The following is a 115,343-nucleotide window of genomic DNA, read 5'->3' as shown; positions in this document are numbered from 1 at the left end:
CGTAGGAATACGAAGGGCACACGGGACAATACCAAAGTATCAAGCCTCCTGCAAATCTTCACCACGATACACAGAATCCGATGTGACACCTCGGTTCTCTTGATCGTGTGACACGCGTCGTTCGGATAGGGCATCTTCATGGCGACATTAGGCGATTTCTTCGATCAGCCGCGTGTCGCCGATGGTGCTTCGGATCTGTTTCGAGATGTATTCGGTACAGAAAACCTACCTGTCCGTCTCGTGATCGGTGTCGCCAGCCTTCCGCTTGGTCTGCCTGTGGAATTGGAGGTCATCTTCGAGGTCAAGGGCTAGCCCATGAGAAGCTGGTATGTCGTCGGTACGGAACGAAAGTGACCGACCACTTCGGCGAAGAGTTCAACGGGGAGCAGGTGTATGGGTAAAGCATGGAATCAGACGCGCGTTGCAGAGATTCTCGGCATTGAGTATCCGATCATCCAAGGTCCGCTTGGCGGCTTCTCTTCGCAGAGATTAGCTGCAGCCGTTTCAAACTTCGGCGGGCTTGGCTCATTTGGTGCTCATGGGCTCGAGCGCGGCGCAATCAGCGACATTATCGCAGAGATTCGCTCGCTCACGGTGAAGCCATTTGCGATGAATCTCTGGGTCTCGATGGAGGACGATGGAGCACGCACCTCGGATGCGGCCGCCTTTCAAAGGGCTGCGTCGCATCTGGCTCCGTATATCTCTGAAGTCGGAGGTTCACAACCTAGCCATAGTCCTTACAAGCCAATTCGCTTCGAGGCACAAGCTCGCATCCTTCTAGACGCAAAGGTGCCGGCGTTCTCTTTTATCTATGGCATTCCTCCGGCGGAGATCCTCGAAGAGGCCAAGAGACAGGGGATGGTGACCCTCGGCACGGCCACAACTGTGGACGAAGCGACAGCATTGGAGCAAGCTGGAGTCGATATCGTCGTCGCATCGGGCTTTGAGGCCGGAGGACATCGAGGCTCCTTCCAGCAAAGCTCAGAAGATTCGCTGACAGGCACCATATCTCTCGTGCCGCAGACTGTGGATGCGGTCTCTATTCCCGTAGTAGCAGCAGGTGGGATTGCAGACGCACGTGGAATCATTGCCGCTCTTGCGCTCGGCGCTGAGGGCGTTCAGATGGGAACCGTATTTCTGGCGACGGAAGACTCTGGCGCTCACCCGCTGCATCGCGAAGCGATTCTTACGGGTAAGGCTCGACCGACAGCACTCACGCGCGGGTTTACGGGAAGATTGGCTCGCGGGATCAAGAACAATTTACTTGATGTCATGAACCAGCCCGGCACAGAGATTCTGCCCTATCCGCTGCAGAGAGCCTTGATGCGTAATCTGGCGATCCCGGCACAAAAGGCCGGGCGGGCAGATTTGCTGGCCCTTTGGGCAGGACAGAGTGCATCCTTGGCCCATGAAATCGACGTTAATGAGTTATTGAAATCACTGGTGACTGGAGTCGCAGCTCGATATAAGAATTGCGCAGGCGAAGGGTTCAAATGACGTCATGGCTCTGCATTTTTTTGCAGCTGCCATTTCTGCGAGAGGCGATACTCTGCTATTGAAGAATGGTGACGATAGCCTCTACGAGAAAACCGGCCATGAACGCAGAATTCATTCATTAAGGCGTCGGCGGTGTCACGAATCATCGTTTCATGACACCATCCTCTTGTAAGCACTTTGACACCCCAAAGAATGGAGCGTTCGGTATGAGTGGAAAGGTTTTTCTTTTCAACGCGCATGGTTTCGCAATCGGTGGCAGGATCACGCAACCTTATCAGGCAGAATTAGGCAGCCATGCCGCGACCTCTCTCCCTGTTGTCGGAGGCGCAGCCTCTGCAGAAGCAGGTAGTTACAATCTTAACAATTTGATCTCTTATCGTTCAGCTCGCACCCACATCAGTGGTATCAAGGGCGAAGACGGGTCTCACAACACATCGGTAAGTTGTGTGGTGGAAGGCCTGAACATTCTTGACGTAGTTACCGCCGATGCTGTCATTGGGCGGTTATCTTCAAGTCATAATGGAGTCGATGAGCCGGAGATAATACCGCTCGGCAGCTCTTTTGTGAATCTGAAAATTGCAGGTCAACCTGTTGAAGTAGAGCTAGATAACGATCTGTTTGCACGTCAAAAAACCTACTCGACTCTGCTAGATCACTACCAGCACCAAAGTAGTAGCTCGAAGGCAAAAGCCACGAAAAATGCCCCTGCCAAAGTTCGATATATGTGGAATGGTGTTGACTCTGATATCCCCGCAAAGCTGGATAAGGGAATGTTGGCGCCAGCCGGGACGGGCTGGGAACATTCCCACGGCGTTTTACATAGCAGTTTGGTGAAGAGCGTCCGAACGGCGAAATCAACAGGTTCTCTACAGGAACTTCCCTACGGTTACGCAATCCACATACCACACTTTGGCAGTGTTTATCTCGCAGAGCTGTTTTGTTCGGGTGACACGAAGCGTCTCACTATGCTACGGGTAGAATTGGGAAGTCCCGTGGTTGGATCTTTGGCAGTCAGTGGGCCGGTCACAAATGGCAACTGGTATCCGTAAGCTGAAAACTTCGCTCGTACTGTCTTTACTGCTGGATACAGGGTGCAGCAGAGCACCAAGCCCCTTTGTCCTGAGCACTGCTTATCGAGCGGCGGAAGGTTCTCTGCAGCGCGGCGACCTAAGGGAGTCACTGAGTGAAACTAGTGATGCGCTTGCGAAGATAGACAAAAGAGATGCTAATTCGATCTGGCGCTTTCGCTTGCTTGAAGCCGAGATACTGATGTGGCAGGGCCGTTCCCAGGACTCTCTAACCGTGCTGAAGGCTGTGGACCCTGGCGAACCGAGTGATTCCGAACTTCAAGCCCGGAGAAGCACACTACAGGGTACCGCTGAAAGCAATTTACAGATGCTTCCTCAAGCCGCGGAGACGTTCGCGCGTACAGAGAGTATGCCCGGTGCGAGATTGCCTGGTGTCAGGGTCGACCTTGATCTGGGTGAAGGGAAGTTGGCAGTTTTCCGGCACGATCCGGTTGGATCAGAGCGGCTCTTTCATAACGCACTCAACCTTGCGCTGGATAGTGGCCTCACATTTGGGGCAAGCAAGGCACTGGGAAATCTCGGGATGCTTAAAATGTCCCAAAACCGCTACGTCGACGCGGCGGACTACTTTAGTGAATCGCTAGCGGCGGCTAAGAAATTGAATGCGCAATCCTTGATCGTCAGAACGACGGGCAACCTGGGCTGGGCTTACCTTCAGATGGGCGACCTTGAACGTGCTTCTGAACTTTTCGATGAATCAGCCAGCGAATCCCATCGGCTTGGATTACCAGCTGACGAAAAGACGGCGCTGATGAGCATTGCTGCGATCCACTTTATGCGACACGATTTCATAACCGCAGAGACCTCTTACCAGCGAGCGTTGGAACTGGCAGAACAATTGGGCAACCGCCAGGAAGAGGCGTTTGCCCTGATAGATCTTGCTCAAATTGAGATCGAACGGAAAAATTATGGGGCGGCGGAAGGCTACAACAAACGATCTCTAGAGATCGAGAGCGCGATGGGTGATCATGACACAGAGCTGTACTCGCTGGTCAATGAGGCGCAGATCGCCTCCCTGAGGCAGGATTATGAAACCGCTGAGCGATGTTTGATGAGGGTTGTCCATGATCGAAAAGCCAGTCCGATTCTGGAGGCCCAAGCGCTATCTACGTTTGCTACGCTGGACACTCAGCAGAATCATTTCCGAGCAGCAGAAATGCACTTCGAGGAAGCTATCGCATCGCTGGAAACTCAACGTGGTTTGCTGAGTCGCGAAGAGTTTAAACTCTCCTTTCCCACGAATGAAAAAGCTATCTATGACGATTACATCGATTTTCTTATCGAAAGGAAGCTGACCGATAAAGCGTTCAGAGTGACCGAGATGCATAAGGCCCGGACACTGACCGAAGAATTCTACTCGAGGAATCGGCCAGGTTCTCGAGGTATAAGTCTGGCTCAGGCAAGGAAAGTTGCAGGCCGATCGGGGCATACGATCCTCTCGTACTGGTTGGGGCCCGAGAGAAGCTACCTATGGATGTTTCAGGCAAAAGAATCACACTTATATATTCTTCCGGGCGAGGATAGGATTCGGCCGCTGGTTGATGCCTATCGGAATCATCTGACCGGCGCGCTCAGTTCGCTGGATAGAGGTGATGAAGAGGGCAAGGAGTTGTACCAGATCCTGATCGCTCCGGTTGAATCCCTGATCGCGCCGCAGTCAAGAGTCGTCATCGTTCCGGACGAGGAGCTATGTGGCGTGAACTTCGAGACTCTCATAACGACATCGAAGGTTCCGCACTACTGGATTGAAGACGTGTCCGTTACAACTGCAAGTTCTGCTGCATTACTGGCTTACGGAGGCCATCAGGAGAGAGAGGCATCAAGGCAGAAACAAAGGAAATTGCTTTTGATCGGGGACCCTTTGCCGCTTGCGTACTATCCGCCTCTTCCTCATGCAGAGGAAGAGATCATGCTGATCAAAAGTCACTTTGTACCTGAACAGGAGACCATTGTCTCGGGCGGAAAAGCCACTCCTGAGGCTTACTTTCGCGCAAAGCCAGAGCAATACGATCTCATACACTTTGTCGCTCATGGCAAAGCGGACCGGGTAACCCCTCTCAACTCAGCCATTCTACTTTCAGGGCAGGCCAGCTCTCCGAACCTGCTCGCTCGCGATATTGCCAGTACAAGGCTGTATGCCAAGCTGGTAACGATTTCAGCTTGTGATAGCGCCGGCAAAAGAATCTATTCCTCGGAAGGGTTGGTCGGACTCTCGTGGGCGTTCCTGCGCGCTGGCGCGCAGAATGTGGTCGCATCCTTATGGGAGGTAAACGACGCTTCAACTCCTAAGCTGATGGACGTTTTCTATGCCGCAATCGCCCGAGGGGAGGAGCCAGAACTGGCTCTTCGATCAGCAAAACTATCGCTATTGCACTCCCAAAGCGCTTACAGCCGGCCTTTCTTTTGGGCCCCCTTTGTCTTATACGAGGGCGCCGGATCATCCTATGAGTATCCTTCAACCCAAAAGATGACCCACAATCAATGAAACGTTTAGATTCTGCGTATCACCATCTAATATGAAGGCAGGAGTCAGAATGGACCACGAAGGCGCAGTCAAAAGCCAAGCGGTAGAAAGATATCTGCTGGGTGACATGCCTGCTGCGTCTCAGGAAGACTTTGCTGCACACTTTTTCTCCTGCTCAGAATGTGCCGAAGATCTGAAGATGACTTCATTGTTTCTTGATGTTACGAGAACGGTAATCAAGGAAGATAAGGGCGTCGGCCAAGCGTTCATCAAGAAATCCGCCCTCTCACGATGGCGCTCTGCAAGATATGCCATTGCGGCCTCCGTCGCGTGCCTCTCATTCATGCTCTATCAAAATCTGATCGTCATTCCACGACTCAAGACAGCCGCTGCTCCTCAGGCGGTCGAAGTCTTTCCGATGACAAATGCCGCATCCCGGGGTGGGGAGCAAACAGCCATCTCGCCTGTTCCGGGCAAGCCTTTTCTTCTTTTGGTTGATATTCCACCTCACGACGAGCGTTACCGCATCCGATTTGTAATTTCAAATGCAGCCGGGGTCGAAGTATTCGCAGATGAGGTGCCGGATAAAATCGCGCAGAACACTGTACCGTTCCTGATTTCTCCCTGGATCCTGGTCAGGGGGGAATACAGCCTCCAGATTCTGGGCAGGTCAGAAGAGAAAGATCCCTTCACGACAGTTGCACGATATTCCTTTCACGTCAATTAAGCTTGAGCGAGAGCACCGATTCAGAACCGAACTCGGCCTTCTGAATTGTTTGCCTAGACTGCTGCGCAGATAGATGCCAGGGTGGTTGCCACAGTGCGTAACGCGCTGTCTGGCGTGAGGTAGTCGGGTGAGAGCCTCAGCCGATTACTGCGTGCATCTGCCGTAATGCCGGTGCGTTCGAGGGTTTCTGCGAGCGACACCGCTGCTGGGTTTTCTATTGTAAGGAATCCACCGTGCAGGTCGTCTGCGCCCTCCGCTGTAATCCCAACGGCCGCGAGATATCGTTTGAGATTGCTGAGACGGTCGATGCAATATGCCCGGATTCGGGCTACTCCCATCTGAAGCGCGAACTGCTGACCAGCCCGGGCCTGATAGTAGGTTAGAATCGGTGGGGTTGATTCAAGGAACGCATCTCCACCGTATGCGAAGCGTGGTGGATCGGGCCGATCGTAGAGAAAAGGTTGGTCTTTGGCGAACCAGCCGATGTCAATCGGCCTTAGGCCACTGGAGAGAGCGTCCGGAGATAGATAGAGAAACGCCGCCCCAGGACCGCCGCGCAGATATTTGTAACTGCCTCCGATCATGAAGTCGGCCTTCATGTCGGTGACAGCAACTGGGAATACCCCGACAGCATGGTAAGCATCCACAAGGAGACGAGCTCCCGCCGTATGACATTGGTCGGCGAGAAGATCAAGATTCGGTACGACCCGCCCGGTCATAAACATTACCTGAGAGATGACGACGAGATCCGCACCGTCGTGGACTTTCTGGATCAGTTGCGAAAGATCCATGGCACCATCAGGCGCTTCACAAGAAACGAACTGAAGGTTGATTCTTCCTAAGGCTGCATACTGCTTGAGAATTACATCAATTGAATCGAACTCTCCTGTCGTAGAGACGACGCGGGGAATACCGGGAAGCGCGTTGAGAACTGTTCGCAGTCCTTGCCCTGCTGAAGTTTTTGGGACCACACAATCGGGCCTGGAAGCGCCAATGAGTTGAGCGAGTCTCGCGCGATGTGCGTGCTCTTCTTCGAGCCAAGGGTCCCACGCCTCTCCAAGCTTAGTTTGCCAGAGGTGAAAGCCTTCGCGAAGATCCTCCTCTGTTTGATTGAGTGGACGGCCCAACGAATGATTCGCCAGATAAATTCCGGTTGCTGCGAGCGTGTTGGAGAAGAGCGGAAAGACATGAAGGCGCAGAGCATCTTCTGTGAGCGCACCTGGGCCTATGGCTGCGAGAGCATCTGTAAGTCTCATTCCCGTGGTGCCTCGGTCCGCGAAGCCAGAAGTTCAGGAAAGAAAGTTAGCTCCAACGCCTGGCGTAGAAAGCCTACGCCCGAGGAGCCGCCGGTGCCGTGCCGAAAGCCGATGATGCGTTCGACGGTTTTGAGATGACGGAAGCGCCAGAGTTGAAAGTATTCTTCAACGTCTACCAGTTTCTCGCACATCTCATACGCCACCCAGTGTTGTTTTGGGTTGCGATATATTTCGCGGAAGACTTCTACGAGAGCCTCATTCCTGCTGTGGGGCTTAGACCAGTCGCGGTCGCGGCATTCGTCGGGAATGCTATAGCCATGACGAGCAAGATACCGTAAGAATTCGTCATACAAGCTAGGAGATTCAAGGGTGCGCTTGAGGTCGTCGTGGATCGTCTTGTCGTGCGCGAAGACTTTGATATTATCGACGTTCTTATTGCCCAGTAGAAATTCAAGTTTGCGATATTGAAATGATTGAAAGCCCGAAGCACTTCCAAGGACGGATCGAAACTCCATATACTCAGATGGCGTGAGAGTTTCGAGCACGGACCACTGCTCGAAGAGCTGCATCTGAATGAGCTTTACGCGCGACAGAATTTTGAGGGTGGGTGGAAGTCGGTCATGGCGTATGTGGTCGATCGCAGCAGTAAGCTCGTGGATCACCAGCTTAATCCATAACTCCGAAACCTGGTGCTGAACGATAAACAACATCTCATCATGATGCGGCGGTTGGGATAGCGGTCGCTGTTGCGCCAGCAGGCCGTCAAGGGACAGGTAGCCCGAGTAGCTTAGCCTGTCAGAGAAGTCGCTTACGATGTTTGGTTCGACAGGGCGTTGATTGGTATTTGTCATCTTCACCTACATTCGAATACTAACTTCCCCGTAAAAAATTTGCGCTTGAAGGTTTGGGAGACGATAGCAATGGGCCTGGAAAAAGTAAAGGCCGGAACCGGGAATCCAAAATACGTTTGGAAAGGCGTATCCGCTCGAGAGCGATGCGGGAAGTATCCGGTGCAAAAAAATCTCGGCAAACGGGCGGAATACCAGACAATTTGCGTTATTTGTGATCGTCGATGCTAAGGAATTACTCATCACCGGGCATGCATTGACGTACCAATGTTTAACATGACCTCGTTCGACTGCACCACCTGATTGGTGTCGACGTCTCTCCGATACACTCGCACCGTGTACCGACCTGGTTGGCTCAAGTTTACCAACCTCGACAAATGAGCGGTCTGTGTCAGCGTTCCGCCTGACGGTACCTGGTCCACTTGGAGAGGGTCTGAAGCACGTAGCCCACCAGCGATATTCTCTCCCATCAGGCGGCCCGTCGAATTCCGCACCAGGAAAATAAACGAGAACTCTGGATTCTCTGTTCCCACTCGATGAGAAAACAGGATTGGATGACCTGAGACATTCGTCAAAGTAATCAACACGCGTGCATCCTCTCCAACCCTTAGCTCGTCAGCAGGAGCATTGATCGCAATCACAAACGATCCCTGCGAGGTGTTGTGGATCGCAGACGCAACCGGAGCCGCCTCTGGCTTTGGGGGTTCTGTTGGCAACACGATCCTCGGAATGACCGGGTTTGTTGCCTGGAGATCAGGTTGCGGCTTTGGTATTACAAGCACGTCAGGTGTAACCACGGGAGCGATGGGGGTAGGCACCGCCTGCGGACGCGACTGCACCTCCGGAGGTGCGGTTGCCGCTCGCACGGGCGCAGATGGCACAGGCGTAGGCACCCGTTGAATCGTCGATTCCGCTGACTTGGTTGGTAAGGATAATTGTGGCTGGGGCTTCGCAGGTTCCGTCATAGTCGATGCTGCAGATTGAGATGGGACCGGGATAGACTGGGGTTTCAGGGGCAACTTCTTTGACTCGGAGACGGTTGCCGTCAACGCAGGCTGCGAAAAGCCCGCTGCATATCTATTTGTTCTCGTCCATCGATCACACCAGTCTGCCACTGACTCGTACCACAGCCTTGAGTCTTGAGGCCTATTTAGCCAATGCCCTGTCCCAGGTAGAGACAGTATGCTGCTCTGCACGTTCAGCTGCTGGAGCGCCTTAAACAACTGGGTCGACTCTGACACATCCAAGCGGTTGCCAGAATGAACTATCAGCGTTGGCGTCTTCGCGTTTCGGATCGACAACATCGGTGACCACTTTTGGGAAGGATCCTGCGCCGAAGATTCATTCCGTGCACTCTTCACGTCCTTTGCGTCCTTCGCAGGAGAATTCTCCCCGTTGAGCCGCGGCTCCGCCGACGTCCCGTATTCGGCGTCGGGATTGAAGATCCCATCCTGTGTCACGATGCACGCAAACCGGTTTGTGTGCGTTAGGATCCAATCCGCCATGAACCCGCCAAAGCCTGCGCCAAGTGCGCACTCCCGCGTCTTGTCAATGAAGCCATAGTGCTGCTCCGCGTAGTCCATCCCTTTCATCAGGTCCACGTACGCCTTCCCGCCCCAATCCCCGTTCATCCCGTCGATAAATGCGTGGCCGTATCCGATGGATCCGCGAGGATTCACCATCACAACAACGTAACCACTCGCCGCCATTAGTTCCGGGTTCCACCGGTAACTCCAGTTATCACCCCACGCCCGATACGGATTCTCATGAATCAAAAACTTTACCGGGTATCTCCGCGCGGAGTCGAACCCCGGGGGGCGAATCACAAATCCCTGCATTTTTGCGCCATCTGCTCCCGTAAACCAGAACGACTCCATCTTCTCGAGTGCAATTCTGTCCAGCATTTTATTGTTCAAATGAGTCAAAGCTTCGGGCACAACAGGGACAGCACTATCTATCGGCGGAGCCGTCTTGTCCGCCGCGATCGCTAACTTTAGACCTATTGTCTTCTTTTTTACCTCAGGGTCCTCGTCGGCGAGGATTCTGAGGCTGGTACGAAATATCTCAGACGGTCGCTCGACATTCGTTGCGCTCGAAACGAGCCACGTTCCGTCATTTGAGATCTGCAGTTCGCTGAAGTTGGACTTTGTCTCCGATACCAGCAGAGTCAGATGGCCGGTCGGTACGGCGATGTAGTGGATCGTGTTTTCGTCTGCCACCGCGACGGAATAAATTTGTCCCTCTCCGCGATCATGGATTGCAAAGAAGATCGAGGCCGAATCGGATGCCCAAGTAAATTCATTGATCGAGCGATCGAAGTGCGGCAGAACAACGGTAGTTGTCCCCATCTGGCGATCGAAGAGCACCAACCGAAACTGGGTGCTGCTGTATTCCGCACGCGCCTGCGAACGAAACGCCAGCCATTTTCCATCGGGTGAGTAGGCTGGCGCTTCATCACTTCCTGCCGGTCTCGAAACCTTTTCCGGCCGCGCGCCCGCGTTATTCAGTCTCAATATAAAGACCTCGTTGTTTGTGGTCGCTGCAGAGAATCTGTTCGAGCTGGTGACAAAAGCAACTTCCATCGAATCAGGAGCCCACGCATATCCGATTCGGCCATCCGATGAAAACGCAGCAATGTCCGCCTCTCCGATACTTCGGCGCGGCGTCAGGTCGCGTATCGCGTCGCCATTCGCGGCAAACACTACTAACATGTGGCTGCGTTTCGGTCCAACCTCTTGATCTGGGCGCAGGTACTGCAAATGGTCCAAAACCTGCGCCTTCATGGGGCTCACACCATTAGCTTCATCCCTGGTTTTATCGCATGCATTTTCCGTTGCCCACGCCGCTTCATCACTGCACTCCGGATATACCTGCGATGTAAACAGTATCCGTTGCGAGTCCGGTGACCATACGGCCCCATCCGCCCCTGTGATCACACTTGTCAGGCGCTTCGGCGTACCGGGCTTGCCTGCCCTATCGTCCCAGGGCGCGACAAAGATCTGCGAACGGCCAGCCTCCTCATCGTTCGCCACAAACAGCAGCATCTTGCCGTCCGGCGATAACCTGCCTCCGGATTCTCCATCCTTGGTAAACGTGATCTGCCGCTCATGCGATTCAGACGCTGTAGCTGCAGTCGCGCCTTCCAGCGGCACCACCCAGAGATGGTTGACGATCACATTCCTATCAAGATCTGTCTCTGCCACCGAGAACACCACCCACTTGCCCGATGGAGAAATCTGAGGATCGCTCACCTGCTTCATCCGCGCCAAGTCCTCGAATTTTATCGGCCGTTGGGCCGCCGTCGCCTCCGCCGCTACGCCAACCTGACTCCAACCCCAGGCCGAAGCAAAGGCCACCGTTGCGGTCAGCACCGCCAAACGAATTACTCGATCGCTCATCAGGCCAATCTACCCCTCGCGCTGTGTAGTTCGATCCTACAAACGGATTACGCCGCCTTGGAAAGGCCAGATGTACGCAACGCTGTGTTTAGTAGAAATTTCGCTGGACTCGCGCATTTGCCCACAGGATGGCGAGCTTTTACATAACCTCGTGCAGGACGATTGCTGTTCTCCGACTTGGATCACTGCGAAAGAGGGTCCGGCCCCGGCAACGGTAGATTGTCTGTAGACGGTGTCTGCTGAAGGAAGCGATAACCATCCCGAGTCCGGATGTGATACTTCTGCAGGTTTTTGCCAACGAGCTTTACCGTTATCGTGCGCCAGCCCCGATTTGGATTGGGTTGGGGATAGTAGCTGAGAGTGTAGAGATGAGCCAGGTCATCCCGGATGGAGGCAAACGCCTGTTTCTCGTCTCTCCAACTCTTCGAGAAATAGGCTTTACCACCTGTGACCTTGCTCATTCGCTCAAAGACAGCGGTAGAAACTGGTTCATCTTCGGCTTGCTGAGTGCTGATCATGTAAATAATTGTGCCGGTGGATTGAGCCAACTCCGCTACGTCCTCGGGCGGCACCAGGCTCGCATTGTCGGGACCATTAGAAAAGACAACGATAGCTTTTTTTCCGGTCAAACGAGCGGCATCCTTTACCGTCAACAAGAGGGAGTTATAGAGTGCAGCGTCATCACCAGCAACCGTGTTGCGAACGCCACGCAAGACTTGCGACCGATCGGACGTAAGTGTAGATACGCGGGAAAGATCTCGACTATAGGAATAAAGGGCCACCTTGCTAACGCCCTCGAGAGATCGAATGAAATCTGCGATGGAATCCTGAGCGAATACAAATCCCCGGTACATGTAGTTGCTGGTGTCAAAGAGAATAAAAACGTTAGCCCCCGCCGACCACAAGTCTGGAGTCTTCCCTTGATCCCCGGCAGTGGATTTCTGGACTATCGTTACCGCACCTTTGCCAGTGTCCTGAGAAGGGTGACCGCCAGACGGAGAAACGTCAATCAGTCTCCGAGGTGGTTCGTTTCCCTCCTCGAAGGTGGCAGTTTTTTCAGGAATTTTGTCTTCGGTTATAGAGAAGTCTTCTGGACTGAGACCGCTAACATAGTTCCCCTTTCCATCAGTCACGGCGACATTCAGTTGCACAAGGACGACGCTTACGCGGATGCGCGAGGTATCATTCTGGGCAGCGCCAGAACCGTCGCCGTAGAGAGGGAATAAAAGTAACCAGAGAAATAGAAGATGTCGTTTCACCATACTCTTCCTAATGTGTGTTGGCATCGGCTCCCGTCCGCTCCGACATAGTAGAAGTAATATTGACCCCTAGGACCCCGGCAGTTTTGCTCTGTCGAAACTCATCTCCTGTTTCTTGAATAGCACGAAGGATTGCAGGCCAATCGTCGGGCTCGGTCGCAAATATCTTACTGACCGCACGTCGGCTCAGCTCCGGGACAAGGCTGTTTAGCGCCACAGGGGAATAACCCATCTCATCTGCCAGGCGAGCCCAATATAAGTTGCTGGACTCCCAAGACTCTCCAAAGAGGCGGCTGGAATAGGAGCCAAAGAAGGGAAAGGGTTTTACATTCAGCAGCTGGCAAGCGTTCGTTCGGGCCATCGTCGGATGGGGCACGCCGAAGTCTCTTGAGAGATGCTCCCAGCTTACCTCGGCTGGGTATCGCCGTTGCAGCTCCTGAAGTTGTTGACCAGCCGCCCCCCAGGAGCTATTTTCTTCGGGAAACCTACTTTCATACTCGGCAGCAAGGTAGGCGGTTTCGGCTGGCGTCATTTGCGGAAGCATGGCAGCTACATCCTCCGAACGAAACAGTGACTGTTGAACTCGTTCTAGTCGTTGCGATGTCAAACGATCAGAGAGGATGGCGATTACTTTTTCTCTGATTTGGTCGTTTCCTGCTGATGCCGTCAACAACTCTTCGCCGGACTTCTGATAAAGTGTGGCGGCATGAAGTTCAATCGGGGTCACGCTCCACCAACGCGGAAGCGTGGCGCCGACCAGAAGTTCCGGCACTAAATCTTTCCAAATTAGAGCTTGTATATTTTCCGGAGAGATAAAATCCTGCTCCGTCGTTGCCAAGGCATAAGACAGATCGACTAGAGATCCGACGAGATACGCTCCGCCGCCGGCAGGCGATCCCGCACCCAAGAGTATGGGTGCACTCCAGAGTCGATCCGGGCTCTGTATCGAAACGCCAAGAAAGTCGTGTGAGCGGACGAAGAGCGGATTATGGTGAAGCATTTGAGCGCCGGGGGGTTCATAGTACGCGTAGTTCAAACCAACCAGAGTATCCCTCAAAAAAGGCATGAGCTGGCCACGAGCTGTTTCGAGCTGGGCGTGCGAACCTTTCTCTTTAATGACCTTCGTCAAATCCGTGCGTACCTGCAGTTCCGCGTGATGGGCGGTGTAGTTCGGAGGTGCCCAACTGATCTTTTCGCTGTTGGTGAAGATCGGGCGAGGCAGGTCAAATTCTCGGAGCTCTGCTGCAAGTGGAATCAGAGCGTCGCTTTTGCCCTTCCCCTGGGCCATCTCTTCAAGGCCTTCACTAAGGGCGAATAACGTATCAAGAGAAACCAGCCGCTGGTCTTCTAAAACCGAATTGATTCTCGCGGTCAATGCGATGTGCTCGCGTAGTCCGTCCGGGGTCGCTTGACGTGGACCTGCAAGCAACTCAACGAGTTCGCCTTGAGAGGAGTCCGCCTTTGCGCCTACTGTAAGCAGAAGTTCCTGGAGGGATTTTTGAGTACTGTCGAAGAGTTGAGTAGAGGAAGAGATCGTGGTGAATGGCTCGACCACTTTCTGCCAGGACGTGTTCAATTCGCTCTCTGGAATTTGTCCTTGCCGGGCAAGGATCTGCCAGAGCCCGACGGTCGCTTGAAATGCTCCCAGGGCATTCCCACGCAGTGTCTGATTTGAAATTTTTTCGATCACGTCCGTCGATTTCATGAAGCTGGCGATGCCAGCGTCGTTCAGAGCCGGAAACTCAGCGAACACCAGGTACCAGTTGTTCAGTTTTGAAAATCGATCGGCCAATTGACGCACTGTCTCGGCGGATAAGCGATTCGCTGGCTGTCGTCCGCGATCTAATTCACTTAACGTGAGATAAATCTGGAGCGGTCCGTTATCACTGTCTATTGAGGAAAGTGCGGTCATCGTCTCGAGCAGCTGTTCCGGGCGATCCCAGCTCCGAGCTCGCTTGACCCAGCTGCGAACGGTTTTAGAGTCGGACTTTTGGAGAAGAATCTCTTTCCAAACCTCGAGATTTCCCGGTACGTGTGGGTCGCCGTTAGGCTCCCATTGAATACGCGTAAACAGCACTAACAGATCGGGCGCTTTTGGAAATACTCCGCTAACCGCATTGGTGCCATTAGCTGCTTTGCGAAAGACGTCGTAAAGTTGCTTCAGGCGTGGAGCTTCTGTAAGGTGTATCTGCTGCGTCCGACTGACACGGGACAAGGTATCGAAGTAGGCAGCAAGCCAGCCGTTATCCTTTGCAAGCAAGTTGGTAACGAACTCCCCCGACTTCTCTGGACTCGCACCGACCAGTTCCTTCCAATCCGCGCCTACACTCTCCCCTCCGGGGACAACTACGCGCCCAGAGCGGATACATATCTGGCTTCCATAAAAATCCAGGATGCTTCCAAACGGAAGCAGTTTCCTGAGGCCTGGCGAATCCCGCAATGCGAGGCTGGTTTCGTCGTCTGTTTTGGCTAGGGCCCAATACAGACGGGCCACGGAAGGATCGCTGAGTAGCACGTCTAACAGGTTCCCCGAGCTTGCCCTCGCATTTTGGCTTAACCCAATCCAATCGCCTTCGTGGAACAGCGCTGGAACTCGAGAAGCTCGATACTGATACGTGAATGGAGTGCCTTTCTGGAGAGCTTCTTCCAGTTCGACCAGAGGAAAGCCCGAATCGATCGTAAGAAAAGCTCTCTCCGGATTTGCCGTCTCTAATGTGAAGTTTTTCTGACCGCACCCTTCCCGAAGACGATACCCGAGGATATGAACGAGGGTACCAGCGTCGTCACAGCCGGCGACCCGGATCGTGCTACTCGCCCCTGCCAGAACTTGAAGCTCTCTCGCCTGATTCACATAACGATCAATCAAGATAAGGAATTCGGTCGGGCTGCTCTGCTGATAACCACGAAGATAGACGTTTCGGGCTAGGAGAGCCAGCACATCGTCCTTGGAGACCTTCTGACTAATACCAGCCATGCGGAGAAAAGATCGAAGAGGGCCGGGGATGGTGACATTATCTCTTTTAGAAGCTGGCGTCTTTGTAGCCAGCGACTGGGTGTTTTCCGAAGCCGCTGGGGACACCGCCTGGATCGTGCTGCAGGGGTGAATCAGGCAATAGATACATAGACATAGCCATCCTGCTAGGGAAATGGGCGACAGACGGAGCGGAGATTTCATCGCTGGACACCTTCTAAGAAGCTGGAAGACTAATGGTGCCGATGACAACGGGCGTAAACCCAATCAAAGAGCGAAATTGACTTGGATGTAAAACTAAGAAACGGGACTGTACACTAAATCGCGTTGATTCGCAAATCTACGGGTAGGCAGATACCCTATCCGGCTATGCCTCAACACTTTGATCAAAAAGATATATGGTCGTACAGTGTTTGGAGGGTACTGTACTACCTCCGTACCGCAATTTGCCAGAGTGAAGACATAAATTTTACAATTAACCCCTTTGGAAGAGATTCAGCTAGGCGGCATCTCTCACACGTCACCCACATTGTGATCTTTTTTCAGCTTTATTGGCGCATCATTGGTCGATTCGTTCTCTCTAACCGATCCAAGTCGGCTTTCAGCCGCGTATTCAGAATGTCTTGTTTGAGCTACTGCAGAACAGTGGAGAGGTTTCATCTGCGGCCAAAAGTGATCAGGGAACTTATGGTGCGACTTCAACTACAACTAAGTCGCCTGCAACCGTTCCCCATCACGACAAACGATTGCAGGCAGCTTTTCTTCTCAGTAAATTTTGATGCGACCTTGATCAGTCGACTACTCGCTGATGGATGATGTCAAAGGCTTTTCAAGTCTGACAGTAATTTTCTGCTGGGTGTCTTGGGAGGAATCGCCCAACGTCAGATCGTAGGCTCCAGCATCTGCCCGCCAGCTTGAAGATTTGACGTCAAAGTAGCTGAAGCTGCGAGGGTCGAGGCTAAAGGAGACGTGCTCTGTCTCGCCGGGTTGCAAAACAATTCGTTCAAACCCTTTTAGTTCTTTTGACGGGCGATCAACCGTGGCTGACTCCTGACCAACGTAAAGCTGGGCCACAGTTGCGCCTAAGCGATTTCCCGTATTTGTGACATCGCACGTTATAGTCATGTGGCCATCGACCGACGCAGTGCTCTTTAGCTTACTGAAAGAAAAGGTCGTGTAGGAGAGGCCGAATCCAAACGGGTACTGGGGCTCTACGTGATTGTGCTCATAACCTCGATAGCCTACGAAGATACCCTCTCGATAGACGATTTTGTTGGTGCCGGCGTCCGGATAATAGTTGCGATAGCTGGGATTATCCGTGATCTTCTTTTCCCAGCTGATGGGCAAATGACCGGAAGGATTATCTTCGCCAAAGAGGAGGCGAGCCGCTGCGGTGCCACCCTCCTCCCCTGCATACCAGGTCTCGAAGATTCCCTGAACCTTATCTTTCCAGTTTGAAATATCGACACTGCCGCCAGAGGTGATGAAGACGATTGTCTTTTTGCCGAGGGCGGTGATTTGCTGGATAAGCTGCTCCTGGCCGACGGGAAGCTCGAAGGTACGGTCTCCACCTTCCGACTCGGAGGATGCATTGAACCCCACTGCGAGGACGACCGTGTCAGCGTGCGAAGCCATCTCAAGAGCGTCTTTCTCTACGATCGTACTGAGAGGAGCAATGCCGACTCGCATGCCGGAGACGGAACCGATCTGCTGGGAGAGTTGCTCTAGAACCACCTTGTGCGGAGCCTGGGTGAGGGCCAAAGTTGTTTGGTTGAGGATGTATTTGGGGACCACGGAGCTGTCGAAGACAATCGCGTCGTCCACTAGAAGCCGATATTTCCCATCGGTCTGGACGAAGATCGCGAACTTGCCTGCCTCGGCGGGGGTGTAATAACCGGTCCAGCGGCTGCTGGTGGTGGTGCGCACGTAGGGAGATGCGCTCTTATGGGAGGTAAGCGCATTGAGCTCTTGTTCTTCAGGTTCGCGGCGAGTGGAGCCAGCGGTCAGCATGGCCGTCTCTGTGACTGTGCCTGTGACATCTCCTTCAAGGTTCGCTTTTGCGAAGGTAGTGTGGCTAACTCCCGGTGTTGTGCCCTGCGCATCGGTTGTGAAGCGTGTCAAACGTGACATCTGGTTGACGCTGTGAAGACCGCGAGCGTAGAGAACTTTTGTCTGCGGGCCAACGAAGTTGCTGATGCCTACCAGAAGATTGGCGTTGGCAAAGCTGACTACTTCGCCGCTACCGCCGCCGGTAGTGACGGTCTGGGTTGCCGTCGGTCCGATGACTGCGATCGTCTTAAGTGCAGTTTTGTTAAGAGGAAGTGCGTTGTTGTCATTCTTGAGCAGGACTGCCCCTTCAAGCGCGGCCTGCAAAGACGCCGTGCGGCCGTCGAGGTTATAGCGCGGGATACTGGTGTCCATCTGTGGTCGGTCGAGCCAACCGAAGTCGACTGCTACGCGGAGGATTCGGCGCACCTTCTCATCGATCTCGGCCTGAGTAATGGTGCCATCTTTCAGTAGGGGGAGTATTTTTTCTTTGGAGAAGTAGACGCCAAAGGGCATCTCGAGATCAAGGCCGCCTTTGGCGGTTGCTGCGGTGTCGTAGGTTGAGACCCAATCCGACATAATGATCCCTGGAAAATGCCACTGATCCTTTGCGACGGTGATGTTAAGACGCCCGTTCTGCGTCATGTGCTCTCCATTGGTAATGTTGTAGGAGTCCATGATCGCGCCTACCTTGGCAGTCTTCACGGCAGCCTCAAAGACGGGCATGTAGATCTCACGAAGTGTTCGTTCATCGATGATCGAGTCTGAATCGTGGCGAAGATACTCGGAGTTGTTACCCAGGTAGTGCTTGACGGTCGCCGAAACTCCTTCCTGCTGGACGCCTCGTATGTAGCCGACGGCGATCGCACTTGCCAGAAAAGGATCCTCTCCGAAGTATTCGAAGTTGCGACCATTCATGGGCGCGCGATAGATGTTTACTCCTGGGCCGAGGAGAAAAGCTGCGCCACGAGAGCGTGAATCGCGGCCCAGTTGCTGGCCGACGCTGAGAGCGAGCGCCCTGTCCCACGAAGCCGCGAGACCAATGCCAGCGGCATACGCAATAGTAGGTGCAGGGATGTGTGCGCCCACAGGACCGTCCGCCATTTGGAAGTAGGGGATATCCAGCCGCGGAATAGAATGGGTCCGAAAAGGAGTGTCACCACCGATGAGATCAATTTTTTCATCGAGCGTCATCTTGGCGAGGAGATCATCGACGCGCTTGTCGACAGCCTGGGGGTTGTTGCCGACGAACTGTGCAGAACTGGAAAGACTCGTCAGAAAGAGAGCGCCAACTACGATGGCGCTGCATGTGAAGAAGGGACGGTTGCGCATAAACATTTCGAGGAGCTCCGGCCTGAGTGAATTGGGTTCCTGTAAAAGCTTTCTATTTCACAGGAAGGAAATGACTGATTTTATTTCCCCGGAGAAGTATATCTATAGATCGTGCGGTAAGAGTTCCGCTACCACGTACCACGCACCTACGGTTCAGCATCGCCGTCTTGAGCTTCGATGCATCCGCGGAATATCCGAGAAGTTAATGTTTTTCCTTAAAATATGAGCTTGAGCGCGAGTTGGATCTGACGACTGGTAGAGGCTGCGGTAACGACACCGGCAGTGGGGCTTTGAACAGCGGCTGCAGTCTGGTTAGCGATTGTGCCCTGAGTAGGACCGCTTGTGTAAACGACTTCGTTGGGTGTCTGCAGGTTGGTGTGGTTGAGAACGTTGAAGAACTCGGCGCGAAACTGGAGCCTGGTCCCCTCAGTCAGCGCGGTAGATTTTAGGAGAGAGAGATCCCAGTCTGCATAACCTGGGCCAGTAAGAGTGTCGCGGCCGAGGTTCCCGATGGTGCCATAGGCGGGTGCAGAGAAGGCGGCAGGCGAGAAGAATTGCGCAACGCGAGTTGAGGTGGTGCCGCTAGCGTAAAGCCTCCCATGGAAGTCGGGATTGAGGTTGGGGCGGACGGGGTTTCGGGTGTCACCTGATCCGGTAGGGTTATAGCCGAGTTGAGGGCTGAAGGGAAATCCGGTTTGGAGTGTTGCGATGGTGCTGAGACTCCATCCCGATACCGCGTGGTTGATCAACGGCGACACGGTGGACAGAAGAAAGTGGCCACGGCCGACGGGTAGTTCGTATGTGGCGTTGAAGGCGGCGAGGTGGCGAATATCAGTCGCCGCGGGGCCGTAGTCCAACGAAGGATTTGCCGGATAGGAAACAAACGCGGGAGTGTTGGCCGAGACGCTTGTATTCCAGGCAGAGCCAGTGTCGAGATTCTTGGCGAAGGTGTAGTTGGCTCGAAGCTGTAACCCGTGTGTCAGGTTGCGGCGAAGATCAACCTCGACGGCGTTGTAGCTGCTCGAGCCGCCGGAGACCCATGACGTGGTGTTCGCTACCAGAGGGTTCGCTTTGACCGTCGTAGGGTAGTAAATCGTTCCGGCCGATGTGCCTACAGGGCAGATTGAGTTCGGAGAGCAGATGGTGGAACCCGGTTCGTTTTGATCTTCCGAAAGGATCTGGTGATAGCCGTGAGAGCCTACATAGCCAACCGTGATTGAGGTCGTTTGATCGAGCTGCTGTTCGATGCTGAGTGCGTAAGAGACAACGCTCGGAGTCGAGATATCGGGTTGAACGTTAGACGGAGAGATGAGCCCTGGTGCGCCGCTGATCGGACTTGCAATAGGCACGTTGGAGTAGGAGAGAGTTGTGTTGTAGGGCGCCGCCTGGTCGAGGCGATAGTCGAGATTGTCGAGAAGAGAGTGATGAAGGCCAATACTTGAGCGAAGCGAGGTTTTGCCATTGCCGAAGACGTTCCATGCAATGCCGACTCGCGGTTCGGGGAGAATCTTCGCGTGATTGTCCGACAGGGCGGAGGTTCCTGTCGTTGGACTGGAATTGATGATGCCGTTTGTAAAGCCATATTGCGAGGCGCGACCGTGGGATTCGTTCCAGCCATTGGTGGATTCGAAGCGAATCCCGCCGCGAATCTCGAACACTGGCGTAAGTTGCCAGGTATCTTCGAGGTAAGCAGCGCTCATGAAGCTCCGCCAATTAAGCGGCGTGGGATTGGGCACGACGGTGAAGGTTTTGACAGTTCCTTGCAGGAAGGTAGTGAGTGAAGCGAAGGAGGCTTGGCCGTACTGGTTCTGGGCGAGATTATCGTTCGACTGAAGCGACTGAAGCCACACTCCGGCCTCAATCTGGTGACGCGAGCGGGAATAGAAGACGTGGTCGTCGAAGGTGTAGAGATTGCGCGCCGTGGCATTGTTCGATCCAACGTTCGCACCGGCGCCGGTGATCTGCGACGAGCCGTTGGAGGCGGTAGAACCCGCGATCACGATAGCTCCAGTCGGCTTGCCCGCGAGGAAGCCGGGAGTGTCGGTCTGGATTGAAGAGGGAATATTGCCGAGGAAGAAGAAGCTAGCGCGAGAGTAGCCAACGCGGGCCGTGTTTAGCAGGTGAGCGGAGAAGACGTGTTGCTCCTGGACGCTGACGACTTGTTCACGAAGCGATTCGTTGATGAGCGAGAAGGGGTTTTGCGTCGGCGTGTTGGCGGTAGAATCATCTGCGGTGTAGACAGCAAATAGGAGGTCGCGCGAGGTGAGGTTAGCGTCAAAACGTGCGGTGCCGAAGTCCTCGCGGATGTGCTGGGTGGGATTGGAGAAGGCTTCACCTATTCCGGTCGGGTTGCCCTTGGCATCGAGCAGCTCTGGGCCGTTTTGTGCGGGCCAGAGATTAAGCAAAGCTCTAACTCCGTTCGCGACGCCATAGTTTTTCCGCGGTCCGCTCGGATTAGCCGGGTCGGGAAGCAGACCTTGTCGAGCTTGAGCGTCAGGAACGAGCGTGACGTCGGTGATCCCGAGGTTCTGCCGATAGCCTTCGTAGTTGCCAAAGAGAAAGAGCCGGTTGGTGCGAATGGGGCCGCCGAGAGAGGCACCATAGTTATTGCGCTGAAAGTTCGGGATGTGGGCCTGGTCGAAATAATTGCGTGCATCGAAGAAAGAGTTACGAAGAAACTCGTACGCCGAACCGTGGACGTTATTGGTGCCCGAGGCCGTTACGATGGAGATCTGGGCTCCCTGACGCTTCCCATAACTTGCCGCGTACGTGTCACTGACGACGTTGAACTCACGCACCGCATCGACGCCGAGCAGCTGACCGCTGGTACCGCCCGGGGTGACGTTGATCAGCGATGCGCCAGTGTATTCTATGCCATTGAGCAAATAGAGATTGTCCTGCGGGCGTCGACCAGAGATCGCAAACATACTACCCACGGAGGAGTTGGAGGTCCCAACCGATCCGCTGCGTTGCGCTGTGTAGTTCACCGCCGCAGGATTCAGCGTGATGAGTTGATCGTAAGAGCGGCCATTGAGCGGGAGGTCCTTGACTTGACGCTCGTTGACGAGGCCAGAGATCTGCTGGGTGGAAAGATTGACAGACGAGGGCACATCCGTAACGGTGATCTGTTCTGTGATATTACCCGGATGCAGCGTGAGATCGATGCGCGTGGCTTGACCTACAGTGAGAGAAATCCCGGCGCGTGTCTGCGGAGCGAAGCCCTCGCGCACCACGTTGATCGCATAAACACCAATGGGAATCGAAGGTGCAGCATATGCTCCGTCTGCATCGGAGATGAGGTGGCGCTCCCCGCCTGTCTCTTGATTTCGGATCGTGATCTGGGCACCGGGAACGACTGCACCCGCGGGATCCGTGATAATACCGCTAATGGTCCCACCTACGATCTGGGCGCTCGAAACCGTTGCAAGTAGAAATGGGGCTATGAGAAAAATTGATCGACGGAACATTGAAGATATCTCCAAGCGCCTTGAGCAGGACACGCATGTAGGTGGGGAATGGCTTTATAAAGTTTCGAGAAATGGAAAGGCTAGCGTCGACAACAGGTTGGCATCGTTTCCAGAGAGGAAACTATGATGCTGGTCTGCCGGAACTGCCTTGAAATTCTTGAATACATTGAATTCTCGAAAGAACGATAACCCGCTCTAGCAACTGGTCGATGTGAGTTTGCTTTGGAGGAGACTAGCTTCTCGACGGCGAGAGGCGCAGACCTGCTTCACAACAACAACAGCCAGTAACGGCATAGTGGAAGGTCAGAGCCATAAACCAAATAGTAGCACAGAGACTTTTTTATTCAACCGGATCTCAGTCTCGCTTTTTGAGTGAGCAGACTCTCGAACCGACTGACCAAGATTTGCCTCTGCTTCTGGGCTTTGCTATTCTGGGGGTAGAAAATGCGCATCTCATGCCAGCTCCGTTGTTGTTGCCCTTTCAACGTCGAGCAGGCGTGTCGACTCACGCGCTAGTCTTCCACTCTAAAAAACTGTTTTTCAGACACTTCTCCTGAGCTTTGTGCTTTGGGTAAGTTGCATCCGAAACTCCCTCTGGAGTCTGTCATGGCATTGGCCGCACCGGCACTTACGCATCTACAGCTTCTCGAAGCCGAGAGCATTCATATCCTTCGCGAGGTTGCGTCCGAGTTTGAACGTCCCGTCATGCTCTACTCCATCGGGAAAGACTCCTCTGTGATGCTGCGGCTTGCGCAAAAAGCCTTTTATCCCGCTCCGATCCCGTTTCCTCTTCTCCATATCGATACGGGTTTCAAATTCCGCGAGATGATCGAGTTTCGCGATCGCATGGCAGCTGAAGTTGGAGCTGAACTTCTTGTCTGGCGTAACGAGCCTGCCATTGCTTCAGGAACGAATCCGATCGCGCTCGACACCAAACGGTGCTGTGGCCTGCTCAAAACACAGGCGCTGCTCGATGGCCTTAGTCATTACGGCTTTGATGCTGCGTTTGGTGGCGCTCGTCGCGACGAAGAGAAGTCTCGCGCCAAGGAACGCATCTACTCTTTTCGCGATAAAGCTGGCCAATGGGACCCGAAGGCCCAACGTCCTGAGCTCTGGAACCTCTACAACTCGCGGATTCACCCCGGTGAGTCGATCCGTGTCTTTCCTCTCTCGAACTGGACTGAGATGGACGTCTGGCAGTACATCCTGCAAGAAAACATTCCCATCGTCGACCTTTACTTCGCCAGAGAACGGCCGATGTATGTACGCGAAGGCGCGCTTCTTCCGGTTGAACAGAGCTTTGTTGCATGGCCTGGGGAGCAACCACAGATGGTGCTCTCGAGGCTTCGATCGCTTGGCTGCAGTCCGTGCACCGGAGCGATTCGCTCGGACGCCGACACGCTGCCCAAGATTATCGAAGAGTTGCTTTCCTTCCGTTCGTCGGAGCGGGCGAATCGTGTGATCGACCACGATCAAGAAGGATCGATGGAACTCAAAAAACGTGAGGGCTACTTCTAAATGCCTATCAGCGAATCCATTCTGAAGCTGGACGTGGAGACACAGTTTGAAGAAGACTCAACGTTTTCTCTTTCCAGTTTTCTTGCGAACGAGCATGCCCGCGATCTGCTTCGCTTCGCCACCGCCGGTTCGGTCGACGATGGGAAGTCGACCCTCATCGGCCGATTACTCTACGACACGCAGAGTGTCTACGAAGATCAGGTCCGTTCGATCACGGGCAAGGGCACCACGGGCGCAGACAGCGTCGATCTTGCACTCCTGACAGACGGGCTCCGTGCCGAGCGCGAGCAGGGTATAACCATCGATGTCGCCTATCGCTATTTTTCCAACGCCAACCGCAAATTCATCATCGCCGACACACCGGGCCACGAGCAGTACACCCGCAATATGGCTACTGGCGCCTCAACGGCTTCGCTTGCCATCGTTCTTGTCGATGCGCGAAAGGGTGTGCTCACTCAGTCTCGCCGCCACGCCTGCATAACCGCGCTCCTTGGCGTTCGCCACATCGTCGTCGCAGTCAATAAGATGGATCTCGTCAACTACGACGAAGAGATTTTTAATGCGATTCGTGCTGACTTCACCGCATTTTTTGATGAACTTGGCGATATGCGTCCGCCGCACCTTTACTTCGTTCCAGTCAGCGCGCTGACCGGTGACAATGTCGTTCGCCCAACCGCTGCCATGCCCTGGTACGAAGGGCCTTCGCTGCTCGAACTGCTTGAATCGGTCCCTGCGGCGGAGGTCGGAGTCGCTGACCCTTTTCGTTTCGCGGTCCAGCGAGTCCTTCGTCCCAACCAGGACTTTCGTGGATTTTCCGGACAGATCGCAGCGGGAACAATCCACCCCGGGGATACCGTCATGGTGCTCCCGTCACGCCGAATGAGCCGCGTGCGCAGCATCGTTACCTTCGATGGCGATCTTGCGCAGGCACAGACTCCCCAATCTATAACTCTTACCCTTACAGATGAGCTGGACATTAGTAGAGGCGACTTGATCGTCGCTCCTGAATCGCCGGCGATCACGACAAGGAACTTCACTGCTTCCCTTGTTTGGATGGACGAAAAGCCTCTCAACCTTGCTTGCCGCTACTTACTGAAGCACACCAGCAGGACCGTTCAGGTTCTGATCACTGATATTCGATACCGCCTTGACGTAGAAACCCTGGAGCAAGGCGCCGCCGAAACACTGAAGTTTAACGATATCGGCCTAGTGGAGATTGAATCCGTTCTGCCGCTCTTTGTTGATAGCTACTCCACAAACCGCATCACCGGAAGCTTCGTTCTGATCGATCCGGTAACTAATTTGACTGTCGCCGCAGGAATGATCCGGTCTATCGGCGCTGAAACGATTGCCAAAACGACAAACGTAGTGACAGAGGCTGACCGACGCGAGCGTTGGGGCCACTCTGGAGCGCACATCCATCTCTTCAGTCCAATTGATTTCGCCGACGTGGTGGAACGAACTCTCTTTCTTCGGGGTGCTTTCATCGTTCGCCCAGAGTTACCCTCTGAGGAATCCATTGCCGCGCTTACCGCTGGTGGAGCCCTGGTCTTGACTCACGATACGTCTGAGGGGAAGGCAGTTCGTTTTGGTGAAAGGGAGATCGCTCTCTCCGACGTTGATGATCTCCTTCGCTTCCTCGAAGCCCAAGCAATCATTACGGGAGGAAACAGATAATGACCATTCTCCAATCCCACGTTCCTGATGCCAAACTTGCACACGTCCGCGAACTTCTCATCCGAGAGTTGCCAGAAACACCTGTCGAGAATGATGCCTGCCTCACCTGCAGCTTTCAGGCCGAGGATGTTCTCCTCCTCCATCTGGCTCGCGAACTGTGGCCCGATATCCCGGTCCTCTTTCTGGACACGGGCTACCATTTCCCGGAAACATATGCCTACCGCGACCGGATTGCAGTCGACTGGAAGCTGAACCTTACTAATCTTCTTCCAACCCGTACAGTTACGGAACAGGAACTTGAGCATGGACTGCTCTACCAGACCGCACCCGATCGCTGTTGTGCCTTACGCAAAGTCGAGCCGCTTTTCTCTGCGGTCGGCAACTACAGGATCTGGCTTACCGGTCTGCGCCGCGAACAGGCGCGTAGCCGCGCTGCGCTTGAAGAGATTGCAGACTTCACGCTGCCCAGCGGCATCACCGTACGCAAGCTCAGCCCCTTCGCCGACTGGACTACGCGGGACATCTGGCAGGCATGCGTTTTCTACGATATTCCGCTCCTGCCGCTCTACGACGTCGGCTACACCAGCATCGGCTGCAAACCCTGCACCTCGATCCCTACAGATCCCAACGACCCACGCTCTGGTCGGTGGGCTGGCCGCAAGGTCGAGTGCGGCATTCACATTCAGGCCGCTCCAAACCGGTGATCCGCGTCGATACGGTCGCCGAAAGGAAGACTCATGGAATACGCCATCGGATTTATTATCGCCGTCTTCATTGCCTTGACCGGCGTTGGCGCTGGCACGATCACAACGCCGCTGCTCATCTTGTTTCTTGGAGTTCCTGCGCCGATGGCTGTGGCCACGGGGCTCATGTTCTCTGCCGCGGTCAAACTTGTTCTGGTGCCATCGCAGATCGCTCGCAAGCAGGTTTCATGGCGTGTCCTTAGCCTTATGCTGGTCGGCGGGTTGCCGGGGGTTCTTATTGGCTCGCTCGTGCTCCGCCACCTTGACGTCCACGGCCCGCAACTTCTGCTGAACGGTCTTCTGGGCGGCGTATTGGTTCTAACAGCACTCTGGCAGATTTTTTTCTCCTTTCGACCAGAACGAACCGAAGCGCCACCAAAGGATCGCAGCCGCCTACTCCCTTTTCTGATGCTGCCCCTTGGAGTTGAGGTGGGATTTTCTTCTGCAGGAGCTGGAGCATTGGGCACTGCGGCGCTGCTCAGCCTGACTTCTCTCTCACCGGCGCAAGTAGTTGGAACGGATATTGTCTTTGGTTTTCTCCTCTCGCTCATCGGTAGTGGTGCCCATGGCTTCTTTCATGGAACTAACTCGAGTCTTCTTCGGCACTTGATTCTCGGAGGACTCGCGGGAGTTGCTCTTGGAACAGTTACTGTGCGCTGGATACCCAAAAGGCCCCTGCGATTCGCTCTTTGGGTCTGGCTTCTGGTCGTCGGATCGCAGTTCATCTATACGAACGCTTTCGCCGCATCGCACCATTAGAGCTCGCGCTGACCGCACTTTGTCCACTTGTTCGTGGGGTTCTTTTGTGTCAACCGGTCCGCACAGTATGGTTTTGCACCTATCAGCGCATGGCATTGCGGAGCGCACCGACGTCGGATGCTACCATCCGGCTATGCAAATCGATGAGACGGCACTGGTGCAGGCTCGAAGCCTGACGAAAGAGTTCGTAAGGGGACGCCGCGTGGTGGACGACGTTTCGTTCGTGATTCGGCCGGGAGAGACATTAGGATTGGTCGGCGAATCCGGGTCTGGAAAAAGCACTGTTGCTCGCCTTTTGCTGCAATTGGAAGAACCTTCTGTAGGGGAAGTGCGATACAGGGGGCGGGACCTACTGTCCATGACTTCACACGAGATGCGAGACATGCGACGACGTATGCAGATCGTATTTCAAGATCCCTACGCGGCGTTGAATCCCAGGATGCGAGTGAAGCAGATTCTGACCGAGCCATTTGAAATCCACGGGGAGAGACCACCCGCAGGTCTAGCCTCGCGGCTGAAAGGGATGTTGCTGACGGTTGGTTTGGATGAGTCGGCGTTGGAGCGGTTTCCTCATGAATTCAGCGGTGGGCAACGACAGAGAATTAACATTGCGCGCGCGTTGGCGCTCAGACCCGAGTTCGTGGTGTTGGATGAACCGGTGAGTGCACTGGATGTAAGCGTGGGCGCGCAGGTTGTGAATTTGCTAAGAGAGTTACAGAGAGAATATGGGCTGACGTATCTGTTTATCTCGCATTCTATGCCGCTGGTGCGGTACTTGTGCGACAGGGTGGCAGTGATGCAACGCGGACGGTTGGTGGAGTTGGGGGAGTGCGAACAGGTTTGCGAGGCGCCACGAGAAGAATATACGCGCCGCTTGATTGCGGCGACTCCGGAGATGCCAGCAGCAATGTGAACCCTAAGAGGGTTAAGGCTCAGGATCAAACGGCCAACCGCGACTGGATACAATGGAAGATGGATGATCTCGAATCTTAGTTCGCATTGGCACTACGTTTGGCTGGTCACAGCATCTCTTGTCGCTGGTGTGATGAATGCGATGGCTGGTGGAGGATCGTTCGTATCCTTTCCGGCTATGCTCTCCATTGGGGTGGCCCCCATTCAGGCAAATGCGACGAATACGGTCGCGCTATGGCCGGGACAGCTGACCTCGGTTGCTGCGTTACGCGGAGACCTAATCCGGGAACTCTTGCCGGTTGTCTGTGCGGCTTCAGTTCTAGGAGGAGTCAGCGGAGCTGTCGTACTGCTGAATACCCGGCAAATCACGTTTCTGCATATGGTTCCCTGGCTGCTGCTGGTCGCTTCCCTGCTGTTTGGAATCAGTGGTCCGGTATCTCAGTGGCTGAGGAAGCGGTCGTCCGAGCCTCATATCAAGAGATCCCCTGCAGTGAAGTCCCTGTTTTTTGTGCTGCTGCCGGTATGCTTTTACATTGGCTACTTTGGCGCAGGTGCTGGCTTTTTGATCATGAGCGCGCTGGCGTTATTTGGAGTAGAGGAGATGAACGCGTTGAACTCACTGAAGGTGCTTGCGGCGTGTTTGTCCAACTTCTGCGCCGTGGTTACGTTTGTAGTGAGTGGCGCAGTCATCTGGCGTTACTGCCTGATCTCAATGATATTTGCCGGCGTTGGCGGATATGTTGGAGCGCAGTATGCTCGGCGAATGAGTGCGAATGTGCTGCGAACGATCGTTGTGATTACTGGATGCATGATGGCTGCTTATTTCTTCTGGAGAAATGGCTAACCAGCGGTATCAGAGTGGAGAGATTTGAAGATGTCGTTCGGAACAACGGCATGAGGAGAGCGCGCAATGAGTCATGAAGGAATTCGTATTGTCAGCGCAGAGCAGGCGCGCCGGGAAGACGCGGAGCACGAGCAGATGCCCACGGGCTCGGTGACTCCGAGAAAAGTGCGAGTGAAGAAGACCGAGGGAACTGGGGTCGAAATCGAGTGGCAGGACGGGCACCGAAGTGCGTGGAGCTTCGCGTGGTTGCGGAATGCTTGTCCGTGCGCCACATGCCACGAAGATCGGGAGAAGACAGGCAGGTTACCAGGGGAGGCGAAAGCCAAAGACCAGACTCTGCTGAAGATGTATGAGGCTCCGGTGAAACCGCTGGAGGTGACACCGGTTGGCAAATATGCGCTGAGGTTCAAGTGGAATGATGGACACGAAAGCGGAATCTACTCCTGGGCATATCTGCGGCGAGTGTGCCATTGTGAAAGCTGTATGGCAAAGCAAGGGCTATAGCGAGGGCCGATGGCACTGCGAATGATTGCCGAGCTCTGTTAGCCTGTCGAGATTCAGTCGAGTTTGTCTGCAGACGCTCCCTGCTCGTCTAACTTCAACATGGTAAATGCCTCTTCAACAGTATCTGCGACGAGAAGGAGTTGGCGGTTCTTCGGCTTGAGCATCCCCTCGGTTACGCAGTGATCAAGAAAGGTAAGGAGTTTGTCGTAGAAGCCGTGCGTATTGAGCAAGAGGATAGGTTTCGCGTGGAGCCTAAGGGTGTGCCAGGCGAGGACTTCGAAGAGTTCCTCGAAGGTACCGAAACCGCCCGGTAGCGCGATGAACGCGTCGGCCTTTTCTCCAATCAGCGCCTTACGGGTGTGCATGGTGCTGGTGATGTGAAGCTCGGTGATACCGCGATGGGCCACTTCGAGATCGACGAGCACTTCAGGAATAACACCGATGACTTTGCCGTCAGCGGATAGGGCAGCCTCGGCAACGGCCTCCATCAGGCCGACGTTTGCGCCTCCATAAATTACGCCAATATTGCGGGCAGCAAGGGCACGCCCGAGGTCCTCGGCAGCGGCTCGGTAGGCAGAATGAAAACCATTGGCGGAAGCACAAAAGACGGCGACATTGCGAATCATACTGCTGAGGATATCAAGCGCGTCACATGGATAGTCGGAGTTGATCCATCAAAGAGGAAAGAACCCTGCAGGCCGACCGGACTTGATAGAAGCGATCGGCCTTTGGAGTCATTCAGCGATATCGTCTCGGTCCTAACGAATTGCGATCGTGGCACCGTTATGATCTTTAATGACCTCTTCGATGAGAGATCCTACCGCGTGGTTTGGTGTGGCACTATTGGCAACGATGCGTGTTCCCACTGGAACATCCAGGTTAACTAATTTGCCGGGCTCAAGCGTCATAGGTTTATCCCCGACCAGGACCTGCAGAGAAGCGCCGGTGTCATTGCGAAGATTCAGTTTGACCGTATTGGTCTTTGTTTTGCCGAACATTGCATGAACAGGAGATGAGATGCTTGTGGGAGCCGCGTATATGGCCGGAACTGCAACAAGAGAGGTAGCGACAACTGCGACGGTCAAGAGATTGTGACGTTTCATACTACGCTCCATTACTTCAAGATTTCGACTGAAGTTCTCTGCCATGGATCAGGGAGCCCGTCGTGAATTGAGTTACGCAAGTTAGACGATGCTAGTTCCCCGAAAAATCAATTTTGGTTTTCGAATTAACCAGCCAGTCTTAATTTGATTTCCCAATGTCCAAGAGTGGACAAGCTGTTCGCAAATGAACAACGGACTGGACATTCGATAGCTTTCTGGCGGTTGCAAAAGGAGCCAGCCCTGAGAGCTTAAAATAGGGTATTGGAGTGTGTGCAGTTGAGTCGACTTTTAGAGAATATGAATCCGCAACAGCAGGAAGGCATCCGATCGGTGGATGGGCCGGTGTTGCTGCTGGCAGGAGCGGGATCTGGCAAGACGCGCGTCATTACGCATCGCATTGCCTATCTGATTCAGGAGCGGGGTGTACCGGCCGACGCGATTCTCGCTGTGACCTTTACGAACAAGGCTGCCAAAGAAATGGCCGAGCGGGTGGATAAGATTTTAGGGCACACCAGTCTGGCTAAACCAATGCTGGCCACATTTCATAGCTTTTGTGTCCGCGTGCTCCGGCGAGATATTGAGGCGCTCCGCGTAGGAGGCGTTGGGTTGACAAAGACCTTCGCAATCTACGATGAGACCGATCAACAAGCGGTAGTGAAGCAGGCACTGAAGCGGCTTGCCATTGACGACAAGTCTCTGAAACCGCGTGTTGCGCTTGGGCGAATCTCATGGGCGAAGAACCACATGATTGACCCGCAGGAATATTTTCTTGCGAGCACTAACCCGATGGAGGAGAAGATTGCTCACATCTTTGAGATTTATAAGAAGGAGCTATTTAAAGCGAATGCGCTGGACTTCGACGATCTACTCCTTGAGACTGTCCGTCTGCTGAAGTCGTCTGAGGAAACTAGAGAAAGATACAACCGACGCTACAAATATCTTCTAATCGACGAGTATCAGGACACGAACCGGCCTCAATATGAGTTGATGAAGCTGCTGGCCGGACCTGACGCCAACGTCTGCGTGGTAGGCGATGAAGATCAGTCGATCTATAGCTGGCGCGGCGCAGACATTAAAAACATATTGGAGTTTGAGAAGGACTTTCCCGAGACAAAGACGATCCGGCTCGAGCAGAACTACCGTTCCACGCAGGTAATCCTGGAAGGTGCGGGAGCGGTTGTTGCACAGAATACGCAGCGGAAGGGCAAGAATCTGTTCACCACGCGAGAGGGTGGAAGTCTTATCGGCTACTACGAAGCCCCCGATGGCGAGAACGAAGCGCTGTTTATTTCCGATCGAATTCAACGGTATCTGCGCGAGGCTGGGGGACAGGTAGATATGCCGAGATGCGCCGTACTATACCGAACCAACTCACAGTCGCGGCTCTTTGAAGAGGCTCTGCGCCGGTACCAGATTCAGTACCACATGGTGGGTGGATTCAGCTTTTATGACCGCGCCGAGGTGAAAGACATTCTGAGCTACCTGAAGCTGGTGCAGAATGTGCATGACTCGGTCGCGCTGGGACGGGTGGTGAACTCGCCGCCTCGCGGAATTGGCAAAACAACGATGGAGACGCTGGAGCGAATGGCTCTGTCAAGCGGTATGAGCACTTGGGACGCTATAAGACGCGCCATTGAAGATAAGCTGCTACCTGCGCGAGCCTTGCAGGCTCTGAGTAGCTTCAGACGGCTGATTGAAGACGCGCGGGCAATGCTGGGTCCCGGTTTTGCAGAAAAACTAGCTGAGGACGTCGCACAGGACGATGACACTTCCCTGCTCCCCGAGGATGTTGAAGACGCTGAAGCGGATGTTTCGTTCGGGTTTGGTGATCCGGAATCTGAGGACACGGGCGCGAATACTTCGTTCGACACGAGTTTTAACTTCGGCTTCGACTTTGGTCCGAGCGAAGAGTTCTCCACGATCGCTGCTGAAAACTCTTTAGACTCTGATGCTGCGCACGGGATCGATTCAGCGAGTTTCAATCCGTTTGCACCGGTGGTACTCAAGAAGTCCGCAGGGACGACAACGGAAAGAGCCGCTGAAGTCAAGATGGCTGACGAGAAGCCGGCGTTTCGCAAACCGGGCGATGTCGCCACACTGCCTGAGCTGATCAAGTTTTTGAACGATCGGAGTGGATATATTCGAGCGCTGGAGGAAGAGGCGACCCCGGAGTCTTTCTCGCGGATCGAAAACCTGAAGGAACTTGCCAACGCCGCGCAGGACGCACAAGAACGTGGCGAAACATTGCATGAGTTTCTGGATCACGCCGCGCTGGTCAGCGATGCAGATAGTTACAGCGAAGAGGCCAGGGTAACGCTTATGACGTTGCATGCTGCCAAAGGTTTGGAATTTCCGCTGGTCTTTTTGAGTGGGATGGAAGAGGGCCTGTTCCCTCACTCTCGAACGCTGACCGATCCAACTGGGCTAGAGGAAGAACGTCGCCTTTGCTACGTCGGAATGACAAGGGCGATGGATACGCTGATAATGACTCGCGCCAGATATCGACGGCGATACGGAAGCGATATGCCGGAGTCGAGCATCGCTTCGCGATTTCTGGAAGAGGTTCCAAGCCGACTGGTGGAGGACTTGGGAAGTCCGCCTGCGCGACCGCAGTTTTCCGGATCGGATTATGGTTCGGGTTACGGTGGAGCGTACGCGACGCCCTATCCCAAGGCAAACAGGTTCGACCGTCCGAGTACCGAGCAGGGCGATCAGCACTATAGCTATGAAGACGAAGATCAAAGCGGTGAGCGAACTCCGGCCCGGCCTTCTGGGCTTCCCGGCGTGAACCGTCGCGCCGGATACACCGCTAAAACCGCGCCGCCGGGGCAATCAATGGATAACATTGCCAGCTTCTTCGCCGCACGGGGACAGAAGATTTCGCGCCCGAAGCCGGAAGTTCAGGAGCAGACTGGAAAGACTGGGTTGAAGCAGGGTTCGCGGGTCAGGCATCCTAAATATGGGGAAGGCACGGTGTTTCGTCGCGAAGGCGATGGGGATGACGCGAAGATTACAGTACAATTCCAACAGCACGGCGTAAAGAAGCTGGTGGAGAAGTTTGCCCAGCTGGAACGCCTCTAAAGTTTCGAAAATCGCGTCTATAAGAAAGATTGGCAAAGATACATGGCAAACACCAAGAGCATCACCGACACACAAGAGCGCAAGAAGGTAAAGCGCGCAGCACGCAAAGCCGCGCCAGCGAAGGGTCCACGCACCGGTGCTCGTGGCGAGAACAAGCAAAAGGTTAAGAAGGCAGCTCGCGGTCAAAGCAAGCGGTAGCCCCTGCCGGGGTCGCTCGAATGGTATTGCGCCGTGACCCCCGGCCTAGATTGAAGTCTTCTAAATCGCATTGTGCAGTCGGAAACGCCCCGCACCAATTCATCTGCAAGCAGGAGCGAGCGCGCTGGCCAGGCAAATCTTTGCAACCAAGTCGATCGACAAGCTGATCTCAGAATCGGAGAGGCCGGAGCACGCGCTGAAGAAGACGCTGGGCCCTGTCTCGCTGACTGCGCTAGGTATTGGCGCGGTAATTGGTTCGGGTATCTTTACGGTCGTAGGAACCGCGATTGCGGGCGAGAAGTTCGACACTACTTCGATCCTGCGTGCCCCTGTGCTGGACTATCTGATTCACCACTCGGCACTGGCGGGACGACCGGGAGCGGGGCCGGCACTGGCAATCTCGCTCGTGCTGGTTGCGATCGTCTGCGGTCTGACAGGACTGTGCTATGCAGAGCTGGCTTCGATGATTCCTATTGCGGGGTCAGCGTACACCTATACCTATGCGACGCTGGGGGAGCTCGTTGCCTGGATCATCGGGTGGGACTTGATCCTGGAGTATGCCGGCAGCAATATGGCTGTTTCGGTGGGCTTCGCAGCCCATATGGTGGATCTGCTCGACTGGTTCGGATTCCATCCTGCACTCCGCTGGATCTCACCTGCCTTTTTGCCGGGTGGATTACAGGACCTCCAGGGACACGATCTCTATCTCCCAGGATGGCACTTCGGCTTCGATTGGCCAGCGTTTCTGGTCGTTATGCTGCTCACCGTGGTGTTGGTACGCGGGATTCGAGAGTCGGCGCGAACCAACAACATCATGGTGCTGCTGAAGCTCGCCGCGATTCTGCTGTTCATCTTCGCTGGCGCGCACTTCATCAAACCTGCGCTCTATCATCCTTACTCGCCGAACGGCTGGTCGGGTGTGCTGACGGGCGGCTCGATCATCTTCTTCACCTATATCGGGTTTGATTCGGTATCGACCGCGGCGGAGGAGTGCAGGAACCCCCAGAAGGACGTTCCGATCGGGATCATCGCGACGCTGGTTGTGTGCACGATCCTGTACATCGGTGTGGCGACGATTCTGACTGGGCTGGTGCCATGGCAGAGCATGGTCGACGATGCTGCTCCGGTGGTGAATGCGCTCAAGAAGCTATCGTTGCAGCCGGGCGGACACAGTTTGCACTGGGTGAGGCTTGCGGTTCTGCTGGGTGCGATGATGGGCATGATCTCCTCGATCCTGGTGTTCCAGCTCGGGCAGTCGCGGGTTTGGTTCGCCATGTCGCGGGATCGGCTGCTGCCTGCGTTCTTCGGGAAGGTACATCCCAAGTTCCGGACGCCTGCGGTTGCGACCTGGGTGGCTGGAATCGTGGTCGGCGTTCCTGCTGGGTTGTTTGATATCGGTACCTTGACGGATCTGTCGAACATCGGGACGCTCTTCGCGTTCGCTCTGGTCTCGATTGGCGTAATCATTCTGCGATATCGCGAGCCGGAGCGGCGGCGCAGGTTTCGGGTTCCGTTTGGGCCTGTGATTCCGATGCTTTCGGTTGTCTTCTGTGTGCTGCTGATGATGGGATTGCCGATTATCACCTGGATGCGCTTCTTCGTGTGGCTTGGAATTGGGTTGTTGATCTACTTCTTCTACAGCCGAAAGCGGAGTGAGTTCTACGGGCCGAAGGTTTAGGCATGTCTGGGCAACGAGCCGGAGCTAACGAGTCGGTCAAAGAAGTAGGTCCAAGAAGTCTAAGATAGATAGATGGCGCGAAAACAGACGAGACAAGACGCTGAGATCGATGTGGTTGATTGGCTGCGAAAGCTGCCGAAGGTTGAGCTCCATCTGCATCTCGAAGGAACAATTCAACTCGATACGCTGCTGGAGTTGAGCAAGCGGCATGATGCAGAGCCGCTGACGAGCGAGGCGGCGAAGAAGCTCTATGTCTATGAGAATTTTCTTGGATTCATGGACTCGTTCAAGGCGGTTTCGGCTCGTCTGGTGGGGCCGGACGACTATGAGTTGATTACTTACAACATGGTTCGGGACCTGGCGGCACAGGGGGTGGTTCATGCCGAGGTGTATATCTCGTTCGGGATTATCTATTACTGGAAGAACGCGGAGGTGGAGCCTTACGTCGAGGCGATCGAGCGGGGGCGGATTCGGGGCGAGAAGGACTTTGGCACTACCGTCTACTGGCTGATCGATGCGGTGCGGCACTTCGGGGCGGAGGAGGCGGTGAAGGTGTTTCGGAAGGCGGCCGAGTTGCGGAGGCTGTATCCGAACATCGTTGGGATCGGGATCGGCGGGGATGAGGCGCGGGGGAGTGCGGATCTCTTCAAGGAGTCGTACGCGGAGGCCAAGACGGCCGGGCTGCGGCTTACGGCTCATGCGGGTGAGACGATCGGGCCGGAGAGCATCTGGGCAGCAATCAACATCGGGGCGGAGCGGGTGGGTCATGCGCTCTCGGCGCAGCATGATGCGGAGTTGCTGGAGGTGCTGGCGGAGCGACAGATTCCGCTGGAGCTGAATGTGACCAGCAACATCCGGACGGGCTGTTGCGGGAGCTTCGACGAACATCCGGTGAAGCATTACTTCGAGTCGGGGCTGATGGTGACGATCAACTCGGATGATCCTCCGATGTTCGGGAGCAATCTGCTGGAGGAGTACGTGCTGGTCGAGAGCCGGTTCGGGTTTTCGCTGGAGCAGATGCGGGAGCTGGCGGCCAATGCGGTGGAGGCCAGCTTTCTGCCGCCGGAGCGGAAGCTCAATCTGCTGCGGCAGGTGGAGCAGTACGGGTACTGATTCCATGACGTCCCCACCCCCCCCTATTACCCGCGTGTAACCTATTTGTTTTTAATGGTTTACAGGATGCCACAGGCCGCAAAAATCAGATTCTAAAGGGTTTGCTTGCAGATTCGAGCAAACAAAGGGGTTACGGGTTAGTTCTCTCCTTTAAGCAATCAAGCCCCGGAGTTCGCCGGGGCTTTTTTGATCTGTATCCAGTATAGCGGTTTGACCATAACTGATACGCCACGCGAATGTGCTGGATTGGCGCGGGTTTTCGCGATTTCAGGGCTTGACAACGTTTGGCTCCGACGAGAGCTGGAAGTCTCTTCGGCGGCCAGTGTCATTCGACCATAGTCCGGCGCCTGATGGCATCAGCAACGCATTAGCCTTCCGGGGTTATTTGCGATTCTCGCTGAGTGAATCGGCGATTTGACGTCAATCGAGGAGCAAGCGAGTGATCTCCATTTCCTCCCTATCCAGGAAGTCGATTTACGGTTTGCCTAGTTTGTCGAATCTGACGAAAACCCTCGACTTCTTTTTGGGTTCTAAGAACCGAAGGTTCAATTTCCTCTTCGAGTCTGCCATAGGCTTGAACCATGTAACGTAAACAGTCCCGCTGCTTGTTATCGAAGGCACTGAGAGGTCTTGATGTCCAGGGCTACACGTGAGTTAAGGTTGTTTTGGCTGTTTGTGTGCCTTGCAATGGGAGGAATCGATTTTGCAGCCGGCTCTTCGGCAACGCAAGCACAGAACTCTCACACGGGATCGGTGACCGGCGTCATCGATGGCGTGGCCTTCGAGGGCGACCAGTACTACGTCCACGGGTGGGCCTGCCAGGAGGGCATTCGGGGCGCAATTAGCATCAATCTCTACGCAGACGGCGCGGCGGGTGGCAAGCCACCAGGTGTGTACGTCATCGCAGACACGGCCAATCTGGACAACGAACCGGCTGTTGACCGCGAGTGCCATGACGCCAATGGCGGCAAGCACAGATTCAGGACTGCACTGCCGAACCAACTGCTGAGAAGCTTCCAGAACAAGAAGCTCTTCATCCACGGAATCGCGCTTGCGGGCAACGTCGACAATTCCCTCCTGGCAGGGTCGGGAAATTTTAGCTTGCCCACACCTAAATGGCCGCCCGATCCGCCGACGCCCAACTTTCTCGATGGTCCCGCTGTGGCGGCGTTCGACACAAGGAAGGATTCGTGCGAGCAAATCGATATTCCAGACGCCGCGGCCCGCGCATTCCGCGACAACAAAGGAACGATCCACCTGATCGCTTCGCACTATGTCACGCGCGCGGGGCTCGGGCCAACACTCGAAACCGTGAAGCACAATTGTCAGGTTGTCTACCAGACTCCGCATGACGGGAACATTGCAGACTTCAACGACTACACCTGGCTCAATGCGTTCTACAACGTGGACGGCAAGCGTGTGGTAGCGCTTGGGCACATGGAATATCACGGCTGGGAGCATGGCCAGTGCGCGGGGAAGACGGACACCATTACCTGCTGGTACAACGTGCAGACATTCAACCTATCGGAAGATGGCGGCTATCATTTCGCTCGGCCGAAGCCACCTGCGAACTATTTTTTGAGCCTTCCATACAAGTATCAGGTAAATCAGGGTCCGGAAGGTGTCAGTGTCGACGCCAACATCGTGAAGGTAGGCGACTGGTATTACACCGCTATGAGCGGATGGCCGTGGCCGCCCAATTGCGGCGACGGCAAGGGGTTGCGGCCTTGTCTGAATCCCGGCGGCACCTGCCCGATTCGCACAGCGAATATCCTGGATGCATCGTCCTGGCGCGGTTGGGATGGAAAGGGATTCAATATGGTGTTCGCCGATCCCTATCGCGAACTGATAACGAATCCCGCGTCACATCTCTGTCCTCAGGTGCCGAATATCGAGTTCTTGACGGGGTTCAACTACTACGAGCCAGCGCATTTGTTCATTGGGACGCAATTTACTCCGGTGGAGACCGCGTATGGTCCGCCGGGCGTGTACTTCACGACTTCGCCGGACTTTGTGCATTGGAGCAAGCCTGCACTGGCGCTAACCATGAACCAGATGCTCCGGCGGGAGCCTGAAGGCAATTGGTCGTACGCGTACTTTTCTCTGATTGATCCGAGGTCGACGGATTCGAACTTCATGACGATTACGGACACTCCTTATCTCTATTACGTACGATCGGACGAAAACCATGGCCCTTACCAGCGCGTCTTGTTTCGGCAAAAGATCAAGTTGAACTGGTTAATAAAAGGGCAGAGTCGATGAACGAATTTCTCTGCGGTGATCCGATCGGATTTCAGTTGACGCTAACAGGGCAATGCGCTCAGCGAGACTCGTTCTATCTCGGCGATCTTTTTTGCCAACACGCTAACGACTTCTATCGACTGTGTTCTGGTCGATCGGTTATGGCTTGAACATGTAGTAGACGCCGTCGGTGCCGGTTGCGGATCGGAGAGCGAATCTCTTCGATGCGGGCTTGTCGTCGGACAGGAGCTCGTAGATGTCGGAGAGAAGCGGGTAGGTTCCGGCAAAGTAGGAGTGCGCCAGGAAGTCACTTGCGACGGCGGAGGCGTCGATGCTCTCGACGTCTGGGAGGACGAGTACCGGGACGCCTCCTGCTCTTGGGTATTTGTGCAGCTTGGCCGAGGCCGCGAGTGCTTTGTCTTTGGAAGAGGCGTAGAGGGTGATGTGATCGGAGACCTGGTGGAGGGCCGATGCCAGTTGGCGGAAGGTCTCCGCATCGATGTCGGGCGCGGCCAGCACGAGGTGGTGGAGCAGGGGATGGGGTTGCGCCGTGCGGTCGTAGCTTAGCGCCTTGAGGGCGTCGCATACTGCGCGATTGCCCATGCTGTGGGCGATGAGGTGAATCTTCTGTGCGCCGCTGCGAGCCTCAAGAAGGCGCAGGAAGCGTTCCAGATGACTGGCCGTCCAGCCAACGTTTGCGGCATCGCTGGCATAGTCCTCGAAGGTGCCGTTGGAGGGCCAGCTGTAGAGGACAGGAGCTCCGATGAAGCCGAGATCGAAGGCGAACTGACCGGCACGGCGAGCTGCGGTCTCGAAGTCGACGTTGTAACCATGAACGAAGACGAAGGCGTCCTTGGCCGGCGAACTGTCGACTCGTTGCTTGACCCTGTCGAAGAAGGCATCTTCCTCGAGGCTGGTGATCTCCTGCAACACGATGTGTTTTTCAGGATTGGGCCGGAACTCGAATCGGAAGAAGGAAGGAGATTCCAGTTCGCCAAGCTTGTGCTTAGCGGGAATGCTTACCGTGCATTGGCCGTAGCGCAGGTTCTCGTCAGACGACCTTTTCGCGGTGAAGTTGAATCCCAGAAGCTTATCGCGTGTGCGTTCGCGGTCGGTTGCATAGAAGATCCGAACGGCGGTGCAGTTGTCGGGGAGCTTGAATGGAACAGGCGCGGGTGGCGGTGCGACAGACCGTGACGGTGCAGGCGGGGGTGGCGGTGCGGCAGACGGTGGCGGTGCGGCGGCGGCTGGAGGGTGCAGATCCAGCCCCGCGCCGAAAGCGCCGACGGCGTCCAACTCGAACTGGTCCGTGGGGAGGAGGCCGGTGAAGCTGAAGTCCTGGTACTGCTGCTGTTGCTGTTGCTGTTGTTGCTGCTGTTGCTGCTGCTGCTGTTGCTGTTGCTGTTGTTGCTGTTGCTGCTGCTGTTGTTGCTGTTGCTGTTGTTGCTGGCGCGGGGAGTTGGAGAGGATGACGCCTGCAAGAGCTTCGGCCAACGAACGTGGCGTCTGGATCTCCCTTTTGCTGGTGAGGATTTCGGCCGCCTGCTGACGGGCTTTGTCGGCTCCCAACCGCCCGTGACTGTTGAGGCTGATGAGCCTGGAGAACAAGCGTTCCGTCATCTCATAGAACTGGGAGAGAATGTGGCCATTCAGGAGCGATTCAACGGACCTACTTTGCCAGCCAGGCTGGCTTCGAACGAACGGCTCGAGAGCTACAAAGAAGAGGTTGAGGACATATCGTTCGAAGGCTGTCTGATTCATTCGCAACTCCTGTGCCCGGTCCGACAATGCGCCAAGACATTATGCGACGATCTGCGCACTATGGGATAGTCACGACCTTCGACTGATCCTCTCTGACGGAGCGACAACCTTATAGTTGATTTTTTGCGAGGAGCGTTTCTACCTCGGCGTGGAGGCGGGCGGTGATAGCAGCTTCGGTGTCGCCTGGGGCGAAGCGGATGGGTTGACCTAAGCTGACCTGAAGGGTGCCGGAGCGGAACCAGCGGCGGCGGCGGGTCTTGAGTTCGCCTAAGCCCTGGAGGGCCATGGGCAGGACTGCCGCCTGAGATTGTTTTACGAGGAGGCCGATTCCGAGGCGGAAGGGAGCGAGGGTGCCGTCGGGGGAGCGGGTGCCTTCGGGGAAGACGACTACGTGGAGGCCGTGATCGAGCGCATTGCCGATGTGGGCGAAGCTGCGCTGGAAGTCGCGCAGACGCGGGAGGGGAAAGACGTTGAACAGTGCGGTGAGGAGAAGCCAGGTGGGCGGACCGAGGGGGTTGAGCCAGCGTGGATGCTGGTTGCGGGCGTGGCGGAAGTCTTCGAGCATCTCGCCCGACATGGCTACGGCAGTGCGGAGGCGGATGGGACGGGGGAGGGCGTAGAGGAGGAGGGGGAGATCGTAGGCGGTGACGTGGTTGGCGATGATGAGGAACGGGCCGGTTGGCTGCGTGTCTGATGGCTTTGTGTCTGTTGGGTGCGGCTGGATTGTTTGGTGTGTTCGGTCTGCTGGTGACACGCGGGGTGCGGCTAAAAACCAGACCAGGGGTTGGGCTACACACTCGATGAATGCGGCGCGAATCCAGCGGATGGGCAGTTGCCAGGGCCAGTGAGGGTAGAGGTAGTGCGTGGTTGGGGAGGTTCTGGGTTCGGGGGTGGCTTCGAAGCTGGCTTTGGGGGTGGGGGGCGGGGCGGTTGCGCTGGGGATCGTGGACGATGGAGTGTCGTGCGCGGGGGGTGGCTGGTTTGGCTCGAGTGCCTTGTTGCCGGAGGGCGTGAGGAGCTGGCGTAGCTCGTTTAGCGTCTCGGCTTTGTCGTATTGGTCCTGGGGGAGGGCGATGCCGAGGCGCTGCTCGAGGGCGTCCTGGAGCTCGATGCGGCCGAGGCTGTCGAGGCGGAGGTCTTCGGCGAGGCGGAGGTCCCGGGCTTGGGTTTGGGTTTGGGTTTTGTTGTTTGAGGCTGGCTGATCTTGGGATGGCTCGGAGGGTAGGCCTTCGCCGGTGATTTGAGTGATGAGGGTTAGGAGCCAGTCGGTGCATGCTGCGGCAGAGGCTCTTCCGTCGTTGGCTTCCCTGCTGGCCAGCCAACTGGCTACGGCGGCGCGTTTGACTTTGCCGGTGGAGGTGCGCGGGAGATCGGGTTCGGGCCAGAGGGCCAGGCGGCGGATGCGCTGGAACTCGGCGAGGTGGGTGTTGGCGCGTTGCAGGATGGCGGGGGCGCGGTCGGGTGTGGTGCGCAGGGCGAGGACGGCGCAGGGTTCGGGGCCGGCGGGGGTTTCGATGGGGACAACGGCGCAGGCGGTGACCTCGGGCTCCGGCTCGAAGGCGGCTTCGAGGTCTTCGGGATGAAGGTTGACGCCGGTGGCGGTGACGATGGTTTCGCTTTTGCGGCCGAGGAAGCGGAGCTCGCCGGTGGGCTGGACTTCGGCGAGGTCGCCGGTGGCGAGCCACTCGTCGGCGCGGGGTTGGAGGACGCCTGCGGACCAGGTGGCGGGGGAGATCATGGGGCCGCGGACGAGGACCTCGCCGTCGGGCTGGATCTTGACCTCGCGACCGGGGAGGGGCTTGCCCATGGTGCCGCGAGCTACTTTGAAGGGGTGGTTGAGTGTGATGAGGGCGGAGGTTTCGGTCATGCCGTAGCCCTGGACGAGGACGAAGCCGAGGGCGTTCCAGAACTGTTCGATGGGTGGCGGGAGTGCGCCTCCGCCGGTGACGAAGGCCCAGAACTTGAAGCCGAAGAGGGAGTGGATGTCGCGGAAGCGCCACCAGCGCTTTTGTGCGGAGATGCCTTGAGCTGCTGCGAGGCGTGCGGTGAGGTTTGGGTGTTCGGTCTCGAGGTGGGTTTTGAGGAGGGCGAGGACGCGGGGGACTCCGGCGAGGACGGAGATGCGTTCGCGGCGGATGACTTCGATGAGACGCGGGGCGGTGAGACGGGATTCGAAGTGGACCTCGGCGGCGAAGATGGAGGGGACCCAGAGGCCCATCATCTGGCCGAAGACGTGGCTGAGCGGGAGGGTGTGGAGGAAGCGCAGGGGGTGGACGATGCGCTCGTAGCGGAGGTAGGGCTGGGCGGCGTTGCGGATGGGCTCGAAGCTGGCGAGGATGTTGCCGTGGGTGTGGACGATGCCTTTGGGGTCGCCGGTGGTGCCGGAGGTGAAGAGGATCTGGAGGGGCGTGTCGTGGGAGAGGGTGGGGATGGGGCCGGCTTGATCTGCCGTTACTGTGGGGGGGAGGATGGTGGGCCAGTCTTCGAAGGAGAGACGTGGCCAGTCGTTGGGGAGGGTTTGGAGGAGGGTGGCGTCGCCGACGATGAGGGAGGGGCGGACGTCGGAGGCTACTCTGGCGGCGAAGTCGGGGGTGCCGTAGGCGTCGAGGGGGACGGCGATGACGCCGCGCAGGATGCAGCCGTAGAAGGCGGCTACCCATTCGGCGCTGTTCTGTGCCCAGAGGATGAGGCGGTCGCCTGATTGGAGGTTACGGGAGGCAAGGAGTGCGGCGAAGCGTCCGGCCAGGGTTGCGATCTCTGCGTAGGTGGTGGCTTTGCGGCGGTTGCCGGTGTACTGGACGATGGCTGTCTGGTGGCCGAAGCGACGGAAGTCGTCAACGAGTACGGCCAGGTGGGGGCGAGTGGGCATGGTTTCCGCTAAACCCAAGATAACCTATGCTGTCTGGGGACTGTCCGGCCGGACGGGCCCACTGCGCGTGGGGCGGTCACTTCGTGACTTGTATACCGGCTTCGCCCGGGTCTCCCGATGGTCGGCACAAGATCTTTCTTCGCGACCAACGGGAGCGCTAACCGAAGGGGTATACACGTCACGAAGTGACTTAGCGGCCTGGGGGCGCGGGGACCATGACGGCGTCGGGGTCAACCCTGGGGATACCGAAGTGTCCACTGAGATGGACGAGGTCCAGAGGGCGAAGCTCGCAGGCGATCTGGATGACGCTCATATCGCGGGCGGAGCGGTTGATGACGGTGACTCCGGTGATGTCGGCGCCGGCGAAATGGAGCCAGAGATCGGTGACGGTGTTGCGGGGCTGCGCAGTGTTGGCGGAGTTCTGGTTGGCGTTGACGAGATGCTTCCAGCCGGCCGCGTTGTAGGAGGCGATGATGGCGTCCATGGCCTCAGGGGTGTAGAAGGCCGGGCGCGGATAGCGATAGTTGTCGATCGAGATGCCGGTGAGCGCAGCGGGAGCGCGGTTGGCGTCGAGGCCGTTGGACTCAAGGAGATTCTGCGCGATCTGGATCATGCTGCGGTCGAAGCTGAAGGAGGTGTGGGTGGCGGGCTGGTCGGCGAGGTTCATGAGCGCGCCCTGGAGGTCGAGCGGCGGAGGCGGTGGGCCGGCGGGTGGTTGCGCGATAGCCACAGCGGTGAAGAGGGCGAGAGTGAAAAGGACGGGACGCATTTTCATGGCAGAGAACCCCTGGGTGATTAGACACCACTCTGAGGCGGGAGTTTCCCTGGTTTGTGAGTATTATTCAGCGATCTAGAGAGTACGAAGCGGAGTACGAGGGGGATGCGCGGGGGGATCTGGGCGGATCCTTACTCGTCTTGCAGGGTGTAGATCCAGAGCTCGGCCCCGTGGTCGGCGCGGGCGGGGACGGCTAAGTAGAGGCGGTCGAAGCCTTTCCTGCCTTTGCCGAAGTATCCGGCGGTGCGTGCGCCGAGGGCGGTGGGTAGCTTGACGAGGAGCTTGTAGTGGTCGGGATCGTCCTGCTGGAAGATGCTGATGGAGCCTTCACCGCCGGGGATGTAGATGCGCTTGCGGGCGGAGTCGAAGTAGAGATCGTCGGCGTCCTGGACGGCGGGGAGGGCGGCGACCATGTGGCTGGTGCTGGTGTCAAAGACGGCCAGGCGGGCTGGCCTGCGCGTGGCGACGAAGAGCCGGTGGCCTGCCTCGTCGAGCGCCATGGGGAAGTTGCTCTCAAACTGCAAGGGCCAACGTGCGATGGCCCGGGTGTGGCGATTGATGACGGCGATCTGCTTGAGGCCGGGGAGATTGACATAGATCTCGGGGCCGGAGGAGGCGAGCTGAAAGGACTCTGGGTGCGCACCGAGCTTGAACTCTTCGGGGAGGCGCTGGTTGGAGGCTGCATCGACCATGGCGATGGCGCCAGTCTTTTCGTCGCCGTAGCCGACGTAGACACGCTTGTCGGCGGGGTCGTAGCGGAGGTTGTCGACGTCCTCGCCGAAGTCGAGGGTGGCGAGGAGCGCGAAGGTTGAGCCGTCGTAGATGTAGAGCTTGCCCTGGTCGCTTCCGACGAAGAGCTTGTTGATCTCGGGCGAGTAGACGACGCCTTGTCGGGCGGGGATGCCGGGGATGGTGTGGGTGACGGTCTGGGCGCTCAGACTGACGATCTCTTCGGTGTTGTTGCCGAGGGCGGAGACGAAGAGGCGGTTGTGGGCGGGGTCGAACGCGAAGTGGTCGATGCGACCTTTGACGTTTGGAAGAGGGATGGCTCCGGTGAGGATCATCGGGGCGCCGGGGACAGCGGCGGAGTTCTGTTGAGCACGCGAACGTAGAGGGAAGACAGAAAGGAGCAGGAAAGCCACGGCGACGCGGTGCGTTTTTCTCATCTTCGTTCTCCGTCGTGTGGCTGGGGGTTTATTGGGGTGGGCGGGGGGAGAAGTAGCCCTTCTGGGCGCGGACTTTGAAGCGGGGGTCGTTGGCCTGGAGGTAGATGGTGCGGAAGGAGCCGTCCATGCGGAGACCGGCGGGGCGGTAGACGAGGTGGTACTGGCTGCGCAACTCCTCTTCGATGTTGCGGAAGCCGATGGCTACGTCTTCGAGCCTGGTGGGGTAGAAGGCCTGGCCGCCGGTGGCGTCGGAGATGGCTTTGAGAACGTCGTCGCCCTTGTCTTTGCTGGGGCTGATGTTGGTGCTGATGGTGTAGACGATGGTGTCGGCGCGCTGGCACATTTTGATGGCGTCGGACTCCTGGACGCGGGAGTAGTTGTCGTCGCCGTCGGAGACGAGGATGAGGGCGCGGCGGACGGCTCCGGTCTCTTGCAGAGGGAGCATCTGGTCTTTGCAGGTTTTGTAGAGGGCGTCGAAGAGTGCGGTACCGCCGCCGGGACGGAGCTTGCGGATGCCCTGGTTGAGGAGATCGACGTTGTTGGTGAAGTCCTGGGCGACGTCGGTTTCGATGTCGAAGCCCTCGACGAAGGCGCGGTCGTTGAGGTGGAGAATCTGGAGGAGGAACTCGATAGCGGAGTCCTGCTCGAACTGGAAGCGCTGGCGGATCGAGCTGGAGGTGTCGAGCATGATGCCGACGCGCAGGGGGAGGTTGGTCTGCTGGGTGAAGCGGAGAACGGCGGTGGGGGGACGGCCGTCGTCGAGGAGACCGAAGTTTTCGCGCTTGAGGCCGGTGATGAACTTTCCGTGCTTGTCGGTGACGGTGAAGATGAGATTGACTTCGTTGACCTGAACGCGGATGGTGTCGACGGGCTGGTCTTGCGGGGCCTGGGGGGCTCCGGTAGCGGGTGGGGTGGTTTGGCCTGGGGTCTGAGTGGGCGTTGTGGTTGCGGGGGTTTGGGTCGCGGGAGTCTGGGTTGCAGTCGCCGCGGGCTGGAGTGAGGAGGTGGGCTGCGGAGTCTGGGCTGCGGGGGTTGGTGTGGCTGAGGCCGGCGCAGGTGTGGACGCGGGCGCTGGTGTTGATACTGGCGCTGGTGTGGTCGCAGACTGGGCGACTTCAGCGGAGGATGGGGCGGCGGAGTCGCTGGACGAGACGAAGAGGCGGTGCAGCCAGCCGGGCCTTTGAGTCAGCGTAGTCTGCGCATGGAGTGTCTGCACATGGAGAGACGGGGCGGCGAGGAGGAGGGGGAGCAGGGCGGATCGTAAAAACACGGGGAGTTTTACCCTTGAGGCGTGGTTCATTCGGTTGGGGGCGGTCACTCGGATGATTCTACTCAATTGTGGACGAATTGGTGCGAATTGCTTGCAAAAACGACTCTAGTTCGACAGGGAGGGGTGCGGCGAGATCCATCGGTTTGCCGGTCTGCGGGTGGGTGAAGGAGAGATGCGCGGCGTGGAGGAAGTTTCGCTCGAGGTTGAGGGCGGGGGCGAGGCCGGGGATGAGGTGGGGGGCGCCGTAGAGGGTGTCGCCGACGACGGGATGGCCGAGGGATTGGGCGTGGACGCGGATCTGGTGGGTGCGGCCAGTCTCGATGCGGACTTCGACGAGGGTGAAGGGACCCTGGGGAGTCGTTAGACGTTCGAGGACGTGGAAGTGGGAGACGGCGGTGCGGCCATCGGCGCGGCGAGTGGTCATGCGGGTGCGGCGAATGAGGTCGCGGGCGATGGGGAGGCTGACGGTGGTGTCGTCTTTTTTGAGGTGGCCGTGGAGGAGGGCGAGGTAGGTTTTCGTGACCTGGCGGCGGGAGAACATGTCGCCGAGCTTGCGGTGGGTGCTGTCGTCTTTGGCGACGAGGATGAGGCCGCTGGTGAGCTTGTCGAGGCGATGGACGATACCGGGGCGGAGATCGCCGCCGACGTCGGAGAGCTTGGCGAAGTGGAAGAGGAGAGCGTTGACGAGGGTGCCGCGGTTGCGGACGTCGTCCGTTGTCCCGGCTCCGGCGTGGACCATCATGCCGGCGGGCTTGTTGATGACGGCGAGGTACTTGTCTTCGTGGAGGATGTGGAGGGGGATGTCCTCGGGGATGGCGTGGAGGGGCGCGGGCTGGGGGGAGCCTTCGATCTCGATGGACTCGCCGCCGCGGAGCTTTTGTTTGGGCTTGGCGGGGTTGCCATCGACACGAACCTGGCCGGCTTCGATGAGGAGCTGGACGCGGGCGCGGGAGATGTCTGGGAGGGCCTGGGCGAGGTAGAGATCGAGGCGGAGGTTGGCGGCGGCAGGGTCGGCGAGGAAGGTGCGGACTGCGTCGGCGTCTTCTTCGACTTCGTCGAACTCAAGGACGGGCACTGGGGGCGGGGCGGTCTCTTCTACGCCGCGGCTGGCGCGGTACTCGGGTTTTACGGTGCGGCGGCGCTGGCCCTTGGGGAGCATGTTCTTAGACGGCATGGGTGACCAGCTTTCTTGGCAGCAGCAGGATGATGGCCGCTACAACGATCATACCGAGGGCGATCCACTGGATGGGGTCGAGGAGGATGTAGGTCGCGCTGCTGGTGTACGGGTAGGGCTGGCGGACGAAGGTGAGGAGGAACTGGAGGGTGCCTGCGGAGGCCAGGGCCAGGGCGACTGTGTCTCCGGGTTGACGGCGGTGTTTGAGTTGGCGGAGGAGGAGCAGCGTGAGGATTGCAGCGGCGATGGCGGCGTAGAGTGCGACGGGGTGAAGGCGGGTGTGGTCGGGCGGGATGCGGATGGGCGGGATGTGAATGCCCCAGGGGAGGGTGGTGGGGAGGCCGGCGTCGCTTCCTTCGGCGAAGTGGCCGAGGGCGAGGAAGGCCCAGATGAGCGCGGCGGGGGGGCTCCAGGCGTCGAGGGTGTCGAGGAGCGGGAGGTTGCGGATGCGGAGATAGATCAGCGTGGCTAGAAGGGTGAGGAGGATTCCGGTGGAGGTGAGGGAGGGTACCGTGAGCAGAAGGATGGGATAGGCGAGGAAGTTGTGGAGATTGGTGGCGATGAGAAGGATGCGGGAGAGAGCGAAGGCGGAGAGGAGGGTGAAGAGGGCGGCGTTCCAGAGGCTGTCGGGGTTGAGGCCGACGAGGGCGGCGGTGCGGAGGCTGAGTGTGAGTGCGGCCATGAGGCCAAGTGCGGCGAGTACGCCGAAGGTGGGGAGGAGGAGATGGCCGGAGTGGAGGAGGTAGGGGTGCACGTCTGAATTTGCGAAGACGAAATACAGGGATCCTTCGACTGCGTGGCTCACAAAGTGCGTGAGCCACTTCGCTCTGGATGACGCATCTGGTTTGTTCCCTCAGATGGCAGGAAGGATTCGCGGGGTGTGAAGGAAGAAGACCGACCCACTGGGCCGTACGTCGAAGCGCTGGTGAACCCGTCCTAAGACGGCGGGACCCTGCCGTGGCTCTTTAGGCGTTCCTGACTGGAGGACTGCACACCGAACCATGTCTACGAGCCAGGCCCCTGTTCAATGAATGTTGGTTCAACCAGCGTTGTTCGCGTACCTGCTTTGCAGGCCGGCGTTCTTAGTTTGGATGCTAACGGGATGTGAGGAGATTCGCAACTCGACGGCGTCCTGCCGGGAGTATTGCGTTTTGTTTTCAATGAGACGAGGCGGTCTGGACGGCGGGTTTTGCGAGGAGAGAACGTACTTTGGCGCGGAGGTCGCCTTCGGCTCCGGTGGCGCGCATCTGCACCATGCCGTTGACATCGAGAACGACGTAGGTGGGGATGCCGGAGACGTGAAAGGTGTCGGAGACGGAGTGATTGCCGTCGCGAACCTGAAGGCCGAGCATGCGGTTGTCTGCGAGATAGCGCTTCCACTTGGCTTCATCGCCGTCGGAGCTGATGCCGAGCAGGACGAAGTGATCTTTGTCGAACTCTTCGGCGATGGACTGGATGTAGTCGAGATCTTTGACGCAGGCTGGGCACCAGGTAGCACAGAAGTCGATGAGTACGACTTTGCCGGCGAGGGAGTCGAGGGTGACGGCGGACCCGTCGGCTTTGGTGATGGAGAAGCCTGGAGCCAGTTCGCCTCGCGCGAGGCTCACATCGTTGGCAAAGTTTTTGGCTCGGAGGCAGTCGGCGGAGGTTGCCTGTGAGTTCGCGGCGCAGGCTGTGAATTCTTCCTTTGCTTCGGCATCCTTTTTGAGAGTGGCGAGGATGCGGCCGTCGAGCATGTGAATGTTGGGGTTGGCTGGGTTGTCGGCTGCGGCGCGCTTCAAGACCTCATCGGCCTGGAGGAGCAGCGGGTCATTCGGTTTGGGTTTTTGACGGCTTTGGAGGAGAAGCGCGTAGGCCTGGAGGTACTCGGCGTTGGCCTTGTCGGCTGGAGCTGCGGCTTGCACGGCCCATGCAGCGGCGGAGGAGGCGGCGTCTTTTGGCAGCTCCATCGCGAGCTGCAGGTTGGAGATGGCCTGGAGGCAGTCGGCGCACTTGCCTTTGGTTAGCTTGAGGGCCTTGCGGTAGCTGTCGAGCGCAGAGGTGAGCTGATGGCGCTGCTCAAACTTCTTGCCTTCGTCGAGGGCGGCGCTGACGGTTGGGTCGAGTGGTGTGCTTTGAGAGAAGAGAGGGTGGGCGGCGGTGGCGAGAAGGAGGACAGTTACGGCGGAGGTGATCTTGTTCCACTGACTCATGGTCTGGCCCGTTCTTTCTCTACAGGGAAGTCTGGATGCGGACCAAGTTTATCTGAGTTTTTCCTGGATGCTATGCAACCTTGATGCTATTCAAGATGCTATCCAACCTTATGGGTGGACGTGCTGGCATCAACTGGGCATCGCGGCTTATTCGCTTTAGCCGACTTTGCGGTCTTCGAGGAGTTCGTCGAGGAGGTGGGATAGGTTGCCGGCGCGGGAGCGGAGGGATTGCTGGGAGTTCTGAAGGCTGCCGGCGAGGTTGTCGCTGCGGTCGCGGGCGCAGCAGAGTTCGTCGGCGATGTTGAGGGCGGCGAGGACGGCTACGCGGAGCGAGTCGACGGTGTTGCCGTGGGCGGAGACGGCGCGCATCTTGGCGTCGACCATGGCGGCGATGCGCTCGATGTAGACGGGGTCGGTGCCGCGGAGGTGGTAGATCTGGTCGTAGATTTCGACGGCGATGGACTGGCTCTGCGTGGGCTCGGCGGCGGGCTGACTGGCCTGGGCGGTTTCGCGAGTCTGAGCTTCGAGAGTCTGTGCATCTACAGTCTGAGCCATCGGGTCTCCTTGGCGGTAGTGGGTTAGAGGAGTTCGTCCATCTGCTGGAGCATCTTTTCGACGCGCTGGCGGACGGCTTCACGCTCTTTGGTGAGGGTGGTGAGTTCGGATTCGACCATGGTGGAGAGGGTTTGCTGCTCGGCTAGCTGAGCGCGGAGGGTGGCTACTTCGGCTTCGGCGGTGGCGCGGGCTTCACGTTCGCGCTTGACGACTTCTACGGCGCGGAGGACTTTTTGTTCGAGGGCCTGGAATTCATCGATGCTGATTGAGGAGGTGCTCATATTGTCTTCAGTATAGACGGCGGAGACGAGGATATTTGCTGGGGAAAAACGGGGTGGAATCTATTTGGGTGCGGATTTTTGCGGATTTTTTTCTGGTCGTGGTGGAGTGGCTGTTTTTCAGGGGGTTTTTGCGATTCTGGGTGGTTTTGATGTGGCGAATGTGTGGTGTGAGTGTGGTGATTTGTGTGGCTGAGTGTGGTGTTTCGCCGCGTGTTTTTGAGTGGTGAAAAATGTGACAGGGTTTTGGGATTTATTTTTGGGTTCAGAGACTTGTCCTGCCGGACGAGCGCCCTGCGCGGGCGGCGACCACTTCGTGGTGGGTATACCGCTTCGCTTGGCGCTCCCGTTGGTCGCGAGGGATCATCATTCCGACCATCGGGAGGACCAACCGAAGGGGTATACATGTCACGAAGTGACCGCTGCCCGCGTAGGGCGCTCGTCCGGCGGACATTGGGTGAGTTGATCAGCTTGTTTTGGCGGTGGTTTCTGCGCCGTCGCGGATGGTGCCGCCGAGCGCGGTGAGGGCGGCTATGATGCGGGTCCACCAGTCGGTGAGCTCGTCTTCGCGGAGGGTGCGGTCGTTGGATTGGAAGACCGTGCGGAGGAGGAGCGAGTAGACGCCGGGGTGCTTCTTCTGGTCGCGCCAGACTTCTATTGGCTTGAGGCTTTGGAGTTCTGGAATGGCGAGGGCGTGTATGGCGTCGGAGACGGTTTGCCATTGAGTGGCGTCGGGGAAGACGAAGGAGAAGTCGCGCTCGACGGCCTGGTAGCGCGAGAGATCGTGGGCTGTAATTTTCTTGAGGGGGAGCACGTAGAGGGCGGCGAGGTCGAGCTGCGCGAGGTAGAGGGGCTGGCGGAGTTTGTGGGCTTCGCGCTGGGTGTGGGCGAGTTCGCCGAAGTGGGCGATGGGGTGGTTGTTCACGAGAGTGGTTGCGCGGCGGCCGGGCTGGAGCCAGTCGGGGGCGGTCGCCGAGAAGGTAAGCGGTTGTACGGACGAAATGCGGGGGTCTCTCCGCTCCGGCGGCAAAAGCGCCGCCTCCGTTCGAGATGACAATTCTTTCTCTGACATTTGACCTTGGGGTGCAAAGACGTTACTTGCTGCCTCCGGTTGAGATGACGACTCTTTCTCTGACGCTAGAACGCGGGGTGGAAAGGTGTCCCTTGCCGCGTTCAGGTCGAAGAGGGAGAGGAGGGATTCGATGGCGCCCTTGAGCTCGAAGAAGGGGGCATCGGCGGCGACTTGGAGCGGGGCTGTGGGTTGAGGCGTGGCGGTGGTGAGACCGAGGGAGAGCTGAGGGGACTCGTGGACGTTGGAGATGTAGCTGGCGTCGGCGGGGATGGTGGCGGTGAAGACCTGGCCCTGCTCGAAGAGGCGGACCTCGCGGACGTCGCGGTTGAGGTTGTGGGCGAGCATGGTGACCATGCCGGGGATGAGTGAGGGGCGGAGGAGGGAGGCCTCTTCGGAGAGGGGGTTCTCGAGGGGGACGATTGCGCGGGGAGTGGAAGGGAGCGGTCGTCCTTCTCCACCCCCACGAGCAAAGGCGCTCGTCGGGGACCCCGGTTCGGACGATGCCCACATCTCAGAGTCGAGATGTGGGGCACCCGGATTTTGTGCGCGCGCGGCTGCGTAGAAGAGGTCGGAGTCTTGTTGGCTGGCGAAGGTGCTGGAGATGGATTCGCTGAAACCCAGGGCGAGGAGGCGGGTGCGGACGGCGGCTTCTTTGGCTGCGGTGGGTTGGGTGAGGACTACGCCGGGTGCGGGGAGGGTGTTGGCGAAGCGGTTGTAGCCGTAGACGCGGGCTACCTCTTCGATGAGGTCGATCTCGCGCTCGAGGTCGAGACGCCAGCTTGGGAGTCTGGTGGAGTAGACGGCTTGATCGTCACGCAGGCCGTGGAGGAGGAGATTGCAGCCTAGCGAGGTGAGGTACTGGGCGACGATCTCGGAGGTGATGCCTTGCGGGTCGATGGTGGTGCCGAGGTGGCGCTGGACTTGTTTGACGGAGAGCTCGATGGGTGGACGCGATGCTGTACGGGCTTCGACTTCGGGGTCGATGAGGTCGATGAGTTCGCCTTCGGGTTTGCCGTTCTGCGGGGCTTCGGCTACTCCACTTTGCAGGATGAGCTGGGTGACGAGGGCGTTGGCGATGGGGGCAGCGTTGAAGTCTGCGCCGCGCTCGAAGCGGTGGGAGGCGTCGGTGTGGAGGCCGTGGCGACGCGAGCTGCGGCGGACGGTGGCGGGGTCGAACCAGGCGGATTCGACGAGGATGTTCTTTGTCTCGGGGGTGATCATGGAGTCCCAGCCACCCATGACTCCGGCCAGCGCGAGGGCCTTCTTTTCGTCGGCTACTACGAGGTCGTCGGCTTCTAGGGTGCGGTCGGTGCCGTCGAGGAGTTTTAACTTCTCTCCCTTGTGGGCGAGGCGGACGACGATGCCGCCTTCGATCTTGTCGAGGTCGAAGGCGTGGGTGGGATGGCCCATGCCGAGGAGGACGAAGTTGGAGGCGTCGACGGCGTTGGAGATTTGTTTCTGGCCGAGGAGGGTGAAGTAGTCGGCTACGCGGGCTGAGCTGGGGGCGATGGTGACGTTGCGGATGACCTGGGCGGTGAAGCGGCCGCAGAGGCCTGTGGCTTCGGAGGCGATGCGGACGGGGAATGGGGCGTCGACCAAGGTGCCGATAGGGAGTTTGGGGTTGAGGGGGGCCAGCGGCAGGTTGTAGATGGTGGCGGCCTCGCGGGCGATGCCGAAGTGGTTCATGGCGTCGACGCGGTTGGTGGTGATGTCCATCTCGAAGAGGTGGCCGTTGGACTTTCCATCAGCGGATTTGCCGAGATCGTGGATGCCCTCTACGGCGATGCCGCGGAGTGTGAGGTCTTCGGCGAGCTTGTGATCATCGACCGGAATGTTGGGGACGTAGGTGCGGAGCCATGGTGTGATGATGTTCATAAGTTAGCGAGTCAGCAAGTCAGCTAGTTAGCTAGTTAGCGGCGCGTCAGCTAGCTGGCGTGTTGTTTGATGTCCTTGGGCTTTAGGGTTTTGAGTAGGCCGTTGATCATTCTGGCTACTTCGTTGCAAAGTTCGAAGAGATCTTTTACCGCGTCCGGCGGAATGAAATCCAGATCGTGGCAAAGTTGAATTTGTGTTTCGAGTTCGTAGAGCGAGCCTCGGGCCTGTGCGAGAAAGACTCTGAGTAGATGGTCGCTGAGTCTGCCATGTCCTTCTGCAATGTTACTGGGAATCGAGACGGCGGCGCGCCTCATCTGGCTTTGCAGGCCGAAGATTTCACTTTTTGGCAGAGTTGCTGTGTACCGATAAACCTCTTTGGTCAAAAACATCGCCTTCTGCCATACCAGAAGATCTCGAAAATGCCTTGTTCTCATCGCTTGCCTCCTGCGGACTGGAGAGACATCCCGTGATAGGAGGAAGGAGCGCGTCTACGTTGTAACCGCGGGCCGTACCGCACATATTCGAGATTCGGGAGTTTCATGTTGGACGGTTTTAGTCTAAATGTTGCGGCTGTCGGGGATGGGTTCGGTAAGGCAGGTAAGACGCAAACCTGTGCAGACTGAGATTGTCCTGCGATGGAGAGGAACCAAAAAAACTTATTTTCTGGCGACAATTCGGAGCACAATAACGTGCATGAGGACGCTCACGCTGAGCACACTGCCGTGGAAGGGACTGCTGGTGTGGGGGATCTTTGGTTTTGCGTTTGCGATGATTCCGCTTGTCTTTGCCCTGACGGGGGATGATCTAAGCAAAACGGCCCGCGGGTTCAAAGAGGCGATCGAACGAGGAGATGTTTTCCTGATCTGTGTGGCACTGGTTGGAGACAGTCTGGGACGATACGTGATGATCCGCAAGAAGACGATCTGGGACATATTGTCGGTTGGGTTTGTGATCGCATACATCGTCATGGTTTCGTTCGAGTTTGGGGTGATCAGCACGATGCTCCATAGCGAGGCGACGAAGGCGGTGATTCCCGACGGCCTGGTTCAGAGGCACAGCTGGTACTACGGGATTGCGGTATGGATTCTTGGGAGCGCGGCGGTAATAAGGACGGCGGACTGAGATGGCGTGGATCGATTTCAAGTCGGGGTTCGCGCTGATGGGGTCGCTGGTTGTGCTGGCGGGAAGCCTGGATTCGCGGATGAGAGAGCGGAAGGAGAAGCCTCCGGAGCCGGGAGGGGCTGATGGTGGACCGGTGGTTCCGCAAGAGCCTGTAAGACCGGAGAAGATGAATCCCGATGAGTTTCGGTCGGGCGTGAAGCGCGCGTTCAAGGCGTTGAGGGCGTTTAGGTTTAAGAAGCGGACTCCGCCGACAACTTCTGCTTAAGGGAAAAACTGAGCCAAATCCTGGGTGCGCCCGACGGCTTGCTTATGGCAAAGCTGCCAGCGATGATGACTGGGTGACTTGGGAGGATTCTTCGGATGCGGCGAGTGCTGGCGGGATTTTTGTTGGTGGTGGGTTGTGAGGTGGGGTGGGCGCAGTCTACGAGTTGGCCTGCGGGGGCTGAGCATGCGGTGGTGACGCTTTGGCCGCAGGGGGCGCCTGGGCCGAATACGACGACGGGGCCGGAGGCGGAGACCTCGACGGCGGCTAGTCCGCAGATGGCGGGAAGATGGGTGGCGCGGGTGGGGAATGTGTCGGTACCTTCGCTGACGGTGTATGAGCCGAAGGGCGCGGGCAATGGGGCTGGGGTCGTGGTGTTTCCGGGGGGCGCGTACAAGATTCTGGCAATGGATCTGGAGGGGACCGAGGTGTGCGAGTGGCTGAACTCGCGGGGCGTGGCTTGCTTTCTGCTGAAGTATCGGGTGCCGGAGACGGGGCCTTATCCGAAGTCGGACGAGGCGCTGGAGGATGCGCAGAGGGCGGTGGGGTTGGTGCGGGAGCATGCGGCGGAGTGGAAGGTGGATGCGAAGAAGATTGGGGTGCTGGGGTTTTCGGCGGGTGCGCATCTGGCGGCGTCGGTGAGTACGCACTATGGGACGAGGCTGTACGCCAGGGTGGATGCGGCGGATGAGAGGAGCTGCAGGCCGGACTTTGCGGTGGTGGTGTATCCGGGGTATCTGGCGGACCCGGAGAATGGGATGAAGTTCAGCGCGGATATTCCGGTGACCAGGGACACGCCGGCGACGTTTCTGGTGCAGGCGGAGGATGATACGGTGCATGTGGAGAATGCGGTGGAGTACTTTCTGGCGCTGAAGGGCGCGGGTGTTCCGGCGGAGTTGCATGTGTATGCCGAGGGCGGGCATGGGTATGGGCTGCGGCGGACGAAGCTTCCGGTAACGGGGTGGCCGGACCTGGTGGATGAGTGGATGAAGACGATTGGGGTGACGCCGGCGGGGCGGTGATTCCGCAGTTGACTTGGATAACGGTTTTGTTTCTTTGCGCTCTCACTCGTAGGACGCGAACATTCTGCCTCGTTGTTGCGTACTGGGTGGTGTTTCGATTCCAGTCGAGGAGAACGGCTATGAAGAAGCTATCGGCTTTCGTGTTGGCGATTGTGTTGTGCGGAGTGGGGGCTCGCGGGTGGGGGCAGGCGGTTCCGGCTTTGGCGGATATCAAGAGTCAGCAGGAGTTGACGACGGCGATTGCGACGCTGGATAAAGAGCTGTTCGACGCTTACAACACATGCAACCTCGACAAGCTGAGCACGCTGGTGGTGGATGATCTGGAGTTTTATCACGACAAGACGGGGCTTGCGGTGGGGAAGCAGGTGTTTCTGGAGGCGATCAAAAATAATATCTGCGGGAAGGTGACGCGGAAGCTGGTGGAGGGATCGCTCGAGGTGTATCCGTTGCATGGGTATGGCGCGGTGGAGATTGGAGTACATCGGTTTTACCATCCCGGGACGCAGGATCATGATGTGGTGGGAGAGGCGAAGTTCATTCTCCTGTGGCAGTACAAGGATGGGGCGTGGAAGGTCTCGCGGGTGATCAGCTATGACCACGAAGTGGCGAAGTAATTCAGTTTTCGATTGAGGAATTTGTGGCGTGGGTGGGTGGCGTCGGATATGCTGGTCGCTACTCCGGTATCAAATCTTCGCTGGACGTTTTTCTGAACATTTTTTGAACATTTCTTTGGACGAGGATAGACGATGCTTCGCTTGCTTCTACATTGGGTTTTGAGTGCCGTGGCGCTGCTGGTGGTGGCGCACTTTGTTCAGGGTTTCGACGTGAATAACTTCATGTCGGCGCTGATTGCGGTGGTGGTGATTGGGTTGTTCAACGCGACGATCGGGTTGCTACTGAAGATCATTACGCTGCCGCTGAGCATTCTTACGTTCGGGATATTTTTTCTCGTCGTGAATGCAGTGATTCTGTGGTTCTCGAGCAAGTTTGTACCGGGGTTTGCGGTGACGACGTTCAAGGCGGCGTTTCTTGGGGCGCTGGCGCTGGCGGTGCTGCATCTGCTGTTTGGTTTCTTTGGTGCGGCGATGAAGAGCCGGAGCTAGGCTGCGGATCTTGGAGAGCGGCGCGTGAGGAATCCTTTGGACTATCCCTGGTTGGTATTTGTAACTGCATTTGTTCTTTTATGGTTCGCGGCGTGGATGGGTGGATGGATCAGCCAGCGGCGGCGTGATCTGACGGACGAGCTGCGAACCGACTTTGGCGTGGTGCTGGCGGCGACGCTGACGCTGCTGGGGCTGATTATCGGTTTCAGCTTTTCGATGGCGACGGGGCGCTACGACCAGCGCAAGACCTACGAAGAGGCCGAGGCGAATGCGATTGGGACCGAGTATGTGAGGGCGGATCTGCTGCCGGCGGCGGAGAGGGCCGAGGTGCGGGCGCTGCTGAGGCAGTATACGGATCTGCGGATTCGGTTTTACAAGACGCGGGACCCGGGGGATCTTCGGCAGATCGATTTGGATACGGCGCGGGTGCAGGGGGAGCTTTGGGCGGCGGCTTCGAAGCCTGCGATGGCGCAGCCTTCGCCGGTGATTGCGCTGGCGGTGGGTGGGATGAACGATGTGCTGAACTCGCAGGGGTACACACAGGCGGCCTGGTGGAATCGGATTCCGGTGGCCGCGTGGTGCCTGATGTTTGCGATTGCAATTTTTTGCAATGGGCTGCTGGGGTATGGGGCTCGGCAGATGGAGCCAAGGCTGTTTATGGTGCTTCCGGTGGTGGTGGCGGTGGCGTTCTTTTTGATCGCGGATATCGATAGTCCGCGGGGTGGGGTGATTCGGGTGCATCCGCAGAATCTCGAGAGTTTGCGGGCTGGGTTGGGGGCGGAGTAGTTGAGGTTTTAACCGCAGCTTCCTCCCCCGTTCGACTTCGCTCAGGGTGCGGAATGACCAAAAAAAGCAACGGCAAATGCGGGGGTCTTGACGGATACCGCAGCATGAATCGGTTCGCTGCAACTAAGAGATGTGGCTGCAATCCACTGCGCGACGGACGGTGAGACTGTCCGTCGCTTCGGTCGAGATGACGTTTTTTGCTTTGGGAAGAAGGGACAGCTGCAAACAACAGCAACGACAACCGCAACGGCAAGAGCTGGCTAGAAAGAGGGTTCTTTCCCAGCCAATGTTTTGTGTTGGGTTTAGGCGACAGCAACTGCAGGAACGGCGGTTATAGGATGTTGATGCGGTGCGTCTACCAGGAGTCGAGGCCGAGGAGTTGGCGGCCCAGGGGGGTTAGTTCCGCGGTCTTGTATTTGGTGCGCTCCCACTCGCGGGGGTCGCCGGGGAACGCGAAGCCCTCGGGGGCGCGGCGTTCGCGCCAGGAGTCGATGCGGCGCTGGCGTATCTCCTCGTTGCCTCCGTCGGCTGGAGTCATTGAAATGTACTGGGCGACGCGGGCTTTGTCTTCGGAGGTGTTGGGGCGGATGCCGTGGGTGAGCAGGCTGTTGAAGATGAGAAGGTCGCCGGCCTTCATGGGGACAGGGGTTAGTTCGTAGGGGGCGATGTCGGGCTTGAAGCCGTCGCGGTCGGCGGGCTGGGTCTTCTTCCAGGCTTCGAAGTTGCGGAAGAGCTCGGGGACGCACTGGAAGCCGCCGGTGGATTCGTCGGTGTCGACGAGCGAGAGGACGCCCTGAACGTTGACGGGGAGCGGGTCGAGGGTGGTGTCGACGTCGTTGTGGATGAAGCCGGCGAAGGCGCGGCCGCTGCGGTTGGGGGTGTTGAGGTTGGCGCGGTCGATGGTGACCCAGAGACGCTCGTCGTCCCAGATGTCGACGAAGGCGTCGTAGACGCTAGGCTCCTGACGGTTGTCCCAGAGGACCTGGTGGTTGTAGACCTCGACCATGCCGCTGTTGTTGAGCTCCTTCATGGCGTGGTTACGGAGCTGGGCGGCGTTCCAGGTGGAGATGTCGTTGGGGTCCATCTCCTGAAACTCCCAGAGGAAGTTGCGGGTGCGCTCGACGTTGGCGGAGGGGACGGCCTGGCGGACGACGACGTAGCCGTAGGTCTGCCAGTGGTCGAAGTCGGCTTGCGAGAGGACGCGGAGGGGGAGCTTTTTCTTGATCTCGCGGAGGGGCTGGCGGGCGACTTCGATGTTGAGGCTGTTTTCGCCGGGCTTGCCGACGACGTTGTGTTCGAGGACTGCGATTTGGGTTTTCATTTGGGTTTCGATCCTTTGCGCGGGTTGCGTACGAGAGAACTTTAGAGCGGCGCGAGGGGGAGTTGTTGGCTTTGGGTGCCAAATACTGGTACTGGAGTCTCACGCGGGCGGGTGTTGTGGCTATAATTGCGTCGGCTTTGAGACGGAGAGACAAGCAACGACAATGGCAACGACAATGGCAATGGCAATGGCAATGGCAATGGCAAAAGCAAATACGGGGGTCTCTCCACTGCGCGACGGACGATAAAACTGTCCGTCGCTTCGGTCGAGATGACGAACTTTTTTTGATTTGGGGGTGGGATGAAGCCGTTTCTAGAGCATATTAAGACGTCGAAGGACTCTTCGTGGGTGTTGTTCGATCGGCGGCTGCCTGCGATTCCGTTTGAGTGGCACTACAACAGCGAGTATGAGCTGACGCTGACGCTGAATAGTCGCGGGCAAAGGTTCATTGGGGACAACATCTCGCGGTATGACGATGGGGATCTGGTGCTGATTGGGCCGAAGATTCCGCATACTTGGTGCTCGAGTGAGGATGTGTGTAAGGAGAGGGAGCATCAGGCGCTGGTGCTTTGGTTCAGCGATGCGTTTGTGAAGGGGATGATCGATCCGCATGTGGAGCCGAGGGCGATTCGCCGGCTGCTGGAGCGGTCATCGCGGGCGCTGACGTTTTCTGAGCCGGTGCGGGCAAAGGCTCGGGAGATTATCTGCGCGATGGTTGAGCAGAGGGCGGGGCCTCGGCTGACTGGATTGCTGAATGTTCTTTTACTGCTGGCGGAGGATGCGGGGAGCGAGCCCCTGGCCTCGGAGGCCAATCAGAGCGAGAGCTTTGCGGAGGCTACCGAGGAGCGGATCGGGAGAGTGATCTCGCATCTGCACGCGCACTATCGCGATGAGATGGTGGTGGAGAGGCTGGTGAAGGTTGGGGCGCTGAGTCGGAGCTCGCTGCATCGGCTGTTCAAGCGGCAGACGCGGATGACGTTGGGCATGTATGTCGCGCATCTGCGGGTGGGGCATGCTTGTGCGCTGCTGCTGAATAGCGAGAAGCCGATTGCGGTGATCGCGGATGAGGTGGGGTATGGGAATCTGGCTAACTTCAATCGGCAGTTCAAGGGGTTGAAGGGGCAGACTCCTCGGGAGTTTCGACGGGCTTTTCGGGGGTAAGAACTTTTGTCCTGCCGGACGGGCCGCCTGCGCGGAGGGCGGTCACTTCGTGACTTGTATACCTTGTTTGGGTGATACAAACTCCCCCCGGCCCTCGCGTTGCTCGGGGTTGGGTTAGGCGAATTGCTCGAGGAAGCGCATGTCGCCGGAGTAGAAGTGGCCTATGTCGGAGACGCCGTGGAGCATCATGGCGATGCGCTCGACGCCCATGCCGAAGGCGAAGCCGGTGATCTTTTGGGGGTTATAGGCGTCGTCCGCGGGGTTTATTTTTCGACGCTCGGCAGTGACTGCGGCGAAGACGGCGGGGTCGACCATGCCACAGCCGAGGAGCTCGATCCAACCGCTGTGTTTGCACTTGCGGCAGCCCTTGCCTCCGCAGAAGATGCAGGAGATTTGTACGTCGGCGCTCGGTTCGGTAAAGGGGAAGAAGGAGGGGAAGAAGCGGGTTTTGAGGTCGGAGCCGAAGAGGGCCTTCATGGCGTGGTCTAACGTTCCCTTAAGATCCGAGAAGGTGATGTTGGTGTCGACGCAGAGGCCTTCGATCTGATGGAAGATGGGGGAGTGGGTGGCGTCGGCGGCGTCGTTGCGGTGGACCTTGCCGGGGATGACGATGCGGATGGGCGGTGCCTGCGCGATCATGGTGCGGATCTGAACGGGGCTGGTGTGGGTGCGCATGAGCAGGCGGTCGCGGCTTGGGCGCTTGTGCTGGTTGGCGATGACCAGGGTGTCCTGGGTGTCGCGGGCGGGGTGGTTTTCGGGGAAGTTGAGGGCTTCGAAGTTGTAGAAGTCGGACTCGACCTGGGGGCCAAGGTTGGTGCTGTAGCCGAGATGATGGAAGACGGAGACGATCTCGTGCATGGTTTTCAAGAGCGGGTGGGGGATGCCGGGGGCGCGGAGGGTGCCGGGGAGGGTGATGTCGATTCCCTGCACTGCTGCTTCGGCTTTCGACGCGGCGGGGGCCTCGAGGGCGGCTTCGATCTGCTGCTTGAGTTGGTTGAAGCGGATGCCGAGGGCCTTTTTGGCTTCGGGTGGCGCGGATTTTAGCCAGGCTTCGCTGATGAGCTTGAGGCGGCCCTGCTTGCGGCCTAGCCAGTGTAGGCGGAAGGCTTCGGGGTCGTTCAGGGAGGCAGTTTCGGTGCGGACCTCGTCGGCAAGCGTGGCGAAGGCGGTGTCGAGGGAGGCGTCGTCGAAGTGCTGTAAGGCTGTGATTTCGTCGGACATTTCCTATTCAGAGTAAATGAAAGGCTGATCGGTGAGTGTTTGCGATCGAGCGACGCGACGGGAGGGTGAAGAATGGCCCTGATGCCTGGCTTTGCCTCGAGCGATCAGGGCCGTTTAGGGTGGTCCACTAGACGCCTGGCTGGTTGGCCTGGCCGGGGGCTGAAGGATTGATGCCCTTGCCCCCGGGGGCTGCCGACTTTATCAGGATAGGACCGGATTTGGTCTCTTTCCGCCAGATGCGAATCATCTCGAGCGTCTCGGCCTGAGTTAGCTTGGCCAACTTGGTGAGCGGATCGCCGGCCTTGGCGTTCATCGGACGGACGATGGTTGCTTGATTAATCCCGGGACGAATCCTGAGGAAGACTCCACCGACCTGCCTTGGGTTCGGAGTGGGCGGCGTGGTCGCCATCCTGAGTTCGCCGTTCGGCTTCATGTTGCGCAGCGCGATACGGCGCAGCTCCCATCTTTGAGGAGTTCACGAATCAGGTCCTTGACGAGCTCCGACTGATTTGCATTGAACTCGATACCATGCACATTGGGCATTTTGCATGCCTCCCTTCTGACTTCTATGCCCATGCTATTGAGTCGCGCATAAGTAGTTCGTAAATGGCAACTTGAGGGCGTTTGGGGGGTGGAGGAGGTGTTTATCAGGAGCCTTGAGTTAGTGACTCTGGTTGGAGTGGGGCGCGAAGACGAAATACGGGCATCTCTCCGCTGCGCAGCTCACGATGAGACTGTGAGCTGCTTCGGTCGAGATGACGTCTTCTGTGAGCAGTCAAGACCAGCTGACTGAGCAAATGCAAGAGCGAGGCTGGGAAGGGTACACATTCCCACTCATCGCGATGAGACTGCGATGAATGGGGCACCCGATCCTTTGGGGCTGGGCGCTAGAGGGCGGAGAGGACGATGAGGGCTACGAGGACGCCCAGGAGAAGGCTGCGGCGGTCGGTGATGGCGTAGACGACGGGGTCTTCGTTGAGCTGGCCGCGAGAGGCCTGGAGCCAGAGACGCATGATCCAAAGGATAAGGACGGGAACGAGAAGCCAGAGTCGCCGGGTGTGGTGGTAGAGCTGGGCCGCTTCGAGGGTCGAGATGTAGAGGGTGAGGACGACGACGGAGGCGAAGCCGCTAGCGGAACCGAAGCTGCGAAGCTGCTCGATGTCGGAGACGTGGTAGCCGCGGCCGCCGACGGTGGAGCCGCCGCGCTCACTGAGGTTTTCGAGCTCGGCGAAGCGCTTGACCAGAGCGAGCGAGAGAAAGAAGAAGATGCTGAAGCTGCCGAGCCAGGTGGATACGGGCACGCCCGAGGCTGCGGAGCCGGCGATGATGCGAATGGTGTAGAGGCCGGAGAGGACGATGACGTCGACCAGGACAGAGCGCTTGAAGCGCAGCGAGTAGGCGAGTGTGGTGACGAGGTAGATGCCGAGCCACTCGAGGAAGTAATGCGGCTTGATGAGGGAGACGAGTTGAGGCGACAGGGCGGCGATGACGCGGGGCACTGACAGCGCCAGAACGAGAGAGACGGCCAGCAAGAGAACGACAACGAAGACGCCGGAGAGGGCGGAGAGGTCGCCCGAGGCGAAGGGACGGCGGCGCTTGCGCGGGTGCTGGCGGTCGGCTTCGAGGTCGAGCAGATCGTTGACGATGTAGGTGGCGGAGGCGCAGAGGCCGAAGCTGAGAAAGGCGAGGGCGGCCGCGACGAGAATTCCAGGCGCCCAGGCGTGGGCGAGGAGCAGAGGCACGAAGATGAGGACGTTTTTGGCCCACTGGTGGAGGCGGATGGCTTTGGGCCAGGCTTTGAGGGGGGAGACGGTCTCGTCGAAGGTGCGGGCGGGGGTGACGCCGGCTTTGCGGAGGGCGGTGCGGAGTGCGGGGGTGGGGTTGGCGACCATGGGCTCCCGGCAGCTTTCGAGGAGGGGGAGGTCGGGCAGGGCGTTGCCGATGTAGGTGAAGTTGTCGCCGAAGTGGGAGCGGAAGGCGGCGAGCTTGTTTTTGCCGGCGAGGTTGAGCTGGCCGTCGGAGGCGAGGACGCCGGTGAAGAGGCCGAGGTGGGCGGCGACGCGGCGGGCGGTGTCGGCGTCGGCTGCGGTGGCGAGGTAGATGGGGCGGCCGGTGGCGTGCTGTTGCTGAAGATATTGAAGGAGTTCGCGGTTGTAGGGGAGGTGGGCGACGTCGAGCTGGACGGTGGCGGCGAGGTGGCGTTTGAGGGCGGCTTTGCCCTGGAGGAGCCAGGAGGGGATATTGAGGAGGGCTAGCGGGTGGTGGCGGGCGACGGCGAGTGCGGAGTCGTGCAGGGTGTCGGACTTGACGAGGGTGCCGTCGAGGTCGACGCAGAGGACGGGGAGCGCTGCGGTGTCGATTTCAATAGCCTGTTGAGGCAAAAGTGTCCTTTCGTACGTCTAACCCAATATTCGGAGTATGGTGCATCTCCTTGCACAGTCATTTTGCCTGGCTGCAGCGGGATGAAGGTGCCTGGAGGACCAAGGTCATTATCATTTATTCTTAGATATCTGGCACAGTCATCCATTTGTTCGTGCAGTGAATTTTTTCCGAGAGAGCAGAGACCATCTCCATGCTGTCAACGCAAGTAAATGAGAGAGAACGACACGACGGGGCGGCCGCGGATGAGCCGCAGAGGAACACGCGCCAGGTAGAGCCGATGCCGGAGGAACCGAAGGGGTCGCCGGCGCGGAAGTGGATTGTGGTGCTGGTGATTCTGGCGGTGGTGGGGGCGGCGGTGTGGAAGATCCGCCGGAACACGGCACAACAGACCGGCGTCCAGATGATGATGGCGGCGCAGGCGGACCGGCCGGCTCCGGTACAGGTCTCCGCGGTGCAGCAGAAGACGATGCCGATTTTTTTGACGGCTCTGGGGACGGTGACGGCGTACAACACGGTGACGATCAAGTCGCGTGTGGATGGGCAGCTGATGCAGGTGCCGGTGCGTGAGGGGCAGGCGGTGCGGCAGGGACAGGTGCTGGCGGAGATCGATCCGAAGCCGTACCAGGCGGCGCTGGAGCAGGCGCAGGGGCAGTTGGTGAAGGACCAGGCGAATGCGGTGAACGCTCGCGCGGAGGCGGCGCGGTATGAGGCGCTGCTGTCGGCTGGTGTGGTTTCGAAGGAGAGCCAGCAGGCGCAGGCTTCGACGGCGGGGCAGGCGGAGGGGTCGATTGCCTCGGACCGCGCGGCGATTGAGGCGGCGAAGGTGAACCTGGGGTATACGAAGATCTTTTCGCCGATCAATGGGGTGGTTGGGCTGCGGCAGGTGGATGCTGGAAATATTGTGCATGCGGCGGATACAAATGGGTTGCTGGTGGTGACGCAGCTGCAGCCGATCGCTGTGATCTTTACGTTGCCGGAGGATCAGCTGCCGCAGGTGTTGAAGAAGACGCGCGCGGGCGACAAGCTGGTGGTGGAGGCTTATGACAGGGCCGCTGCGACACACCTGGCGAGCGGGAGTCTGCTGACGGTCGATAACCAGATTGATACGACGACGGGGACGGTGAAGGCTAAGGCTGTCTTTGAAAACAAAGACGGCGCGCTGTTTCCGAATCAGTTTGTGAATGTTCGGTTGATCCTGCAGGAGCAGAGGAATGCGGTGGTGATTCCGGCTTCGGCGCTGCAGACGGGGACGCAGGGGAACTTCGTCTATCTGTTGAAGCAGGGGCAGCCGCCTGCTGATCCGTTGGCGAAGAAGGATGCGGATGGGCCGACGATTGAGCTGCCGGAGAACAAGACGAACTTTTATGTTGTGGCGCAGACGGTGAACGTGCAATTGACCGAGGGGACGCAGGTGATCCTGAGCGGCGGCGTGAAGCCGGGAGACCAGATTGTGGTGGATGGACAGGAGAAGTTGAAGAACGGAAGCAAGGTGTTTCCGAAGACTGTTCCGGCGAAGGCTGGAGATGGAACGACCGCTGAGCTGGGGATGACGAATAACGCGGGGCAGCCCTCGTGAGTCCTTCGAAGCCATTTATTCTTCGGCCGGTGGCCACCTCGCTTTTGATGGTGGCCATTTTGCTTGCGGGGTTTGTCGCGTATGAGCAGCTGCCGGTGTCGGCGCTGCCGCAGGTGGACTATCCGACGATCCAGGTGCAGACGTTTTATCCGGGGGCGAGCCCGGAGGTGATGGCGTCGTCGGTGACGGCACCGCTGGAGCGGCAGTTTGGGCAGATACCGGGGCTGAGCCAGATGACTTCGTCGAGCTCGGGCGGCGGCAGTGTGATTACGCTGCAGTTCGATCTGGCGGAGTCGATTGATATTGCGCAGCAGGATGTGCAGGCGGCGATCAATGCGGCGTTCAGCTATCTGCCGAAGGATCTGCCGAATCCTCCGGTGTATAGCAAGGTGAATCCTGCGGATGCGCCGATTATGACGCTGGCGCTGACTAGCGACACGCTGCCGCTGGCGAAGGTGGAGGACCTAGCGGATACGGTGATCGCGCAGAAGATCTCGCAGCTTTCGGGCGTGGGGCTGGTGTCGATTAATGGTGGGCAGAAGCCGGCGGTGCGGATTCAGGCGAACCCGACAGCGTTGGCGAACTACGGATTGAGCCTTGAGGATATTCGGGCTGCGATCGGAACGACGAATGTGGATCAGGCGAAGGGAAATCTGAATGGCGCGAGCCAGTCGTACACGATCGGCGCGAACGATCAGCTACCTTCGAGTGACGCGTATAACCATGTGATTGTTGCTTATCGGAATGGGTCGCCGGTAAGGCTGTCGGATGTGGCGAATGCGGTCGACAGCGCGGAGAACCTGTTTCAGGCAGCGTGGATGGGGACTGCGGCACAGTCTGGTGTGGGCGGGCAGCAGGCGCGCGAGGCGGTGTTGAAGCCGGCGGTGATTGTGAACATCCAGCGGCAGCCGGGGGCAAACATCATCGGCGTGGTGGATGAGGTGCAGAAGATTCTGCCGCAGCTGCGATCGACGATGCCGGCGACGGTGCAGTTGCAGGTGCTAACGGATCGGACGAATACGATTCGGGCTTCGGTGAAGGATGTGCAGTTCTCGCTGGTGCTGACCATCGGGCTGGTGGTGATGGTGATTTTCCTGTTCCTGCGGTCGATTGCTGCGACGATTATTCCTTCGGTTGCGGTGCCGCTGTCGATTGTGGGGACGTTTGGGGTGATGTACCTGCTGGGGTACAGCCTGAATAACCTGTCGCTGATGGCGTTGACGATCTCTACCGGATTTGTGGTGGATGACGCGATCGTCATGATCGAGAACATTGCGCGGTTTCTGGAGCAGGGTGACTCGCCGCTGGAGGCGGCGCTTAAGGGTTCGGAGCAGATTGGGTTCACGATCGTTTCACTGACGGTGAGTTTAATTGCGGTGCTGATTCCGCTGCTGTTCATGGGCGATATTGTGGGTCGGCTGTTCCGCGAGTTTGCTGTAACACTGGCGGTTACAATTTTGGTCTCGGCGCTGGTTTCGCTGACGTTGACACCGATGATGTCAGCCAAGCTGCTGCGGCATACGCCGGAGAGCGAGCAGAATGCGTTCTACAAAAAGAGCGAAGAGTTCTTTGAGTATGTCATTGCTAAGTATGCGGTGGGTGTGCGGTTTGTACTGCGACACCAGACGGCTACGTTGTTGGTGACGCTGGGTACGTTTGCGTTGACGGTGTATCTGTTTTTGATTGTGCCGAAGGGGTTCTTCCCGGTGCAGGATACGGGCGTGCTGCTGGGAATTACTGAGGCTCCGCAGACGATCAGCTTCAACGCGATGAGCTCGCGGCAGCAGGCGCTGGCGAGGATCATTCTGCAGGACAAAGATGTTGAGAGCGTTTCGTCGTTCATTGGGATCGATGGGACGAACTCGACGTTGAACAGCGGGCGTATTCAGATCAACTTGAAGGATCGGGAGCAGCGGAGCTCTACTGCGCTGGAGGTGATTCAGCGGCTGGAGCCGAAGGTTGCGACGGTGGATGGGATTCAGTGCTTCCTGCAGCCGCTGCAGGATCTGACGGTGGAAGACCGTGTGAGCCGGACGCAATATCAATACTCGCTGGAGGACGCGAACGTTGACGAGCTAACGATGTGGACAGGCAGGCTAGTCGCGAAGCTCAACCAGATTCCGATTCTGAGCGATGTGGCGAGCGATGAGCAGATGAGCGGGCTCGAGGCACAACTGGTGATCGATCGTGATACCGCTTCGCGGCTGGGGATTACGCCGCTGAATATCGACGACACGCTGGATGACGCGTTTGCGCAGCGGCAGGTTTCGACGATCTTTACGCAGCAGAACCAGTATCACGTGGTGCTGGAGGTGGCTCCGAAGTATCAGCGGAATCCGGCGGCGCTCGACAACATTTATGTGAAGAGCTCGAACGGGACGCAGGTGCCGCTGTCGACGTTTACGCACTTTGAAGAGAAGCCGACGGCGCTTGTGATCAATCACCAGGGGCAGTTCCCTGCTGTGACGATCTCGTTCAATTTGGCTCCGGGCAAGTCTATCGGCGACGCGGTGGATGCGGTGAACAAGGCTCAGGCAGAGCTGAATATGCCGCCGAGCGTGAAGGGCGAGTTCCAGGGTTCGGCGAAGGCTTTTGAATCTTCGATTGCGAATGAGCCGCTTTTGATTCTGGCCGCGCTGATCGTGGTTTATATCGTGCTCGGTGTTTTGTACGAGAGCTACATCCATCCGATTACGATTCTTTCGACGCTGCCTTCGGCTGGCGTTGGCGCGATTCTGGCGTTGCTTCTGTTCCATGTGGATCTGAGTGTGATTGCGCTGATCGGAATTATTCTGCTGATCGGCATTGTGAAGAAGAACGCGATTATGATGATCGACTTTGCGCTGGAGGCTGAGCGAGAACAGGGGATGACGCCGACGGAGGCGATCTATCAGGCTTGCCTGCTGCGGTTTCGGCCGATCATGATGACGACGATGGCGGCGCTGCTGGGCGGTCTGCCGCTGGCGCTTGGAACGGGCACGGGTAGTGAGTTGAGGCGGCCGCTGGGGATCACGATTGTTGGCGGACTGATTGTGTCGCAGGTGTTGACGCTGTTTACGACGCCGGTGGTTTATCTGTTCTTCGACCGGATTGCGCGCAGATCGCGGCGTTCGAAGGATGTGGAGTTGCACGCGCACGCAGTGTCGGGGGATTGAATGTCTTCGGCTGATTCAACATTTTTGTCTGGGACAGGAAGGCATACCCCAGGGGCTAAAGCCCCTCCTTGCTGACGAGATAGAGAGCTAAGGCTAAAGCCTTGGCGTACCTAGAAGCAAAGACTAGAACAACGGCTAGAAGCAACAGTTAGAAACAACGCAATGGATGGATTAGGGGATTATGCATTTTTCAGCACCATTTATTCGGCGGCCGGTAGCGACGTTTCTGTTGTCGCTGGCGGTGATTCTGGCGGGTGCGGTGGCCTATACGCTGCTGCCGGTGGCTAGTCTGCCGCAGGTGGAGTTTCCTGTGATCTCGGTGGGCGCGAGTTTGCCGGGGGCCGATCCGGAGACGATGGCCTCGTCGGTTGCGACGCCGCTGGAGCGGCAGTTCTCGAAGATTGCCGGCGTCAACGAGATGACCTCGTATTCTTCTACGGGGACGGTGGGGATTACGCTGCAGTTCGATCTGACGCGCGATGTGAATGGGGCGGCGCGGGATGTGCAGGCGGCGATCAATGCGGCGCGGAGTCAGCTGCCTGCGAATCTGCCGAGTAATCCTGGGTACTACAAGGTGAATCCGGCGGACTCGCCGATCATGATTATCGCGCTGACGTCTGACACGATGAATGTGCCGCAGTTGTACGACGCGTGCGACAGCATTCTGGCGCAGAAGATCGCGCAGATACCGGGTGTGGGGCAGACCTTCTGCGGAGGGAGCGCGAAGCCTTCGGTGCGGATTGAAGCGAACCCGATGCAGCTTGCGCACTACGGCGTAGGGCTGGAGGCGCTGCGGGCGGCGATCGGCACAGTGAATGTGAATCAGCCGAAGGGATATCTGCAGGATGACACGCGCCGGTGGAGTGTCAGTGCTACGGATCAGTTGTTTGGTGCGGCGGCGTATGCTCCGCTGATTGTGGCGACGGATCGCGGGCCGGTGAGTTCGGCGCCTGCGAGCACGGGGTTGCCCGCTTCGGTGGCGAGCGCATTGACGAGTAATCCGCAGGCGGTGAGTGGGGGTGCGGGTTCGACTGGCGGCGGAACTGCTGCGAATGCGACCGTGGCGACCGGCTCGACCGCGGTTGTCGCTGCGCCTGTCGTTGCGAGTACCGGGATGGGTGCTGGACCCGGGACTGCGCATGGTGTGGTGCGGATTCAGGATGTAGCGAGTGTCGTCAATAGCGTTGAGGACGTTCATGCTACCGGTGTGTTCAACGGTAAGCCTGCGATTCTTGTGATCGTGTTCAAGACCTCGACGGCGAACGTGATCGAGACCGTGGATAACGTGAAGAAGATGCTGCCACTGCTGGAGGCGTCGATTCCACCGGCGATCTCCGTGCATGTGGCGCTCGACCGGACGACGACGATTCGTGCTTCGGTGAAGGATGTAACGCGAACGCTGGTGATCTCGATTCTGCTGGTGATCCTGGTGGTGTTTCTGTTCCTGCGGGAGGTGCGGTCGACTTTGATTCCGACGGTCGCGGTGCCTTTGAGTCTGCTGGGGACCTTCGCCGTGATGTACCTGTTGGGATATACGCTGGATAATCTTTCGCTGATGGCGCTGACGATCTCGACCGGGTTTGTGGTCGATGATGCGATTGTGGTGATCGAGAATATCAGCCGGCATCTTGAAGCTGGGATGTCGCCGTACCAGGCTGCGATGTTGGGGTCTAAGGAGATTGGATTTACGGTGGTGTCGATGAGCACGTCGCTGATTGCGGTGTTCATTCCGATTCTGCTGATGGGCGGGATTGTGGGGCGGCTGTTTCGCGAGTTTGCGGTGACGCTGTCTGTGGCGATTATGGTGTCGCTGGTGGTGTCGCTGACAACGACGCCGATGTTGAGCGCGAAGTATCTGGAGCCGCATGGCAGGCGGGAGCATGGATGGTTCTACCGTTCGGGCGAGCGGGCTCTAGGGTGGCTGGCAGCGGAGTATGAGTTGGGACTGCGCTGGGTGTTGAAGCATCAGAGGCTGGTGCTGGTGATTACGGTGCTGACGTTTGTGCTGAATGTTTATCTGTACATCCTGGTGCCGAAGGGATTCTTTCCGGAGCAGGATGCGGGTCGTATCGGCGGGCAGGTGCAGGGGCAGCAGGATGTATCGTTCGCGCAGATGAAGAAGAATGTGCTGGCGCTGGCGGCGATTGCGGGGCAGGACCCAGGCGTTGAGGATGTTACGGCGTTTGCGGGTGGGCGAGGAAATTCGAACGGCGGCTTCATGTTCATGTCTCTGAAGCCGGATGCGGAGCGCAAGAAGACGGGAGACACGGCGCAGGTGATCGTGAACAGGTTGCGGCCTAAGGTCAGCAACTTGCCCGGCGTGATTATGTATTTGCAGGCGTTTCAGGATCTGCGGATTGGCGGGCGGAATACGGCGACGGAGTATCAGTACACGCTGACCGGAGACAATCTGAAGGAGTTGAACGAGTGGGGTCCGAAGCTGAAGGATGCGATGGATCAACTGCCGCAGATCAAAGACGTCGCCACGGACCAGCAGCAGCTGGGGCTGAGGGGACAGCTGGTGATCGATCGCGCGACTGCCAGCCGGTTGGGGGTGTCGCCGCTGACGATCGATTCGACGCTGTCGGATGCGTTTGCACAGACGCAGGTTTCGACGACTTACATGCCGCTGAATCAGTATCACGTGGTGATGGAGGTTGCACCGCAGTTCCAGGAAGATCCGGATGCGCTGAAGAGTATCTACGTGAAGAGCACGACGGGGGCGATGGTGCCGCTGTCGGCGGTGACGCACTTTGAGGCGCAGAGGATTCCGCTGGCGGTGAATCACCAGGGGCAGTCGCCGGCTACTACGTTGTCGTTTAATCTGGCGCCGGGGGCTTCGCTGAGTCAGGCGACGCAGGCGATTCAGCAGGCTCGCGTTGATATCGGAATGCCCTCGGTGATTCATGGCGGGTTTGCCGGGTCGGCGCAGGCATTCAAAGATTCATTGAAGAGCGAGCCCTGGTTGATTCTGCTGGCGCTGGTCGCGGTCTATCTTGTGTTGGGGATTCTGTATGAGAGCTTCATTCATCCGCTGACGATTCTGTCTACGCTGCCTTCGGCTGGGGTGGGCGCGATTGTGGCGCTGCTGCTGTTCAAGGTGGATCTTAGCGTGATCGCGATGATCGGGATCATTCTGCTGATCGGGATTGTGAAGAAGAACGCGATTATGATGATCGACTTTGCGCTGGTGGCGGAGAGGCAGCATGGGAAGACGCCGCAGGAGGCGATCTTCGAGGCTTGTATGCTGCGGTTTCGGCCGATCATGATGACGACGATGGCAGCTCTGTTGGGTGGGCTGCCGTTGGCGCTGGGTCGCGGGACGGGCAGCGAGATGCGGCGGCCGCTGGGGATCACGATTGTGGGTGGGCTGATTGTGTCGCAGGCGCTTACGCTGTTTACTACGCCGGTGGTTTATCTGTTCTTTGATCGAGTGAGGGGCAGGTTCTCCCGGGCGTTGCGGGGACGACGGGCTGGGCGGAGGCGGGTGGCAGAGGTTGTGGCTGGGGATTAGCGGTTTGAGTTAACTGCTTGAAAAGCTCAAGACAGGCAACGGCGTGCTTCTGCACGGCGCGATCTGCCATCGATGCTGACGCGCCTTCGGCGCCCTAGACCAAGGCGGGTTCGGCTACTACCGCGTCGGTGGAGCGACGGTGCTCTAGGTAGCTGGTCTGGGTTGGGGATATCGGTGTGGGTGGGAAGTAGGAGTTTTCGAAGTACTGCGCCAACATACGGTGGGTGTTGAAGAAGCTGCCGTTGATGGCGATACAGTGCTGCTGCATATGTGCCCACGCGTGAGGATTGGCGTACATGGGAGCGATCGACTCTTCGAGCTTTTCGTAGAGGCTGGTTGCTTCGGCAGCTTCGTCTTCGCCGTCTTCGATAGCCCAGCCGGTGGTGTTCTCGGCACAGCCTTCGATCCACCAGCCGTCGAGGATGGAGAGCGAGGGGACGCCGTTGAGGGCAGCCTTCATACCGGAGGTGCCTGAGGCCTCGTAGGGGCGGCGGGGCGTGTTGACCCAGACGTCTACGCCCTGAGTAAGGAGAGCGCCCAGCTCCCAGTCGTAGTTTTCGATGTAGTAGATCTTGAGGGCCGAGGAGTTGAGCTTGGCGGCAGAGGCGAATACGTCGCGGATGAGGCCTTTACCGGCGACGTCGGCGGGATGGGCCTTGCCGGCGTAGAGGATCTGGAGGCCGCCGATCTTTTCTGCGATCTCGACGAGGCGTTTGGGATCGTGCAGAAGCAGGCTGGCGCGCTTGTAGGTGGCGACGCGGCGGGCGAAGCCGAGGGTGAGGACGTTGGGGTTGAAGTGATGGCCGGTGCGTTTGGCGATGGCGCTGAAGAGACGCAGCTTGCCTTTGTTGTGAGCGGCGGCGATGCGGGCCGGGTCGATGCCGTAGACCGAGCGGAGGTAGTGGTTGTCGGTGCGCCAGTGAGGAATCTCTTCGTCGAGAAGCTCCTGAAACTGGGGGGACAGCCAGGTGGCGGCGTGAACGCCGTTGGTGATGGAGTAGACCTTGTAGCCGGGGAACATCTGCTGGGAGACCTTGCCGTGCTGCATGGCGACGCCGTTGACGAAGCGCGAGAAGCGCAGGGCGATGTAGGTCATATTCATGAGGCCGTTGTGGAGACAGCCGAACTGATCGATGGCGGCGGCGCGGTCGTTGCCGAGAACCTGGTACATCTGGTCGACACCGAACTGATCGTGGCCTGCGGGGACCGGGGTGTGGGTGGTGAAGACGCACTGCTGACGGACGAACTCGATGTCGGCTTCGGTCGCGTCTTTGAGGGGGGTGCCGGCGAGGTGGTCTTCGAGGAGGCCGATGGCGAGGAGGGCGGCGTGGCCCTCGTTCATGTGATAGACCTTCGGTTTACAGGCGAGAGCGTCGAGTAAGGAGACACCGGCGAGTCCGAGAACGGTCTCCTGACAGAGACGGTAGTAGGTGTCGCCGCCGTAGAGGTGGTCGGTAAGGCGGCGGTCCCAGGGGTCGTTGCCTTCGACGTCGGTGTCGAGGAGGAAGACAGGGATGATGTGGCCGGTGACGCCGACGACATCGAAGCGCCAGGCACGGACCAGAACCTGACGGCCCTGCATGGTGAGGGCGATGATCTGGTTGGCGCTGGGGAGAGTGGTCTCGGGGGACCAGGGGACGTCGGCTTCGGTCTGCTGGCCGATATCGGAGAGCTTCTGGCGGAAGTATCCGCGGCGATGGACGAGCGAGATGGCGACCATGGGGGCGGCGGTGTCGGCTGCGGAGCGGAGGGTGTCGCCGGCGAGCATGCCGAGGCCACCGGAGTAGGTGGGCAGGGCCGGAGAGAGAGCTATCTCCATGGAGAAGTAGGCGATGGTGCGGGTGGAGAGATCAGGTGTCGAAGCAGGGATGTTGGCGGAGGGAAGAGTCATGCGGTGGTTGATCCTTTTTCATCCGGTTTGTATCTCGACGCGACGATGGCCCAAGGTTGCGCCGTCATAACTCTCTATCGGTGGATGAGATGCGCTGGAGATCCGAAAGAGATCGTTGGTGCTTCAAATTATGGCTGATTCTACCAAACGCTCCCCCTCCAAAAGATGGAACTCTGGTTATGTTTTCTCATGCTATCGGGGTATTGACGGTACTTGATGGACGGCTGCGGCCTGAAGGCGTTTCCATAAGTGGTCTAACCAAAGGAGATGCTCCGGTTTCATGAGGACGGATCGGAGGCAGATGACTTTGTCTTCCGTATCATTTGGGGGGGTATCTTGCCAGGTATTATGTGGAAAAAAACGCACTGGAAGTTTGGCGAGGGCGAGGTGGAGATCGTTTTTGGCGGCTTCGTCGAAGATCGACTGCGCGAGCGCCGAGGAGGCCTCCGGGGTGGGGGCGTTGACGGCCCAGAAGACGATATCAAGCTGCGGCGGGCTGGACGGGGTGTGGAAGTGGGTGGATTCGGTGAGGCGGCGGTGGAGTTCGAGGGCTGCGGTGTGACTGGCTTCGAGTCCCTGGGCGAAGGCGCCGCCGGGAGTGTAGGGGAGGAGCTGCTGGGTGGCCCAAAGAGCTACGGCTGAGGCGCCGGCGCGGGAGCACTCGAGTGAGATCTCGCCGAGGTGGAGGTCTTTGGAGGAGAAGTAGGTGTAGGGGGAGTCGTGCTTGTAGAAGCGGCCGACGGCTGGGTCGCGGAAGAGGATGGAGCCGCAGCCGTAGGGTTGGAGGCCGTGCTTGTGGGGATCGATGACGATGGAGTCGGCGTGGGGGATGGCGTCGAAGGCGGCGCGGGTCTCGGGGGAGAGATTGGAGGCGAGGGTGAAGTACCCGCCGTAGGCTGCATCGACGTGGATGCGGAAGTTGAATTTTTTCTGCAGGGCGAGAACTTGGTCGAGTGGATCGACCGAGCCGATGGCGGTGGTGCCTAGCGTGACGACGACGGTGCCTATGTTTTGGGTTTCGAGGAGACGCTCGAGTGCGTGGAGGTCCATGCGGCCGCGCTCGTCGGAGGGGGTGGTGAGGAAGGGCAGGCCGAGGACGCTTGAGATGCGGCTGTGCGTGTAGTGCGCCTGGTCGGAGGCTGCTATTGCCTTGCCTGGCGCGAGTTGGCCGGCGACCCAGAGGGCTTCGAGGTTGGCGAAGGTGCCGCCGCTGGAGAGGTGACCGAGATGCTGGGGCCAGTGAAACATCTTTGCGAGAGCGGCAACGGCTTCGATCTCCATGGCGGAGCTGGCGCGGCCGCCGTCGAGGGCGTGGTTGTTGGGGTTGACCGACATGGCCAGCGCATAGGCGGCGCGAGCGATGGGGTGGGGCGGCTTCAGCATCTGGCCGGCGTAGAGGGGATGGGCGTAGGGGTAGTTGTCCTGCAGGCGGCCGGCTACCTGATGGAGGATCGCAGAGGCTGATTCGTCCAGCGGGGGCGCGGGGTTTGCGGGGAGGTGGGCAAAGCCTTCGTCAAGGTGCTGTTGGGCGGCGTCGAGGAGTTTCAGGAAGTCATCGGCTGGCATGGCTAGTAGATCTCGTGGGTGACAAAACCAAGCTTGATGACGAAGCCAACGATTGTGGCGAGGACGAAGGCGACGGTCGTCCAGAGGGCGAGCGGGCGAAGGTGTTTGGTAAGAGCCTCAATAAGAAGGATGAGCGCGAAGAGGACTGTAATGAGGATCAGGCCATCTACGACAAAGTAGCGTGTAGTGGTGGGCGTGGTTACTGTGAGGCCCCAATGCAAATTAAACGGATGGGCGAAGCTGCCAATGGTGAAGGCGAAGAGGAACAGGAGGAATTGGAGGATGGCACCAATGATTTTTTTCATGGATTGGCTCTGGGATTGAGTTTAGCTCGGCCTCTGAAGATACGGAGAAATTGGGATCGACACACTCAACTGTTGCTGTGATCCGTCGAACATCACACTGTCTCTTGTGATCTCTCAAGGTAGATTGGACTCGAAGAGATCGTAGCGGTGTTCGAGCTCCCACTGTTCAGCCGCTTTTTCGCTGGACTGAAGAAAGCTCAGGCAGTTTGGGGTTGGATTTGCGCCTCCTAAAGGCTGTCCGGCACAGGCTGCGACGGTTTTGCTGAAGACGTCGGGCTGCTGCCAGAGGCTGGGGCCGGGAAGGAAGTCGTGCTCGAGGCTGGTGCGGGCGGATTGCTTGAGGTCGAGGTAGGAGAGGTTGAACTCCATGGCGGCGCGCGTGTACTCGTTGGTGAGATCGATGCGGGAGACACCCTCGTCGTCGGTGGAGAGGGCGATGGGAACGCCGGCGGCGCGATAGGACGGAAGGGGATGCCAGGGCGTGGTGACTCCGAGGATGACGTCGTTCGAGGTGAGGTTGATCTCAACCATGATGTGACGGTCGGCTAATTCTTTCAGCAATGCTTGAGGCTCGTTCTCGTACATGACGTCGACACCGTGGCCGATGCGTTCGGCGTGGCCAAGGTCGACAGCTTCGCGAATATGAAAGCGAAGACCGTCGGGTGGGACGAGGCCAGGGGCAATCTCGCCGGCGTGGAGGGCAATGTGGACCTTGGGGTAGACGCTGTGAAGGTAGTCGAGCATCAACATCTGGCGGTGATATTCGGACATGGACAGGTAGACATCTTCGGGCTGGACGAAGTTGAGTCCGACGACGCGCGGGTCCACCGAGGCGACCTCAAAGGCCAGCAGGGTCTGCGCGAAGACGTGCTGTGGTGGGAAGGCGCGGAGGACTTGGTAGAGAAAGCGAACCTTGACGGAACAGGCCGATCGGGCGCTGGGTTGGCCGCAGTTTTCGATGCGGTCACGAGCGTCGAGGGCGTCATCAAGCTCTTTGCGATCAACGGCGACTTCGTCGCGGAGGCCCGCGTTGAGGAGGGTGTCGCGGAGATGGCTGAGGTCTTCGCGGCTTGTGCCGGTGGCGTCGCCAGTGCGGTTTTGCGCGGGATCGGCAGGGGTGGAGGGCCAATCAATGTTCGAGACGATCTTCGAGAGGTCGGTGAAGATGGGTGTCTCCATGACCTCCAGGTATTGCTCGTTCTGGGCGGCAGCGCGGGTGGCGACTTCGTCGAGCCATTCTCCGGTGTGGGATTTATTGAGACTTCGGAAGCGGTCGAAGGTGGAGAAGAACTGATCGTGCCCGCTGACGCCCGCGCTGGGCACGAAGGCGCGCATGGAGAAGGAATCGACGAGAGCGTCGTAGAGTTTCTGGTCTTTGAAGGCGTCCTCGGCACGGACATTGCCCTCGCCACAGACGGGCTGCGGCGGGATGCTGCGGGTGGTAGCGGACGGCTTGATGAAGCTGTGGGTGGTGGGGTCGACGCAGAGAAGATCGGCAGCTCCATCCTTAATAAAGGTCTCGGCGTAGACCGCTCCCGAGAGGTGCATGTGCAGGTCCGCGCCCTTGGGCATGCGGGTGAGGAAGGCATTCAGTTGGAGAGGGCTTGGCCTGGCGGTGTTGAAGGCCTTGATAGCCCGCTGTTCGCGTGGCGTGGGAGTCGCGGCGGTTCCCTTCGCAATGACCGATGCGGCCCGTGGTGCTGCGATTTGCGCGTGAGCAGCGGTGACGAAACAAAGAAGAAATGATGCAGGCGTGATGGTTTGGAGACGATGGAGCATGGGCGTCCTTGAAGTTCGAATGATGAGAAAGGATAGCGCGATACGGGTGAGTTGGCGGTATGGCTCGGGATTGCTATACTTAGAATGCGTTTGCGTTGCTGGCTCCCCGCCGGCGATGGGCTCCCCTGAAAAGCCGGGGCGACAGATGTAGCACTAGCGCGCGGCGGTTCTTGGCGATCCCCGATAACAGGCGTTCCATGCCAAGGCCAGATAGCTCAGTGGTAGAGCGCGGCCCTGAAAAGGCCGGCGTCGGCGGTTCGATCCCGTCTCTGGCCACCACTTTAGAATCAATAGCTTAGCAAGGAGTTCCGCACTAGTTCTCCGAGGCCATTTTTAGTCTTTCCTTGTAAGTTACTGAAAACAAACAATCGATGATGTTCCCGTATTGTTCCCCAAGCGTAAAAATCCTTTTAGACCCCCCATGCAGTGAGCCAATCCGTCGTGCAGTTTGTCAGTGGTTACCAGCATTGTGGAGCAGTTGATGAAGCTCCTTCGCAAACACAATGCTTGTGCGAGGAGGTGGGCTCGCCTCACTGTAGCCCATACCTGCGCGATCGTAAGAGCATACGCAAACAAAACCAGCGATTTGCAGTTGTACATTTTGCCAGGAGATGAACGAATCACCAAGCCCTGAGTCGAGGATGACGGATGGTGACCCCTGACCAGTGCAGTAGATATGCATCTTGTAGCCACCCACATCCACAAGCCGGCCAGGCATCGGAAAAGCGTTTCGTTCACGGAAGAGAGAAACCGTTTGGTAAAGACCTCCGATTGCTATTGTCGTAAGGAATAGCAACCTAATGCCTTGAACTGTGCGTCTCCATGAGACATGGAACCGGAGGAGCCTAACGGACACCAGAGTATGCCTCGCCTTCTATTGATGACAACGTAATACCGAGGTCATAAAGAATGCATATGGAGGCGAGAAAACTTTGAAAGACCATCTTCAGATGATTGCACTATAACGCCAATATCGAGCCTGTATGCACGCGGCTCTCTGCAAAGTCGAGCTCCCGCTGTAACGTCCGCAACACCTCATCGTCGATTCTCTCCTCATTCCGTAGCCGAATGAGTGCCTCCCGCTCTACCTGGAGTGCCTCCAGAATTTCCTCATTCCGGCGACTCTGATCGACCAGTCCTTTCACGTGCTCTTCGCGTTCTGCAGGCATCGCATCGAGTCTTCGTTGGTAGCTCGCGATCAGTTCTCCAAACATGGCCGACTGATCATGGTTCTTCGAACGCTTGCGGCTCAAATGGGCAATTGCTTCCCTGAACAACACTCTCCGAGCTTCTTGCTCTTCAGCATGAAGCGATGTCTCACCAGCTAACCCCAAGAGCCGGATCAATGTCGGCATCGTGAGTCCCTGGAGGACAAGCGTTGTAAAGATCAAACAGAACGCCAGATAGATGATCATGCTTCTTTGGGGAAATAGTCTTCCGTCCGGCAAAGTGTAAGGCAAGGAGACCGCAGCCGCCAGCGACAGTACTCCCCGCATTCCACCCCAGCCGATGATGAAGACGGCTGCCGGCTGAGGAGCGACAAGATCGGGCTTCTTTGCCCATCGTTGAAACCAGTAGGAGAGATATGTCTCTCCGAAGATCCATATCATACGAACGGCAACCATAGCGAGACTGAAGCCTATGCCGTATCGAAGCAAAACTGAATGGCTCATTCCGTTGATTTGCCCCATAACATATGGCAATTGAAGACCAATGAGAATGAAGACGATGCCATTCAAGATGAAGGTAAGCGCGTCCCAAACTGCTGCCGCTTGAAGTCGTACTCCCGGGCTCATGTAGGTAACACTCATGCGGCTCATGTACATACTGCACGCGATCACCGCGATCACGCCGGAAACGCCTGCCCTAGCACCAAGCAGATATGTTGCATACGGAACGAGAATACTGATGACGATCTCGATGCCGCCGTCATCAACCCACTTCTCGAACCATGCCACGATCGCTCCCACAGCCAAGCCTATAAGTACCCCTCCGCCAATCAAAAAGACCAGACGTCCAACTGTCTCGACGATGGATGGAGTTCTTCCCGTCATCAAGATCAGGAGACCAAACTGCAACGCAACGAGACCGGTGCCATCATTTACGAGGCTCTCAGCTTCAAGAATCTCGACAATCCATTGCGGAAGGCCAACACGGCGTGCGATCGAGGTCGCAGCGATAGCGTCTGTTGCAGCGACCACCGCACCAAGGAGAACTGCGGATCTCCAATCAAAGCCAGGCAGCAATTTTCCGGCCGACAACGCTAAGCCGATGATCGTGAAGAAGACCAGTCCGACCGCAAGCTTCGCAATACTCGAGAAATTTCGCTGGAATTCACGCCAGGAGAGAGTCCACGCCGCGGCATGAAGTAACGGGGGAAGAAACACCAAAAAGACAATGTCGGGGTCCAGATTGATCCGGGGCACTCCAGGCAGAAATCCAAGAAGCAATCCCGCGATGACCAACACAATCGGATACGGAATCTTAAGTTTGCGTGCCAAGGCGGCGAACGAGGCGACAAACATAAGAAGCAATAGGAACAAAGCTTCGACCGATTGCACACCGCCGCCACTTGGCATCACGCGACCCCTCCCAGGATGAGGAGAAACCAAATTGCTTCGCGACGCGAGATCGAGCGGGGCATGCTCTATTGTCTCTCGCTAGTGCTGGAACTTGTGGTGGCGGATCGGGTATTGAACCGCTACAGATACCAGGGAATGTTGATGACCGTAATTCGCTGATTGCCGCGCACCAAGAGAAATAATTTGAGAACCTGGGCGCGCTGGTTGTGGAGTGGCGTCTGCCACCAGTGTTTCACGACCAGCTCGGGAACCAGGACCGCGATCTGGCGATCGGGATGCTCACGCTCAACCTGGAGAATGTGTTCTACCAAAGGCATCAGGACAAAGCGATAGGGCGAGGATAGAAAAATCAGCTTTGGAACTGCCCTCCCAGTTTGTTCTATCGGTAGAGCTACGTTACGCTGCCACATTTCAGCGACCTCGTCGCGACACTCCTCCGCGTCGACATGAACAGCTTCAACATGGTCGCTTAGCTTCATAGCGAAGCGGAGTCCCTTTTCAGTGATACGGGACCAGCGATCGAGCGGGACGATGACCAGAGGCTCGGCAAGATTGTCGAGTCGGATAGGCCTGTCGATGGCGATCTCCTGACCAACACCTCTATAGTGACGTCTCACTGCGAGCATGAGGAATATCAGCGCAGGAATGAGAATCGCCACGATCCACGCGCCCGCGGTGAACTTGGCGACCAGCACGACAACAAGGGTTAATCCAGTCGCGACCGCTCCGATCCCGTTGACAATCATGCGATGGAAAGAGCCTCTTCCACCTTGCTTCTTCCAATGCATGACAATCCCGGCTTGAGATAGAGTGAACGCCATAAAAGCTCCAATGGCGAAGAGTGGGATGAGGCGATCGGTAATGCCGCCGAAGGCGATCAGAAGGGCAGCAGTAAAACCAACCAGAGCGACGATTCCGTGCGAATAAAGCAGCCGGCGTCCGCGAATTTTGAAGACATGCGGAAGGTAGTCGTTCATCGCAATCGCACGCGTAAGGCGGGGAAAGTCAGCGTACGAGGTGTTGGCAGAAAGTGCCAGCACGGCCAGAATGGACGCGCTGCCGACGTAGTAGAACCAGCCCCGCCCCATAACTGCAGAAATGAGTTGGGAGAGGATGCTCTGGTAGCCCGCACTGGCAGGATCGGTGGCACCGATGTTATACGCGCGACACAGCAGGGCGATGCCGCTGAGAAAAATCATCAAAAGTACGATGATGATGGTAAGAGTACGCTTGGCATTGCGCTGTGTGGGATCTCGGAAAGCCGCTGTTCCATTCGAGACGGCCTCGACGCCGGTCATGGCGGTGCAGCCGCTGGAGAATACCTTGGCGAGCAGCCAAAGGGAGAGCATCGAAGTGGCGGGAGGCATATGCGGGGGAGAGACAATCGGAACGGGATGGCCGTGGGCACCGATCGCGCGGAAGGCGCCGATGCCAATGACTGCGATCAGTGTGCCTATAAACATGTACGTCGGAATCAGAAAGGCGATACCTGTGTCCTTGGTGCCCCGGATGTTGATGAGCGTGAGTAACGCGAGAATCGCGAGGCAGAAAGCGAGTGTATGGGGCAGGAGCGATGGGAAGGCCGACACGAGGGCTTCTACGCCAGCGGAGATGCCGACCGCAGCATTGAGAATGTAGTCGATCATGAGTGCGGCAGCGGCAAGTAGACCGGCGGTTTCGCCGAGGTTTTCGCTGGCGACCGTATAGCTGCCACCCCCATGCGGATAGCCGTCGATGGTTTGGCAGTACGAGAAGAACACTACGGCAAGAAGTGCGATGATAGCGAAGCTGATCGGGACAATGTGCGCGATGCCCGCTGCGCCTAGTGGGATAAGGAGAGTAAGAGCTGCCTCGGGGCCATAGGCGGCAGAACTGAGGGCATCCAAGCCAAATACCGGAATGCCAGAGATCGGTCCAATGTGTTCGGCGCGTTCCTCGGATGTCGCGAGGGGTTTACCAGCGACAAGTTGAAGAAAGGACATTAGTGTTCCGATCGCCGCCTATGAGTGAAAACTCCAAACGCAAGTAAGGCTAGTTTAAATCACATAAGTAAGTCGTAAAAGTTACGTAACCTCTTCGTACCCTACAGTATGAGCCTGTTTGCACTTAGTTACCGGCTATGTGACCAAACACCCGAATCACAAATACGACCGTCGCTCTCAGAACTAAGCAGGAAGCAATCAGACCTTCGACTTCAATCCACGGTTTCTATCTCTCTCGCGAAACCCATAGGCAATTCCGCATACTGAGATGGAATAAAAGGGAGGCGAGAGGGAGATCTCCTCGCCTCCCGAAGCGGACAATCGAATTAGAAGTCGATTCTGAGCGCCGCCTGTCCCGTCCGATTCCCCGCGTTCTCCGCCGTTTGCGGTCCAGTCAGCTGCCCGAACAGCGAGTTGTCGATCGCCGTCACAGGTGGCGCAAAGTTGGTGTGGTTCAGAACGTTTGTAAAGGTCGTCTCGAACCGTGCATGCACCTTCTCGGTGATAGCGAACCGCTTCGCCACGCCGAGGCTCACTGCGGCAGTCCCAGGACCCTGGATGACCCCAACTCCTGCATTCCCGAAGCGACCTGCTCCTGCAGGTGTTGCTAGGAAGGACAGGTTGTTGTAGGTCACCGCTCCGGCAGTATCCCTCGATACCACATCTGGACGCAGCACAGCGCTGCGATTGACGACGTTCGTGTTCGACTGATCGGAAGAACCGCTGATGCTTGGGGTAAGCCAGGGGCCTGTCTCCAGCAATGTGATGGTTGTCAGGTCCCACCCGCCGAGAAATATATCCGTGGCTGTACTGGTATTCATGTACTGACGCCCCTTGCCGAAAGGAAGCTGATACACCCCTGTGAGCAGCATGCGGTTGCGTCGAGTACCGGAAACATTGCCGAGGTTCTGTTTGATGTGAAAGCGATCGGCGATGGGAAGTCCGTAATTGACTTCACCGGCGAACGCGCTTGGCGCATCACCCTGATTGTCAGCCTCATTTTTTGCGTAGGTGTAGTTTGCATCCACGTAGAGCCCACGCTCCAAACGATGCGTCGCCTGGAGCTCGAACGCGTGATAGTTTGCCTCACCTGCATTGAACGTGCTGAGCAGCGTCGTCCAATTCTGATATGGCGCGCGGGAATCCACGAAAGCCCCAGCCGTTGCTCCCGTGTTGTATGGAGTCGTGCTGGCGGGAATCTGGTTAAGATCCTCGGTGATGCTCAGCCGGTAGGTGTGCATGCCAACGTAGCTCGCGCGAAGCGACGTTGCGTTTGTGAGCTGTCGTTCCACGGTCACGTTCCATTGGTTTGACTGGGGGTCGCGGAAGTTGGGATCAACTCCCTGATCCAGTCCGCCACCACCGAAGGTGACCCCAGAGGTGGCAGGAGCCGTATTCGGAAAGATGATCTGTGGCGTATTTGGTCCGGCACTGTTGGAGTTGGAATACGTGTGCAGATTTGAGGTTGGGTTGCCGCTGTTGTTGAACGAAAGTGGTCCCAAGTTGGTCATCGTATAGATGCCAAATCCGGCACGCACCACCGTCCTGGTGTCGTTGAACGGACGATAGGCAATCGCGATGCGCGGCTGGAAGTCCCCTTTATAGGTCTGGCGCAGACTCTGCGGCAATCCATCCTGGCTGGCCGTGATATATCCGGTGCATGGCAACCCGTGAACGGTCGATCCGGCAGCAGTGCCGGACGGGCACGCATTGAAGGACTGCTGGAAAGCAACATTGGAAGAGGTGATGTTCTGGCTGGCGAGATATCCCGCCAAAGCATCAGGAACGACAATCGAGTTATTTCGTTGATCGAAGTTTGCCAGATTGCCGCCGTCCTCCTGGAAGCCGGGGAGAATCTGCCAGCGAAGACCGTAGCTGAGCGTCAACCGGCTGTTGACCTGGAATTCGTCCTGAGCAAAGAAACTGTATTGCGTGGCGGTTCCTCCGACATCCGGGCTCGAGACAGCGAAGTAAAGTGTGGTTGGCGCGCCTTCGAGGAAGTCGCCAAAGGCATTGCCCGTAAACTGATCGCCTTGGGCGTTTCCATACGATGGCTGAAATATGAAGGCCCCGAAATCATCTGAGGCGAATTGTGGGGCAAAGCTCTCCAAATCGAAGTACCGAACGCGACGGATATCGATCCCACCCTTCACGGTGTGCTTGCCGAAGCTGTAAGTAAGGTTATCGCTGAACTGCGTCGTCTTCGACTGGGTGACGCCTGCCTTGTCTCTTCCAATAACTGGAAACGGAGTGCCCGCGCTGAAATTGAAGGTGGGGAATGCATGGGTTAGTGGATGCTGACTGATATCGACACCCGTGAGATCCAACTGACTCAGCGCAGTGGAACCTTGAATCAGAAAGTTGACGTTGGTCGTAACGTTCGTGAAGCCGTAGCGGAACTCATTCAGCAGCTTTGGGGTAATCGTGTAAGTATGCGAAATCAACAGGCTCCGATTGTGAATGGAATCCGAATCATCCGGCAGAAAGAGATTCGCGAAGTCCGTGGTGATGTTCTTGCGGCTAAAGCGCGCGTAAACCGATTGCTTGGACGAGATCGTCTGATCGACCCGGATGTCCGCACCGTCGGTGCGTGCCGGAGTCGCTTGAAAGTTCTGATAGTTGATGCTCTGCGTCTGGTTAGTAGCGCCTGCCACATTCGGCAATGGATAATAAGCAAGCAGCGCCTTTGCTGTCTGGCTAATTTGGGTAGATGGAATCGTAGGGCCACCTATATCGGAGAGGTTGCCGCTCCTGTCCGCGGCAGTCGGAACTACATATTGCTGAAACACCGCAGTGCGGCGCCGGTTGCCCTCATAGTCCGCAAAGAAAAACGTCTTACTGTGTCCATCATACAGATGCGGAATCACAATCGGCCCGCTCAACGAGAAGCCAAACGTATTGAATTTCTTAGGGGCTTTTCCGCGGGAGCCGTACGGGTCTGCATCCAGAGCCTGGTTTTGCAGATACTCGAAGACACTCCCGTGATACTGGCTTGTCCCATTCTTGGTTGTAAATGTCACGTCGCCAACCTGGGAAAACTCCGCACTATTGTTGAATGCGGTCACTTTCACTGCAGCAATGCCTTCCTGTGAAGGATAGGCGTCCTGCAGCGCTCCGTTCTGCCGCACGTTAGCACTTGAAATACCATCGACGGAAAAATTCACCATCGAGGAGCTCGCTCCGCCGAGAGCGATATTGCCGGAACTATCTGTCTGAACGTTGGGAGACAGGCCAAGTGCACCTAGCGGACTTGTAGTGGTCGCGCGGTTATTCAGGGGTAACTGCGTCATTTCGATATTCGTCTTCGAATCGCTGATCGTTCCATTTTCCGTATTGATCTGGTCGCCTGCTCCCGATACCTCCACGGTTGTCATCTGTGCCGCAACATTGAGCGTAGTCTCAAGTCTCAAGTCCTGCCGCGCTTCGACTGAGATTCCCGACACAACGGTATCGGCAAAGCCATCGCGATGAGCACGCAACGAGTACTTACCAGCCTTTACGTTTTCAAAGATGAAGCCGCCTGAACTATCGGTATCGACTGTGCGCTCTGTGTTTTCATCTGTACTATGCAGCACAATCTTCGCGTCTGGAATCGCCGAGCCGCTCGCGTCCTGTACGTTGCCCCTGACACTCCCAAACGTCGACTGCGCATGGGCCAACGACCCCGCCGCAAACAACAGACCACAAATAATTAGGAAGACGACGCTGCATAAAACACGTCTAAAAACGCTTAGTCCCTCCCGTCCTTGAGCGTGCTGGACCTCGTTCTGCTTCTGTTGAAGCGACAGGGCCATATCCTCTACAAGGGACGTGGGTATTGCTGTGTCTTGCGAAAGAAGGCCTCTAAGTAAGTTCATGTTGAATCACCTCGTATGCCGGAAAAAGATCGACATTCTCAGTGAATCGCGAACCCCGTCAGCAATGCATAAGCTCCTTCTTAACGGTTTGTTTATGCCTCAATCGCTATAGTTCCGGCAGGGGCGACCGAATGATTGCCAAACCAATCCAGGTGGTCCTACGCAGAATTACGGGCGGCTGTGCCGCTGGAATGCTGTTGACGCTTCTCTCCTACCACCTCCACTTTAATCTCTCCGCCGCAACCTCCATCCACCTCTTTCTAGTGGTGGTCATCGCGCTTCGTTGGGGTCTATTCGAAGCGAGCGTCGTTTCAATTCTGTCCGTCGCCTGCCTCGACTACTTCTTCACCCAACCTTTGTTCCAGTTCTACATCACAGATTCGCACGATTGGATCGCCCTCCTGGTCTTTGAAGCAACGGCCTTGGTCGTCAGCAGCCTCTCAGACCGAGTGAGCCACCATGCTCGCGAGTTAGAGCGGCGCCAAGCTCAACAGCAGAAGCTTTACGAACTCAGCCAAAATATTCTGCTCCTCAATCGGGACGCGGCGGTCGATCAACAACTCGTCGATCTCATACGTTCCAGCCTGCGAGTGAAAGGGGTAGCTCTTTGGAACGCGTATGAGATGCATCAGTGGAAGAGTGGAGATTGTGATTTCTCCGATGACGAAGTGCGCTCCGCTTACTTTCTCGAAACGAATGACGATGACTCGAGCACAGGAGTCTCCCGGCGTGTCCTTCGACTAGGAACCCGGCCTATTGGATCCCTCTTCCTCTGCGGGCATTCGCTCGACTCAGCCTCGATCAATGCAGCCGCTTCGCTTGCCGCAGTTGCGATTGAAAGGGCACGGTCCTTCTCCACCGAAGCAAATGCAGAAGCGGCAAAACAAAGCGAGCAACTACGCTCCGCCATATTGGACGGCCTGGCACACGCTTTCAAGAGCCCACTCACAACGATCAGAGCTTCTAGCTCCGGTCTGCTCGCGATGAACACCCTGTCGGGCACTGAAGAAAAGCTAGTTGGCTTGATTGATCGTCATGCGGGGCACCTTAGCGATCTCGCCAATCATCTGCTCCTTACCGCGAAGCTGGATAGCGGCGATCTAAAGGTCAAGCGCGAGCAAGTCGACGTGGCTCGGTTGATACGCAGCACCATTACGGAATCATCACAGGAACTGGACGGACATTCCATTGACTTCCAGGTGAGCTCGGGGCACAACGCCGTATATGGAGATGGAAAGCTTCTTCAAATGGCCCTCTTCCAAGTCCTCGACAATGCTGCAAAGTATAGTCGTCCCAACTCTCAGGTGGCCATCGCGGTTCAGGAAGAAGAAGCGGAACTGGTCATCAGGATCAAAAACGAAGGCTCGTTTATTCCGGATGACGAAAAAGAGAAGGTATTTCAACGCTTTTATCGTTGCTCTGGGTCGGTGAAGACGATTTCCGGCACCGGGATCGGTCTCTCCGTAGTTAGGCGCATCGCTGAAGCGCATAGCGGGCGAACGTGGGTTGAAAGCGATCAAGTGAATGGAACAACGTTCGCTATCGCACTACCCCGCATTGCAAAGGAGAAAGCGTGAATCAGAAAAGCAAGGTGCTCGTCGTTGAAGACGATGCAGGAATACGCCAGAGCCTGTTCGAAACCTTAGGGGCGCTGGGATTTGCAGTCGGGGAGGCTCATCACGGAGAGGAGGCCCTCGTGCAATTGCGCATGGTCAGCTATGACGCGGTCCTTCTCGATATCAACATGCCGGGTATGGGGGGCAAGGAGACGTGTCGAAGAATCTGTCAAATCTTTCCCGGACTGCCGATCATTATGCTCACTGTTCGAGACGATGAAGAGGATATCGTCGAGTCGTTGGACGCGGGTGCATTTGACTATGTCACGAAGCCGTTTCAGATTCGCGAGCTCACCGCAAGGTTACGATCAGTCATCCGGCGTCGCCACGCCCCGATGGGAGAACCAGATCTGATCAGCATAGTGGGCGACATCACGCTCGACGCCAATCGCCGCCTCGTGGAGAAAAAAGGTGAACAGATCCACCTCGCTCCAAAAGAATACGAGACCCTCCGTTGTTTGATGGAGCATGCTGGTAGACCCGTCAGGCACGAAAATCTGCTGCGATCCATTTGGGGACCGCCCTACAGCAACGAGCGTGAATATCTGCGTGTCGTCATCAACCAACTCCGAAAGAAAATTGAAGATGACCCTGCTCACCCTTTTTACATCTTGACCGAGAGCCACATCGGCTATCGCTTCCGTGAAGAATAATTCTACCGGGTGTCTACGCGGATGCTCAGACCCGAGATTGAAGAGAGTGGCAGCAAGCGTTCGGTTCTGTCATTGCATCAAGGCCAATAGAGACATCGAACTTACGGCCTCTAAGGAGCAGGATGAATCAACTTACTCAGATTGCCTCCACCCCGGCTGGGCTTCCCCCGAGCGATGTGGATGTGCATCCCCAGGGAGCGAGTCCATTCGGCGTAATGGACATGGTCGGAAATGTCTGGCAGTGGACCGACGAGTATCTCGACGAGCACACTCGCGCCGCTATTGTGTTGTCCCGTTCCATCCGCCGCCAAGTGTCTTGATCAGAACAACAGATGCAACCATTCGCTCACCGGCGATCTGTGCCGCTGTACGTTCATTGGCAAGTACAGTTTGCTCTGCAAACACTACATCGAGATAACTCACGAGTCCGCCTTTGTAGCGCGAAATGGCGATATTTTGGGCCTCCGTTGCTTCGAGAACGGCGCTGCCCTGAGACTGTGACTGTTCTTGCAGAAAATGCAGAGCAGACAGCTGATCTTCGGTCTCCTGATAAGAGACAAGAACTGTCTTCTCATACTGAGCCAGGGACTGCCTGTATGTCGCCTGTGCCTGCTCCACACCGGCCTTCAGCCGGCCGCCTGTAAAGATAGGTGCAGCTGCGGAGGCACCTAAAGAGGCGATCGTGTTTTGCCAGTTCAACAGGCTGGTAGCGTTGGTGCTTTCGTAGCCAACCAGGCCGGTGAGGGAGAGTTGAGGAAAGTATGCAGCCTTGGCCACTCCGATCTGTGCGGTTGCGGCGGCGACGTTTCGATCGGCTTCAACAATATCGGGGCGTCGCTCCAGCAGATCCGCTGGCAACCCGATGGGAATCTGCGGTGGCACGGCGTCATTCGGAGATTTCGGCAAAGAGAAACCTTCTGCTGTACGTCCGAGTAGGACGGCGAGCCCATGTTCGAGTTGCGCGCGTTGGATCTCAAGAGCCTGCTTCTGTGAGATCGTCTGATCAAGCAATGTCTGTGATTGCTTTACCTCGAGTTCGCTGCTCAGGCCATGATGAAATAAGTTCGTCGTCAGCTCGAGGCTTTTCTTTAAAGTCTCAATCGTGCTGTCGAGGATAGTGAGTTCCTGGTCGGTCTCGCGCAGGTTGTAGTAGTTCACAGCAACACCGGCCTCGACAGAAAGAGTCACGAATCGAAGATCGGCCTCGGTGGCTTCCTGAGTCGCACGGGAGGATTCGATCGACCGTCGCACGCGTCCCCAGGCATCAATTTCGTAGCTTGCGACGAGGGGCAGTTGAATGTCGTTATAGGTCGCAGCCCGGCCACTGGTATTGCCGTTATTTGGCCGATTCTGTGCCTCGCGCGCACGAAGAGCAGATACGTCCGTGCCCACAAATGGAAACAGTTGAGAGCGGGTAGCTTTGGTAGTGGCGGCAGCCTCATCCACGTGAGCAACGGCGATCTTGATATCTCGGTTCGCAGCGTCCGCTTGCGACTCCAGATCATTCAGGACGGGGTCGTGGAAGACCTTCCACCAGTCTGTGTATGCGATTGGATTCTGGTCAGTGCTATTTGCGCTGGTCGTGGATGCGCCGGTAAATGTGGGAGGAACCGGGGCGATAGGCTTCTTATAGTTCGGGCCCACCATGCATCCGGTCAGCAGAACGCAAGCAAGGAAAGCTACTGAATTGCGATGAATGGTATACCTCATGGCATCCTCAGTTCTGCGATCCGGATTTAGGGGTCTGCACCTCGACATGCATTCCATCGATCAGATAGTCCGGCGGACTCGCGACTACTGCGTCACTGTTCGAAATTCCACTTGTGATCTCGATGGTGTCGCCGAAGTCGCGCCCGAGAGTGACCTTCTTCAGAGCGATCTCGCTCTTGTCCGTTACTATGGCGACCTGAGGACCGGCGGCCTGGTAAAGAACAGCTTCAGACGGGATGATCAGCGAAGGTATCGGCGCTGAGGCTCGGAGGTGAACCTCAGCATAGGCTCCCGGCATCAACTGCCCGGAGGGATTCGGTACGTCGATTTCAGTAAGGAGGGTGTGAGATCCGGCATCAATCGCGTGGCTACTGCGAACTACGCTGCCGTCAAACTGTTTTCCCGGAAGCGCCGTCAGCTCGAGCGTTGCCTTGAGGCCATTGGCAATCTGCTCGCTATAGGTCTCAGGTACGGGAACAAATATCCTCATCGTATCGATTTTGGAGATCCTGAAGAGTTCAAATGCGGCCCCTCCGTTTCCCGCATTGACAAGGTCTCCGATGTCAGTCCCGCGCTGTGTGATGATTCCATCAAATGGAGCTACAACGCGCTCGAATCCCTGCAACTGTTGAAGGCGGGATACGTTTGCATCCGCTGCATGCAGGTTTGCTTTTTGCGCTTCCAGATTTTGGTTGTTCTGGTCGACATCCTGCTGCGAGACAGCGTTGGTCGTGATGAGGTCCTGATACCGCTTTGCTGTGATACCGGCCAGAGTGAGATTGGCCTGGACCTGGCTGAGACTGGCTCGGGCCTGGCTTAGCTCCTGATCAACTTCCGGTGATTCGATTACCGCAAGCAATTGCCCCTGATGGACATGCGTTCCGATGTCCGCATACCAGTGAGCGACATAGCCATTGGTCCGCGCATAGATGGGCGAATCGGAATAAGCCTGTAAAGTACCCGGCAGGGCTAGATCGCTATTGGGCGCACCACTCTGCGGGTGAATGACGGAGACAGGCTCCGCCTGCAACGCGTGCGTCGTCACGGCGAGCTTTCTGTTCTCTTGTGCGCGGAGAAAGAGCGTAACTGCGCCAACAAGGCAGAGTCCAATCGGTACCAGGAGAAAGAGACGAACGCCGCTTTTCCGGTGAGAAGGTAAAGGAGAGGGGAATGACGTGTTTTGCTGTGTCATGGAAACCTCATTAAGCATTGGCTGCCTCCGAAGCGGAAGAATTCGACTTCTGGCGAATCATGGCAAAGACGATGGGAACAAAGAACAGCGTTGATACGGTCGCAAATAACAGGCCACCGATTACGGCACGGCCAAGGGGAGCATTCTGCTCTCCGCCGTCTCCGAGGCCGAGAGCCATCGGAATCATGCCGATGATCATCGCCATCGCGGTCATGATGACGGGACGCAGCCGTGTGGCACCTGCTTCCAGGGCCGCCTTGAATGCATCCTTGTTCTCCGCGAAATGCTCGTTGGCGAAGGTAATGACGAGAACGCTGTTCGAAGTGGCGACACCAATGCTCATGATGGTTCCCATGAGTGCGGGCACGCTCAACGTCGTATGCGTAAGAAAGAGAACCCAGCAGATGCCGGCTAACGCTGCCGGCAGCGCGGTGATGATGATGAAGGCCTCGGTCCAAGACTGGAAGTTGACGACGAGGAGTAGATAGACAAGAGCAACGGCAAACGCGAGTCCGTAAAAGAGACCGGTAAAGGATGATTGCATGGTGGCAACCTGTCCTCGTGTGACAATCCGGCTTCCTCTCGGAAGTTTCTTCGTGGCGTCGGCTACGATTCTCTGGACATCGTTCGCAACTCCGCCAAGATCGCGGCCCTGCACGCTGCCATAGATGTCGACCACGCGCTGAACGTCGTAGTGGCTGACCACGGCGGGCTCAGACGTCCTGCTCATCGTGGAAAGATTCTCAAACAGTTGTGGCCCCGGAACGCTGGGAGAGTTTACCGGTATATTGCCCACTGCATCGATGGAATCGAGCTTAAATTGAGGAGTTTGTACCGCGATATTATACGACACACCGTTCTTTGGGTTGAGCCAGAAGTTTGGTGTCGTCTGGAAGCTCGAACTCAGAGATACCAGGACGTTGTCTGCAACGTCACGTTCCGTCAACCCAACCTGTTGAATTCGTGTGCGGTCAATGTTGTACTGAAGCCGCGGCTGATCCACCAGCTGCTGGATGTGAACATCGACGGCTCCCGGCACGGCCCGCATCTTCTCGGCGATTTGAGAGGCAATGGCGAAGTTGCTTTCGAAGTCTTTGCCAACAAGCTGAATATCCAACGGGGCCGGAACGCCAAAGTTGAGTGTCTGGCTGACGATATCTGCGGGCTCAAAGAAAAATGAAGTTCCTGGAAACTGCTTGGGCAAATCCTCTCCCAGCCGTGCGACATAATCCGCCGTGGGGTGGTGCTTTGTACTGAGGGAGACAAGCACCTCGGCATCGGCATTCCCAATCGTGCCGCTGTTGCTGTAGGAGAGGTTGATACCACTGGTGGGTAGCCCGATGTTATCGAGTATTCCATCCATCTCATCCGCCGGAATCTGGGTTCGAATGTAGCGATCGACTTGATCGACGAGACGGGCCGTCTCCTCGATGCGCGTGCCTGTCTTGGCTCGCACATGCAAGCGGAATTGACCTGCATCTACATAGGGGAAGAAGTCTCTGCCAAGCAGGGGAATCAACAGAAGGCTCAACAAACAAAACGCGAGGAAGCAGCTCACGAAGATCTTTCTTTGCCCCAGGCATTGAGTAAGAAGGTGGAGGTATCTATCGCGAAGCGCTTCAAAGCTGTGTTCAAAACGCGCATGGAAGCGGGCAAAGCGGCTGAGGGGACGTCCGGGGATTGGGTGACGATGCTGCTCAACCTCTTTCGGGAGTAGAAACATCACTAGGGTTGGAATAATTGTGCGGGAAAAGAAATAGGACGCCAGCAGCGCAAACACGACTGCTTCAGCGAGAGGAACGAAGAGATACCGAGCAACTCCGGACAGAAAGAACATCGGAACAAAGACAATGCTGATACAGATCGTGGAGACAAACGCTGGCACGGCGATCTCCTGGGCTCCATCGAGAATCGCTTGACGCAATTCCGTTCCCATGGCTACATTCCGCTGCATGTTCTCGATCTCGACGGTCGCATCGTCAACCAATACGCCAACAGCGAGAGCCAGGCCACCCAGGGTCATGATGTTGATGCTCTCTCCCAATGCACTGAGGATGAGCAATGACGTAAGAATCGAGAGCGGGATGGATACGCAGATAATCAACGTGCTTCGCCAGCTTCCGATAAAGACCAGAATCATGATGGAAGTGAGGCAGGCCGCAATGAGACCCTCTCGAACAACTCCGTTCAGAGAGGCTTTTACAAAGATCGATTGGTCGGCGAGTGGCCGCATCACAAGCTCTGGGGGGAGGGTCGCCGCAATACGAGGCAGTGCCGCGCGAATCCCGGCAACGATGGCGAGTGTGGATGCGCTGCCCGCCTTCTCGATCGTCAGCAAAGCCCCACGCTGACCGTCCTGCCGCACGATATTCTGCTGTACCGCGAAGCCATCGCGGACGTTGGCGACATCACGGATGAAGATGGAGCCGCCGTTCACCGTTTTGACAGGCAGGGCATTGAGCTGATCGACCGCGACTGGTGTGCCGTTCAACCCGACGTTGTATTCGGTCTTTCCGATCTTGGCGGTGCCCGAAGGCAGGATGACGTTCTGAGCATTCACAGCATTGACAACGTCGACGGGTGAGAGTCCCTTCGATTTGAGCTGAGAAGAATCGATATCCACCATGATCTGGCGGACCTTGCCCCCATAGGGAAGTGGCACTGCCGCTCCAGGAACCGTGGCCAGTTGGGGTCTAATGAAGTTCGACCCCAAGTCGTTCAGTTGCTGCTCCGAAAGCCCCTTACCGCTAAGCCCAAGCTGCAGGATTGGGACCGTCGACGCGCTGTACTGAATGACGAGGGGAGGCGTGATGCCAGAGGGTAGTTGCTTGAGCGTGGCTTGTGCCTCCGCAGTGACCTGCGCGATCGCACCATCAACGTTCGCCTGCGGCTGCAAATAAACTTTAATTACCGAAACACCGTTGAGAGACTGAGACTCAATGTGCTCGATGTTTCCAACGGTGGTTGTTAGAGCCCGTTCATAGATGGAGGTGATACGCGTTTCCATCTCAGAAGGAACAAGACCATTGAATGTCCAGATGATGCTCACCACTGGGATATTGATAGACGGGAAGATGTCCACAGGCGTCCGCATCATCATCACCGGACTGACCAGGAACAGCAGCAATGCCAGCACGACAAAGGTGTATGGACGCGATAGCGCGAGCTTAACAATCCACATCAGAAACCTCCTTGTTTCGACTCCACCTCATGGCGCCGTCGACAGTCTCGAGGAACTCCTCTCCATCGATTGGCTTGAATAGAAATGCGAACGCGCCTTGAGCCAGAGCCTTCCGCTGGACCACATCGTCGTAATGAGCTGTAACGAAAATGACTGGCAGTGCTGGAAGCATTGCCACCACTCGTCGTTGTAGTTCGCAGCCGTCGATACCAGGCATTCGTACGTCCGTAATCAGACAGCAAACCGAGTCGAGCCCACCAGGCTCAAGGGCTTCTTCGGCTGAAGTGAACGATCTGGTCTCTATGCCCGCCGAATAGAGCAGGTGCTCCAGGGACTCTCGCACACGTGCATCGTCGTCTACCAGGGCCACGATGCAATGTTGCGGATGGTTTGCCACTGCAAGCTCTCCTTCGACTAACAATCTGATCGTAGGAGAACTATTGCTGGCTGCCAATTATCGTTTTGTATTAGATGCTAGCTCTTTGGAATTCCGAGCTTTCCAGCAATTCGCACGAGATCCGCGAGAGACTGCGCAGCCATCTTCTTCATAATTTGGCCTCTGTGAATCCGAATGGTGATCTCGCTGGTGCCAAGCTCCCACGCCGTCTCTTTATTCAACAGTCCAGAAACAACGTAGGGGAGAACCTCACGCTCCCTTGGTGTGAGCAACGAATATCGCTTCTGTATCGCTCTCAGTTCGGCATTCTTCAGCCGGAGCTCGCCATCGAGACGAATCGCTGTGTCGATCGCGCGCAGCAGCTCTTCCGGTTCGAACGGTTTCGAAAGAAATTCGGTCGCACCAGCCTTCATCGCCTTGACTGTGGAGGGAATGTCCCCATGGCCGGTTAGAAAAACAATGGGAGGGCCACCAACATCAGCCAGCTGTTTTTGCAACTCGAGGCCGTTCATTCCTGGAAGGTCAAGGTCGAGAATCAAGCAACCTGGAACATCGGATCTTTGGAAAACCAGGTACTCCGCGGCGTTGCTGAACGTCATTACCTCATGACCAGCGGACGACAAGAGTGCCGACAAAGCCTCCCGGATTCGGCTGTCGTCGTCCAGGACATAGACGATCGCTTTCTCGGAGTTCATTCCCGTTCCTCCGTCGCGCACGGAATCGCGAAACTGAAGACCGTACCGGTCATCGAGCCGGGCGATCCCCATAGACGTCCTTCGTGGGCTTCGATGATCGACTTGCAGATCGAAAGCCCCATCCCCATGCCGTCTTCTTTGGTCGTGAAGAAGGCATCAAAGACCTTCTCAAAATCTGCAATGCCTACTCCCTGATCTCGAATCTCAGTCAGGACCATGCCATCCTGCTCTCGTGAATGGATTTCCAGCGTCTTCGGCCTGTCCGTGACGGTACGCATTGATTCCATGCCATTCAAGACCAGATTCATCAAGACCTGCTGAAGCTGAAGCCGATCACCGATGATCTTGGGGAGATCCTTTGGTAATTGCACCTCAACCGTTATTTTTTCTCTCTCCGCCCTTCCACGTATGAGAGAGACAACCTCAGTTACGATTGGCCGTAAGTCGAAAGGCGTCTTCTCGGGCGGTGATCTCCGGAAGAGCGACCGGAGCCCTTGGATAATCCCACCGGCGTCTTTGCCGTCCCGCACGATGCGCTCGGCCGCTGACTGTGCATTGGCAAGGTTCGGAGGATCGGTTGAAAGCCAGCGCACGCAGGTTTGTCCATTTGCAACCATCGCGCTCAAAGGCTGGCTGATCTCGTGTATGACTGAGGCTGAGAACTCCGATATGGTTGCTATCTGAGTAGCCTGGGCGAGTTTTGCTTGCGTCTGGCGCAGCGATTCCTCAGCGAGTCGTCTGGCAGCAATCAATTCGGTCGCAAGAACCATAGCCGCGATAAAGACCGCCAGGCGTAGATATGATTCATGGGAATGAAAGAAGTGAAATCGAGGAAGAAGGAAGAAGAGATCGAAGAGGATCGAAGAAACCAAGGCGGTCAGGTATCCTGGACCGCGGCCCCCGTAGAGACTGCTCGCCATAGCCGCCAGCAGGAAACAGGAAGAGGGAGCGTCGAGCTTCCAGGCGATGGGCAGTGCGATCACACACGCCAAGACTGCGAGTAGATAGGTTTTCAATCGACCATAATCCTCGGGTATCGAATCGTCTTAGCTGGGCTCGGTTTGAGTTCGTCGATCATTCAGTGCCGATCACTGCGTGGAGTCGGAGATTTGCTGCCATCAATTCAAATCGATTTTTCTGCAACGCACAAGCTCGGCGCGGTGGAGGAGGAGCGGCGTTCTTGGGGAGGATGATGATGCCCTACCAGTGTAATATTTCAAACGAATTTCGATAACGGACAGTTCCGATGATCCGGAAATCAATGATGAGCACTAACAAATGCCCTTCTCTGCTTGCGCAGTGACTGTCAGAGTTCAACTCATTTTTTTGCAAGTTGCGGGTTTGACGCGCTGCTGGCCGAAAAAGGCTGGCGGTGCTCATCGTCTGACCCCTATTTATCAAATTCAATCGATTAGATGGCCGCCAAAAATCGGACTTGAGTGCGCGACCAATGCGCGAACATCACTGATCGGAAAAATTTGTTTTACTTTGCAAGAGACACTTACGCAAAGACGTCACAAGCCTTCGCGCGGCGGAGGCTTTGACTAAATCCCGTAAGTTATTGATTTTAGGTGATGGCCAGAGACGGGATCGAACCGCAGCGCCGCCTACCGGCTCTCTTCCGGGCTGAGGCGAATGAGGTCGCAATTCCCTTGACACCAGAAGTTCTATTCAACTAATGTCGCGACGCTGCCATTGGATGCCTTCGGCGATCGCGAACGATCGCGCCCTTGACTCAAACGAATCCAGCCAGTTTCCTCGGGGAGCCACTCATGAAAATCCGGATTGGAACACCGCGCCTTCTGTGCAGGGCCAGTTCTCGCGCCCTGATGTTTCTGCTATGCGTTTTTGCGTCGGCCTCGGCCTTTGGGGCCGATCCGGCTATCCCCTCGGGTGACATACGCATTCACTACCATCGACCGGACGGCAACTATAGCGGCTGGACGGTCTACGCCTTCGATAACACCACGGAAGACACTGGCAACTATGGCGGCGGTCCGGTTCAAGTGACTGGAACGGACAGCTTCGGCGCGTATTTTGACGTTGGAGTGACACCCGGCGCGCAAGAGGTTGGGATTATTATTCACAACCCGACGGCATCGGGCGGAGACCAGAAGGACACTCCCAACAATCTCTTTGTCGACCCCGCGACTCAGGGCATCGAGTACTGGGCGTACTCCGGGATAGCCAAGCTGTATACGTCTGCGCCAAGCCTCACGAATCCCACTGCTCTGCTGCCGGGATACGTCCGTGTTCACTATCACCGGACGGACGGCAACTACGGAGGCTGGACGATCTATGCCTTCTACGACACCACGGAGTTCACCGGCGACTACAACAGCGGACTCGTACCTGCGACGAACACTGACGCATACGGGGTGTATTTTGATGTGGCAGTTGTCCCGAATGCGCAGAACCTGGGGCTGATCATTCACAATCCGTCTGCGCCGGGAGGCGATCAGAAAGACCCTGGGCCGAACGAGTTTGTCGATCCTTCTACGGAAGGCTTTGAGTACTGGGGCTACACCGGGATCGGCAAGCTGTACAAGAGCCAGCCAAGCCTGAGCAATCCTGCCGCGCTGTTGCCCGGGTACGCCCGCATTCACTACTTCCGGCCCGACGGGAACTATGCGAACTGGACCGTTTATGCCTTTAACGACACAGCGGAGTATACCGGCGACTTCAACGACGGACTGACCGGAGTGACCAGCCATGACTCCTACGGCGCGTACTTCGACATAAGTCTGATTCCCAACCCAAAGGACCTCGGATTTATCGTCCACAACATCTCTACTGGGGTTAAAGATCCCGGGCCCGACATGCATCTGAATGTCGCTACCAACACCCAGGCGTGGGCGATCTCAGGGAACGCGACTGTCTTCCTCACAACTCCGACTCCTACCCAGATACTGGATAGTCTCCTGAACGTGGAGCAGGCGTACTGGCTCGATCGCCAGCGAGTAGCCATTCAGCCGCAGTTTGCTCAAAGTGGTGACACCTTCGCGATAAGCTCCAGCCTCACCGGCGGCCTGTCTGTGACTCCCACCGGCGTCACTGGAGGCACCAATATTCCGCTCACCGTTGGCGGAGCCCTGACTGCGGATGAGTTGCTTCGATACCCGCAATTGAATGGGTACACCGTCCTTCAACTACCGGCGAATACGCAGCTTTCGGCCTTGCAGACGGCGCTCGAAGGACAGCTCGCGTTTTCGGCCATCGGTTCAAATGGAGCGCTGCAATATGCCACCGGCATTCAGTTCGCTGGCGTTCTGGATGATCTCTACTACTACCCTGGCAAGCTCGGTGTCGTCTTTCATCATTGGGACGACAAAGACTGGCGCGATTGGCCTGACGACGAGGATTGCGCCGTCAAACTGAAGCTCTGGGCGCCCACTGCACAGAGTGTCTCCTTGCAACTCTTCGATCACGAATCCGATACTGCGCCGTCCGCCGTTGCCCCGATGCATGAGCACGATGGAGTATGGGTAGCGAAAGGTGACCCTGGCTGGAAGGATAAGTACTACCTCTACAGCGTGAAGGTGTGGGTGTCAGCCGACGGCGCGGTGGACACCAATGTCACCAGCGATCCCTATTCGATCGATATCGCGTTAAACGGCACCAAGAGCAGAATCACGGATCTCGACTCCGACAAGACGAAGCCCGCAGGCTGGGACGAGGAGACGTCACCTCCGCTAAGAAGCGTCAGCGATATGAGCATCTATGAACTTCATGTTCGCGACTTCAGCGTGAACGATCTCACAGTTCCGTTGGCTCATCGCGGAATGTACGAAGCCTTTGAGGACCAAGGTTCGGACGGTATGAAGCATCTTCGCTCTCTGGCCGAAAGCGGACTCAAAGCAGTCCATATCTTGCCCTCGTTCCACTTCGCCAGCGTGAATGAAGATAAATCAAAATGGATCATTCCCACCGGTCTGGCGGCATATCCGCCCGATGGCCAGCAGCAGCAGGCAGCCGTGACGGCAAGCCAGACTAATCCTGCGTACAACTGGGGGTACGATCCCGTGCACTACATGACGCCTGAGGGTAGCTACGCGATCAATCCAGATAACCGCGTGCGCGAGTATCGGGGAATGGTGGATGGGCTGCACAAGGCGGGACTGCGTGTGGTTCAGGATGTGGTCTTCAACCACACAAATGCCAGCGGCGAGGCTCCGAACTCCAATCTCGACGAGGTGGTGCCGAACTACTATCACCGCCTCGACGCGAATGGAAATCTTGAGACAGGCTCGTGCTGCCCCGACACCGCAAGCGAACACCTCATGATGGAAAAGCTGATCATCGACACCCTCGTGCTCAATGCGCGAGACTATAAGATCGATGGCTTCCGCTTCGACATCTTGAGCTTCATGTTCACATACAACATTCAGCATATTCAGCGGGCCCTGCAGGCACTTATTCCCGAGAAAGACGGTGTTGACGGATCGAAGATCTACCTCTATGGAGAAGGATTCAACTTCGGAGATACCGCGAACAATCAAATAGGTCCGAACGCCTCACAGATTAATCTTTATGGGTTTGGAGTTGGCACCTTCAACGATCGCATCCGCGATGGCATCCACGGTGGCAGCCCGTTTACCGATGAGCGCGTGCAGGGCTTTGCCACGGGGCTCTTCACCGACCCAAGCGATTACACCAACTCGAATCCGCCGCTAAACGGTCAGCAGAATCAGTTGCTACAGTACTCTGACTGGATCGATGTAGGACTCACAGGAAACCTGCGCGACTACAGTTTTACCGACAGCGCCGGGGCGACAGTAACCGGAGCCCAGGTGCTCTACAACGGACAACCAACCGGATATACCAAGAGCCCGATCGAGGCAGTCAACTATGCGTCAGTCCACGACAACCAGGACCTCTTCGACAAGGTGCAGCTAAAGTCGAGCTACAACGATAACATTGCCACTCGTGCCCGCAGGCAGGTGATGGGCATGAGCCTCGTAACCCTCGGGGAGGGAATTCCGTTCTTCCAGGCAGGCGACGATCTACTGCGCTCCAAGGACATGGACCAAAACAGTTACAACTCCGGTGACTGGTTCAATAAGATCGACTGGAGCGGTAAGACCGCAAACTGGGGCATCGGTCTGCCCATCGCGAGCCAGAACCAGGCCCAGTGGCCGATCATGATGCCGCTGCTCAGCAACCCTGCCTACACCCCGCTTCCAGCAAATATTGCATACAGTAAAGCAGCGTTCAGCGAATTGCTGCAGATCCGTTACAGCTCAGAGTTGTTCCGCATGCCCACCTTCGAGGAAGTGCAGCAGAACCTTACGTTTCTGAATACCGGTTCAAACCAGACGCCGGGGCTGATCGTGATGAAGCTGGATGCGAATGGCGGGAGCTACGGAATCTACAAACACGTCGTCGTCGTCTTCAACGCAACCAATGCTTCCGTGACCTTCACCAACAGTCATCTGCAGGGTTTGGGCCTGCATCTGCACCCGGTGCAGCGCCACTCCAGCGATCCCGCAACCAGTCAATCCACGTTCAACTCTAAAGAGGGGACTGCGACAGTACCCGCACTCACAACTGCGGTCTTTGTGGCTGAAACCGAGTAGATCACTTAGCAGTTCACTACTCAGTCAGTCCTGCCACAAAAGAGAGCGCAAAGGTACTTCGCCCCGAACATTTGGGGCTCGCTACTTCCGTGAGGACTCTCAATGGAGACCACCATTCCATCGAGGAATAGTTAGTATTCCCAAGGCTGCCCAATCTGATTGCAAGAGTCACACATCAGATAACTGTCTGGCACGTCGTAATGCGATGGCAGTCAGTTGAATCAGTGAAGCGATTCGATCATTTACAGAAAACCAAAGGAGATCTATGTCTAAGTTAGCGAAGAAAGTGGTACTCGTAACTGGCGGTTCCCGCGGCATTGGCGCAGCGATTGCGAAGCGTCTGGCCGCCGATGGAGCAAGCGTAGCCATCACGTACGCAAAGGACACCAACTCGGCCGCAGCCGTCGTCAAAGCCATTGAACTCGCCGGGGGAAAAGCTATCGCGATCCAGGCGGACGCTGCCAACATCGAAGCAGTCAAAGGTGCGGTCGAAAAGGCGGTCGCGACCTTCGGACGGCTGGATGTGCTTGTGAACAATGCCGGCACGGCCATTCCGAAACCGTTCGAAGAGGCCACGCAGGAGGAGATGGATCGCGTCATCGACATCAACATCCGCGGCGTATTCGCTACCACGCAGACTGCGCTAAAGCACATGAAGGATGGCGGCCGCATCATCATGGTCGGTTCGGCCGTGGGCGAGCGTGCCGTTGCGCCCGGGCTTGTGCCCTATGCGGCCACGAAGGGAGCCGTCAAGATGTTCACGCAGGCGCTGTCAAGAGAGGTGGGGGGCCGTGGCATCACGGTCAACAACGTCCAGCCGGGTCCGATCGATACCGATTTGAATCCCGCCTCGGGTGATTGGGCGGTACCGCAGAAGGCCGCCACGGCGCTCAACCGCTATGGGCACGTTGAGGAGATCGCCGCGATGGTAGCGTTCGTCGCCGGTCCTGAATCCTCGTACATCACCGGAGCAAATCTGACCGTGGATGGCGGAATGAATGCCTGAACCGACGCAGGCATTCGGTATAGGAGCCTGAAGAAAGACGCGACCGTGCAGACCGAATTGAGAGCCGACTCCGATTGGAGCCGGCTCTCCTTCGACTCCAGGTGCCACACTCGCCCTATCTAATAACTGAGAGGCAATAGAGAGGACAATGACTACACTTCAAAACAAAACAGCGCTTGTGACTGGCGCATCGAGAGGCATTGGCCGCGCAACGGCAGTGGCTGTGGCTGAGGCCGGCGCGCACGTCCTGGTTCACTATGGCCGTTCTGCGCAGGAAGCGGAGTCTCTGGTCACCGAGATTCAGGCGAGAGGCGGACGTGCAAATGCAATTTCAGCCGACCGGGAACTCCGGACGGCGTGTCGCTGCTTGCCAAGCAGGTCCGTTCCATCGTCGGCGATCGGTTGGATGTGCTTGTGCTCAACGCCGGAATCAGCAAGTTGCTCGCATCGTGGATTACACGATAGAGGATTTTGACAACCTCTTTGCGACAAACGTCCGAGGCCCGTTCTTTCTGGTACAGCAACTCCTGCCCATTCTAGGCGACGGTTCAAACATCGTTGCTATCTCCTCTGCTGTGGCACGTACGGTAGTTGGCAAGCCCGGCGAGGAAAATCCTTCGATTCTCGCTTACGCCTCTACGAAAGGGGCCCTTGAGACCCTGATCAAGAATTGGGCCGCCATTCTTGGGCCGAGCGGCATACGCGTAAACGCTGTCGCTCCTGGGGTCATCGACACAGATATGTCGAATTTCACGAAGACCGAGGCAGGACGCGAGACCGCGCTGGGAATGCAGGCGCTTAAGCGACTCGGCAAGGCCGAGGATGTTGCCGACGTAGTCGCCTTTGTGGCGTCTGATGCGGCGCGCTGGATCACGGGTGCGAGTATTCCCGTCGATGGCGGTTCGAAGCTCTAACCTGACAACCTGAGGCACGCAAAATGCAAGTAAAGTCGAACGAAGCCAAAGATATCAGAATTCCCGGGCCTGACCACCCCATTACGATTTCACCGGGGAGGGCAAGGTCCGTGTAACGATCGCCGGGAGGATAGTCGCTGAATCGACGCGAGCAGTTCGGCTGGAAGAGAGGACCCACTGGTCTACTACTTGCCGCGCAACGATGCAGATATGTAGTGGCTTGTTCGGACAACCCATTACACTTATTGTCCGTACAAATGGACGCATGGAAATCGCCTCTTACTTTGCCCTCGCGTCTGTTGAGCGAGGAGCAGCTCCAATTCAGCTTCGATGATCAGGTCGAACCCTGCTTCCTCGCCGTACGCGGAAATCCGCAACATGATCTTTCTTGACCAAACGCCAATTCGCAACCCCTACCCAAACGTTGTCTTGATATCAGCAGCAGGCGGCATGGGCATTCGTTCGACTTAATATTCACAAGCTCCGAATTCTTATTGTTGGTGCATAAATGATTCATTCCTCAGGAGATATGTATCAACTCGAGTAGAAACGGAAAAGCAAGGCACTCGTCCACATCATCGCCTTGTAGAAACCTGCTGCAAGGAAGACGCCCGCCGCTTCGAAGAACCATGCACGGCGGTCAGCCTAAAATCACTCGGCCAACAGGATACGAAGGTCACGCAGATTGTTGCCGGTCGCGCCGGTCACAATACTGGAACCAATTGTTTTAAGAAATGCGCCGGAGTCAAAGTGTTGCAAGGCAAGTTCGGCCTGACGTAGAAGCCCTGAGTCCGCGGTGTTGCCCGAACCGTTGCTCTGCAAAAGAGTTAGCTCGCCCACCACTGCGCCGGCCGCGATACTGTTACCGTCGATTCCGTCAGTGCCCGCAGACAAGACGACCGTCGAGCCAGGAGAGGACTGTAGCAGTGTCGCTGCATACAGGGCAAAGTGTTGGTTCCTCCCTCCGATACCAAGTCTGTGCGATGCTCCCGTGCCGTTAGTTTCCGGACTTCGCTCCGGAAGCTCGACCGTCACCTCTCCCGAAGAAATAAGACATACGCGAGCATGATCGCGCCGCAGACTTCGCAGGCGCTCAAGCAGGTAAACGGCCGCGCGACGGTAGTCCCAATCGTCGCAGCTGTTATCAATAACGGCATAAAATCCAAGATTTTCAGCACGTCGTTGTGTGGCCTCTGCCAGATCGTCGGAAGTAATCAAGGTGAGAGAGCGGGCGCTGAATTGATGTGCCTTGGGAGTCTCGGGGAGGTCCGGGTTGCCAAAAAAACGACGTAACGAGGCTGGAAATCTCTTCATGAGATCGTAGCGTGCCAGAATCTCACGGCACTGTTCCACCGTGGAAGTGTCTGGCAGCGTTGGACCCGAGGCCAGTGCGTCGAGATGGCCAAGAGGTACGTCGGAGATCAGAAGAGAGTAGCTGAGGATGCCTTCTGCATGCATGGCGAGGCGGCCACCCTTGATGGCGGAGAAATGTTTCCGTACACAATTGATCTCCGCGATAGAGGCTCCGCTGTGGACCAGCTCGCGGTAAAAGCTGACCGTGTCTTCAAGGGAGATGGTCGAATCCAGCGGCAGTTCGAGCATCGCCGAAGCGCCTCCGCTGATGAGAAAGAGGCAGAGGGCATCGTCTGGAGAGCTCGCCAGTTTAAGCGATTGCAGGACTTGCAGAGCAGCACGCGCGGCGTCTACCGAAGCTTGATTTGGAAGAGGATGTCCACCCGCAAAAAACTGAAAATTCTCCGGGAGTTGTTCAGGGCGGTCTGCTGTCACCAAAACACCTGACACTTCGCACCGCGGCAGATCCTGAAGATGCGGAAGAAGAGCCCCCAGCATGGGTGTTGCTGCCTTCCCGGCGGCAAGGACGCGAATGTGCTTCAAGCGGCTAAGATCCACGGTGTTTTCCCCGAAGAGGAGATACCTCCGAGATGCGCCGTCAGTATGGCTCTTTATCTTTTCAGAAAAAGCTCGCTCGATGCTGCAATCCGCCAGAGAGTCTCTAAAAAGATCGCGCGCGATTTCACCCAAATCCAACGCGGCCGATATCATGGGCGACACTCCACCAAGGCCCTTCTGAGACTTGCCCCGACTAGCAGCATGGGCGATTCCGCATAGCTCGTTTTCGAATACTCGACACGACGCGCAGGCCTGTCATTACAGGACAATCGGTCCGACAAGACAAGCGTAGCACGGTTCCTGGAACAGGAATGTCCGCGCCGCTATGAGATAGCGCGGGTTACCTCTGAAGGGACGGACATGCCTCCAACGTGCATCAGAACTTTCTCACCGGATTCGCTCCTATACACCTACGTCTTTCACTTCTAACATCGTTTAAAGGAGCGCAACGCAAAATGGCAAAGCTTGGCTTTTTAGGATTGGGAATTATGGGTGGCCCGATGGCTCTTCGTCTGATCGAGGCAGGTCATCAGGTGGCTCTTTGGTCGTTTAGCGAGAATAAGGTTGCAGCTCTGGCCGACAAGGGTGGTATCGCATGCGCAACCCCGGCAGATGTCGCACGCCACAGCGACTGTACGTTTCTCTGCGTAGGCGATACGGAGATGTCGCGCAGTGTCATCCTGGGCGCAGGTGGTTTGGTCGAGGGCGCAGCCGCCAAGTCGATCATCGTCGACTGTAGCACCATTGCTCCCTCCGCAAGTCGCGCGATCGCTGCTGAATTGGCGAAGAAGGACATCAGTTTTCTTGACGCGCCCTGTACCGGCTCCAAGGCCGGAGCAGAGGGTGGCACGCTGACGTTTATGGTCGGCGGTCCAAAGGATATCTTCGAGAAAGTCCGCCCGTATTTTGAAACTATGGGAAAGCTTTTGTACTACTGCGGAGAAGCAGGCATGGGACTTCACGCCAAGTTGTCGCAAAACATGATCCTTGGCAATTTGCTCCAGGCCTTCAATGAAAGCATTGTCTTGAGCACAAAGGCCGGCGTCGATCCCGAGATGATGCTCGATATCCTCAATAACAGCGCGGCGAAGTCTGGTCTGCTCACCACAAAAGCTCCCATGGTCTTTGCTAGAAACTTCACCACCAACTTCTCCGTCAAGTGGCTCGAGAAAGATATGGAGCTCATGTTGGAGTCTGCGGCTGAGCTCAACGTCCCCGCACCCCTTACCTCACTCTCGCGGCAGCTCTATCGCGCAGCGATCGCCAAAGGCTTCGGCGAGGACGACATCTGCGGCTCCATTCGCCTCATGGAAGACATCACAGGCACCACAGTGGCAAGCCGTCCCAAAGCATAGGTAGTGTCATGAAAAGCCCGGTAAGTGCAGACTATCTCCATTAACAATCTGCACCAGCGTTAGCCCTCAATTGTGAGGAAAGACCATCTTCTTCAGATCCACAACCTGATCAAACGCCTTTTCGTCGATCCATCCAGTCGCCAGCGCCGCCTCCTTCAGGGTCGTCTCTTCCTCGTGCGCCTTGTGGGCAATCTTCGACGCCTTGTCGTAGCCGATCACAGGACTAAGCGCCGTCACCAGCATCAGAGAGTTCTGAACAAACTGGACGATGCGTTTTTCATTCAGCATGGTCCCGTCAACCGAGAAGACCCGAAACTTCTCGCACCCATCGGCCAGAATCCGCGCCGAATGAATGAAGTTGTTGATGATGATCGGCCGCATCGCATTCAATTCGAAGTTGCCCTGCGAGCCCGCGAACGCTACGGCCGTATCGTCTCCGATCACTTGAATACAGATCATCACCATCGCTTCACACTGCGTCGGATTCACCTTCCCGGGCATGATCGAAGAGCCAGGCTCATTCGCAGGCAGCACCAGTTCGCCAAGGCCACACCGCGGACCGGATGCCAGCCATCGCATATCATTCGCAATCTTCATCAGAGCGACCGCCAGAGAGCGCAGCGCGGCATGCGCATTCACCATCGCGTCGAGCGACCCCTGGGCGGCAAACTTGTTTGGCGCTGTGACAAACGGCATCCCCGTCAACTCCGCGATCTTCGCAGCGATATCCTCCCCAAAGTGAGGGGGAGCGTTCAACCCCGTACCTACCACAGTGCCACCAGCCGCCAGTTGATAGATCCCCTCGAGAGACCTGTCGATCAACGCCATCGCGTCGCGCAGTTGAACCGCATAGCCCGACCACTCCTGGCCGACCGTCACAGGCACAGCGTCTTCCAGATGCGTACGGCCAATCTTAACGACATCGCGCCACTGCTTCGCCTTGTCCTCTATCGCCGAAGCCAGGGCTTCCACTCTAGGTAACAGATACTTCTTCACCTCAAGGGCGCTGGCAATATGCATCGCCGTCGGAAAGGTATCATTCGACGACTGCGCCATATTGACGTGGTCATTCGGGTGGATCGGCGCCTTGCTCCCCAGCACTCCGCCGAGCAACTGAATCGCGCGGTTGGAGATTACTTCGTTGACGTTCATGTTCGACTGCGTCCCCGAGCCGCTCTGCCAGACAAAGAGCGGGAACTCGCTATCCAGCTTGCCGGCGATCACCTCGTCCGCAACGGTCGATATTGCATCGGCCTGCCTCCGGTCGAGGCGCCCTGCAGCGGCATTCACCAGAGCGGCTGCGTTTTTCACATAGCCGTAAGCGTGATACACCTGCTTCGGCATGCGGTCGTCCCCGATGGCAAAGTGAATCAGCGAACGCTCGGTCTGGGCGCCCCAGTAGTGGTCTGCCGGAACCTCGACTTCGCCCATCGAATCCGTCTCTTTTCGCTTTCCCGTCGCATCGACGCCTATGGGAATCTGCTTCAGCACATACAACTCTTGTGCAGCCATCGATCACCTCACTTTCTTACACATTCGCAGCTGACCCGACCGCCCGCGCTCGACCGATTGTGAAAGCGCTAAATCGCCTAACCGGACATAGGGCAGGTAGACCGGCTCCCATATCTATATAGTTAACGTCCCCAGATACGGTGGTAGCAATCCATGGACCACGAAGGCATCTCGCTCCTCCCTCGGTAAGCGCTCCCTCTTGTTGAGTCCTGGGCGGAGCAACAGGTCATATCCGGAGAGCCTGGTCCCCACAACTGCGGCTTTAGTAAAGCTTTCCACTGAGGAGGGTGAGTTCATTTTGAACCTCTTTCTCTATCGTGACGGAGATGGCGAGGCACCGTTAAACCTCCCTTCGATGCGGGGATTGCACCTGGCTGCGGGATTTGTCAGGGCATATTCAACCAAAGTGCGCTGGTTCCATTGGCCGTCCTGCACCACGTAAGCCTCCAGGAACCTGTCCCGAGAGAGAGATGGACTTTAATTATCCTCCCCACGTCTCATCTCCCGGCGGAGTCCGATTTTTCGACTCTTAACATAGAAGCGACCCGCGCGCAGTCTTACGACGAATCCACGTGCCGTCGAGGTCTCCATAGAATCCCCGAGCACCAAGTATGCAGTAGAACAAAAAGCTCCAGATCACTCAAGCTCCGACGGCACTCGACAGTCCAACGAACTCACCTCTCACTCCGCACCTCTGACACTTCTGTGTCAGTCCATAAAAATATTTCCATCTGTTGGGTAAAAACCCCTGCATTTAGCGCAGTTTATGCTGCCACCTTTGGACTATGGAAGAGAAGCCTCGGCTAAGTGATTCTAGTGAGGAGCAACGGAGGCCAATTAACTCTCTTATGCGGTTCCATCTCTCATCGGCGAACATGCAGGCCTGATAAGAGCGGCACGAAAGTTCTTGGGCCTCTTCGGGCTTTAGCAGTAACAGCATAGTTCTCGCCTCAGGAAGTTCTTAGCAGAAAAGCAGCGCAGAAGTCGAAAGTGGCCACCATCCACCGGAGCTTCTGCGTAAGGCGCACCCGTCTGCCTGAAAACTTCTTGTCACGTCACGAGTCGTCACGGAGATAAGCATGTCGCCACACAGCATCAACCGCAACAGCAGCTCAGAAACTCCAAAGTCTGGCGTGCGTTCTTTCTCAGGCATCTTTTTGTCCGTGCTGGCCCTTCTGCTGGCCACCGTGTCGACGCCGGAGAGCTTTGCTTTGGGTGCTGCAACGACGACAGCTCTGACACTCTCTTCAGGCACCGTGGCCAGCGGAACGACGGTGACTCTTACCGCCGCGGTAACGACCAGTACGACTACTGTATCCCCAGGCCTGATAACTTTTTGTGACGCGACGGCAGTTCGCTGCGAAAATGCGGCAATTCTGGGCACGGCTCAGCTAACCTCCACTGGAACTGCGGTGCTTCGTCTCATTCCTGGCATCGGAACCCACAAATACATAGCCGTCTACAACGGAACAACTTCATATTCCTCCAGCACCTCAGCGTCACAATCTCTCACTGTTACCGGAACTTACTCCACTGGAACGACGCTTACCAACGGTACGACGACCGCCCCCAACTACACCCTCACGGCTACGGTCGTCGGCACCGGCGGGTTTACTCTGGCGCCGACAGCCGCACTTTCGTTTGTAGACACTTCTAACAGCAACTACGTCTTCGGCACGTCTTCCCTGTCAGCCGCTGTCCAGGCGCAGACGTTTACTGCTGCCGGTTCCGCAAGCACGACAGGTAATCCTCCCAGAGGCTCTGCTCTAGGGGACTTTAACGGCGACGGAAAGCTGGACATCGCCGTCGCCTCTGCCACGAGCGGAGTCAATATTCTGCTGGGCACAGGAACCGGAACCTTCACCGCAGGAACCACGCTCACAGCCGGCACAACTCCGACCGGCATTGCAGTCGGCGACTTCAACAACGATGGAATTCTGGATCTTGCCGTAACAAACGCCGGAAGCAACACCGTAAGCATCTTCCTGGGCAAAGGAAACGGAACGTTTCAGCCCCAGGTAACTTACGCTACGGGAAACGCCCCAGGTGCAGTCGCGGTAGGTGATTTCAACAACGACGGCAACGCCGACCTCGCTATCACAAACCAGTCCAGCAACACGGTCACCATCCTGCTCAACAATGGCAACGGCACGTTCACCGCTGCTACGTTCTCGCCTTTTTCCGTCGGGACCGGTCCCTTCAGCCTGGTGGTGGGCGACTTCAACGGGGATGGTAATGCCGATCTTGCAGTGACGAATAAAACCGCCGCCTCGGTCTCCATTCTTCTGGGCACCGGCACAGGCAACTTTGTTCCGGCGAGCCCGCTCACCCCAGGGAGTGGTCCAACCGGAATAGTAGCCGGCGACTTCAACGGCGACGGATCCCTCGATCTTGCAATTACTAATTTCGCCAGTGGCACAATCAGCATCTTTCTTGGGAATGGCAAGGGCGCCTTCACCAAAACCTCCACCCTGACTGTCGGCACCAATCCCATCGCCATTGCCTCAGGTGATTTCGATGGTGATGGAAACGCAGACCTGACTGTCGTCAATCAGGGCAGCACAACCCAAAGCGTACTTCTTGGAAACGGGGACGGCACTTTCAAGACTGTCGCGAACTACACCGTTGGTTCAACCGGCTCCTCGACGCTTGTCGGCGATCTCAACGGCGACGGATTTCCGGATATCGCAACGCCAGTCCAAAGCAGCAACAACGTGACCGTCCTGCTGGACCAGATAACCCAGACTGCAACAGCAACGCTAAACAAGCCCAACGTTCCCGAAGGAGCTGCAACACAGCACAAGGTCGAAGCCGTCTACCCGGGAGAAACCTACTTCACTAAGAGCACCTCCAGTCTCCTGTCTCTCACCGGAACGCCGATTACTACCGCGACGTTGCTCAGCGCGAATCCCTCTTCCAGCAACTATGGCCAGCAGGTCGTACTCTCTGCCACGCTCAGCCCCTACGCGTTAGGCGGCTACACCACCAACAACGAACTGATTACCTTCCTGAATGGCGCCACCGTTCTCGGCACAAGCAGGCTCTCCAGCGGAATCGCGACGTTGAACGTGACGTCTCTCCCTGGAGGCACCGACAGCCTCACTGCGAGTTACAACCTCGGCGGCACAGATGCAAATTTTCTAACTAGCACCTCTTCGGCGATTAATTACCCGGTCGCAAAGGTGACCCCTGTCATCACCTGGGCCAATCCAGCAGCCATCAGCTACGGAACTCTGTTGACGAACACTCAGCTCAATGCAGCAACAGGTGTAGCCGGTACATACTCCTACAGCCCATCGGCCCTGGCGCTACTCACAGCTGGTACACACACTCTTACCGTCCTCTTCACTCCTTCTGATACGACGGACTACAACACGGCGAGCAGCAGCGTAACCCTCGTGGTAAATCCTGCAAACCCCCAGGTCAGCTGGGCGACCCCGGCGCCGATCACTTACGGGACGGCATTGAGTGGAATACAACTGGACGCTACTGTGGCCGTCTACACTCCGGTCCCGTTGACTTCGTACTACAACCTCAACGGCATCTACTCCAATGGCAGGAGCTTTAGCGGTGGCTTTGATCAAAGCGGCAATGCCTACTCGGCGAATTTGCTGGGAACTTCCGTCACCTGGAACAACATAACCTATCAATTGGGACCAGCCAACGCACCCGATGCAGTCGGCGGTCTAAGTAGCACAGGAACGGCGGTGACCATCTCTCTTCCGCCTGGATACTACGCCAGCCTTAATCTGCTTGGCGCGATGGTCAACAATACTACCGCGGCGAACCCCTTTATCATCAAGTATACCGACGGAACAACCACGACCTTCACGCAAAGCCTGAGTGACTGGGTGTATCCGTTGAACTGGCCTGGCGAGACAGAAGTAACATGTGTCCCGTACCGTAACACCTCCAGTGGCGGCCAAGATGGTCACTTGACGTGCGTCTATGGCTATCAGATTCCGCTCAATAGCTCAAAAATTGTTCAGAGTGTCACGCTTCCCGCATGGCAGGGACCAGGAGATGTCTCGATACTCGCCATGGATCTTGTCTCTCCGCCTGTGCCAGGCACGCTGGTATACAACCCAGCTTCGGGCACGGTACTTCCAACTGGAGAAAACACTCTTTCGACCACATTTACTCCCACTGACCAGACAGATTACACGGGCGCTTCAGGCAGTGTGCAGGAACTCGTTAATCCCTCGAACGCCACAACGATCGTCTGGCCTACGCCCGCACCTATCACCTACGGAACAGCACTCAGTTCGACACAACTTGACGCAGTTGCGCAGACGACACCTGGAACAACCTCCGTTTCGCTCTCGTCCTACTATCGCGTCAACGCCTTTGAAACCGATGGATCGACCTTCTCAACTGGAGGCTTCGATAACGGTGGAAATGCCTACTCAGCCACCCTCCTTGGTTCTTCCGTTATCTGGAATGGGCAGACATATTCACTAGGTCCAGCGAATGTTCCGGACGCCGTCACGAGCACAACGATTGCTCTGCCTCAAGGGAATTTTGTTAGCTTGTCACTGATTGGTGCGGCGACCATACCCGGACAGACCGCACAGCCCTTCACCATTACCTATACCGATGGAACCACTGCAACCACAAATATCAGCCTTAGCGATTGGCTAGTTGATGCAGGTTACCCTGGCGAATCCATCGTTGCGGTCACCGCATATTACAACACTGGCAGCGGAGGTCGAGTCACAAATGGCGGCCAAGCCGATCTGTATGGATATCAGATATCCCTCGATAGCTCGAAGACCGTACAAAGCATCACGCTCCCGAACAATCGCAACGTCGTAATTGTGGCGATGGCGCTCAACACATCCTCTACTCCAACTGTAGTGCCAGGTACCTACGCTTACACTCCGGCCGCCGGATTCGTTCCTGCCGTTGGAACCGTTCCGCTCAGCGTTGTCTTCACCCCTACCAACCCGAACTACGGGATAGCAACAAAGACCGTCAACCTTGTCGTCACCAAACAAGCTCTTCTCTTCACCGCCAACAACGAGACTGCAGTCTACGGGACGGCAGTTCCTCCTTACACCTACACAGTCACTGGCTACGTCAACGGCGACACCGCATCAACCGCCTACACCGGCAATCCCTCTCTGACGACGACCCCGGCCGCCCCCACGACCGTAAACAACTACACAATCACGGCCGGCACCGGTTCCCTCGTGTCATCCAACTACAGTTTGACCTTCGCCACCGGAACCCTCTCCATCACGAAAGCCACACCGGTTATCAACTGGTCGAACCCAGCCAATATCACCTATGGTACGGCGCTCGTCCAAAGCCCCGCGGGCCAGTTGAACGCTACCGTCTCCGGCTCGATCCCAGGTACCTTCTCCTACAGCCCTGCCGCAGGCACTGTACTCCCTGCCGGCAACCAAACCCTCACTGTCACCTTTACTCCCACCGACACCACCGACTACACCACCGCAACTGCTTCCGTTCAAATAGTCGTCAATCAACGTGCTCTCACCGTCACGGCTAACAGCTACACCATCCCGTACGGCACAGCGGACCCCACCTACGCGGCCACCATCACCGGCTTCGTCAACAGCGACACCGCCGCATCAGCCACCACCGGCGCTCCGTCGCTCACCACCACTCCCGCAGCACCTTCCACTCCCGGCACCTACACCATCACCGCCGCCACCGGAACCCTCGCCTCCGCCAATTACACCTTCACCCCCGTCAACGGCTTGCTCACCATCAACAAGGGCACCCTCACCGTTACCGCCGGCAGCGCCACCAAGGTCTACGGAGCCGCTAACCCCGCCTTCACCGCGTCAGCCACCGGCGCCATGAACGGTGACACCTTCACCTTCTCCGAAAGCACCACCGCCACCGCCGCCTCACCGGTCGGTGCCTACAATATCGTTCCCACCGCCACCGGCAGCAACCTCGGCAACTACACCGTGACCTACGTCAACGGCACCCTCACCGTCACCAAAGCCCCCCTCGCCGTCACGGCCAGCAGCTTTACCATCCCCTACGGCACGGCTGACCCCACCTACACCGCCACCATCACAGGCTTCGTCAACGGAGACACCCAGGCCTCGGCCACCACCGGCTCCCCGTCGCTGACCACTACTCCGGCAGCCCCGTCCGCTCCGAACGTCTACCCCATCACCGCCGCCATCGGCACCCTGGCCTCCACCAACTACTCCTTCACCTACAACCCAGGCACCCTCACCATCACCAAGGGCACCCTCACCGTCACCGCCGGCAGCGCCACCCGCGTCTACGGAGCAGCTAACCCAACCTTCTCCGCATCCGCCACCGGAGCCGTGAACGGCGACACCTTCACCTTCTCCGAGACCACCACTGCCACCACCTCCTCCCCGGTCGGTACTTACAACATCGTCCCCACCGCCACCGGCAGCAACCTCGGCAACTACACCGTCACCTACGTCAACGGCACCCTCACCGTCACCCAGGCCAACCTCACCGTCACGGCAAGCAGCTACACCATCCCGTACGGCACGGCGGACCCCACCTACGCGGCCACCATCACCGGCTTCGTCAACGGAGATACCCAGGCCTCGGCCACCACCGGCTCCCCGTCGCTGACCACTACTCCGGCAGCCCCAACCGCTCCGAACGTCTACCCCATCACCGCCGCCCCCGGCACCCTGGCTTCCACCAACTACTCCTTCACCTACAACCCAGGCACCCTCACCATCAACAAGGGCACCCTCACCGTAACCGCCGGCAGCGCCACCCGCGTCTACGGAGCAGCTAACCCAACCTTCTCCGCATCCGCCACCGGAGCCGTGAACGGCGACACCTTCACCTTCTCCGAAAGCACCACCGCCACCACCTCCTCCCCGGTCGGTACTTACAACATCGTCCCTACCGCCACCGGCAGCAACCTCGGCAACTACACCGTCACCTACGTCAACGGCACCCTCACCGTCACCCAGGCCAACCTCACCGTCACGGCAAGCAGCTACACCATCCCGTACGGCACGGCGGACCCCACCTACGCGGCCACCATCACCGGCTTCGTCAACGGAGATACCCAGGCCTCGGCCACCACCGGCTCCCCGTCGCTGACCACTACTCCGGCAGCCCCAACCGCTCCGAACGTCTACCCCATCACCGCCGCCCCCGGTACCCTGGCCTCCACCAACTACACCTTCACCTACAACACCGGTACCCTCACGATCAACAAGGGCTCCTACACCATCACCTGGAAGAGCCAGTCTGCGGTCTACGGCACCGCCCTCGGCTCCCCCACCCTCACCGCCACCAGCTCCATCGCCGGTAGCTTCTCCTACAGCCCCGCCGGTGTCCTCCAGGT

The 115,343-nt window shown here is 57.2% G+C and carries 75 protein-coding genes, 1 tRNA gene and 1 other RNA gene; 36 read left to right on the top strand and 41 right to left on the bottom strand.

The window, feature by feature from the left end:
* Positions 1-138: 138 nt before the first annotated feature.
* The 5 genes from HDF09_RS13950 (at position 139) to HDF09_RS13930 (ending at position 5,776) form a co-directional block, all read left to right on the top strand.
* Positions 139-312 carry a RidA family protein gene (locus HDF09_RS13950; RefSeq protein ID WP_183767353.1) on the top strand — a complete coding sequence of 58 codons (174 nt, stop codon included), beginning with the start codon at positions 139-141 and terminating at the stop codon, positions 310-312.
* Positions 313-393: 81 nt separating this feature from the next.
* On the top strand, positions 394-1,497 hold the full coding sequence (locus tag HDF09_RS13945) for an NAD(P)H-dependent flavin oxidoreductase (RefSeq protein WP_183767351.1): 1,104 nt from the start codon (positions 394-396) through the stop codon (positions 1,495-1,497).
* A gap of 206 nt (positions 1,498-1,703) precedes the next feature.
* Positions 1,704-2,546 (top strand): choice-of-anchor P family protein, encoded by an 843-nt coding sequence (locus HDF09_RS13940; RefSeq protein ID WP_183767349.1) that lies wholly within the window; start codon positions 1,704-1,706, stop codon positions 2,544-2,546.
* Positions 2,527-5,070, top strand: a complete 2,544-nt coding sequence (locus tag HDF09_RS13935; RefSeq protein WP_183767347.1) for a CHAT domain-containing protein — start codon at positions 2,527-2,529, stop codon at positions 5,068-5,070. The genes HDF09_RS13940 and HDF09_RS13935 overlap by 20 nt, the downstream gene beginning before the upstream one ends.
* Before the next feature lie 49 nt (positions 5,071-5,119).
* On the top strand, positions 5,120-5,776 hold the full coding sequence (locus HDF09_RS13930) for a hypothetical protein (RefSeq protein WP_183767345.1): 657 nt from the start codon (positions 5,120-5,122) through the stop codon (positions 5,774-5,776).
* A 53-nt stretch (positions 5,777-5,829) separates the two neighbouring features.
* Here the strand turns inward: HDF09_RS13930 and HDF09_RS13925 are convergent, their stop codons facing one another.
* The 7 genes from HDF09_RS13925 to HDF09_RS13895 form a co-directional block, all read right to left on the bottom strand.
* Positions 5,830-7,032: an aminotransferase class V-fold PLP-dependent enzyme gene (locus HDF09_RS13925; protein ID WP_183767343.1), complete on the bottom strand. Its 1,203-nt coding sequence runs from the start codon at positions 7,030-7,032 to the stop codon at positions 5,830-5,832.
* Positions 7,029-7,883, bottom strand: a complete 855-nt coding sequence (locus HDF09_RS13920) for a tryptophan 2,3-dioxygenase (protein WP_183767341.1) — start codon at positions 7,881-7,883, stop codon at positions 7,029-7,031. The genes HDF09_RS13925 and HDF09_RS13920 overlap by 4 nt, the downstream gene beginning before the upstream one ends.
* A gap of 239 nt (positions 7,884-8,122) precedes the next feature.
* Positions 8,123-11,278 (bottom strand): prolyl oligopeptidase family serine peptidase, encoded by a 3,156-nt coding sequence (locus tag HDF09_RS13915; RefSeq protein WP_183767339.1) that lies wholly within the window; start codon positions 11,276-11,278, stop codon positions 8,123-8,125.
* Positions 11,279-11,460: 182 nt separating this feature from the next.
* Positions 11,461-12,540 carry a VWA domain-containing protein gene (locus HDF09_RS13910; protein WP_183767337.1) on the bottom strand — a complete coding sequence of 360 codons (1,080 nt, stop codon included), beginning with the start codon at positions 12,538-12,540 and terminating at the stop codon, positions 11,461-11,463.
* Between the two features lie 7 nt (positions 12,541-12,547).
* The gene (locus HDF09_RS13905) at positions 12,548-15,511 is read right to left on the bottom strand and encodes a hypothetical protein (protein ID WP_221270152.1); all 2,964 of its coding nucleotides are present in this window, start codon (positions 15,509-15,511) and stop codon (positions 12,548-12,550) included.
* A 795-nt stretch (positions 15,512-16,306) separates the two neighbouring features.
* On the bottom strand, positions 16,307-18,886 hold the full coding sequence (locus HDF09_RS13900; protein WP_183767333.1) for a glycoside hydrolase family 3 C-terminal domain-containing protein: 2,580 nt from the start codon (positions 18,884-18,886) through the stop codon (positions 16,307-16,309).
* A 215-nt stretch (positions 18,887-19,101) separates the two neighbouring features.
* Entirely contained in the window at positions 19,102-22,353 is a 3,252-nt protein-coding gene (locus HDF09_RS13895; protein ID WP_183767331.1) for a TonB-dependent receptor, read from the bottom strand.
* A gap of 606 nt (positions 22,354-22,959) precedes the next feature.
* Between HDF09_RS13895 and cysD the strand changes: the two genes are divergently transcribed.
* The 7 genes from cysD to HDF09_RS13860 all read left to right on the top strand — a co-directional run bounded on the left by cysD (position 22,960) and on the right by HDF09_RS13860 (position 29,310).
* Complete coding sequence (gene cysD, locus HDF09_RS13890) at positions 22,960-23,871, top strand: sulfate adenylyltransferase subunit CysD (RefSeq protein WP_183767329.1); 912 nt, start codon at positions 22,960-22,962, stop codon at positions 23,869-23,871.
* On the top strand, positions 23,872-25,548 hold the full coding sequence (gene cysN / locus HDF09_RS13885) for a sulfate adenylyltransferase subunit CysN (protein WP_183767327.1): 1,677 nt from the start codon (positions 23,872-23,874) through the stop codon (positions 25,546-25,548).
* Entirely contained in the window at positions 25,548-26,252 is a 705-nt protein-coding gene (locus HDF09_RS13880; protein WP_183767325.1) for a phosphoadenylyl-sulfate reductase, read from the top strand. The genes cysN and HDF09_RS13880 overlap by 1 nt, the downstream gene beginning before the upstream one ends.
* A gap of 33 nt (positions 26,253-26,285) precedes the next feature.
* The gene (locus HDF09_RS13875; protein WP_183767323.1) at positions 26,286-27,050 is read left to right on the top strand and encodes a sulfite exporter TauE/SafE family protein; all 765 of its coding nucleotides are present in this window, start codon (positions 26,286-26,288) and stop codon (positions 27,048-27,050) included.
* A 67-nt stretch (positions 27,051-27,117) separates the two neighbouring features.
* Positions 27,118-27,963 carry an ATP-binding cassette domain-containing protein gene (locus HDF09_RS13870; protein WP_311719669.1) on the top strand — a complete coding sequence of 282 codons (846 nt, stop codon included), beginning with the start codon at positions 27,118-27,120 and terminating at the stop codon, positions 27,961-27,963.
* Positions 27,964-28,026: 63 nt separating this feature from the next.
* Positions 28,027-28,806: a sulfite exporter TauE/SafE family protein gene (locus tag HDF09_RS13865; protein WP_183767319.1), complete on the top strand. Its 780-nt coding sequence runs from the start codon at positions 28,027-28,029 to the stop codon at positions 28,804-28,806.
* A gap of 66 nt (positions 28,807-28,872) precedes the next feature.
* Entirely contained in the window at positions 28,873-29,310 is a 438-nt protein-coding gene (locus tag HDF09_RS13860) for a DUF971 domain-containing protein (protein ID WP_183767317.1), read from the top strand.
* A 53-nt stretch (positions 29,311-29,363) separates the two neighbouring features.
* Here HDF09_RS13860 and HDF09_RS13855 read toward each other — a convergent pair whose 3' ends face one another.
* Both HDF09_RS13855 and HDF09_RS13850 read right to left on the bottom strand, forming a co-directional pair.
* Entirely contained in the window at positions 29,364-29,936 is a 573-nt protein-coding gene (locus tag HDF09_RS13855) for an LOG family protein (protein WP_183767315.1), read from the bottom strand.
* Positions 29,937-30,068: 132 nt separating this feature from the next.
* A complete protein-coding gene (locus HDF09_RS13850) occupies positions 30,069-30,413 on the bottom strand; it encodes a hypothetical protein (RefSeq protein ID WP_183767313.1) in 345 nt (114 codons plus the stop codon).
* Positions 30,414-30,710: 297 nt separating this feature from the next.
* On the opposite strand from HDF09_RS13850, the gene HDF09_RS13845 reads away from it, so the two are divergent.
* From HDF09_RS13845 to HDF09_RS13830, 4 genes are all read left to right on the top strand, one after another.
* Complete coding sequence (locus HDF09_RS13845; protein ID WP_183767879.1) at positions 30,711-33,494, top strand: ATP-dependent helicase; 2,784 nt, start codon at positions 30,711-30,713, stop codon at positions 33,492-33,494.
* Positions 33,495-33,762: 268 nt separating this feature from the next.
* Positions 33,763-35,370: an amino acid permease gene (locus HDF09_RS13840; protein ID WP_260181315.1), complete on the top strand. Its 1,608-nt coding sequence runs from the start codon at positions 33,763-33,765 to the stop codon at positions 35,368-35,370.
* A 72-nt stretch (positions 35,371-35,442) separates the two neighbouring features.
* Positions 35,443-36,483 carry an adenosine deaminase gene (add, locus tag HDF09_RS13835; protein WP_183767311.1) on the top strand — a complete coding sequence of 347 codons (1,041 nt, stop codon included), beginning with the start codon at positions 35,443-35,445 and terminating at the stop codon, positions 36,481-36,483.
* A gap of 687 nt (positions 36,484-37,170) precedes the next feature.
* Complete coding sequence (locus HDF09_RS13830; protein WP_183767309.1) at positions 37,171-38,745, top strand: hypothetical protein; 1,575 nt, start codon at positions 37,171-37,173, stop codon at positions 38,743-38,745.
* A gap of 138 nt (positions 38,746-38,883) precedes the next feature.
* On the opposite strand, the gene HDF09_RS13825 is transcribed toward HDF09_RS13830, so the two are convergent.
* The 13 genes from HDF09_RS13825 to HDF09_RS13770 form a co-directional block, all read right to left on the bottom strand.
* Positions 38,884-40,485, bottom strand: a complete 1,602-nt coding sequence (locus HDF09_RS13825) for an alpha/beta hydrolase (RefSeq protein ID WP_183767307.1) — start codon at positions 40,483-40,485, stop codon at positions 38,884-38,886.
* Positions 40,486-40,594: 109 nt separating this feature from the next.
* On the bottom strand, positions 40,595-43,354 hold the full coding sequence (locus tag HDF09_RS13820) for an AMP-binding protein (RefSeq protein ID WP_183767305.1): 2,760 nt from the start codon (positions 43,352-43,354) through the stop codon (positions 40,595-40,597).
* Positions 43,355-43,544: 190 nt separating this feature from the next.
* Positions 43,545-44,129: a hypothetical protein gene (locus HDF09_RS13815; RefSeq protein ID WP_183767303.1), complete on the bottom strand. Its 585-nt coding sequence runs from the start codon at positions 44,127-44,129 to the stop codon at positions 43,545-43,547.
* 131 nt (positions 44,130-44,260) lie between these two features.
* Entirely contained in the window at positions 44,261-45,295 is a 1,035-nt protein-coding gene (locus HDF09_RS13810) for a YncE family protein (protein ID WP_183767301.1), read from the bottom strand.
* Between the two features lie 28 nt (positions 45,296-45,323).
* The gene (locus HDF09_RS13805) at positions 45,324-46,613 is read right to left on the bottom strand and encodes a VWA domain-containing protein (protein ID WP_311719526.1); all 1,290 of its coding nucleotides are present in this window, start codon (positions 46,611-46,613) and stop codon (positions 45,324-45,326) included.
* 10 nt (positions 46,614-46,623) lie between these two features.
* Positions 46,624-47,739: an RluA family pseudouridine synthase gene (locus HDF09_RS13800; protein ID WP_183767299.1), complete on the bottom strand. Its 1,116-nt coding sequence runs from the start codon at positions 47,737-47,739 to the stop codon at positions 46,624-46,626.
* Positions 47,729-48,544, bottom strand: coding sequence for a prolipoprotein diacylglyceryl transferase family protein (locus tag HDF09_RS13795; RefSeq protein WP_183767297.1), 816 nt, complete (start codon positions 48,542-48,544; stop codon positions 47,729-47,731). Before HDF09_RS13795 ends, HDF09_RS13800 begins: the two co-directional genes overlap by 11 nt.
* An 87-nt stretch (positions 48,545-48,631) precedes the next feature.
* Positions 48,632-48,817: non-coding RNA, 6S RNA (gene ssrS / locus HDF09_RS21470), on the bottom strand.
* A gap of 79 nt (positions 48,818-48,896) precedes the next feature.
* Positions 48,897-49,931 (bottom strand): TlpA family protein disulfide reductase, encoded by a 1,035-nt coding sequence (locus HDF09_RS13790; protein WP_183767295.1) that lies wholly within the window; start codon positions 49,929-49,931, stop codon positions 48,897-48,899.
* A gap of 156 nt (positions 49,932-50,087) precedes the next feature.
* Positions 50,088-50,486, bottom strand: coding sequence for a cell division protein ZapA (locus tag HDF09_RS13785; RefSeq protein WP_183767293.1), 399 nt, complete (start codon positions 50,484-50,486; stop codon positions 50,088-50,090).
* A gap of 23 nt (positions 50,487-50,509) precedes the next feature.
* The gene (locus HDF09_RS13780) at positions 50,510-50,767 is read right to left on the bottom strand and encodes a hypothetical protein (RefSeq protein WP_179640712.1); all 258 of its coding nucleotides are present in this window, start codon (positions 50,765-50,767) and stop codon (positions 50,510-50,512) included.
* Positions 50,768-51,230: 463 nt separating this feature from the next.
* Positions 51,231-53,711, bottom strand: a complete 2,481-nt coding sequence (locus HDF09_RS13775; RefSeq protein WP_183767291.1) for a phenylalanine--tRNA ligase subunit beta — start codon at positions 53,709-53,711, stop codon at positions 51,231-51,233.
* 50 nt (positions 53,712-53,761) lie between these two features.
* A complete protein-coding gene (locus HDF09_RS13770; protein ID WP_183767289.1) occupies positions 53,762-54,145 on the bottom strand; it encodes a four helix bundle protein in 384 nt (127 codons plus the stop codon).
* Positions 54,146-54,404: 259 nt separating this feature from the next.
* Between HDF09_RS13770 and HDF09_RS13765 the strand changes: the two genes are divergently transcribed.
* The 6 genes from HDF09_RS13765 to HDF09_RS13740 all read left to right on the top strand — a co-directional run bounded on the left by HDF09_RS13765 (position 54,405) and on the right by HDF09_RS13740 (position 58,006).
* Positions 54,405-54,833, top strand: a complete 429-nt coding sequence (locus tag HDF09_RS13765; RefSeq protein WP_183767287.1) for a hypothetical protein — start codon at positions 54,405-54,407, stop codon at positions 54,831-54,833.
* A 1-nt stretch (position 54,834) separates the two neighbouring features.
* Complete coding sequence (locus tag HDF09_RS13760; protein WP_183767285.1) at positions 54,835-55,098, top strand: hypothetical protein; 264 nt, start codon at positions 54,835-54,837, stop codon at positions 55,096-55,098.
* 95 nt (positions 55,099-55,193) lie between these two features.
* Entirely contained in the window at positions 55,194-56,117 is a 924-nt protein-coding gene (locus HDF09_RS13755; protein WP_183767283.1) for an alpha/beta hydrolase, read from the top strand.
* A 119-nt stretch (positions 56,118-56,236) separates the two neighbouring features.
* Entirely contained in the window at positions 56,237-56,731 is a 495-nt protein-coding gene (locus HDF09_RS13750) for a nuclear transport factor 2 family protein (protein WP_183767281.1), read from the top strand.
* Positions 56,732-56,863: 132 nt separating this feature from the next.
* Positions 56,864-57,220 carry a phage holin family protein gene (locus tag HDF09_RS13745; protein ID WP_183767279.1) on the top strand — a complete coding sequence of 119 codons (357 nt, stop codon included), beginning with the start codon at positions 56,864-56,866 and terminating at the stop codon, positions 57,218-57,220.
* A 24-nt stretch (positions 57,221-57,244) separates the two neighbouring features.
* Positions 57,245-58,006, top strand: a complete 762-nt coding sequence (locus HDF09_RS13740; protein ID WP_183767277.1) for a bestrophin-like domain — start codon at positions 57,245-57,247, stop codon at positions 58,004-58,006.
* Positions 58,007-58,361: 355 nt separating this feature from the next.
* Here HDF09_RS13740 and HDF09_RS13735 read toward each other — a convergent pair whose 3' ends face one another.
* Positions 58,362-59,327, bottom strand: coding sequence for a phytanoyl-CoA dioxygenase family protein (locus tag HDF09_RS13735; protein WP_183767275.1), 966 nt, complete (start codon positions 59,325-59,327; stop codon positions 58,362-58,364).
* A gap of 300 nt (positions 59,328-59,627) precedes the next feature.
* Here HDF09_RS13735 and HDF09_RS13730 point away from each other — a divergent pair, with 300 nt between their 5' ends.
* Positions 59,628-60,488, top strand: coding sequence for a helix-turn-helix domain-containing protein (locus HDF09_RS13730; RefSeq protein ID WP_183767273.1), 861 nt, complete (start codon positions 59,628-59,630; stop codon positions 60,486-60,488).
* Between the two features lie 114 nt (positions 60,489-60,602).
* Here HDF09_RS13730 and pheS read toward each other — a convergent pair whose 3' ends face one another.
* From pheS to HDF09_RS13715, 3 genes are all read right to left on the bottom strand, one after another.
* Complete coding sequence (gene pheS / locus HDF09_RS13725; protein ID WP_183767271.1) at positions 60,603-61,709, bottom strand: phenylalanine--tRNA ligase subunit alpha; 1,107 nt, start codon at positions 61,707-61,709, stop codon at positions 60,603-60,605.
* Between the two features lie 127 nt (positions 61,710-61,836).
* Positions 61,837-62,118: a hypothetical protein gene (locus HDF09_RS20840; protein WP_260181314.1), complete on the bottom strand. Its 282-nt coding sequence runs from the start codon at positions 62,116-62,118 to the stop codon at positions 61,837-61,839.
* Between the two features lie 478 nt (positions 62,119-62,596).
* Complete coding sequence (locus HDF09_RS13715) at positions 62,597-64,090, bottom strand: UbiA family prenyltransferase (protein WP_183767269.1); 1,494 nt, start codon at positions 64,088-64,090, stop codon at positions 62,597-62,599.
* A 191-nt stretch (positions 64,091-64,281) separates the two neighbouring features.
* Here HDF09_RS13715 and HDF09_RS13710 point away from each other — a divergent pair, with 191 nt between their 5' ends.
* The 3 genes from HDF09_RS13710 to HDF09_RS13700 all read left to right on the top strand — a co-directional run bounded on the left by HDF09_RS13710 (position 64,282) and on the right by HDF09_RS13700 (position 72,336).
* Complete coding sequence (locus HDF09_RS13710; protein WP_183767267.1) at positions 64,282-65,667, top strand: efflux RND transporter periplasmic adaptor subunit; 1,386 nt, start codon at positions 64,282-64,284, stop codon at positions 65,665-65,667.
* Positions 65,664-68,822 carry a multidrug efflux RND transporter permease subunit gene (locus HDF09_RS13705; RefSeq protein WP_183767265.1) on the top strand — a complete coding sequence of 1,053 codons (3,159 nt, stop codon included), beginning with the start codon at positions 65,664-65,666 and terminating at the stop codon, positions 68,820-68,822. The genes HDF09_RS13710 and HDF09_RS13705 overlap by 4 nt, the downstream gene beginning before the upstream one ends.
* A 181-nt stretch (positions 68,823-69,003) precedes the next feature.
* A complete protein-coding gene (locus HDF09_RS13700; protein ID WP_183767264.1) occupies positions 69,004-72,336 on the top strand; it encodes an efflux RND transporter permease subunit in 3,333 nt (1,110 codons plus the stop codon).
* Positions 72,337-72,430: 94 nt separating this feature from the next.
* Here the strand turns inward: HDF09_RS13700 and glgP are convergent, their stop codons facing one another.
* The 4 genes from glgP to HDF09_RS13680 form a co-directional block, all read right to left on the bottom strand.
* Complete coding sequence (glgP, locus tag HDF09_RS13695; protein WP_183767263.1) at positions 72,431-74,227, bottom strand: alpha-glucan family phosphorylase; 1,797 nt, start codon at positions 74,225-74,227, stop codon at positions 72,431-72,433.
* 192 nt (positions 74,228-74,419) lie between these two features.
* Positions 74,420-75,793: a pyridoxal phosphate-dependent decarboxylase family protein gene (locus HDF09_RS13690; protein WP_183767262.1), complete on the bottom strand. Its 1,374-nt coding sequence runs from the start codon at positions 75,791-75,793 to the stop codon at positions 74,420-74,422.
* A gap of 2 nt (positions 75,794-75,795) precedes the next feature.
* Entirely contained in the window at positions 75,796-76,098 is a 303-nt protein-coding gene (locus HDF09_RS13685; protein ID WP_183767260.1) for a hypothetical protein, read from the bottom strand.
* A gap of 114 nt (positions 76,099-76,212) precedes the next feature.
* Positions 76,213-77,877: an adenosine deaminase family protein gene (locus tag HDF09_RS13680; protein WP_183767258.1), complete on the bottom strand. Its 1,665-nt coding sequence runs from the start codon at positions 77,875-77,877 to the stop codon at positions 76,213-76,215.
* Positions 77,878-78,081: 204 nt separating this feature from the next.
* On the opposite strand from HDF09_RS13680, the gene HDF09_RS13675 reads away from it, so the two are divergent.
* Positions 78,082-78,156: transfer RNA gene (locus HDF09_RS13675), tRNA-Phe, on the top strand.
* A 680-nt stretch (positions 78,157-78,836) separates the two neighbouring features.
* On the opposite strand, the gene HDF09_RS13670 is transcribed toward HDF09_RS13675, so the two are convergent.
* The 3 genes from HDF09_RS13670 to HDF09_RS13660 all read right to left on the bottom strand — a co-directional run bounded on the left by HDF09_RS13670 (position 78,837) and on the right by HDF09_RS13660 (position 86,235).
* Complete coding sequence (locus HDF09_RS13670) at positions 78,837-80,456, bottom strand: Na+/H+ antiporter (RefSeq protein ID WP_183767256.1); 1,620 nt, start codon at positions 80,454-80,456, stop codon at positions 78,837-78,839.
* A gap of 122 nt (positions 80,457-80,578) precedes the next feature.
* Entirely contained in the window at positions 80,579-82,441 is a 1,863-nt protein-coding gene (locus tag HDF09_RS13665; RefSeq protein WP_183767254.1) for an APC family permease, read from the bottom strand.
* Positions 82,442-82,767: 326 nt separating this feature from the next.
* On the bottom strand, positions 82,768-86,235 hold the full coding sequence (locus HDF09_RS13660) for an outer membrane beta-barrel protein (protein WP_183767253.1): 3,468 nt from the start codon (positions 86,233-86,235) through the stop codon (positions 82,768-82,770).
* Positions 86,236-86,429: 194 nt separating this feature from the next.
* Between HDF09_RS13660 and HDF09_RS13655 the strand changes: the two genes are divergently transcribed.
* The 3 genes from HDF09_RS13655 to HDF09_RS13645 all read left to right on the top strand — a co-directional run bounded on the left by HDF09_RS13655 (position 86,430) and on the right by HDF09_RS13645 (position 88,887).
* The gene (locus tag HDF09_RS13655; RefSeq protein ID WP_465245927.1) at positions 86,430-87,875 is read left to right on the top strand and encodes a sensor histidine kinase; all 1,446 of its coding nucleotides are present in this window, start codon (positions 86,430-86,432) and stop codon (positions 87,873-87,875) included.
* Complete coding sequence (locus tag HDF09_RS21155; RefSeq protein WP_183767249.1) at positions 87,872-88,567, top strand: response regulator transcription factor; 696 nt, start codon at positions 87,872-87,874, stop codon at positions 88,565-88,567. Before HDF09_RS13655 ends, HDF09_RS21155 begins: the two co-directional genes overlap by 4 nt.
* A gap of 122 nt (positions 88,568-88,689) precedes the next feature.
* On the top strand, positions 88,690-88,887 hold the full coding sequence (locus HDF09_RS13645; protein WP_221270151.1) for an SUMF1/EgtB/PvdO family nonheme iron enzyme: 198 nt from the start codon (positions 88,690-88,692) through the stop codon (positions 88,885-88,887).
* Here HDF09_RS13645 and HDF09_RS13640 read toward each other — a convergent pair.
* The 6 genes from HDF09_RS13640 to HDF09_RS13615 form a co-directional block, all read right to left on the bottom strand.
* The gene (locus HDF09_RS13640) at positions 88,847-90,214 is read right to left on the bottom strand and encodes an efflux transporter outer membrane subunit (RefSeq protein WP_260181346.1); all 1,368 of its coding nucleotides are present in this window, start codon (positions 90,212-90,214) and stop codon (positions 88,847-88,849) included. The genes HDF09_RS13645 and HDF09_RS13640 overlap by 41 nt on opposite strands.
* Positions 90,215-90,284: 70 nt before the next feature.
* On the bottom strand, positions 90,285-91,322 hold the full coding sequence (locus HDF09_RS13635) for an efflux RND transporter periplasmic adaptor subunit (RefSeq protein ID WP_183767245.1): 1,038 nt from the start codon (positions 91,320-91,322) through the stop codon (positions 90,285-90,287).
* Positions 91,323-91,479: 157 nt separating this feature from the next.
* Positions 91,480-94,650 carry an efflux RND transporter permease subunit gene (locus HDF09_RS13630; protein ID WP_183767243.1) on the bottom strand — a complete coding sequence of 1,057 codons (3,171 nt, stop codon included), beginning with the start codon at positions 94,648-94,650 and terminating at the stop codon, positions 91,480-91,482.
* On the bottom strand, positions 94,637-95,047 hold the full coding sequence (locus HDF09_RS13625; protein WP_183767241.1) for a response regulator transcription factor: 411 nt from the start codon (positions 95,045-95,047) through the stop codon (positions 94,637-94,639). Before HDF09_RS13625 ends, HDF09_RS13630 begins: the two co-directional genes overlap by 14 nt.
* 77 nt (positions 95,048-95,124) lie before the next feature.
* The gene (locus HDF09_RS13620) at positions 95,125-95,814 is read right to left on the bottom strand and encodes a response regulator transcription factor (protein ID WP_260181312.1); all 690 of its coding nucleotides are present in this window, start codon (positions 95,812-95,814) and stop codon (positions 95,125-95,127) included.
* Entirely contained in the window at positions 95,739-96,758 is a 1,020-nt protein-coding gene (locus HDF09_RS13615) for a sensor histidine kinase (RefSeq protein ID WP_183767239.1), read from the bottom strand. Before HDF09_RS13615 ends, HDF09_RS13620 begins: the two co-directional genes overlap by 76 nt.
* A 756-nt stretch (positions 96,759-97,514) precedes the next feature.
* Between HDF09_RS13615 and pulA the strand changes: the two genes are divergently transcribed.
* The 4 genes from pulA to HDF09_RS13600 all read left to right on the top strand — a co-directional run bounded on the left by pulA (position 97,515) and on the right by HDF09_RS13600 (position 103,238).
* Complete coding sequence (pulA, locus tag HDF09_RS13610; RefSeq protein ID WP_183767237.1) at positions 97,515-101,318, top strand: pullulanase-type alpha-1,6-glucosidase; 3,804 nt, start codon at positions 97,515-97,517, stop codon at positions 101,316-101,318.
* Positions 101,319-101,583: 265 nt separating this feature from the next.
* Complete coding sequence (locus HDF09_RS13605; RefSeq protein WP_183767235.1) at positions 101,584-102,324, top strand: SDR family NAD(P)-dependent oxidoreductase; 741 nt, start codon at positions 101,584-101,586, stop codon at positions 102,322-102,324.
* A gap of 148 nt (positions 102,325-102,472) precedes the next feature.
* Positions 102,473-102,799: an SDR family NAD(P)-dependent oxidoreductase gene (locus tag HDF09_RS21150; RefSeq protein WP_311719513.1), complete on the top strand. Its 327-nt coding sequence runs from the start codon at positions 102,473-102,475 to the stop codon at positions 102,797-102,799.
* Positions 102,774-103,238, top strand: coding sequence for an SDR family NAD(P)-dependent oxidoreductase (locus HDF09_RS13600; protein WP_311719511.1), 465 nt, complete (start codon positions 102,774-102,776; stop codon positions 103,236-103,238). The genes HDF09_RS21150 and HDF09_RS13600 overlap by 26 nt, the downstream gene beginning before the upstream one ends.
* Positions 103,239-103,889: 651 nt before the next feature.
* Here HDF09_RS13600 and HDF09_RS13595 read toward each other — a convergent pair.
* Positions 103,890-105,302: a glycerate kinase type-2 family protein gene (locus HDF09_RS13595; protein ID WP_183767233.1), complete on the bottom strand. Its 1,413-nt coding sequence runs from the start codon at positions 105,300-105,302 to the stop codon at positions 103,890-103,892.
* Positions 105,303-105,520: 218 nt separating this feature from the next.
* Between HDF09_RS13595 and HDF09_RS13590 the strand changes: the two genes are divergently transcribed.
* Entirely contained in the window at positions 105,521-106,504 is a 984-nt protein-coding gene (locus tag HDF09_RS13590) for an NAD(P)-dependent oxidoreductase (RefSeq protein WP_311719509.1), read from the top strand.
* Positions 106,505-106,570: 66 nt separating this feature from the next.
* Here HDF09_RS13590 and fumC read toward each other — a convergent pair whose 3' ends face one another.
* On the bottom strand, positions 106,571-108,016 hold the full coding sequence (gene fumC, locus HDF09_RS13585) for a class II fumarate hydratase (protein ID WP_183767231.1): 1,446 nt from the start codon (positions 108,014-108,016) through the stop codon (positions 106,571-106,573).
* Between the two features lie 1,079 nt (positions 108,017-109,095).
* Between fumC and HDF09_RS13580 the strand changes: the two genes are divergently transcribed.
* On the top strand, positions 109,096-115,343 hold a 6,248-nt coding region (locus HDF09_RS13580; RefSeq protein ID WP_183767229.1), incomplete at its 3' end, for an MBG domain-containing protein.

Source organism: Edaphobacter lichenicola, assembly GCF_014201315.1.
GTDB classification, from domain to species: Bacteria; Acidobacteriota; Terriglobia; order Terriglobales; family Acidobacteriaceae; genus Edaphobacter; species Edaphobacter lichenicola_B.
This window is presented reverse-complemented; position numbering and strand designations above follow the sequence as displayed.

Excerpts from the sequence above, each read along its gene's own strand:
- HDF09_RS13620 (WP_260181312.1), bottom strand. The coding sequence starts at position 95,814 with ATGGGGATCGCCCGGCTCGATGACCGGTACGGTCTTCAGTTTCGCGAT.
- HDF09_RS13925 (WP_183767343.1), bottom strand. The coding sequence starts at position 7,032 with ATGAGACTTACAGATGCTCTCGCAGCCATAGGCCCAGGTGCGCTCACA.
- HDF09_RS13935 (WP_183767347.1), top strand. The coding sequence starts at position 2,527 with ATGGCAACTGGTATCCGTAAGCTGAAAACTTCGCTCGTACTGTCTTTA.
- HDF09_RS13745 (WP_183767279.1), top strand. The coding sequence starts at position 56,864 with ATGCTTCGCTTGCTTCTACATTGGGTTTTGAGTGCCGTGGCGCTGCTG.
- HDF09_RS13680 (WP_183767258.1), bottom strand. The coding sequence starts at position 77,877 with ATGCTCCATCGTCTCCAAACCATCACGCCTGCATCATTTCTTCTTTGT.
- HDF09_RS13865 (WP_183767319.1), top strand. The coding sequence starts at position 28,027 with ATGATCTCGAATCTTAGTTCGCATTGGCACTACGTTTGGCTGGTCACA.
- HDF09_RS13765 (WP_183767287.1), top strand. The coding sequence starts at position 54,405 with ATGAGGACGCTCACGCTGAGCACACTGCCGTGGAAGGGACTGCTGGTG.
- HDF09_RS13900 (WP_183767333.1), bottom strand. The coding sequence starts at position 18,886 with ATGCGCAACCGTCCCTTCTTCACATGCAGCGCCATCGTAGTTGGCGCT.
- HDF09_RS13790 (WP_183767295.1), bottom strand. The coding sequence starts at position 49,931 with ATGAGTCAGTGGAACAAGATCACCTCCGCCGTAACTGTCCTCCTTCTC.
- HDF09_RS13755 (WP_183767283.1), top strand. The coding sequence starts at position 55,194 with ATGCGGCGAGTGCTGGCGGGATTTTTGTTGGTGGTGGGTTGTGAGGTG.
- HDF09_RS21150 (WP_311719513.1), top strand. The coding sequence starts at position 102,473 with ATGACTACACTTCAAAACAAAACAGCGCTTGTGACTGGCGCATCGAGA.
- HDF09_RS13785 (WP_183767293.1), bottom strand. The coding sequence starts at position 50,486 with ATGGCTCAGACTGTAGATGCACAGACTCTCGAAGCTCAGACTCGCGAA.
- HDF09_RS13895 (WP_183767331.1), bottom strand. The coding sequence starts at position 22,353 with ATGTTCCGTCGATCAATTTTTCTCATAGCCCCATTTCTACTTGCAACG.
- HDF09_RS13700 (WP_183767264.1), top strand. The coding sequence starts at position 69,004 with ATGCATTTTTCAGCACCATTTATTCGGCGGCCGGTAGCGACGTTTCTG.
- HDF09_RS13780 (WP_179640712.1), bottom strand. The coding sequence starts at position 50,767 with ATGAGCACCTCCTCAATCAGCATCGATGAATTCCAGGCCCTCGAACAA.
- HDF09_RS13630 (WP_183767243.1), bottom strand. The coding sequence starts at position 94,650 with ATGTGGATTGTTAAGCTCGCGCTATCGCGTCCATACACCTTTGTCGTG.
- HDF09_RS13735 (WP_183767275.1), bottom strand. The coding sequence starts at position 59,327 with ATGAAAACCCAAATCGCAGTCCTCGAACACAACGTCGTCGGCAAGCCC.
- HDF09_RS13815 (WP_183767303.1), bottom strand. The coding sequence starts at position 44,129 with ATGAAAATGCGTCCCGTCCTTTTCACTCTCGCCCTCTTCACCGCTGTG.
- HDF09_RS13940 (WP_183767349.1), top strand. The coding sequence starts at position 1,704 with ATGAGTGGAAAGGTTTTTCTTTTCAACGCGCATGGTTTCGCAATCGGT.
- HDF09_RS13860 (WP_183767317.1), top strand. The coding sequence starts at position 28,873 with ATGAGTCATGAAGGAATTCGTATTGTCAGCGCAGAGCAGGCGCGCCGG.
- HDF09_RS13810 (WP_183767301.1), bottom strand. The coding sequence starts at position 45,295 with ATGAGAAAAACGCACCGCGTCGCCGTGGCTTTCCTGCTCCTTTCTGTC.
- HDF09_RS13760 (WP_183767285.1), top strand. The coding sequence starts at position 54,835 with ATGGCGTGGATCGATTTCAAGTCGGGGTTCGCGCTGATGGGGTCGCTG.
- HDF09_RS13880 (WP_183767325.1), top strand. The coding sequence starts at position 25,548 with ATGACCATTCTCCAATCCCACGTTCCTGATGCCAAACTTGCACACGTC.
- HDF09_RS13655 (WP_465245927.1), top strand. The coding sequence starts at position 86,430 with ATGATTGCCAAACCAATCCAGGTGGTCCTACGCAGAATTACGGGCGGC.
- HDF09_RS13640 (WP_260181346.1), bottom strand. The coding sequence starts at position 90,214 with ATGGTGGGCCCGAACTATAAGAAGCCTATCGCCCCGGTTCCTCCCACA.
- HDF09_RS13800 (WP_183767299.1), bottom strand. The coding sequence starts at position 47,739 with ATGCCGTCTAAGAACATGCTCCCCAAGGGCCAGCGCCGCCGCACCGTA.
- HDF09_RS13645 (WP_221270151.1), top strand. The coding sequence starts at position 88,690 with ATGAATCAACTTACTCAGATTGCCTCCACCCCGGCTGGGCTTCCCCCG.
- fumC (WP_183767231.1), bottom strand. The coding sequence starts at position 108,016 with ATGGCTGCACAAGAGTTGTATGTGCTGAAGCAGATTCCCATAGGCGTC.
- HDF09_RS13905 (WP_221270152.1), bottom strand. The coding sequence starts at position 15,511 with ATGGCTGGTATTAGTCAGAAGGTCTCCAAGGACGATGTGCTGGCTCTC.
- HDF09_RS13685 (WP_183767260.1), bottom strand. The coding sequence starts at position 76,098 with ATGAAAAAAATCATTGGTGCCATCCTCCAATTCCTCCTGTTCCTCTTC.
- HDF09_RS13660 (WP_183767253.1), bottom strand. The coding sequence starts at position 86,235 with ATGGCCCTGTCGCTTCAACAGAAGCAGAACGAGGTCCAGCACGCTCAA.
- HDF09_RS13825 (WP_183767307.1), bottom strand. The coding sequence starts at position 40,485 with ATGAATCAGACAGCCTTCGAACGATATGTCCTCAACCTCTTCTTTGTA.
- HDF09_RS13830 (WP_183767309.1), top strand. The coding sequence starts at position 37,171 with ATGGGAGGAATCGATTTTGCAGCCGGCTCTTCGGCAACGCAAGCACAG.
- HDF09_RS13595 (WP_183767233.1), bottom strand. The coding sequence starts at position 105,302 with ATGATATCGGCCGCGTTGGATTTGGGTGAAATCGCGCGCGATCTTTTT.
- HDF09_RS13605 (WP_183767235.1), top strand. The coding sequence starts at position 101,584 with ATGTCTAAGTTAGCGAAGAAAGTGGTACTCGTAACTGGCGGTTCCCGC.
- HDF09_RS13690 (WP_183767262.1), bottom strand. The coding sequence starts at position 75,793 with ATGCCAGCCGATGACTTCCTGAAACTCCTCGACGCCGCCCAACAGCAC.
- HDF09_RS13845 (WP_183767879.1), top strand. The coding sequence starts at position 30,711 with ATGAATCCGCAACAGCAGGAAGGCATCCGATCGGTGGATGGGCCGGTG.
- HDF09_RS13730 (WP_183767273.1), top strand. The coding sequence starts at position 59,628 with ATGAAGCCGTTTCTAGAGCATATTAAGACGTCGAAGGACTCTTCGTGG.
- HDF09_RS13950 (WP_183767353.1), top strand. The coding sequence starts at position 139 with ATGGCGACATTAGGCGATTTCTTCGATCAGCCGCGTGTCGCCGATGGT.
- HDF09_RS13910 (WP_183767337.1), bottom strand. The coding sequence starts at position 12,540 with ATGGTGAAACGACATCTTCTATTTCTCTGGTTACTTTTATTCCCTCTC.
- add (WP_183767311.1), top strand. The coding sequence starts at position 35,443 with ATGGCGCGAAAACAGACGAGACAAGACGCTGAGATCGATGTGGTTGAT.
- HDF09_RS13945 (WP_183767351.1), top strand. The coding sequence starts at position 394 with ATGGGTAAAGCATGGAATCAGACGCGCGTTGCAGAGATTCTCGGCATT.
- HDF09_RS13820 (WP_183767305.1), bottom strand. The coding sequence starts at position 43,354 with ATGCCCACTCGCCCCCACCTGGCCGTACTCGTTGACGACTTCCGTCGC.
- HDF09_RS13930 (WP_183767345.1), top strand. The coding sequence starts at position 5,120 with ATGGACCACGAAGGCGCAGTCAAAAGCCAAGCGGTAGAAAGATATCTG.
- cysD (WP_183767329.1), top strand. The coding sequence starts at position 22,960 with ATGGCATTGGCCGCACCGGCACTTACGCATCTACAGCTTCTCGAAGCC.
- HDF09_RS20840 (WP_260181314.1), bottom strand. The coding sequence starts at position 62,118 with ATGGCGACCACGCCGCCCACTCCGAACCCAAGGCAGGTCGGTGGAGTC.
- HDF09_RS13875 (WP_183767323.1), top strand. The coding sequence starts at position 26,286 with ATGGAATACGCCATCGGATTTATTATCGCCGTCTTCATTGCCTTGACC.
- HDF09_RS13855 (WP_183767315.1), bottom strand. The coding sequence starts at position 29,936 with ATGATTCGCAATGTCGCCGTCTTTTGTGCTTCCGCCAATGGTTTTCAT.
- HDF09_RS13665 (WP_183767254.1), bottom strand. The coding sequence starts at position 82,441 with ATGTCCTTTCTTCAACTTGTCGCTGGTAAACCCCTCGCGACATCCGAG.
- HDF09_RS13710 (WP_183767267.1), top strand. The coding sequence starts at position 64,282 with ATGCTGTCAACGCAAGTAAATGAGAGAGAACGACACGACGGGGCGGCC.
- pheS (WP_183767271.1), bottom strand. The coding sequence starts at position 61,709 with ATGTCCGACGAAATCACAGCCTTACAGCACTTCGACGACGCCTCCCTC.
- HDF09_RS13770 (WP_183767289.1), bottom strand. The coding sequence starts at position 54,145 with ATGAGAACAAGGCATTTTCGAGATCTTCTGGTATGGCAGAAGGCGATG.
- cysN (WP_183767327.1), top strand. The coding sequence starts at position 23,872 with ATGCCTATCAGCGAATCCATTCTGAAGCTGGACGTGGAGACACAGTTT.
- HDF09_RS13920 (WP_183767341.1), bottom strand. The coding sequence starts at position 7,883 with ATGACAAATACCAATCAACGCCCTGTCGAACCAAACATCGTAAGCGAC.
- HDF09_RS13750 (WP_183767281.1), top strand. The coding sequence starts at position 56,237 with ATGAAGAAGCTATCGGCTTTCGTGTTGGCGATTGTGTTGTGCGGAGTG.
- HDF09_RS13670 (WP_183767256.1), bottom strand. The coding sequence starts at position 80,456 with ATGCCAAGTGGCGGCGGTGTGCAATCGGTCGAAGCTTTGTTCCTATTG.
- pulA (WP_183767237.1), top strand. The coding sequence starts at position 97,515 with ATGAAAATCCGGATTGGAACACCGCGCCTTCTGTGCAGGGCCAGTTCT.
- glgP (WP_183767263.1), bottom strand. The coding sequence starts at position 74,227 with ATGACTCTTCCCTCCGCCAACATCCCTGCTTCGACACCTGATCTCTCC.
- HDF09_RS13870 (WP_311719669.1), top strand. The coding sequence starts at position 27,118 with ATGGTTTTGCACCTATCAGCGCATGGCATTGCGGAGCGCACCGACGTC.
- HDF09_RS13850 (WP_183767313.1), bottom strand. The coding sequence starts at position 30,413 with ATGAAACGTCACAATCTCTTGACCGTCGCAGTTGTCGCTACCTCTCTT.
- HDF09_RS13775 (WP_183767291.1), bottom strand. The coding sequence starts at position 53,711 with ATGAACATCATCACACCATGGCTCCGCACCTACGTCCCCAACATTCCG.
- HDF09_RS13915 (WP_183767339.1), bottom strand. The coding sequence starts at position 11,278 with ATGAGCGATCGAGTAATTCGTTTGGCGGTGCTGACCGCAACGGTGGCC.